Annotated in this window: 97 protein-coding genes, 2 tRNA genes, 1 other RNA gene and 1 riboswitch (1 of these 101 only partly in view); of the genes, 30 read left to right on the forward strand and 70 right to left on the reverse strand. The window is 72.2% G+C overall.

Annotated elements, in window-relative coordinates; translation table 11 throughout:
* Window positions 1-343, reverse strand: partial view of an HAD-IIA family hydrolase gene (locus AB852_RS33200; RefSeq protein WP_073793875.1) — the start only. 437 nt of this gene lie to the left of the window's left edge; the window shows 343 of its 780 coding nt (coding positions 1-343); it begins with the start codon at window positions 341-343; the stop codon falls past the left edge of the window.
* 162 nt (window positions 344-505) lie between these two features.
* Window positions 506-652 carry a hypothetical protein gene (locus AB852_RS40095; protein WP_178391177.1) on the reverse strand — a complete coding sequence of 49 codons (147 nt, stop codon included), beginning with the start codon at window positions 650-652 and terminating at the stop codon, window positions 506-508.
* Between the two features lie 360 nt (window positions 653-1,012).
* On the opposite strand from AB852_RS40095, the gene AB852_RS33205 reads away from it, so the two are divergent.
* Window positions 1,013-2,614: an MFS transporter gene (locus AB852_RS33205; RefSeq protein WP_073793876.1), complete on the forward strand. Its 1,602-nt coding sequence runs from the start codon at window positions 1,013-1,015 to the stop codon at window positions 2,612-2,614.
* 29 nt (window positions 2,615-2,643) lie between these two features.
* Here AB852_RS33205 and AB852_RS33210 read toward each other — a convergent pair whose 3' ends face one another.
* Window positions 2,644-3,573, reverse strand: coding sequence for a hypothetical protein (locus tag AB852_RS33210; RefSeq protein ID WP_245877009.1), 930 nt, complete (start codon window positions 3,571-3,573; stop codon window positions 2,644-2,646).
* A 713-nt stretch (window positions 3,574-4,286) separates the two neighbouring features.
* Here AB852_RS33210 and AB852_RS33215 point away from each other — a divergent pair.
* Window positions 4,287-7,163, forward strand: coding sequence for an alpha/beta hydrolase (locus AB852_RS33215; RefSeq protein WP_073793877.1), 2,877 nt, complete (start codon window positions 4,287-4,289; stop codon window positions 7,161-7,163).
* Window positions 7,164-7,477: 314 nt separating this feature from the next.
* Here the strand turns inward: AB852_RS33215 and AB852_RS33220 are convergent, their stop codons facing one another.
* Window positions 7,478-8,650, reverse strand: coding sequence for an ROK family transcriptional regulator (locus AB852_RS33220; RefSeq protein WP_245877010.1), 1,173 nt, complete (start codon window positions 8,648-8,650; stop codon window positions 7,478-7,480).
* A 55-nt stretch (window positions 8,651-8,705) separates the two neighbouring features.
* Between AB852_RS33220 and AB852_RS33225 the strand changes: the two genes are divergently transcribed.
* Window positions 8,706-9,800, forward strand: coding sequence for a Gfo/Idh/MocA family oxidoreductase (locus tag AB852_RS33225; RefSeq protein ID WP_073793878.1), 1,095 nt, complete (start codon window positions 8,706-8,708; stop codon window positions 9,798-9,800).
* A 680-nt stretch (window positions 9,801-10,480) separates the two neighbouring features.
* Here AB852_RS33225 and AB852_RS33230 read toward each other — a convergent pair.
* Together AB852_RS33230 and AB852_RS33235 are read right to left on the reverse strand one after the other, a co-directional pair.
* Window positions 10,481-11,221: a YidC/Oxa1 family membrane protein insertase gene (locus AB852_RS33230; RefSeq protein ID WP_073793879.1), complete on the reverse strand. Its 741-nt coding sequence runs from the start codon at window positions 11,219-11,221 to the stop codon at window positions 10,481-10,483.
* Between the two features lie 308 nt (window positions 11,222-11,529).
* Window positions 11,530-11,895 (reverse strand): DUF6412 domain-containing protein, encoded by a 366-nt coding sequence (locus tag AB852_RS33235; protein WP_399547496.1) that lies wholly within the window; start codon window positions 11,893-11,895, stop codon window positions 11,530-11,532.
* 151 nt (window positions 11,896-12,046) lie between these two features.
* Here AB852_RS33235 and AB852_RS33240 point away from each other — a divergent pair, with 151 nt between their 5' ends.
* The 5 genes from AB852_RS33240 (at window position 12,047) to AB852_RS33260 (ending at window position 16,682) form a co-directional block, all read left to right on the forward strand.
* Window positions 12,047-13,078, forward strand: a complete 1,032-nt coding sequence (locus AB852_RS33240) for an SEC-C metal-binding domain-containing protein (RefSeq protein ID WP_073793880.1) — start codon at window positions 12,047-12,049, stop codon at window positions 13,076-13,078.
* A gap of 61 nt (window positions 13,079-13,139) precedes the next feature.
* Window positions 13,140-14,159 carry a NaeI family type II restriction endonuclease gene (locus AB852_RS33245; protein ID WP_073794422.1) on the forward strand — a complete coding sequence of 340 codons (1,020 nt, stop codon included), beginning with the start codon at window positions 13,140-13,142 and terminating at the stop codon, window positions 14,157-14,159.
* Between the two features lie 30 nt (window positions 14,160-14,189).
* Window positions 14,190-15,581: a PIN-like domain-containing protein gene (locus AB852_RS33250; RefSeq protein WP_073793881.1), complete on the forward strand. Its 1,392-nt coding sequence runs from the start codon at window positions 14,190-14,192 to the stop codon at window positions 15,579-15,581.
* Between the two features lie 47 nt (window positions 15,582-15,628).
* A complete protein-coding gene (locus tag AB852_RS33255) occupies window positions 15,629-16,234 on the forward strand; it encodes a hypothetical protein (RefSeq protein WP_073793882.1) in 606 nt (201 codons plus the stop codon).
* Window positions 16,227-16,682, forward strand: coding sequence for a very short patch repair endonuclease (locus AB852_RS33260; protein WP_073793883.1), 456 nt, complete (start codon window positions 16,227-16,229; stop codon window positions 16,680-16,682). The genes AB852_RS33255 and AB852_RS33260 overlap by 8 nt, the downstream gene beginning before the upstream one ends.
* A gap of 22 nt (window positions 16,683-16,704) precedes the next feature.
* On the opposite strand, the gene AB852_RS33265 is transcribed toward AB852_RS33260, so the two are convergent.
* Complete coding sequence (locus AB852_RS33265) at window positions 16,705-17,928, reverse strand: DNA cytosine methyltransferase (RefSeq protein ID WP_073793884.1); 1,224 nt, start codon at window positions 17,926-17,928, stop codon at window positions 16,705-16,707.
* A 252-nt stretch (window positions 17,929-18,180) separates the two neighbouring features.
* Complete coding sequence (locus AB852_RS33270; protein ID WP_073793885.1) at window positions 18,181-19,560, reverse strand: SGNH/GDSL hydrolase family protein; 1,380 nt, start codon at window positions 19,558-19,560, stop codon at window positions 18,181-18,183.
* Between the two features lie 565 nt (window positions 19,561-20,125).
* Here AB852_RS33270 and AB852_RS33275 point away from each other — a divergent pair.
* Window positions 20,126-21,490, forward strand: a complete 1,365-nt coding sequence (locus AB852_RS33275) for a DUF445 domain-containing protein (protein ID WP_073794424.1) — start codon at window positions 20,126-20,128, stop codon at window positions 21,488-21,490.
* Window positions 21,491-21,687: 197 nt separating this feature from the next.
* Here the strand turns inward: AB852_RS33275 and AB852_RS33280 are convergent, their stop codons facing one another.
* The 4 genes from AB852_RS33280 to AB852_RS33295 all read right to left on the reverse strand — a co-directional run bounded on the left by AB852_RS33280 (window position 21,688) and on the right by AB852_RS33295 (window position 25,568).
* On the reverse strand, window positions 21,688-22,461 hold the full coding sequence (locus tag AB852_RS33280; RefSeq protein ID WP_079185095.1) for a DUF1707 SHOCT-like domain-containing protein: 774 nt from the start codon (window positions 22,459-22,461) through the stop codon (window positions 21,688-21,690).
* A gap of 70 nt (window positions 22,462-22,531) precedes the next feature.
* Entirely contained in the window at window positions 22,532-23,707 is a 1,176-nt protein-coding gene (locus tag AB852_RS33285) for an ABC transporter ATP-binding protein (protein ID WP_245877012.1), read from the reverse strand.
* A 75-nt stretch (window positions 23,708-23,782) separates the two neighbouring features.
* Complete coding sequence (locus AB852_RS33290) at window positions 23,783-24,625, reverse strand: ABC transporter permease (RefSeq protein WP_073794433.1); 843 nt, start codon at window positions 24,623-24,625, stop codon at window positions 23,783-23,785.
* 127 nt (window positions 24,626-24,752) lie between these two features.
* Window positions 24,753-25,568 (reverse strand): ABC transporter permease, encoded by an 816-nt coding sequence (locus AB852_RS33295; protein WP_079185097.1) that lies wholly within the window; start codon window positions 25,566-25,568, stop codon window positions 24,753-24,755.
* A gap of 1,614 nt (window positions 25,569-27,182) precedes the next feature.
* Between AB852_RS33295 and AB852_RS33300 the strand changes: the two genes are divergently transcribed.
* On the forward strand, window positions 27,183-29,777 hold the full coding sequence (locus AB852_RS33300) for a transglycosylase domain-containing protein (protein ID WP_218623294.1): 2,595 nt from the start codon (window positions 27,183-27,185) through the stop codon (window positions 29,775-29,777).
* Window positions 29,778-30,302: 525 nt separating this feature from the next.
* Here AB852_RS33300 and AB852_RS33305 read toward each other — a convergent pair.
* The 3 genes from AB852_RS33305 to AB852_RS33315 all read right to left on the reverse strand — a co-directional run bounded on the left by AB852_RS33305 (window position 30,303) and on the right by AB852_RS33315 (window position 31,619).
* On the reverse strand, window positions 30,303-30,623 hold the full coding sequence (locus AB852_RS33305; protein ID WP_073794441.1) for a DMT family transporter: 321 nt from the start codon (window positions 30,621-30,623) through the stop codon (window positions 30,303-30,305).
* 39 nt (window positions 30,624-30,662) lie between these two features.
* A riboswitch (guanidine-III (ykkC-III) riboswitch) is annotated at window positions 30,663-30,723 on the reverse strand.
* A gap of 94 nt (window positions 30,724-30,817) precedes the next feature.
* A complete protein-coding gene (locus tag AB852_RS33310; protein WP_099283395.1) occupies window positions 30,818-31,120 on the reverse strand; it encodes a GroES family chaperonin in 303 nt (100 codons plus the stop codon).
* 166 nt (window positions 31,121-31,286) lie between these two features.
* Entirely contained in the window at window positions 31,287-31,619 is a 333-nt protein-coding gene (locus AB852_RS33315) for a DUF3618 domain-containing protein (protein ID WP_073793887.1), read from the reverse strand.
* A 227-nt stretch (window positions 31,620-31,846) separates the two neighbouring features.
* Here AB852_RS33315 and bcp point away from each other — a divergent pair, with 227 nt between their 5' ends.
* Together bcp and AB852_RS33325 are read left to right on the forward strand one after the other, a co-directional pair.
* Complete coding sequence (gene bcp, locus AB852_RS33320; RefSeq protein ID WP_073793888.1) at window positions 31,847-32,314, forward strand: thioredoxin-dependent thiol peroxidase; 468 nt, start codon at window positions 31,847-31,849, stop codon at window positions 32,312-32,314.
* A gap of 55 nt (window positions 32,315-32,369) precedes the next feature.
* Window positions 32,370-32,453 (forward strand) — tRNA-Leu (locus AB852_RS33325).
* 134 nt (window positions 32,454-32,587) lie between these two features.
* Here AB852_RS33325 and rdgB read toward each other — a convergent pair.
* The 4 genes from rdgB to AB852_RS33345 form a co-directional block, all read right to left on the reverse strand.
* Window positions 32,588-33,190 carry an RdgB/HAM1 family non-canonical purine NTP pyrophosphatase gene (rdgB, locus tag AB852_RS33330; RefSeq protein ID WP_073793889.1) on the reverse strand — a complete coding sequence of 201 codons (603 nt, stop codon included), beginning with the start codon at window positions 33,188-33,190 and terminating at the stop codon, window positions 32,588-32,590.
* Window positions 33,191-33,338: 148 nt separating this feature from the next.
* Window positions 33,339-33,731, reverse strand: a complete 393-nt coding sequence (locus AB852_RS33335) for a hypothetical protein (RefSeq protein WP_073793890.1) — start codon at window positions 33,729-33,731, stop codon at window positions 33,339-33,341.
* Window positions 33,732-33,975: 244 nt separating this feature from the next.
* Window positions 33,976-34,704 carry a ribonuclease PH gene (gene rph / locus AB852_RS33340; protein WP_073793891.1) on the reverse strand — a complete coding sequence of 243 codons (729 nt, stop codon included), beginning with the start codon at window positions 34,702-34,704 and terminating at the stop codon, window positions 33,976-33,978.
* 193 nt (window positions 34,705-34,897) lie between these two features.
* On the reverse strand, window positions 34,898-35,131 hold the full coding sequence (locus AB852_RS33345; protein WP_073793892.1) for a PTS sugar transporter subunit IIB: 234 nt from the start codon (window positions 35,129-35,131) through the stop codon (window positions 34,898-34,900).
* Between the two features lie 197 nt (window positions 35,132-35,328).
* Between AB852_RS33345 and AB852_RS33350 the strand changes: the two genes are divergently transcribed.
* Window positions 35,329-36,639, forward strand: coding sequence for a PTS transporter subunit EIIC (locus tag AB852_RS33350; protein ID WP_073793893.1), 1,311 nt, complete (start codon window positions 35,329-35,331; stop codon window positions 36,637-36,639).
* Window positions 36,640-36,720: 81 nt separating this feature from the next.
* On the opposite strand, the gene AB852_RS33355 is transcribed toward AB852_RS33350, so the two are convergent.
* From AB852_RS33355 to clpS, 8 genes are all read right to left on the reverse strand, one after another.
* Window positions 36,721-37,473 carry an MBL fold metallo-hydrolase gene (locus tag AB852_RS33355; protein WP_073793894.1) on the reverse strand — a complete coding sequence of 251 codons (753 nt, stop codon included), beginning with the start codon at window positions 37,471-37,473 and terminating at the stop codon, window positions 36,721-36,723.
* Between the two features lie 863 nt (window positions 37,474-38,336).
* Complete coding sequence (locus AB852_RS33360) at window positions 38,337-39,287, reverse strand: PLP-dependent cysteine synthase family protein (protein ID WP_073793895.1); 951 nt, start codon at window positions 39,285-39,287, stop codon at window positions 38,337-38,339.
* Between the two features lie 5 nt (window positions 39,288-39,292).
* Window positions 39,293-39,580 (reverse strand): MoaD/ThiS family protein, encoded by a 288-nt coding sequence (locus tag AB852_RS33365; protein WP_073793896.1) that lies wholly within the window; start codon window positions 39,578-39,580, stop codon window positions 39,293-39,295.
* A 160-nt stretch (window positions 39,581-39,740) separates the two neighbouring features.
* A complete protein-coding gene (locus tag AB852_RS41540; RefSeq protein ID WP_323181495.1) occupies window positions 39,741-39,842 on the reverse strand; it encodes a putative leader peptide in 102 nt (33 codons plus the stop codon).
* Window positions 39,843-39,945: 103 nt separating this feature from the next.
* Window positions 39,946-40,368, reverse strand: a complete 423-nt coding sequence (locus tag AB852_RS33370) for a M67 family metallopeptidase (protein WP_073793898.1) — start codon at window positions 40,366-40,368, stop codon at window positions 39,946-39,948.
* Window positions 40,369-40,475: 107 nt separating this feature from the next.
* A complete protein-coding gene (locus AB852_RS33375; RefSeq protein ID WP_073793901.1) occupies window positions 40,476-41,984 on the reverse strand; it encodes an amino acid permease in 1,509 nt (502 codons plus the stop codon).
* Window positions 41,985-42,459: 475 nt separating this feature from the next.
* Window positions 42,460-43,071, reverse strand: coding sequence for a DUF2017 domain-containing protein (locus AB852_RS33380; RefSeq protein WP_073793903.1), 612 nt, complete (start codon window positions 43,069-43,071; stop codon window positions 42,460-42,462).
* Window positions 43,072-43,082: 11 nt separating this feature from the next.
* Entirely contained in the window at window positions 43,083-43,400 is a 318-nt protein-coding gene (clpS, locus tag AB852_RS33385) for an ATP-dependent Clp protease adapter ClpS (protein ID WP_073793906.1), read from the reverse strand.
* 212 nt (window positions 43,401-43,612) lie between these two features.
* On the opposite strand from clpS, the gene AB852_RS33390 reads away from it, so the two are divergent.
* Together AB852_RS33390 and AB852_RS33395 are read left to right on the forward strand one after the other, a co-directional pair.
* Window positions 43,613-44,941 (forward strand): nicotinate phosphoribosyltransferase, encoded by a 1,329-nt coding sequence (locus AB852_RS33390; protein WP_073793909.1) that lies wholly within the window; start codon window positions 43,613-43,615, stop codon window positions 44,939-44,941.
* 179 nt (window positions 44,942-45,120) lie between these two features.
* A complete protein-coding gene (locus tag AB852_RS33395) occupies window positions 45,121-45,708 on the forward strand; it encodes an isochorismatase family protein (RefSeq protein WP_073793912.1) in 588 nt (195 codons plus the stop codon).
* 39 nt (window positions 45,709-45,747) lie between these two features.
* On the opposite strand, the gene AB852_RS33400 is transcribed toward AB852_RS33395, so the two are convergent.
* The 4 genes from AB852_RS33400 to AB852_RS33415 all read right to left on the reverse strand — a co-directional run bounded on the left by AB852_RS33400 (window position 45,748) and on the right by AB852_RS33415 (window position 50,679).
* Window positions 45,748-46,887 (reverse strand): Fic family protein, encoded by a 1,140-nt coding sequence (locus AB852_RS33400; RefSeq protein ID WP_073793915.1) that lies wholly within the window; start codon window positions 46,885-46,887, stop codon window positions 45,748-45,750.
* Between the two features lie 88 nt (window positions 46,888-46,975).
* Window positions 46,976-47,671: an alpha/beta hydrolase gene (locus AB852_RS33405; RefSeq protein WP_073793918.1), complete on the reverse strand. Its 696-nt coding sequence runs from the start codon at window positions 47,669-47,671 to the stop codon at window positions 46,976-46,978.
* 106 nt (window positions 47,672-47,777) lie between these two features.
* Window positions 47,778-48,143: a hypothetical protein gene (locus AB852_RS33410; RefSeq protein WP_073793921.1), complete on the reverse strand. Its 366-nt coding sequence runs from the start codon at window positions 48,141-48,143 to the stop codon at window positions 47,778-47,780.
* Between the two features lie 121 nt (window positions 48,144-48,264).
* Window positions 48,265-50,679 carry an immune inhibitor A domain-containing protein gene (locus tag AB852_RS33415; RefSeq protein WP_073793924.1) on the reverse strand — a complete coding sequence of 805 codons (2,415 nt, stop codon included), beginning with the start codon at window positions 50,677-50,679 and terminating at the stop codon, window positions 48,265-48,267.
* 441 nt (window positions 50,680-51,120) lie between these two features.
* On the opposite strand from AB852_RS33415, the gene AB852_RS33420 reads away from it, so the two are divergent.
* Window positions 51,121-51,471 carry a hypothetical protein gene (locus tag AB852_RS33420; RefSeq protein ID WP_073793927.1) on the forward strand — a complete coding sequence of 117 codons (351 nt, stop codon included), beginning with the start codon at window positions 51,121-51,123 and terminating at the stop codon, window positions 51,469-51,471.
* Between the two features lie 262 nt (window positions 51,472-51,733).
* Here the strand turns inward: AB852_RS33420 and AB852_RS33430 are convergent, their stop codons facing one another.
* Window positions 51,734-52,594, reverse strand: coding sequence for an RDD family protein (locus AB852_RS33430; protein ID WP_073793932.1), 861 nt, complete (start codon window positions 52,592-52,594; stop codon window positions 51,734-51,736).
* A gap of 71 nt (window positions 52,595-52,665) precedes the next feature.
* On the reverse strand, window positions 52,666-54,483 hold the full coding sequence (locus AB852_RS33435; RefSeq protein WP_073793934.1) for an RDD family protein: 1,818 nt from the start codon (window positions 54,481-54,483) through the stop codon (window positions 52,666-52,668).
* 315 nt (window positions 54,484-54,798) lie between these two features.
* Here AB852_RS33435 and AB852_RS33440 point away from each other — a divergent pair, with 315 nt between their 5' ends.
* Window positions 54,799-55,281, forward strand: a complete 483-nt coding sequence (locus AB852_RS33440) for an SsgA family sporulation/cell division regulator (RefSeq protein ID WP_073793937.1) — start codon at window positions 54,799-54,801, stop codon at window positions 55,279-55,281.
* A gap of 43 nt (window positions 55,282-55,324) precedes the next feature.
* Here the strand turns inward: AB852_RS33440 and AB852_RS33445 are convergent, their stop codons facing one another.
* Window positions 55,325-56,695, reverse strand: a complete 1,371-nt coding sequence (locus tag AB852_RS33445) for an FAD-binding oxidoreductase (RefSeq protein WP_107499428.1) — start codon at window positions 56,693-56,695, stop codon at window positions 55,325-55,327.
* A gap of 97 nt (window positions 56,696-56,792) precedes the next feature.
* Here AB852_RS33445 and AB852_RS33450 point away from each other — a divergent pair, with 97 nt between their 5' ends.
* Complete coding sequence (locus tag AB852_RS33450) at window positions 56,793-58,319, forward strand: tetratricopeptide repeat protein (RefSeq protein ID WP_178391178.1); 1,527 nt, start codon at window positions 56,793-56,795, stop codon at window positions 58,317-58,319.
* Between the two features lie 435 nt (window positions 58,320-58,754).
* Here AB852_RS33450 and hppD read toward each other — a convergent pair whose 3' ends face one another.
* Window positions 58,755-59,909 carry a 4-hydroxyphenylpyruvate dioxygenase gene (gene hppD, locus AB852_RS33455; protein ID WP_073793939.1) on the reverse strand — a complete coding sequence of 385 codons (1,155 nt, stop codon included), beginning with the start codon at window positions 59,907-59,909 and terminating at the stop codon, window positions 58,755-58,757.
* A 121-nt stretch (window positions 59,910-60,030) separates the two neighbouring features.
* Between hppD and AB852_RS33460 the strand changes: the two genes are divergently transcribed.
* The 7 genes from AB852_RS33460 (at window position 60,031) to AB852_RS33490 (ending at window position 65,401) form a co-directional block, all read left to right on the forward strand.
* A complete protein-coding gene (locus AB852_RS33460) occupies window positions 60,031-60,501 on the forward strand; it encodes an Lrp/AsnC family transcriptional regulator (RefSeq protein WP_073793942.1) in 471 nt (156 codons plus the stop codon).
* A 50-nt stretch (window positions 60,502-60,551) separates the two neighbouring features.
* Entirely contained in the window at window positions 60,552-61,199 is a 648-nt protein-coding gene (locus tag AB852_RS33465) for an ABC transporter permease (RefSeq protein ID WP_073793946.1), read from the forward strand.
* Between the two features lie 136 nt (window positions 61,200-61,335).
* Window positions 61,336-62,562 carry a betaine/proline/choline family ABC transporter ATP-binding protein gene (locus tag AB852_RS33470; RefSeq protein WP_073794450.1) on the forward strand — a complete coding sequence of 409 codons (1,227 nt, stop codon included), beginning with the start codon at window positions 61,336-61,338 and terminating at the stop codon, window positions 62,560-62,562.
* Between the two features lie 17 nt (window positions 62,563-62,579).
* The gene (locus AB852_RS33475) at window positions 62,580-63,470 is read left to right on the forward strand and encodes an ABC transporter permease (protein WP_073794453.1); all 891 of its coding nucleotides are present in this window, start codon (window positions 62,580-62,582) and stop codon (window positions 63,468-63,470) included.
* Window positions 63,467-64,444, forward strand: a complete 978-nt coding sequence (locus AB852_RS33480) for a glycine betaine ABC transporter substrate-binding protein (RefSeq protein ID WP_073793949.1) — start codon at window positions 63,467-63,469, stop codon at window positions 64,442-64,444. Before AB852_RS33475 ends, AB852_RS33480 begins: the two co-directional genes overlap by 4 nt.
* 76 nt (window positions 64,445-64,520) lie before the next feature.
* Window positions 64,521-65,144, forward strand: a complete 624-nt coding sequence (locus AB852_RS33485) for an ArsR/SmtB family transcription factor (RefSeq protein ID WP_073793952.1) — start codon at window positions 64,521-64,523, stop codon at window positions 65,142-65,144.
* A gap of 53 nt (window positions 65,145-65,197) precedes the next feature.
* Window positions 65,198-65,401: a hypothetical protein gene (locus AB852_RS33490; RefSeq protein ID WP_073793954.1), complete on the forward strand. Its 204-nt coding sequence runs from the start codon at window positions 65,198-65,200 to the stop codon at window positions 65,399-65,401.
* Window positions 65,402-65,446: 45 nt separating this feature from the next.
* On the opposite strand, the gene AB852_RS33495 is transcribed toward AB852_RS33490, so the two are convergent.
* The 6 genes from AB852_RS33495 to AB852_RS33520 all read right to left on the reverse strand — a co-directional run bounded on the left by AB852_RS33495 (window position 65,447) and on the right by AB852_RS33520 (window position 72,369).
* Window positions 65,447-66,235, reverse strand: a complete 789-nt coding sequence (locus tag AB852_RS33495) for a S16 family serine protease (protein ID WP_073793957.1) — start codon at window positions 66,233-66,235, stop codon at window positions 65,447-65,449.
* A 462-nt stretch (window positions 66,236-66,697) separates the two neighbouring features.
* Window positions 66,698-67,339, reverse strand: coding sequence for an IclR family transcriptional regulator (locus tag AB852_RS33500; protein ID WP_073793960.1), 642 nt, complete (start codon window positions 67,337-67,339; stop codon window positions 66,698-66,700).
* 552 nt (window positions 67,340-67,891) lie between these two features.
* Window positions 67,892-69,676, reverse strand: a complete 1,785-nt coding sequence (locus AB852_RS33505; protein WP_073793963.1) for a DEAD/DEAH box helicase — start codon at window positions 69,674-69,676, stop codon at window positions 67,892-67,894.
* A 205-nt stretch (window positions 69,677-69,881) separates the two neighbouring features.
* Complete coding sequence (locus tag AB852_RS33510) at window positions 69,882-70,250, reverse strand: type II toxin-antitoxin system death-on-curing family toxin (RefSeq protein WP_073793965.1); 369 nt, start codon at window positions 70,248-70,250, stop codon at window positions 69,882-69,884.
* Between the two features lies 1 nt (window position 70,251).
* Window positions 70,252-70,449 carry an Arc family DNA-binding protein gene (locus AB852_RS33515; protein WP_073793968.1) on the reverse strand — a complete coding sequence of 66 codons (198 nt, stop codon included), beginning with the start codon at window positions 70,447-70,449 and terminating at the stop codon, window positions 70,252-70,254.
* 33 nt (window positions 70,450-70,482) lie between these two features.
* The gene (locus AB852_RS33520; protein WP_245877013.1) at window positions 70,483-72,369 is read right to left on the reverse strand and encodes an MFS transporter; all 1,887 of its coding nucleotides are present in this window, start codon (window positions 72,367-72,369) and stop codon (window positions 70,483-70,485) included.
* 286 nt (window positions 72,370-72,655) lie between these two features.
* On the opposite strand from AB852_RS33520, the gene AB852_RS33525 reads away from it, so the two are divergent.
* Complete coding sequence (locus tag AB852_RS33525) at window positions 72,656-73,684, forward strand: GNAT family N-acetyltransferase (protein ID WP_073793971.1); 1,029 nt, start codon at window positions 72,656-72,658, stop codon at window positions 73,682-73,684.
* A gap of 119 nt (window positions 73,685-73,803) precedes the next feature.
* Here the strand turns inward: AB852_RS33525 and AB852_RS33530 are convergent, their stop codons facing one another.
* Window positions 73,804-74,391, reverse strand: coding sequence for a TIGR04222 domain-containing membrane protein (locus AB852_RS33530; protein ID WP_073793974.1), 588 nt, complete (start codon window positions 74,389-74,391; stop codon window positions 73,804-73,806).
* Window positions 74,392-74,488: 97 nt separating this feature from the next.
* On the reverse strand, window positions 74,489-75,682 hold the full coding sequence (locus tag AB852_RS33535; protein WP_073793977.1) for an alpha/beta hydrolase family protein: 1,194 nt from the start codon (window positions 75,680-75,682) through the stop codon (window positions 74,489-74,491).
* A 244-nt stretch (window positions 75,683-75,926) separates the two neighbouring features.
* Here AB852_RS33535 and AB852_RS33540 point away from each other — a divergent pair.
* A tRNA-Cys gene (locus AB852_RS33540) sits at window positions 75,927-76,001 on the forward strand.
* 297 nt (window positions 76,002-76,298) lie between these two features.
* Here the strand turns inward: AB852_RS33540 and AB852_RS33545 are convergent.
* Window positions 76,299-76,670, reverse strand: coding sequence for a cupin domain-containing protein (locus AB852_RS33545; RefSeq protein ID WP_073793980.1), 372 nt, complete (start codon window positions 76,668-76,670; stop codon window positions 76,299-76,301).
* A gap of 108 nt (window positions 76,671-76,778) precedes the next feature.
* Between AB852_RS33545 and AB852_RS33550 the strand changes: the two genes are divergently transcribed.
* Window positions 76,779-77,609 carry an AraC family transcriptional regulator gene (locus AB852_RS33550; protein WP_073793983.1) on the forward strand — a complete coding sequence of 277 codons (831 nt, stop codon included), beginning with the start codon at window positions 76,779-76,781 and terminating at the stop codon, window positions 77,607-77,609.
* Between the two features lie 67 nt (window positions 77,610-77,676).
* Here AB852_RS33550 and AB852_RS33555 read toward each other — a convergent pair whose 3' ends face one another.
* The 10 genes from AB852_RS33555 to AB852_RS33600 all read right to left on the reverse strand — a co-directional run bounded on the left by AB852_RS33555 (window position 77,677) and on the right by AB852_RS33600 (window position 91,594).
* Complete coding sequence (locus AB852_RS33555; protein ID WP_073793986.1) at window positions 77,677-78,825, reverse strand: SUKH-4 family immunity protein; 1,149 nt, start codon at window positions 78,823-78,825, stop codon at window positions 77,677-77,679.
* A gap of 199 nt (window positions 78,826-79,024) precedes the next feature.
* Window positions 79,025-81,331, reverse strand: coding sequence for a xanthine dehydrogenase family protein molybdopterin-binding subunit (locus AB852_RS33560; RefSeq protein ID WP_073793989.1), 2,307 nt, complete (start codon window positions 81,329-81,331; stop codon window positions 79,025-79,027).
* The gene (locus AB852_RS33565) at window positions 81,328-83,511 is read right to left on the reverse strand and encodes a (2Fe-2S)-binding protein (protein WP_073793991.1); all 2,184 of its coding nucleotides are present in this window, start codon (window positions 83,509-83,511) and stop codon (window positions 81,328-81,330) included. Before AB852_RS33565 ends, AB852_RS33560 begins: the two co-directional genes overlap by 4 nt.
* Window positions 83,508-84,401, reverse strand: coding sequence for an FAD binding domain-containing protein (locus tag AB852_RS33570; protein WP_073793994.1), 894 nt, complete (start codon window positions 84,399-84,401; stop codon window positions 83,508-83,510). The genes AB852_RS33565 and AB852_RS33570 overlap by 4 nt, the downstream gene beginning before the upstream one ends.
* Before the next feature lie 397 nt (window positions 84,402-84,798).
* Entirely contained in the window at window positions 84,799-86,589 is a 1,791-nt protein-coding gene (locus AB852_RS33575; RefSeq protein ID WP_245877014.1) for a beta-N-acetylhexosaminidase, read from the reverse strand.
* A 150-nt stretch (window positions 86,590-86,739) separates the two neighbouring features.
* Window positions 86,740-87,567 carry a carbohydrate ABC transporter permease gene (locus tag AB852_RS33580; protein ID WP_073794461.1) on the reverse strand — a complete coding sequence of 276 codons (828 nt, stop codon included), beginning with the start codon at window positions 87,565-87,567 and terminating at the stop codon, window positions 86,740-86,742.
* 86 nt (window positions 87,568-87,653) lie between these two features.
* Window positions 87,654-88,640, reverse strand: a complete 987-nt coding sequence (locus AB852_RS33585) for a carbohydrate ABC transporter permease (protein ID WP_073793997.1) — start codon at window positions 88,638-88,640, stop codon at window positions 87,654-87,656.
* Between the two features lie 16 nt (window positions 88,641-88,656).
* The gene (locus AB852_RS33590; protein WP_079185101.1) at window positions 88,657-90,012 is read right to left on the reverse strand and encodes an extracellular solute-binding protein; all 1,356 of its coding nucleotides are present in this window, start codon (window positions 90,010-90,012) and stop codon (window positions 88,657-88,659) included.
* Between the two features lie 627 nt (window positions 90,013-90,639).
* Window positions 90,640-90,936 carry a DUF3039 domain-containing protein gene (locus tag AB852_RS33595; protein ID WP_073794000.1) on the reverse strand — a complete coding sequence of 99 codons (297 nt, stop codon included), beginning with the start codon at window positions 90,934-90,936 and terminating at the stop codon, window positions 90,640-90,642.
* A gap of 85 nt (window positions 90,937-91,021) precedes the next feature.
* Complete coding sequence (locus tag AB852_RS33600; RefSeq protein ID WP_073794003.1) at window positions 91,022-91,594, reverse strand: YqgE/AlgH family protein; 573 nt, start codon at window positions 91,592-91,594, stop codon at window positions 91,022-91,024.
* A 323-nt stretch (window positions 91,595-91,917) separates the two neighbouring features.
* Between AB852_RS33600 and murA the strand changes: the two genes are divergently transcribed.
* Complete coding sequence (gene murA, locus AB852_RS33605; RefSeq protein ID WP_073794006.1) at window positions 91,918-93,261, forward strand: UDP-N-acetylglucosamine 1-carboxyvinyltransferase; 1,344 nt, start codon at window positions 91,918-91,920, stop codon at window positions 93,259-93,261.
* 219 nt (window positions 93,262-93,480) lie between these two features.
* On the opposite strand, the gene AB852_RS33610 is transcribed toward murA, so the two are convergent.
* From AB852_RS33610 to ftsE, 14 genes are all read right to left on the reverse strand, one after another.
* Window positions 93,481-93,762, reverse strand: a complete 282-nt coding sequence (locus AB852_RS33610; protein WP_016645140.1) for an HU family DNA-binding protein — start codon at window positions 93,760-93,762, stop codon at window positions 93,481-93,483.
* 791 nt (window positions 93,763-94,553) lie between these two features.
* Entirely contained in the window at window positions 94,554-95,984 is a 1,431-nt protein-coding gene (locus tag AB852_RS33615) for an NAD-dependent malic enzyme (RefSeq protein ID WP_073794010.1), read from the reverse strand.
* A gap of 505 nt (window positions 95,985-96,489) precedes the next feature.
* The gene (locus tag AB852_RS33620; protein WP_073794013.1) at window positions 96,490-98,814 is read right to left on the reverse strand and encodes a HelD family protein; all 2,325 of its coding nucleotides are present in this window, start codon (window positions 98,812-98,814) and stop codon (window positions 96,490-96,492) included.
* A gap of 363 nt (window positions 98,815-99,177) precedes the next feature.
* Window positions 99,178-99,963 carry a zf-HC2 domain-containing protein gene (locus AB852_RS33625; protein ID WP_073794016.1) on the reverse strand — a complete coding sequence of 262 codons (786 nt, stop codon included), beginning with the start codon at window positions 99,961-99,963 and terminating at the stop codon, window positions 99,178-99,180.
* Entirely contained in the window at window positions 99,960-100,484 is a 525-nt protein-coding gene (locus AB852_RS33630; RefSeq protein WP_073794019.1) for a sigma-70 family RNA polymerase sigma factor, read from the reverse strand. The genes AB852_RS33625 and AB852_RS33630 overlap by 4 nt, the downstream gene beginning before the upstream one ends.
* An 858-nt stretch (window positions 100,485-101,342) precedes the next feature.
* Window positions 101,343-101,906 (reverse strand): CGNR zinc finger domain-containing protein, encoded by a 564-nt coding sequence (locus AB852_RS33635; protein WP_073794022.1) that lies wholly within the window; start codon window positions 101,904-101,906, stop codon window positions 101,343-101,345.
* 92 nt (window positions 101,907-101,998) lie between these two features.
* Window positions 101,999-103,279 (reverse strand): acyltransferase family protein, encoded by a 1,281-nt coding sequence (locus tag AB852_RS33640; protein ID WP_073794025.1) that lies wholly within the window; start codon window positions 103,277-103,279, stop codon window positions 101,999-102,001.
* A complete protein-coding gene (locus tag AB852_RS33645) occupies window positions 103,276-105,450 on the reverse strand; it encodes a bifunctional polysaccharide deacetylase/glycosyltransferase family 2 protein (RefSeq protein ID WP_073794027.1) in 2,175 nt (724 codons plus the stop codon). The genes AB852_RS33640 and AB852_RS33645 overlap by 4 nt, the downstream gene beginning before the upstream one ends.
* Window positions 105,450-106,205: a hypothetical protein gene (locus AB852_RS33650; RefSeq protein ID WP_143201321.1), complete on the reverse strand. Its 756-nt coding sequence runs from the start codon at window positions 106,203-106,205 to the stop codon at window positions 105,450-105,452. Before AB852_RS33650 ends, AB852_RS33645 begins: the two co-directional genes overlap by 1 nt.
* A gap of 1,161 nt (window positions 106,206-107,366) precedes the next feature.
* Window positions 107,367-107,736: a transfer-messenger RNA gene (gene ssrA / locus AB852_RS33655) on the reverse strand.
* A gap of 127 nt (window positions 107,737-107,863) precedes the next feature.
* Window positions 107,864-108,343, reverse strand: coding sequence for an SsrA-binding protein SmpB (gene smpB / locus AB852_RS33660; RefSeq protein WP_073794032.1), 480 nt, complete (start codon window positions 108,341-108,343; stop codon window positions 107,864-107,866).
* An 86-nt stretch (window positions 108,344-108,429) separates the two neighbouring features.
* The gene (locus AB852_RS33665) at window positions 108,430-109,719 is read right to left on the reverse strand and encodes a S41 family peptidase (protein ID WP_079185102.1); all 1,290 of its coding nucleotides are present in this window, start codon (window positions 109,717-109,719) and stop codon (window positions 108,430-108,432) included.
* 183 nt (window positions 109,720-109,902) lie between these two features.
* Window positions 109,903-110,820 (reverse strand): permease-like cell division protein FtsX, encoded by a 918-nt coding sequence (gene ftsX, locus AB852_RS33670; protein ID WP_073794037.1) that lies wholly within the window; start codon window positions 110,818-110,820, stop codon window positions 109,903-109,905.
* 30 nt (window positions 110,821-110,850) lie between these two features.
* Window positions 110,851-111,540 (reverse strand): cell division ATP-binding protein FtsE, encoded by a 690-nt coding sequence (gene ftsE / locus AB852_RS33675; RefSeq protein ID WP_073794040.1) that lies wholly within the window; start codon window positions 111,538-111,540, stop codon window positions 110,851-110,853.
* Window positions 111,541-111,857: 317 nt separating this feature from the next.
* On the opposite strand from ftsE, the gene AB852_RS33680 reads away from it, so the two are divergent.
* A complete protein-coding gene (locus AB852_RS33680) occupies window positions 111,858-112,049 on the forward strand; it encodes a hypothetical protein (RefSeq protein WP_073794043.1) in 192 nt (63 codons plus the stop codon).
* Between the two features lie 180 nt (window positions 112,050-112,229).
* Here AB852_RS33680 and AB852_RS39385 read toward each other — a convergent pair whose 3' ends face one another.
* Together AB852_RS39385 and prfB are read right to left on the reverse strand one after the other, a co-directional pair.
* Window positions 112,230-112,985 (reverse strand): hypothetical protein, encoded by a 756-nt coding sequence (locus AB852_RS39385; RefSeq protein WP_073794046.1) that lies wholly within the window; start codon window positions 112,983-112,985, stop codon window positions 112,230-112,232.
* Between the two features lie 393 nt (window positions 112,986-113,378).
* Window positions 113,379-114,485, reverse strand: coding sequence for a peptide chain release factor 2 (gene prfB / locus AB852_RS33690; RefSeq protein ID WP_073794048.1), 1,107 nt, complete (start codon window positions 114,483-114,485; stop codon window positions 113,379-113,381).
* Between the last annotated feature and the right edge of the window lie 721 nt (window positions 114,486-115,206).

The following is a 115,206-nucleotide window of genomic DNA, read 5'->3' on the forward strand; positions in this document are numbered from 1 at the left end:
CGTGGTCCGTGAGGACGTACCCGATGTCGTGCAGCGCGGTGGTCAGCCCCGCCTCACCGATGACGTACGCGGTGCCCCCGGGCCGCTGGTCCTCCAGGAACTGCGCGGTGGCGAGCGCCGAGGTCCAGATGTTCTCGACGGGCACGTCGAGCCCCATCCGCGCGAGCCGTGCGTGCAGGTCCCGCGCGGTGTAGATGGAGTTGTTCGTCAGCACGAGGAAGGGCCGCTCGGACTCCCTCAGCTTCTTGATGAACGCGTCGGCGCCGGGAATCGGCACACCTTCGTGGATGAGGACCCCGTCCATGTCGGTGAGCCAGGATTCGATGGGCTTGCGCTCTGCCATGTGCCGGTCTCCTGAAGATCCATGGTGCGGTGCTGATGTGGCGCCGGAACGACTCCGTACCGACGCCACCCAGGGTAGTCAGCGTGGCCGGATACCGACCCCGCAGGCCGTCCCCCACGCCCGCCCGCCCCGGCGGGCACCCGACCGCCACCGCACCGGTGTTCAGCGGCGCCCCCGCAGCTTGCCCAGCAGCCGCTGCGCCTGGGCCCGGCGGCGCGGGTCGGACGCGGCCCGACGCACCTCGGACACCGCGCGCTGCCCCTGCGGACTCCGCACGAACTGCTTGATCCTGTTCACCAGTCCAGCCATTTTCTGCTCCTCATGACGCTGTACCCGCTCAACACCGGTGAAGCCCGGTCGATTCCGTCGCCCGATCCGGTCGCCGCTCCCCTACCCAGGTACGGGCCGACCGCACATCTGTACGGAAACCGGCACCGGACCGTGGCGGACCCGTGAAGAACCAGGGAAGTGGCCGGTCAAGACACGGCGCCCCACCGTACGACGAGTACCCGGGCCACTCCCACACCGGTACAAGTGCCTAGCCGCACCCGCGACCGGACCCGTGGCCGAACCCGTACCGCCGCACCCGTACCGCCGACCCCCTACCGCCGGAACCCGCGCCCGCCCGCCTCCGTGCCCCCGACCCGCCCCCTTGGAGACAGTGCCTTGATGACCAGTCGACCGACCGACCGCGCCGGACGGCGGCAGTGGGCGGGGCTCGCCGTACTCGCCCTGCCCACGCTCCTCATCTCGATGGACGTGACCGTCCTGTATCTGGCGGTGCCGCAGCTGAGCGCCGATCTGGGGCCGTCCTCGACCGAGCTCCTGTGGATCATGGATGTGTACGGCTTCCTGATCGCGGGCGCGCTGGTGCCGATGGGCGTGGCCGGTGATCTGTTCGGCCGGCGGCGCCTCCTGCTGCTGGGGGCCGTCCTGTTCGGTGTGGCGTCGGTGCTCGCCGCGTACGCCGACAGCGCGACGACCCTGATCGCGGCGCGGGCCCTGCTCGGGATCGCGGGCGCCACCCTGATGCCGTCGACGCTCTCACTCGTGCGGGTGATGTTCCCCGACCCGGCGCAGCGCGGGGTGGCGGTCGCCGTGGTGATGACGAGTTTCTCGGTGGGCACCACCATCGGGCCGCTGCTCGGCGGACTGCTGCTGGAGTTCTTCTGGTGGGGCTCGGTGTTCCTGATGGGCGTGCCCGTGATGCTGCTGCTGCTCGTCCTCGGGCCGCTGCTGCTGCCGGAGTACCGCGATCCGGCCGGGGGGCGGGTCGATCCGCTGAGCGCCGGGCTGTCGGTCGCCGCGATGATCGGCGTCGTCTACGCGGTCAAGGAGGCCGCCGCGCACGGCCCGAACGGCACGGCGCTGCTGGTGGGCTCGCTGGGGCTGGTGCTCGGCACGCTGTTCGTACGGCGTCAGCTCACCCTGGCCCACCCGCTGCTGGATCTGTCCCTGCTGCGGAACCGGGTCATCAACACCTCGCTCCTCACCTATCTGCTGGGGATGTTCGCGATGGGCGGGACGCAGGTGTTCATCGCCCTGTACCTCCAGGAGGTGCTGGGGCTGTCGCCGCTGCTGGCGGGGGTGTGGATGGTCCCCGCGTCGCTGGGGACGGTCGCGGGTTCGCTGATGGCGCCGGTACTGGCGCGGCGGTGGCGGCCCGCGACGGTCATCACGGGGGGCATGGTGCTGGCGTCCGCCGGTTTCGTGCTGCTGGCGCTGACGGGCGTGGACGACCTGCCGACCCTGATCGTCGGATACCTGCTGGTGGCGCTGGGCCTGAGCCCGATGATCACCCTGTGCACGGACCTGGTGATCAGTACGGCGCCGTCCCGGCGGGCGGGCGCGGCGTCCGCGCTGTCGGAGTCCGGCGGGGAACTGGGGGTCGCGCTGGGGGTCGCCGTGCTCGGCAGCCTCGGCACCGCCGTGTACCGGTCCCGGATCGACGGCGAGCTGCCCGAGGGACTGCCCGCGAAGGCGACGGAATCGGTGCGCGACACCCTGGGCGGGGCGGGACGGATCGCCGCGGACCTGCCCGGTGACCTCGCGGACGCCCTGCTCACGGCGGCACGCGGAGCGCTGACCCTGGGGCTGAACCTGACCTCGGCGACCGCCGCGGCCGTGGCCCTGGCGACAGCGGTCTGGGCGGGCGTCCGGCTGCGCCACGTCCCGTCCACGCCCACGACCGCGCCGGGGCGCGCGGAGGGCGACGGGAAGGGCGGCGGGAAGGGCGAGACGTCGGACACGGCCCTGGCGGACCGTGACTGAGCGGGGACCTCGTGGCCGCGCGGACGCGATCAGCGGTGGTCGCGCGGCGGGGTGAAGCGGCGGACCGCCAGATAGAGGGCGATGCCCCCGAGGACGAGGGTGAGCGCGGCGGCGACCAAGGCGGTGGCCTGGGCGCCCGTCACGGCGAGTTCACGCGGCAGCGGACCGGGCGTGACCGGGGCGCCGGACCGGACGGTACCGGGATCGGAGGCGCGGGGCGGGCCGGTCGTCGTGGTGGCCGGGGCGGCGGGCCCGGTGCGCACGTCGAAGGTGTACGGGTCGGACTCGCCGACCCATTCGCCGTCGTCGCCCCGGCGCTGGACCAGCGCGGCGGTGGCCGTGACCTCGCCCGGGGCCGCGTCCCGCGTGACCGCGAGCCTGACCCGGACGGGCACGGTCCGGTGGGCGGGGACCGTGAACCCGTCGCCGTCGAAGACGCCCACGGTCTCGTCCCGGCCGGTGCGGGTCGTGCGCGCGGCCCGCCATCCGGAGCCGTCGTGGAACTCCAGCCGTACCTGTTCGGGCCGCAGCGTCCGGTCCTCGTCCACGAGGACGACGACCGGGTGGACACCCCGGTACCCGGTCCCGGTGGTGTTGACCAGGCCGAGGGTCCAGGACTCGGGGGGCGCGCCGGGCCGGTAGACGTCGGGGGCGCCCTCGATCCGGGTGGTCAGCGGGAACGTACCGGCGCGCGGGGTGCCGGGCACGGGCGCGGGCGGGTACGGGGGGACGGGGACCGCGGCGGAGTACGGGGAATCCGCGGCGGAGTACGGGGGCGCCGGGGGGTGCGCGGGGCCCCCGGGCCGGGCGGGAGCCGCGTGCGGAACGGACACCGCAGGGCCGGCGGAAGCGGCGGGGGCGGCACCGGGGGCGAGGGCCAATTCCGACGCCAGGGCCGACGCCGGGGCCGGGGCCAGTGCCAGGGCGAGGGCCAGGGAGGCGGCTGCTCCGGCGAGCATTCGACGGATGCCGCGTCCGGCGGGCGATCCGCGGAAAGGGCGGCATCCGGCGGGCAGCGCGGGGACACGTCGTCCGGCGGGCAGCTCGCGAACAGACCGTCCGGTGAACAACTGGCGGACACGGCGGGCGGCGGGCGGTCGGCGGACACGGCGGGGCTGGGACATGGGCGCGCCTTCGGGTCGTGGACGCACGAGGTCTTCCGGGCGCCCGCGCCCGCCGAACGGTACGGCGGCGAACCCCACCCGATCAGCGCCCGGATGTCGCCTGAACACCGGCCCCTTCCCCGCACGGCGGGAGTTCTCGCGCGCACACCGGAACCGTCACCCGTCCGTGCCGCACCGGTGTCACCGCCCGATCCCCGTCCGGACCGCGCCCCAGCCCCGTCAGGTCCCGCACCCGGTCCGGTCAGGACCAGCGCCCCATCAGGACCCCGCCCCCGTCCCGCCCGAACCCCGTCACGACCCGCACCCGAACCCGTGAACGCCCCGCCCCCACCCCGTATGTCCCGCGCCCGAACCCCGTATGTCTCGTACCGGGACCCCGTGGACGTCCCGCGCCCGAGCCCCATCAGCCTCCCGTCCGGGCCCCGTTGGCTGTTTCCCGCCACCCGCCGGACCGGAGTCAACTCCGGTCCGCCCACTTCGGTCCTGCGGAGGAGGAGGCCCCTGTTCTTCCGGGGCCGGGAGCAGGACCGAACGCAAGGAGGACCACCTTGATCCGTGTCTCGCGCAAGGGTGCCGCCGCCGTCGCGATGCTCGCGCTGGCGGCCGGGGCCCCGGAGCTGGCGTACGCGTCACCAGGAGCGGCACCCACGCCCGGCACCGCCGGAGCAGCAGGGGCAGCAGGGGCAGCAGGGGCAGCAGGGGCAGCAGGGGCAGCAAGAGCAGCAGGAGCAGCCGGGGACAGCGTCGGCGCCCCGCTGCCGCCGGGCTGGCGCGTATCGGGGGCGGGCGCCGGCCGGGAGCTCATATGGACGCCGTCCGAAGCGCTGCCCATCGGTGACGCCCGGGTCGAGTTCCACTCGGGCGGGCGGCTGCTGGGTGTGCCCGTGCCCGACCGGCGGCAGGAGACGTTCCGGCTGCGGGTCGGGACCGCGCGGATCGGCCCGGGGGACGAACTGCGGGTGTCGGCGGGCGGACGGTCGCTGGACGCGGCGGGCAGGCCGGTGGGTGTCCCGTCGTCCCGGGAGTCCGCGAGACCCCGGGCGGTGAATCCGGCGCCCGCGCCCGTGAACCCGGTCGACCCGGGGGTGAAGGGCCGGTACGGGACCGTCAGCGGCGAGTACAGCCTGGCCTCGCTGAAGCTGCCGGGCATACCGCGCGAGGTCGAGATGAAGGCCGTGGTCGTCGGCCCGCGGAACGCGCCCGGCAAACGGCCGGTCGCCCTGTTCCTGCACGGCAGGCACGTCACCTGCTACGACACCACGTCCGACACCGCGATGGACTGGCCCTGCGCGGACGGCTACCGGCAGATACCGAGCTACCGGGGCTATCTCCACGACCAGAGGCTGCTCGCCTCGCAGGGCTATGTGACGGTGTCGGTCTCCGCGAACGGGATCAACGCGCAGGACAGCAGGCTGGACGACTCCGGGGCGCAGGCGCGTTCGTCGCTCGTGCGGCAGCATCTCGCCCGGCTCGCGGGCTGGTCCGCGAACCCCGCGAGCGCTCCGGCGGCCGTCCGCGCGCTGCCCAGGGCCGATCTGGACAAGGTGCTCCTCGTCGGGCACTCCCGGGGTGGCGAGGGCGTCAACCGCGCCGCGCTGGACAGTCTGTACCGGCCGCCCGCCGACCAGGAAGGCCATCCGGGGCCGGTGCGCTGGAAGATCCGCGGCACCGTCCTCATCGGCCCGACCGCCTTCGGCCAGAACCCGGCGCCCGATGTCCCGTCGATGACGATCCTGCCGGGCTGCGACGGCGATGTGTACGACCTCCAGGGCCAGATGTACGCGGACCGTACGCGCGGGATCAGCCGGGGCAGGGCGCTGCACAGCTCGGTGTACATGGTCGGCGCCAACCACAACTTCTTCAACACCGAGTGGACGCCCGGCCAGGCCGTCGCCCCGGCCACCGACGACTTCCGGCGGACCGACGACGCGGTCTGCTCGCCGGGGACGGCGACCCGGCTGAGCGCGGAGCGGCAGCAGCGGGCGGGTTCCACGTACATCGCCGCCGCCGCGCGGCTGTTCGTCGCGGGTGACGACAAGGTGCGCCCGCTGCTCGACGGCAGCCACCGCAGGGCGCCGTCCGCGGGTCCCGTCCGCGCGCCGGCCCAGGCCGTCGGCGGCAACCGCACCGCCGCGGTGCTGCCCTCGGCCGCCACGAAGGTGGCGGGCGGGCGGATCTGCGAGCACCTCACCGGCGACCGGGCGAAGGTGTGTCTGCCGCGCCCGGGCGGGACGGAGTCACCGCACTTCGCGCACTGGATGCTCGGGACGGAGCCCGGACGGCACTCGGTCACGGCGAAGTGGAGCCGGTCCGGTGTCCCGGTGCGGGTGACGCCCGAGCGGTCCTTCTCCCTCGCGGGCTCGCGGTCGCTCGCGCTGCGGATGTTCGTACCGCCCAACACCACCGGTACCGAGCTGGACGTCGGTGTCACCGACACCTCGGGCAAGCGGGCCCGGCTGGGCCGGGTCACGGTCGACGGACTGCCGGGCACCGACATGACGACGTCCGCGTGGGGCCGGGAACTGCGTGTCCCGGTGAAGGCCGCGGTCGCCGCCGGGCTGGACCTGAAGAGGATCAAGAGCCTGGAGCTGACGCCGCGGACCGGCTCCGGCAAGCTCTGGCTGGTCGACGCGTGGGGCTGGCGCCCCGGTACCCCGGCCGTGGGCGCGGTAGCGGAGCTGCCGCGGGTCGACCTGGGACAGGCGACCGTCAAGGAGGGCGACTCCGGGGTGCGGACCCTCTCGATCCCGGCCCGGGTACGCGGCCGGGGCGAGGGCGAGGTACAGGTGTTCCTCCCCGGCTCCACCGGGGAACGGCCGGTTACCCGGACCGTGACCGTCAAGCCGGGGAGCGGGCAGCGCATCGAGCTGCCGGTCGAGGTCGAGGGCAACACCCGCTGGAGCCACGACATCGAGCACCGGGCCTACGTCAAGGCCGTCCGGGGCGCGGTGATCGGCTCGTACGAGGGCACGCTGACCGTACGGAACGACGACCCGATGCCGAGGGTCACCCTGACCACGGTCGCGGACGACGTCACCGAGGGGCGGAGCCTGACCTGGCGGGTGACCCTGTCCGAGGCCGTGGACACGGACTTCAGCCACGCGGGGCTCGTACTGCGGCCGGTGACCTCCGGCAGGGAACTGGACACGGACGACGCCGACCGGCAGTGGGTCGAGACCCAGTTCGGGACGGTCCCGGACCCGGCGCTACCCCTGTCGGGGCTGTACGACCCTCCGTACGCGCCGTACCTGTGGGCCGACATCCAGCCGGGCCGGTCCAGCGCCGACATCTCCGTGCCGGTCACCAAGGACACGGTGACCGAGCCGGAGGAGTACCTGCGAGCGCAGCTCGTCGTCACCCCGGAGGACGGCGGTGAGCCGAGTTACGGTCCGGAGTTCACCGGTACGGTGCGGGACGCCCCGTAGCGGTAGCGGTTAGCTGTCCCCCCGGGGTGCCCGGGTTCCCGGGGTTCCGGGGATCAGGGGTTCCGGGGTTCCCGGGTCCCAGGGGATCAGGGGATCAGGGGATCAGGGGGCGGCGGGGATCAGGGGGGCGGCGGGGATCACGGGGCCACGGGGGGGCGCGCCGCCGGGGGCCGCGGCGCTCTTGCGGTCCCCGGGGAACCCGACCGTGCCGCCCGGTGCGCACGGCGTACTTGGGGCCGCGCTCACCCAAGGCGTGCGACGCACCCGGAGCCGTCCGCCCCGGTGGTGTCCGTCGGGCTCCTGCGGCGGCTCCCTCATCCGCCGCGGCCGAAGAGCGGGGCCAGCAGCAGCTGGGCCGCGCCCTCGGCGACGAGCCGGTCCCCGCCGGGCACCGTGCGGACCGGCACGTCATCGGGGTCGCCCGTGCGCGCGGCCCGGGCGCCGAGCGCTTCGCGCACGCCCCTGACGTACACCCCGGGGGCGTCCCGTACGGCGCGCCCGCCGAGCACCACCGCCCGTACGCCGAGCAGTCCCGCCAGGTTGGCCGCCCCCGTGCCGAGCACGCGCGCGGCCCCGGCCGTGTCCCCGCGTGCCAGCGCGGCCAGGCACACCGCCTCCAGACAGCCGCGGTCGCCGCATCCGCAGGGCGGGCCGTCGAGCTGGACCACCTGGTGGCCGAACTCGCCCGCGCCCCGGAGCACCCGGCCGTCGAGGACGAGGCCCGCGCCGAGTCCGGTGCCGAGGTGCAGATACGCGAACGACGCGCCGTCCGCCCCGGCGAGGGCCAGCCCGAGGGCGGCGGCGTCGGTGTCCTTGCCGACCACGACCGGTGTGCCCAGCCGCCGTCGCAGTGCCGTGCGCAGCGGGAAGCCGTCCCACTCGGGGAAGCCGGTGATCCGGCGCGGCACGCCGGTGCGGTGGTCGAGGGGGCCGGGCAGGGCCACCCCGGCGCCGAGCGGCGCGGCGGCGGCGGGGGCGAGGCGGGCGCGCAGCGCGTTGACGGTGTCCGTCACCGCGTCGAGGACGGCTTCCGTGCCCGCGCCGAGGTCCAGCGGGGTACGGCGTTCGGCGACCACCGTGCCGTACAGGTCGACGAGGACGGCGGTCAGCCCGTCACGCTCCATATGGACGCCGACGGCGTGCGCGGCGCCGGGGACGAGCCGCAGCGGGGTCGCGGGTTTGCCGCCGGTGGAGGGGCGCCGGGCGGTCTCGGCGACCAGGCCCTCGGTGCGCAGCCGGGCGGCGATCTTGCTGATGGCCTGGGGGGTGAGTCCGCTGGCCGCGGCGAGTTCGCGGCGGCCGGTGCCGTCCGGGCCGGCCGTCCTCAGCAGGCCGAGCAGCAGCGCGGTGTTGTGGCCGCGCAGCACGGGCAGGTTGGCGCCGCCGCCCCCACCGCCGGCGCCCGCGAGTGCGTGGCGGGGGCCCGCGGCCCTGTCCTCGCCGTCGCGGTCGTCCTCGCCGCTGTCCGTGCCGTAGCCCGTGTCCACCCGGTCATTGTCCCTTGTGCTTGCACTTAGGCAACAGCGTTGCTTAAGTGAGACCATGACCACAGCCGGAAACTCTCCCCTCCGTGTCGCGCTCATCGGGTACGGGGCGGCGGGCTCCGTGTTCCACGCCCCGCTGATCGCCGCGGCGGACGGCCTCGTCCTGGACACCGTCGTCACGGCCAACCCCGAGCGGCAGGAACGGGTGCGCGCCACGTACCCGGGGGTCCGGATCGCCGACGGCACCGACGAGCTGTGGTCCCGGACGGGTGAGCTCGGGCTCGTCGTCGTCGCGTCCCCCAACCGGACCCATGTGCCGCTGGCCACCGCCGCGCTGCGGGCCGGTCTGCCGGTGGTGGTGGACAAGCCGGTGGCCGGCACGGCCGCGGAGGCGCGGGAGCTGGACGCGCTCGCCGAGTCCCGCGGGCTGCTGCTGTCCGTCTTCCAGAACCGCCGCTGGGACAACGACTTCCTCACGCTGCGGCGGCTGCTCGCGGGCGGTGAGCTGGGGGAGGTACGGCGGTTCGAGTCCCGCTTCGAGCGGTGGCGTCCGCAGCTCAAAGGCGGCTGGCGGGAGTCCGGGGACCCGGAGGAGATCGGCGGCCTGCTGTACGACCTCGGCAGCCATGTCGTCGACCAGGCGCTGGTCCTGTTCGGCCCGGTGGACACGGTGTACGCGGAGGTGGACGTACGGCGTCCCGGCGCCGAGGCCGACGACGACACGTTCCTCGCGCTCACGCACACCAGCGGGGTCCGTTCGCATCTGTACGTCTCCGCGACGGCCGCGCAGCTCGGGCCCCGCTTCCGGGTGCTCGGCTCCAGCGCCGGTTACGTCAAGTACGGCCTCGATCCGCAGGAGTCGGCGTTGCGCGAAGGCGCGAGGCCCGGGGCGGGCGGGGACGGCGGGTGGGGTGTGGAGCCCGAGTCGCTGTGGGGCCGGGTGGGCTCGGGCGAGTCCCCGCTGACGGGTGGGGGGCGGCCGGAGCCGACCCTGGCGGGTGACTATCCGGCGTTCTACGCGGCCGTGGCGGACGCGGTGCGGGGGGTGGGGGCGAATCCCGTGCGGGCGCGGGAGGCCGCGGGGACGCTGGAGGTGCTGGCCGCGGCTCGGCGGTCCGCGGAGGAGGGGGCGGCGGTACGGATTCCCGTGTGACGCGGAGGCCTGTCCGGCTGGGCGTACTTGTTTCCTGCGCCGTCGCTCGCCGGGTTTCTTGTGCGGGGCGCACTTCGTTGCTGTGCCGTCGTTCGGTGGTTGTGCGCAGTTCCCCGCGGGTCGCCTTCGCTTGCGCTTTTGAGGTCTGTCCGGCGGGGCGCACTCCGTTCCTGTGCTGTCGCTCGGTGGTTGTGCGCAGTTCCCCGCGCCCCTTTGGGGCGCATCCGGCTTGTTCTTCGGGTCGGTGCCGGTCGGGATTCTCCGTCCTCGATCCGACACGCTCGGTACGACGTGCAGCGACCCGACTGAAGAGCATCGGAGTCTGCGGGCAGAGATTCCCGCCCACCCCCTCCCGCAGCAGCGCGACTGCGAGAGGAGGGGGTTCAACCCCGTCCAGGGCTGACGTCGGCCCGCAGACTGACGACAGCCCCAGGTGGGCGCCCCTTCAGGGGCGCGGGGAACTGCGCGAAAACGAGGGCCGACCCGCACCCGGCGAACAACCCGAAGGGGCAGCATCCAGGGGCGCGGGGAACTGCGCAAAAGACGAGGGCGGACCCGCACCCGAGAAGCGACCGCAAGGGGGCAGCATCCAGGGGCGCGGGGAACTGCGCACCCCCGGACGTACCCGCACGGGAACAAGTACGTCCAGGTGGGGAACCCCGAAGCGCCAGCGAAGGCGGTCAGCCCGGGAGTACGGACGGGGCGGCGCCGCGGTACAGGGTGGCGCGTTCGGCCGCGCTCCACGCCGTACTCGTCACCACGTACAGCGCCGCCGCCAACGGCACCACGGCAACCGTGACCAACGTCAGGAACGACACCAGAGGCATCACCCGAGCCATCGTGTCCATCCCCGGCAGCGGCTGCCCGCCCGCCCCGGCGGGCAGTTCCGCCGCGGCCATCTGCGTCTTCGCCAGACGGTAGCTGAACGTCGCGACCCCGGCGACGACGGCGAACAGCACGAGGTACACGAGCCCCGCGCTCCCGAACACCCCGCCGTCGGCCCAGGTGTCGGCCCAGCGTCCGCCCAGCGGCGCCGCGCCGAGCGAGTGCCCGAGCAGGGCGTTCGCCTCGCCGCCGATGCTGGTGCTGGAGAACAGGTGGTAGAGCAGGAAGAACGCGGGCACCTGGAGCAGACTCGGCAGACAGCCGGACAGCGGCGACACCTTCTCCGCCGCGTGCAGTTCGAGCACGGCACGCTGGAGCCGCTCGGGGTTCTTGCGGTGCTTGACCCGCAGCTGTGCGACGCGCGGCGCCAGCGCGGCCTTCGCCTTCTGCCCGCGGGCGGCGGCCCGGGACAGGGGATGGACGAGCAACCGTACGCACGCGGTGAACAACACGATCGCCGCGGCGGTGGCGGAACCGGCGAACAGGGGGTCGAGCAGGTCGGCGAGACGCGCGACGAGATCGGCGAAGACGGACATGGCGCGGGGGCCCTTCCGGGAGAGGTCGTGCCGGGAGACGGACGCGAGGGGGCGCGGACATGGGTCCTCGCCCCGGCGTGACGGCATGGCGCGCGCCGGCACCCATGGCAGCCCGTTCCGTACCGGGGGCGGTGCCCTCACGGTGGGACGTGCTCCCGGCCAGGGACCGGGCCCCGGACCGCCCGGACGCACGCTCCCGTACGGGGCGGACCTCCCGTACGAGGACGGGGGCCGGCCCGGACAGGGCGGGCGGGGTTGCGGTCAGGGACGCCGGGCACAAGGGCCGGGCGGGAGGCTGCGGGTGTCGGTCAGACGGCCGTCAGGGCGGGGAGTCCCGGGGCCCTGGGGCGGGGGCGGCCCGCGGCGTCGGGGTCGCGTTGCGGCAGGAAGGCGGTGCGCCGTTCCCGGTCGCGGATGGCGGTGCGCACCCGGGTCCGCGGTACGGCGGGGACCCGCCGCGCGGCCATGAGCGAGCCGACCGCGAAGGCGGTGGCGGCCGTGGTCGCCGCGAGGGCGACGGCGGCGGCGAGACCGCCGGTGTCGGCGAGCAGGAGCAGCAGCGGTTCGAGGAGGAGGGTGAGCAGCAGGAGCGCGTGGCGCGCGGACGGCGCGCCGGAGCGGCCGGACCGCCCGGTCCGTGCCGCCGTGCTCCTCGTCCCGCCCGCGCGGTCCACGTACTGCCTCCCGGCCGAAGTCCGTCTCTTCCCGCCGTTATACCCGATGCGGGCCCGCCGGGTCATCGCCCCTGGGGAGGAGCCCGCTCCCGCCCCGGTGAAGGAGCCCGCTCCCCCACCCCCGCCCACCGGCCGCAGTACGGTGTCATCCATGCGCCCCGACACGCCTGCCGAACACGCCGATTCCGCCGACCACGTCGCAGAAGCCGACCGCCTGGAGCGCACAGCCGGGCGATACCCCGAGGACGCCGAGCAACTGCTGTCCCAGGCCGCCGCACATCTGGAACTCGCGGGCGAACGGGAGCGCGCGAGCGCCCTGTACGACCGCCTGCTGTCACCGGACCTGGCGGCCCCGCTGGAGAACCCGGCCCTGGTGCGGGCCCTGAAGGCCGCGAACCTGTGGGAGTACGGGCACGAGGCCGAGGCCCGCGCGATCATCGACGGCGTCCGGGCGGCGGCGCCGCCGCACCCCGCGCCCTGGGTGATCGTCGCGGAGGCCCTGGAGTCCCACGACGAACTCCAGGCCGCGCACGACACGTTCACCGAGGCGGCGGCGCTGCTGGTGGAGCCGGGGGCCGAGCGGCCCCCGGCCGAGGTGCGTCCCGTGCTGTACGGGCGGCACCGGGTGCGGCGCATGCTGGGCGAGCCGCATGACGCGTGGGACACCCTGGCGGACGGTCTGCACACGGGGACGGTGTCGCTGGACGAGCTGCACGACCCGAAGCGGGTGTGGTCGCTGGGGTCGGACAACCCGGCGGAGCTGAAGGCCGAGATCTCCCGGCTGCGGGCCGAACTCGGCGCCTACCGGGCGGCCCTGTCCCGGCCGTTCCCGGTGGCCGTCCTGCACTGGCCGGCCGGTGAACTCGCCGAGCTGGTCGAGGCGTACCCGTCGCTGGCCGAGGAGTACCCCTCCCACGAGGAGCACCTGGCGACCATAGAGTCCTCCCTGCGGGAACTCGCCGCGTCCGGCACCCCGAACCTCGGCATCGTCACCGCCACGGTCCCCTCGTACGAGGCGTTCGCCGCCTCCGAGGCCGCCTCCCCCACGGACACCTCGCTCCTCCCCCAGTACACCACCACCCTCGCGGCCCGAGGCCGAGCCGAACCCTGGCCCCCGCCCCCGACCGCCCCGTGCTGGTGCGGCTCGGGCCGGGGGTACGGGGAGTGCCACGGGGCGGGATGACGGCCCTCCCCCCGGCCCCGGCGTACATCCTGATATCTGGAGAGTGAAGGCACTGACCGTGATGCCCCTGCCCGAAGACCCCGCTGTCCCCGGAGTTCCGGCCATACCGGATGACAGCGCGCCTGACCTGGAGATCTCCGCGGTACGGGAGGACATCCTCCAGCTGGACCCCACGGGGGACAGATTCAGCGCCGTACTGCGCGAGACCATCGATCAGCTGCTCGACGGGGAAACCACCGGCCGGTACGACTGGAAGACCCTCCTGAAGACGGAGAAGACCCACGCCGGCACTCTCGTCGAGATCAATCTCCAGCGCCGGTTCCGGTTCGGGGACGGCGTGAGCATGGACTACCGGATCGCCGGTGTCGATGTGGACTGCAAGTTCTCACAGCAGTTCGGCGGGTGGATGATCCCTCCGGAGGCCCTGGGCCATATCTGTCTGCTGGTGTGGGCGGATGACAGCCGGTCGCTCTGGAGCGCCGGCCTGCTGCGCGTACGGCGTGAGTGGCTGAACGGCGGCAATAACCGCGACCTCAAGCTGACTCTCAGCGCCAAGCACCGTGACAAGATCCACTGGCTGTGGCAGCGCGGCCCGGGACAGCCGGGCACCGCGGCGCACCACCTGGATCTCCCCGAGAACGTCCTGCTCCATATGGACCCGGCCGACCGCGCGGCCGTCTTCGCCCCGGCGTCGGGCCAGGCACGGCTGAACGAGCTGTTCCGCCGGGCCCGCGGCCGCCGGATAGGACGGAACGTCGTGCGCACCGTGGCTCAGCAGAAGGACTATATGAAGCGGGTGCGGGGCAACGGCGGGTCCCGGTCGGCCCTGCGCGCGGAGGGCATCCTGATCATGGGCGATTACGCGAGCCACCAGCGCATCGCGTCGGAACTCGGTGTCCCGGTCCCCCGGGAAGGCGAGTTCGTGAGCGTGCGGGTCGTCACGGCGAACGCCCGGCACGCCAGCCGGCCACGGGTGGATCTGGACGGTGCGGCCTGGGTACTCGCCGGGCCGGAAGATCCGCACGAGCCGGGCCCGCTGCTGCCGAAGACGAGTAGCGCGGCACAGCCGTCAGCACTGTGACCACATCCACCCGGGCGAAGGAATCCCCTCATGCAAGGGCCGGAGAACGAACTCCCTCTGATCAGGCAGTACCAGGACTGGCTTCGTGCGGACACCGCGGGGAGCGAGCCTGACCGGTCCGCGTTCTTCACCGACGCGCTGATCGTCCTCGACACCAATGTGCTGCTGAGTCTCTACGAGTACACACCAGCGGCACGCGAGCAGGTGCTGGACGCGCTGAGCAGCGTACGGGACCGGCTCTGGCTGCCCCATCAGGTGGGGCTGGAGTTCGTCCAGGGCCGTCACCGTGTCATCGCGGAGCGGCGGAAGGCACTCAATGACGCCCCGGGCAATGTCAACAGGCGGCTCGGCGAGGCCAACAAGGCCATTCTCGCGGCGAGGGAACTGGTCCAGGGCCTGCTCGTCAAATACGCGCGGGACGCCGAGGCCAGCGAACAGCTCGCCTCGGAGATCTCCAGCCAGGCTGTCGACACACTGCTAGGAGAGTGGAAGACGGCCCTTATCGACCAGGTCAAGGCGCTGAAGCAGGACCATGACCTGGCACCCGGGTCTGTCGATACCGAGGACCCCGTACTGCCGCGAGTGGCCGCGCTGTTCGGTGAGAACATCGCGGACCCTCCCAGTCCGCCAGTTGTCCGCCAGCGCGTGACAGAGGCTGTCTCCTACCGCTTTCCCAACCAGATACCGCCGGGCTTCAAAGACGCCGGAAAGGGCACACCGCTGTCGGCTGCGGGCGACTATCTGCTGTGGGAAGAGGTCATCGACCGTCTGACCATGCCGGACGGCCGGAAACGGCTGCTGTTCGTCTCCGCGGATATGAAGGACGACTGGTACCAGCCCGCTGAGCACGGGCGGGCCGCACGGCCCTGGCCGTCGCTGATGAGCGAACTGAGGAACCGCACGGGAGCGGAGCTGCGCATCGAGACACCCGGGCACTTCTACCGGGGTGTGGACGGCTTCCTGCACGCGGAGATCGCCGCGGCCACCTATGACGAGATCGACCGCGCGGCCATACCTCCGGCGCGGATCGAGATCACGGAGGAGGAAGCCCCTCTCACACCGCACCCCCCGGAACTGGCGGAGGCCGCCAGCAAGGCGGCAGGTCTCGACGGCTATGCCGCCGCTCTGCTGGATCACCTCTTTGTCTGGTGGCTGATCGGAGTCACGGTTCAGCTCGGGCGGCGCGAGCCCCAGGAAGACGAGCCGCTGGTCTCCATCGCGGCCGCCGCGTGGTCGGCCGACGCAGAGCCGGGCTGGATACCGGGGGACGCACTGCGGCTGGGCGAGTGGCCCTACCGGAGCTCCACGCGGATCGCTCCGTGGTTCGTCCGCTCCCTGGGGCTGCTGCCACTGGAGCAGCGCCGGGCCGTGCAGCGGCTTGCCGCACAGCAGCTGGACCGCGCCCCGCGGGCAGAACCGTAGGCTGACCCGCCCCATCGCAATGTGTACGTCAGGAGAGGACCGCACCCGTGACAGAAGAGCAGCCGCCCGGCGGAGAGTGGCGGAAGCTGAAGCCGGACGCCGAGCACGCGCTGCGGAGCCTGCTGGAGAAGGTGGACTCCCACGCCAGCCCCATGGAGCTCTTCGAGAGCTACGCCTACACCAAGGAAGTCACGGCGAGGGCTGTCCAGGCCAGGATGGAGATGTATCTCCCCGATTCCGACGCGGCTTTCCACCACGTGCGCGGGGTCATTCTCCGGGAGCTGACCGCGCGCTACGGTCACGCGATTCCGGAGTCCATACTGCGGGTGCCGTACGGCAGTTCCGTGCATGAGCGGATCTTCGCCCTGCTTCACGAACAGCTGGCAAGACCGGTGCCAGCCGCCATTATCCGGATCGTCACGGCGGACAATGTGCATACCGAGCGCAGGATCCGGGAACTGCGCGAGCTGGGTCTTGATGTACACCCCACCGGCAGCGGGAACGAACAGGGCGGATACGAACTGCGTTCCCTTGAGGTCGATCTCGGCAAGCTGCCCTCCATCGCCCGGAATATCATCAGAAGTAAGAAGTCGCTGCCGGCGGACCGGAGGGCACAGATGCTCCGTGACGTGGGAATCTCCGGCGATGAATGATCCGGAAACCTGGGAACGGCCAGCGGGGTCCTGGGCTTCGTCCGCCGCACGGCGGCGGAATATGCAGGCCATCCGCAGCCGGGACACCCAGCCGGAGTGGCTGATCCGCCGGCTCGTGCACGCGCGGGGGCTGCGGTACCGGGTCTCGGCGAAGCCGCTTCCGGGGCTCCGGCGGACCGCCGACCTGGTCTTCCGGCCGTCGAAGGTCGCGGTCTTCGTGGACGGCTGCTACTGGCACGGCTGCCCGGAGCACTATGTGCGGCCGAAGACGAACGAGGAGTACTGGTCCGGCAAGGTCGCCGTCAATGTGACACGCGACCGGGACACCGACACCCGGCTTGCCGAGGCCGGGTGGCTCGTACTCCGTTTCTGGGAGCACGAGCCACCTGAGGACTGCGCCGTCAGGATCGCGGCGGAGGTCGAGCGGCGGCGGCCCGCACCGGGCTGAGCGGGCCCCCGCCCAGGCGGGGTCAGCCCCGCCGGGGTGCGCCCTTGCCTGACTGGTCACGCTCGCGCGCGGCTTCCAGCACCTGGATGATGGAGGCGCCGACAGCGGCGGCCACCGGCGGGGGGAACGCGTTGCCGACCTGCCGGTAGCGCGCTGTCTTACCGCCGGTGAACTCCCACTCGGGCGGGAACCCCTGGATGATCGCGGCCTGCTGCACGGTGAGCATCGGACCGTCGGCGCCAAACAGGTCGCGGTCTTCCGTTTCCTTGGCCCGGCACACCTTGGGGTCGTTGGCGACGCCCAGGCCACTCACGCCGAGCTGCTTCCAGGCCGCCTTCGCCCGGCTGGGTCCGAGATCCGCGCCGCCGTGCTTCTTCGATCCGCCGACGAGGGTGGGCGCGATACCGCCGCCCCTGCCGAGCAGTTCAGTGTGCCGGTCGCCCGCCCGCTTGGTCCAACGCTCATGGGCAGCGCGGGCCTGCTCCGCGTGCGGCCCCTCCGCGTACGCCTCGTAGCGCTCCTTCATCGTGGCGGCCAGGGCCTCCACCACGGGTACGACCTCGTCATGGGTAGGGCTGGGCCACTCGTACTTCAGGTCCTTGATGACATCACTGCGGAAAGCGACGAGGATCGCGCGCGGACGGAGCTGCGGAACACCGAACTTGCTGGCTTCGAGCACATCCCACTCGCCCACCGTGTAGCGGGGGCCGCGCGGGATGCCCTTGTCGTCCGGGAAGCCGTTCTCCAGCTCGCCGGTGATCCATTCCCGGTACTCGTCGAACTTGGGGTCCATGATGCCGCGGACGTTCTCGATCATCACGGCCCGGGGCTGGAGTTCCCGCGCGAGCCTGAGCATCTCCGGGAAGAGGTCGCGCTCGTCCGCTTTGCCCAGCTGCTTGCCCGCGTGGGAGAAGGGCGGGCACGGGACCCCGCCCGCCAGCAGATCAAGCTCTTGGCCGCGCCAGACCGCGCTCTTCTCCAGATCGTCCTCCGGCTTGAAGTCCTTGACGTCCCCGCATACGAGATCGCAGTACTTCTTCTCCCACGCCCAGCCCGGCTGGTTTTCGATGTTCTTCTCAAGTGTGTTCCCGGCGTGCGGATCGATCTCCACGAGCGCGAGATGCCGGAATCCGGCCTTGTGCAGACCGATGGCCTGGCCTCCCGCGCCCGCGCAGATCTCAATCGACGTGAACTCCGGCTTGTCCTCCAGGACACGGTCCGTACCGTGCTCCTCAGTGCCTGTCATGCACCCTCCTTTGACCCATTCCCCGCTGACGCCTCACAGCGCCCTCATCACAGAGGGTGACAGACCCCACTGACAACGCGACCTTCCACAGTCTGCGCCATACGCGCACCGGCTTCCGCCACAGCGCGCGGATCGCACAGCAATCAACACCACGACGATATTGCCCCATGGGAAACCCGGGCGGACCGGGTTCCCCGCACGCTGGCAGCCCGGCGGGACAGCGCCGCCGTCACTTTCCGTGCCGACGTGCCCTCACAGCTCCGCCGGAGCATCCCCCCGCAGAGCCGTCAGGTCCAGGGACCCGGCCATGCGGGCGTAGCCCGCGTCGCTGGGGTGGAGGTGGTCGCCCGAGTCGTAGTGGGGGTGGAGGGCTCGGGGGTGGCGGGGGTCGCGGAGGGCGTGGTCGAAGTCGGCGACCATGTCGAAGACCGTGCCGGAGCGGATCTCCGCGTTCACCGCCTGGCGGACCTCTTCGAGGGCGGGGCGGTAGCCACGGTGGCCGTGGAAGGGCATCAGCGTGGCGCCGGCGACCCGCAGTCCGCGGGCACGGGCCCGGCGGGTCAGGTCCCGCAGCCCCTCGGTGATGTGCCGCGGGTCGGTGACGTGCGGGGTGCGCAGGATGTCGTTGATGCCCAGGGCGACCACCACCACCCGGGCGCCGGTCCGGTCGAGGACGTCCCGCTCGAAGCGGGACCATCCGCTCGGGTTGCCCGGCGGGCGTCCCGCGCCGTCCGACAGCAGACGGTTGCCGCTGATCCCCAGGTTCGCGACCCCGTACCGGGGCCCGTCCCGCCGCTGCGCGAGCCGGTCCGCGAGGACGTCCGGCCAGCGGCGGTCCGCCCCGACCGTGGCCGTCACCCCGTCGGTCAGTGAGTCGCCGAACGCCACGACCGTGCCCTCGGCCCCGCCACCGCGCACGTCCAGCGCCGTCACGTACCGCCACACCTGGGCACCGCGCGCGTACCCGGCGCCGCCCACCGAACCTGCCTGGTCGCCCGGCGCGACGTACGACACCTGGCGCGCCCTCGGGTGGTACGTCACCGGACCCGACGGCGTCGGCGAGTACGTGCTGATCAGCATGTCCGTGTCGGCCGGCACCCGCAGCGCCACCGCGTCCGAGACGATCTGCGCCCCGGGCGCCACCACCACGGACGGGCGCCCCGCGAACAGCAGCCTGCGCAGCGTCCCCGGCTCCGCCGCCGCCGAACCCGGTGCCGCCGCCACGGCGAGCGACGCGTGTGTGATGTTCAGCGGCGCGGCCCCGTACAGATTGGACAGGGTCACCCGGGCGCCGGTGCCGCCGGCGCTGGTGTGCACGACATTGCGCAGCGAGCGGTTCGCCCACCCGTCGGCCCCCGTCCGCGGCTCGGCACCCACCGGCGCGGTCGCCCAGGTCGCCGCCCAGCCGCCCGCCGACGCGGAGTCCGCCCGCGCGGACCCCCGGGCCGGGTTCCCCGCGGCCTTCCCGGGCCCGGCACCGCCCTGGACAGCGCGGACACCGTCCTCGTCCGGCCCGCCCGGGACAACGCTGTGGACGCCGGCGGAGACCAGTACCGCCACGGAGAGCACGGCGGCCAGCAGGGTCCCACCTCGGCGGGGCGTGCCCGGGTCCCTGTCGTGACGCTCGGTCATGCGGTCGTTCGCTCCTCGGGCAGGGAGCCCGGGGCTCCGGTGTGATGACCTCATCCTCATGATGCGGTACGGGACGGACAGGTCCCGGGGGCGGGTTCCTCCGCCGGCACGGATACCCGTACCGGCACCGCCGCACCCCTCCTTCAGGACGCCGGGAACTCGTACGCCGTTCCAGGAGTAGGGGAGGGAGAGGGCGCGGCCCGATCAGGGGTGAAGAGGTCGAAAGGCCGAGAAGTTGAGAAGGTGAGGGGACAGCGGGCGGTACCCCCGCCCCAGCCGGCGCCCACGCACGACCGGCATTCAGGACGGACCACGGAGGATGGAGCGGATGGAACGCGCGGAGCAGGCCGGTTCGACCGGCGGGCGGGAGAGTACGCCCGCCTGGGCTGCCCTGCCCGCGCCCGGCACGACCGGCCCGGACACGGCCCCGGACGACGACGGCGAACCGCCCCCCGGCGGAGGGAACGGAACCCGCCCCGGGAACGGCAACGGTGACGGTGACGGTGACGGTGACCACGGTACGAGTGGCGCCAACGGTACGAGTGGGGTCGGCGGTAGCGGCGGTATGAACGGGTCCGGCGGGGCCGGGGGGTCCGGCTCCGGTCGGGCGGGCGGCTCCGGGGGCTCGAAGGGGTCCGGAGGGGCCGGGGGGCCGCTCGGGCGTGGGGGGTTCACGTTCAGCGCGGCGGACGCCGAGCGGCAGCGCGGGGTCCGGCGGATGAAGATGTTCGCGACCGGACTGCTCGTCTTCGTCGCCGTCGTGTACGTACTCGCCAAGTGGGCGCAGAACTCCGGCGCGGGCGCCTGGGCGGGGTATGTGGCCGCCGCGGCCGAGGCCGGGATGGTCGGCGCGCTCGCGGACTGGTTCGCGGTCACCGCGCTGTTCCGGCGTCCGCTCGGGCTGCCGATCCCGCACACGGCGATCATCCCGACCAAGAAGGACCAGCTGGGGGTGTCCCTCGGCGAGTTCGTCGGGGAGAACTTCCTGTCGCAGGAGGTCGTCCGCGGGCGGCTGCGGTCCGTCGGGATCGGGCACCGGCTCGGCGCGTGGCTCGCGGAGCCCGACCACGCCGACCGGGTCACCGCCGAGCTGGCGACGGCCCTGCGCGGGGCGCTCACCGTGCTGCGGGACTCCGATGTGCAGGCGATCGTCGGGGAGGCGATCACCCGGCGGGCCAACGCGCACGAGATCGCGCCCGGGATGGGCAAGCTGCTGGAGAAGGTCGTCGAGGACGGCGGTCACCGCCGGATCGTGGACCTGGTGTGCGTACGGGCCCATGACTGGCTCGTGGAGCACGGGGACTCCGTGATGGACGCGGTGCAGGGCGGGGCGCCCGGCTGGACGCCCCGGTTCGTGGACCGCAAGGTCGGGGAGCGGGTCTACAAGGAGCTGCTCCGCTTCGTCACCGAGATGCGTGACATGCCGGAGCACCCCGCGCGCGGGGCGGTCGACCGCTTCCTCGCGGACTTCGCGTCCGACCTCCAGTCCGACACGGACACCCGTGCGCGGGTCGAGCGGCTGAAGCGGGAGGTGCTCGCGCGCGGTGAGGTGCAGGACGTCATCGCCTCGGCGTGGTCCTCGATACGGGCGATGATCGTCGCGGCGGCGGAGGACGAGCGCAGCGAGCTGCGGCTGCGGGTACGCACGTCCCTGCTGTCGCTGGGGGCGCGGATGTCGACGGACGCGCGGTTGCAGGCGAAGGTCGACGGCTGGGTCGAGGGCGCGGCGGTGTACGTCGTGACCACCTACCGGGACGAGATCACCTCGCTGATCACGGACACGGTCGCGGGCTGGGACGCGGAGCACACGTCACGGAAGATCGAGGCCCATATCGGCCGCGACCTCCAGTTCATCCGGATCAACGGCACGGTCGTCGGCTCCCTCGCGGGCCTGCTCATCTACGCCGTGTCCCACGGGGTGTGGTCATGACGGCCCCTGCCCTTCCGGGGGCTTGAGCCCGGGCCCTTCCCTGGGCCTGAGCCACGGCTTCGGAGGGGGCGGGGGCCGCTTCGGGAGGGGCGGCCGGTCGCAGGGCGGCGGGCGGGTCATGGGCGATGTCGTCCCGTGAGCCGCCCGCCGCCCTGCGACCGTACCGGGACAGGTTCCCGTACCCGTACCGCGGTGGGTCAGGAGGTGTCCGGCGGGTTCTTGAGCTGGCGGCGGGCGGCCCGGCGCTCCAGCTTGAGCCGCTCGCGTTCCGCCTTCACCCGCTCCCGCTCCGCCTTGGTGAGCTTGCGGCGGACGTCGACACCGCCCCAGAACGCCAGGCCCGTGACGATCACCCGGGGCGCGCCCGGGTCGTGCAGGGCGCCGTCGTCCTTGGGCTGGTCGAAGCCGCCCATGATGCTGATGCCGCGCACCACGACCTCGACCCCGGGCGGGACGATCACGTCGATACCGCCCATGACGGCGAAGCAGTTGACCACGATCTCGCGGTCCGCGAAGTTCGCCTCCCGCAGATCGATGTCACCCCCGCCCATCAGGGCGAACGCGTTGAACCTGCGGGGCGCGGTCCACCGGCCCCGGCGGCTGAACCCGCTCATCACGGCCACCCCCAGCGACGAGGTGGGCTCGCCCCCGATGCGGTGCTGCCAGTCGACGGACACCTCACCGGGGCGTGCCGCCTTCGCCAGGGACGCGGCGGGCGCGGAACCGAGGGCGGGCAGGTCCTGGGTGATCGGCTCCAGTTCGCCGTACGTACGGGCCGCGTACGTGGCCTCCAGCCGCTCCTCGAACTCCGTCATGTCGAGACGGCCCTCCGCCACGGCGTCCCGGAGGATCTCCGCGACCCGTTCGCGGTCGGCGTCCGCGGCGCGCAGCTCCGACGGGGTCAGGTCCGTCGAGGGCCGCTTCGCGGGCCGGCGTTCGGGGTCGGCGGGGGAAGGTTCTGCGTCCGTCATATGAGAAGCCTACGAGTTCGGTGCAGTTCGCACTACGAGGCTCCCCGCCGACGGAGGGGCGGACCAGGGCTCAGACGCCCGGCCGGCCCGCGTACATCCGCGCGATCACCGCCTCGATGTCCGGCTCGCGGACCGAGAGGTCGGCCAGCGGGTACTCCGCGGCGATCCGCGCGACCAGCGGGGCGGCCGAGCCGCGCGCGGGGAACGCGAGCCACTGGCGCGGCCCTTCGACCTTGACGACCCGGGCCGCGTCACCGAGGTCGATCGGCGGGAGTTCGCGCTCCAGGTCGACCACCAGGGTCCGTTCGCTCTCGCCCACCTCGTGCAGCCCCGTCAGCGGGCCGTCGTAGACCAGCCGTCCGTGGTCGATGACCATGACCCGGCGGCACAACTGCTCGATGTCCGTGAGGTCATGGGTGGTGAGCAGGACCGTGGTGCCCCGCTCGGCGTTGAGGTCCCGCAGGAACTCCCGTACCCGGGCCTTGGAGACCACGTCGAGACCGATCGTCGGCTCGTCCAGGTAGAGCACCTCGGGGTCGTGCAGCAGGGCCGCCGCGATGTCGCCGCGCATCCGCTGGCCGAGGGAGAGCTGACGGACGGGTACGTCGAGGAGTTCGCCGAGCTGGAGGAGTTCGACGCAGCGGTCGAGGTTCTCCCGGTAGCGCGCGTCGGGGATGCGGTACATACGGTGCGCCAGCCGGTACGAGTCGATCAGCGGCAGGTCCCACCACAGGGTGGTGCGCTGGCCGAAGACGACGCCGATCCGGCGGGCCAGCCGGGTGCGTTCGCGGGAGGGGTCGATGCCCGCGACGCGGATACGGCCGGCGCTGGGGGTGAGGATGCCCGTCAGCATCTTGATCGTGGTCGACTTCCCGGCGCCGTTGGGCCCGATGTAGCCGACGATCTCGCCGCGCGGCACGGTGAAGGTCAGCGAGTCGACCGCGCGGACCTCCCGGGTCTCCCGGCGCAGGAAGCCCGTACGGCGGCGGACGTCGAAGACCTTCTCGACCCCGTCGAGGCTGATGAGCACATCCCCGGTGACGGGTCCGGGTCCGGGTCCGGTGACGGGTCCGATGCCTGTGCTTGTACCTGTGCTTGTACCTGTGCCGACACCCGTACCCGTACCCGTGGCGGTGCCGGTGGCGGTGCCGGTGGCGCCCGCGCGGTCCCCGGCGGTCGTCGTTCGCCGCGCCTCGGCGGCTTCAGCGGTCTCGGCGGTCTCAGAGGCTTCGGCGGTCTCGTCCATGTTCTGCGGTCCTTCCCAGTTCCTCGCGTCCGGTCGGCGGGGTGTCCGGGGCGGGCGGGCCCCGGACGGGTGCGGCTAGCTGCCCGTGCTGCGGTAGGCGCGCAGTCCCGCCCGCCAGACGAGTCCGGCGGCGGCGCAGGCCGCTATCGCGACCAGCGGGGCGGTGAACGGCACCCAGGGCGGCAGGTCCACCGGGTACGGGCGGCCCAGGACGTACAGCGCGGGCAGCCAGTTGACGAAGGCCAGCGGGAGGACGAACGTCACCCCGCGCACCAGGTCCAGGGCGAACACGGCCGGCGGGTACTGGAGCATCGTGACCCCGCCGTACGTGAACGCGCTCTGCACCTCGGCGGCGTCCTTCGCCAGGAACTGGAACGCCGCGCCCCCCACGAACACCGCCGCGAAGATCCCGGCCCCGCTCAGCACCATCAGCGGCATGATCAGGACCTTCAGCGGGGTCCACTCGATGTCGAGGGTGACGAGCGCGTACCCCAGGATCAGCGCGCCCTGGACGATCCGGCCGAGCCTGCGCAGCGCGAAGCGGTCGGCGGCGACCTGTGCGAGCACCGGCGCCGGGCGGACCAGCAGCGTGTCGAGGGTGCCGTCCCGGACCCGGCGCCCCAGCCGGTCCACCGAGCCGAGCGCGAGGTCGACCAGTCCGAAGGACGTACCGGCGGCCCCGTACAGCAGCGCGATCTCGGGGAGCGTGTAGCCACCGAGCGAGTCGACCTGCGAGAACATCAGCAGGATCGCCACGAAGTCGAACGAGGTGACGACGAGGTTGGCGAACAGGCTCATCGCGAACGACGCGCGGTAGGTCATCGTGGAACGGATCCACATCACGGTGATCAGCCGGTAGGCGCGCAGCCCGTCCCGCAGCCGTGTCCAGGGCCCCTCCCGCTCACCGAAGCCGGACACCGCGGCGGAGCCGGGTACGGACGCGGTGCCGTCACCGGGTGCGGATGAAGTGCCCGGTACCGCTGCGGTCCCGGGTACGGACGGGGTCCCGGGTACGGAGCCGGGTGCGGACGTCGTGCGGAGTTCGTCAGCCACCCTGGACCACCACCCTGCGGGTCGCCGCGCCCTGGAGCAGCCGTCCGGTCAGCAGCAGGGCGAGGGCCCATCCGGCCTGGAAGGCGTAAGCCCCGAGCAGGTCCGTGCCGGTGCTCTTGCCGAGGAACACATCGGCGGGCACCTGGATCATCGCGGACCAGGGCAGCGCGCGGGCGATCTCCCCGAGCGTCCCGGGGAAGACCGCGAGCGGCAGCAGCATCCCGGAGAAGAAGACGCCCGCGAGAAATGCGATCTGCGCCACACCCGCGCCGTCCATCAGCCAGAACGCGGACAGCGCGACGACGAACCGGATCGCGAAGCTGACGACGGTGCCGAGCAGGACGGCCAGCAGGAAGGCGAGCCAGGTGAGGGGGTCGGCGGGCAGGGTGAGCGTGAAGCAGAACGCGCCGACCGCCATCGGGACGACACCCCTGCCGAGCAGCTGGAACGCGGCCCGGCCGAGGTCCCCGGCCAGCCACCACAGTTGCAGATCGGCGGGCCGGTACAGGTCGACGGCGATGTCGCCGGTGCGGATACGGTCCATCAGCTCGTCCTCGAACCCGCCGCCCAGCACGGAGGCGACGGCGAGCAGACCCTGGCTGATCCAGACGAAGGTGAGGGCGTCGGCCTGGTCGTAGCCCCCGAGACCGGGCCGCTCGTCCCAGAGGGCGATGTAGGTGTAGGCGAGAATGAAGCCGAAGACGGTGTTGGTGAACACCCCCGCGGCGGTGGCTGTGCGGTATGTGGCGTAGCGCCGGAATCCACCGGCGGCGACGGTCGCGTACAACCGGCCGGTGTGCACGTACAACCCCTTCCCCGTTTACGTCGTCTCCTGTTACGGGCCGAAGCGCCGAACCCTAGCGTCCGGGGACGTGCGGTACCACGGTATTTCCGTGCCCGACGCGTGCCACGCCCGTGGCTTTCGAGCGGGGGTGCGAAAGTTATGGGTGGGGGCGCCTAGGTTTAGCGGGCGGATCATCCCGTATGCCCCCGCATGCCCCTGTATGGCCCGCACGGGACCTGTGAGCCCGTCATGTCGGACCCGTTCGGTGCGACCGGCCCGGCAGTACCCGCAGGAGCGACAGCAGTACCGCACGACCCAGCATCAGATGTATCCGGCGCACAACGTGAATCGGGAGTTCCGCGAACCATGAGCGACGAGCCGCAGCAGCACGATGAGGGCACGCCGGGCAGGGAGCCCGAGCGCCCCGCGGACGCCGCACCGCCGCCGTCCGTCGAGGGCGACCGGTCCGCCGGCCGTCCGGCGGACCCTGACGCACGCCCGTCCCGGCGCCCGGCCACCGGGCCCGCCGGCGGGGCGTCCGACGCCCCGGGCCCGGCCGCCCGGCCCTCCGGTACACCGGGCGGTCGCCCGGCCGACGACAAGGGCCGTTCCGCCCCGCCCGCCGGCACCCCCCCGAAGGGCCCGGCGCGGTCCGGCGGAGGTTTCTTCGGCTCACCCCCGTCCGGTGCGTCCGGCGCGGGCTCCGCGAAGCCGACCGCGTCCGGTGCGCCCGGCGCCTCCGGTGGGGACTCCGCGAGGCCGAGCGGGCCGGGCGCGGGCTCCTCGGGGCCGGGCGGCCCCGGCGGACCGGGCACCTCCCGCCCCACCGGCGCTTCCCGTCCCACCGGCTCCACCGCCTCCGGCGGCGGCACCTCGAACCCCGGCAAGCCCGGGAACCCCGGGAATCCCGGCAAGCCCGGCTCGCCCGGCCCCGCGGCCACCGGCAGCCCCTCCGGAGCGCCCGGCAAGGCCGCTCGTGACAGCGGCGCCCGTGACAGCGGCGGGACCCGGCCCCAGGCCGGTTCCGCCGAGCGCCCCGGCACCCCCGCGGGCCCCACCAGCGGCACCGGCGCCCCCACCGGCCCCCGCACCCCCCGTGGCTCCGGCCCGGCGACGGGCGCGGCCACCGGCGGCCCCCGCACCCCCGGGAGCACCCCCGGGAACGCCTCCACAAGCGCGCCCGGGACCCCCGCCGCGCACCGCACCCCCGGGACCCCGGACACCCGCAAGACACCCCGTACCCCCGGCGCACCGGGCACCCCCGGAGCCCAGGGCGCACCGGGCGCGTCCCGTACGTCCGGCGGACCGGGCGGCAAGAGCGCGCCGGGTACCCAGGGCGGCACCGGAACCGGCAAGTCCGGCACCCCGGGTGCGCCCACCGGGCCCGGCCGGACCGGCACGGCCGGCGGACCGGGCAAACCCGGCGCCCCCGGAGCGCCCAGCGCATCCGGCCGCCCCGGCACGACGGGCGCGCCCGGCAAGCCCGGCGCCACGGCCGCCTCCGGCGGCCCCCGTACGCCGAAGGACGGGACGCCCGGCTGGGCGGCCGACGAAGGGCCCGCCGCGCGCTCCGCCCGGCTCGGGGCCGCCCGTGCGGGCCTGACCCAGGGCGAGTCGCCCGCCGAGTCCACCACCCAGCTGCGCAAGCACACCCCGAAAGCCGCGGCGGCGGGTGCGGCGGGGACGACCTCCGCGTTCGCCGCGACCGGCGGACCGGCCGCACCCGGCGGCCCCGGTGGGTCGGGTGGCGGCCCGAGCGGACCCGGTGGACCGACCGGACCCGGCGGCGGACCCGCCGGATCAGGCCCCGGTGACACCGGCGGGAAGAAGGGCGGCAAGGCAGGCAAGGGCGCCAAGGGGAAGAAGGCCAAGCGTCCCAAGCGCAAGGGATGGCGCCGTCTCGTGCCGACCTGGCGGTTCACGCTCGGCTCGGCCCTCGCGCTGCTGCTCCTCGCCGTGGGCGCGTTCATGACCGGGTACCTCCTCGTGGAGATCCCGGCGGCGAACGCCGCGGCGACCGCGCAGAGCAATGTGTACCTCTACGCCGACGGCTCGCAGCTCGCCCGGGACGGCGAGGTCAACCGGGAGAACGTGCAGCTCTCGCAGATCCCCGAGGACGTCCAGCGGACCGTGCTGGCGGCCGAGGACCGGGACTTCCACTCCCAGTCGGCCGTCGACCCCAAGGCGATGCTCCGCGCCGGGTGGAACACCGCCACCGGCAAGGGCAAGCAGTCGGGTTCGACGATCACCCAGCAGTACGTGAAGAACTACTACCTGGCGCAGGAGCAGACCGTCTCCCGCAAGGCCAAGGAGTTCTTCATCGCGATCAAGCTGGACCGCGAGGAGACCAAGGAGGACATCCTTGAGGGCTACCTCAACACCAGCTTCTTCGGCCGCAACGCCTACGGCATCCAGTCCGCCGCGCAGGCGTACTACGGCGTCGACGTCGAGAAGCTGACCATCGAGCAGGGCGCGTACCTCGCGTCGCTGCTCAACGCCCCGAGCGCGTACGACGTGGTGGCCTACCCGCAGAACAAGGGGCAGGTGGTGTCCCGCTGGAACTACGTGCTCGACGGGATGGTCAAGGAGGGCTGGCTGGCCTCCGAGAAGCGCGAGGCGATGAAGTTCCCGATGCCGATCGAGGCGAAGGGCCCGTCCGGGATGTCCGGTCAGCGCGGGTATCTCGTGCAGGCCGTCAAGGACTACCTCTTCGAGCACGACATCATCAGCGAGGAGATGCTGAACGTCGGCGGCCACCGGATCACCACCACACTCCAGAAGCCGAAGCAGGACGCCTTCGTGAAGGCGGTCGACGACCAGCTGATGGCCCGGGTCGACAAGGAGGCCCGCAAGGTGGACCGCAACGTCCGCGCGGGCGGGGCGTCCATCGACCCGGCGACGGGTCACGTCGTCGCGATGTACGGCGGTATCGACTACACCAAGCAGTACGTGAACAACGCGACCCGCCGGGACTACCAGGTGGGCTCGACGTTCAAGCCGTTCGTGTTCACCACCGCCGCCGAGCACGACTCGGTGACCCAGGACGGCCGTCCGGTCACCCCGAACACCGTGTACGACGGCACCAGCGAGCGTCCGGTCGTCGGCTGGAACGGCGGACGGTACGCGCCGCAGAACCAGGACCAGGTCAGCTACGGCCCGGTCACCGTCCAGGAGGCCACCGACAAGTCCGTCAACTCGGTCTATGTGCAGATGGCCGTGGACGTGGGCTCCGACAAGGTCAAGCAGACCGCGATCGACCTGGGGATGCCGAAGGACACCAGGGACCTGCACCCGACCCCGTCGGTCGCGCTGGGCACCGCCACCGCGAGCGTCCTGGACATGGCCGAGACGTACGCGACGCTCGCCAACCACGGCAAGCACGGCGACCCCGTCATGGTCATGAAGCTGACCAAGGACGGCAAGGAGATCGCGCTGCCGAAGCGGCAGACCAAGCAGGTCATCAGCCGGGAGGCGGCCGACACCACCACGTCGGTGCTGCGGAACGTCGTCGAGAACGGTTCGGGACGGGCGGCCCTGGCGGCCGAGCGGCCCGCGGCGGGCAAGACGGGTACCGCCGAGCAGGACAAGGCGGCCTGGTTCGCGGCGTACACCCCCGAGCTGGCGACCGTGGTCTCGGTGATGGGGCAGGACCCGGACTCCGGCAAGCAGCAGCCGCTGTTCGGGGCGCTCGGCGAGCCGCGGATCAGCGGCAGCGGGCCGCCGGCGGAGATCTGGGCGCAGTACACGAAGGCCGCGCTCGCGGGCACCGAGACCCAGGAGTTCGAGCTGCGGGTGCAGGACGGTTCCGACCGGCGGCTGGAGCTGCCCGGTACGGAGCCCAGCGGTACGCCCGACAGCACGGACGGTTCGCCCGACCCGGGCAGCAGCAGCCCGAGCGGCGACGACGGGGAGCAGGAGCAGCCCGGCGGTTCCGACACCCCGAGCACGACCACCGGCTCCGGTTCGTCCGGCGGCGGCCAGTCGCCGGGGCAGGGGCAGTCGCCCGACCCCGGTGAGGGCGGCGCGGAAGGCACGGTCGAAGGGCAGAGCGGCGGTACCCCGGGTCCGGGTGCCACGGAGGGCACCAGCGGTGACTCCTCCGGGGGCGGCCCCGGCCCCGGCGAGGGCGGTGAGACCGGCGGCGAGGAGACCGGCGGCACGGGCGAGACCACCGGCGAGACCACCGGCACCCCCACCGGCGGAGCCAGCCCCGGCCTCCCCACCACCCAGTAACCCAGCAGCACGCAAACCGGTTCCCCGCGCCCCACGAGCGCCCCGCACCCGAAAGCCAACGGGCCGAGGCACCACCTCAGGGGCGCGGGGAACCGCGCGAGCAACCAGGAGCCACCCGCACCCGAACGGAACCCGCAAGGGGCGCAACCAAAGGGGCGCGAGGAACCGCGCACCCCACGAGCGACCGCACAGGAACAAGCACGCCCAGCCCAGCGAACCCAGGGGCGCGAGGAACCGCGCAACGAGAGCCACCCGCGCCCGAAGAGCGAACCGTAATGGGGCACCACCCAGGGGCGCGAGGAACCGCGCGAGCAACCAAGGACAACCCGCACCCGAACGGGAACCGCGAGAGGCACCACCCAAGGGGCGCGAGGAACTGCGCACCCACCGAGCGACCGCACAGGAACAACCGCGCCCAGCCCAGCGAACCCGCAGGCGCAGGCGAAGGCACCCCACGCACCGAAGAGCTCCTGTGCTGAACGGAGAACGTCCAGCCCAGGAGCTCAGAAGCGCAAGCGAAGGCGGTCAGTGGCCGGACGTGGCCTTCAGACCGACGACCGCGACCAGCAACAGCGCGATGAAGAAGATCCGCGCGGCGGTCGCGGGCTCACCCAGCACCAGCATGCCGAGGATCGCCGCCCCACCCGCGCCGATACCGACCCACACCCCGTAGGCCGTCCCGATGGGAAGGGTCTTCGCCGCCTGCGCCAGCAGGACCATGCTCGCGGCGATCCCGATGATGGTGAACACACTGGGCCACAGCTTCGTGAAGCCCTCGGTGTACTTCATCCCGATCGCCCAGCCGACTTCGAGCACGCCGGCGATGATGAGCAGAATCCAGGCCATGATCGGCACCTCCGTGGTTTCCATGACGGATGAACAGGGGGTGCGTCGTCTTTCCGTGTCCCGGTACGGCGCGTCTCGTCGGGGTGGTTGCCACCGTAGCAAAGAACGGGAAAGAGGCTGGTGACAGGGGTCACCAGCCTCTTTGCCACCGAAAGGTTTTCGCACCGGACACCGCGGCCACCAGGGGCCACGGGTTACAGGTAGAGCCCGGTCGAGTCCTCGGAGCCCTCGAAACGGTCGGCGGCGACGGCGTGCAGATCGCGCTCGCGCATCAGGACGTACGCCACACCCCGTACCTCGACCTCGGCGCGGTCCTCCGGGTCGTACAGCACCCGGTCACCGGGCTCGACGGAACGGACGTTCTGTCCGACCGCGACGACACCGGCCCACGCCAGCCGCCGTCCGACGGCCGCGGTCGCGGGGATCAGGATGCCCCCGCCGGAGCGCCGCTCGCCCTCGGCCGTGTCCTGCCGTACGAGCACCCGGTCGTGCAGCATCCGGATCGGAAGCTTGTCGGGCGAGGTGTCGAAGTCCTTGTTGGCGCTCACGCCCTGAACCTACCTGCCCGTGCCCCGGGTACGCCGGTGGGGTGGCCCGTACGTCCGTACGGGCGCTCACGCCCGTCCGGGTGACGCCGGACGCCGGGCCGCCCCGCCGCGGCGGTCAGTCGCCCCGCCGGCGCGAACCGCTGTACGCCATCAGTCCCACGAGACCGATGACGACGAGGGCCACCGGGACGACGCGCTCCAGCCGGGGCGCGCCCTCGTCGGAGACCAGCTGGCCCTTGGCCCGGGAGAGCACCCGGTTGGCGCCGACGTAGACGCGTCCGAGGGTGTTGTCGACGCTCGCCGCGACCTTGGCCTTGGCGTCCCCGACGATCGTCTTCGGGTGCACCCGTACGCCGATCTCGTCCAGCGTCTCGGCGAGGCGCTGGCGGCGGCGCTCGATGTCCGCCTCGATCTGCGCCGGGGTCCTGGTATCCGATGTCTCCGGCACCGTGCTGCCTCCGTGCTCGTGTCAGGCGTGGGGCGGACGGGGTGCCGTCGCGGTGCTGGCCCGCCGGGCGCCTCGTCCGTGCTTGCGTGATTCCGTGTTTCCGTCCGGTCGACAGTCTGTCAGCTTCCCGCGCGACCTACCCCACGGCACCCCCATTACGCTCCCTTGTGTAATCGGCCCCGGGCGCGACCGGCCCGCGGCCCCGCACCCCCGTGAGGAGACCGGCGATGAGTGAGCGACTCCAGCCCGGCGACACCGCCCCCGCCTTCACCCTGTCCGACGCCGACGGCAACGAGGTCTCGCTGGCCGACCGCAAGGGCCGCAAGGTCATCGTGTACTTCTACCCGGCCGCGCTCACCCCGGGCTGCACCAAGCAGGCGTGCGACTTCACCGACAACCTCGACTTCCTCGCCGGGCACGGCTACGACGTGATCGGTGTCTCGCCGGACAAGCCGGAGAAGCTGGCGAAGTTCCGCGACCAGGAGGAGCTGCGGGTCACCCTGCTGGCCGACCCGGACCGTTCGGTGCTGGAGGCGTACGGGGCGTTCGGGGAGAAGAAGCTGTACGGCAAGACGGTGACGGGGGTCATCCGCTCCACGGTGATCGTCGACGAGGACGGCAAGGTCGAGCGGGCCCTGTACAACGTGAAGGCGACGGGACACGTGGCCAAAATCATCAAGGACCTCGGTCTGTGACGTCCCCTGTCCCCTCCGGCGCGCGGCCCGGGGCCATTACGATGGGCGCGCGGACGCGGCCGTGGTGGAACTGGCAGTCACGCTGGGTTTAGGTCCCAGTGGGGTAACACCCGTGAGGGTTCGAGTCCCTCCGGCCGCACCGGACGAAGGCCCGGCCTCCCGATCGAGCACCAGGGAGGCCGGGCCTTCCGGCTGCCGGGGGCCCGGCGCGAACCGGGGGTGTCGCGGGGCCCGGACCGTCGCGGTGGCGGCTCCCGCCTCCCGCCTCCCGCCCTACGGCAGCAGTTCGCGCAGGACGGGGACCAGCGCGCGGAACGCCTTGCCGCGGTGGCTGATGGCGTTCTTCTCGTCGGCGCTGAGCTCGGCGGTGGTGCGGGTGTCGCCGTCGGGCTGGAGGACCGGGTCGTAGCCGAAGCCGCCCGATCCGGCGGGGACATGGCGCAGGGTGCCCCGCAGCCGTCCCTCGACCACGCGCTCGGTGCCGTCGGGCAGGGCGAGGGCCGCGGCGCAGGTGAAGTGGGCGGCGCGGTGCGGGGCGTCGATGTCGGAGAGCTGGGCGAGCAGCAGATCGAGGTTGGCGCGGTCGTCGCCGTGCCGTCCGGCCCAGCGGGCGGAGAAGATGCCGGGGGCGCCGCCGAGTACGTCCACACAGAGGCCGGAGTCGTCGGCGACGGCGGGCAGTCCGGTGGCGCGGGCCAGGGCGTGTGCCTTCAGCAGGGCGTTCTCGGCGAAGGTGACGCCGGTTTCCTTGACGTCGGGGATGTCCGGGTAGGCGTCGGCGCCGACGAGGTCGTGGCCGAGACCTGCGTCGGCGAGGATCGCCCGCAGCTCGGTGAGTTTGCCGGCGTTGCGGGTGGCGAGGATCAGGCGCGTCATACCGGGGATTATCCCTGGTGGGACGGTCGCCGCCGGGCGGGGGTGGAGCGGTCCGCGCCGGGCGGGTGCGAGACCGTCCGCCGCCGGGCGGGGGTGGCCCGCCCGGACCGGGGGGCCGCCGGTCCGGCGGCCCCGGGCGCGTCCGTCGTTACGGGGTGCAGACCTTGGTCAGTTCGCCCGCGGCGTCCGTGACGGGGCTGATGTCGGGAGTGCTGTCGCCGCTCTCGACGGCCTTGCTGACGTTGTCGACGGCCTGGGTGAGGTCGTCGACGGCCTTGCCGAGGTCGGCGTTGTCGGTGGTGTCGCCGATCTTGTCGAGGTTCTTCTCGATCGAGTCGAGCGACTCCGCGGCCTGCGTCGGGTCGTTCGCGGCGTTCTCGACGGCCTGCTGGAGGTCGGTGACGCTCTCGGCGATCGTGTCGGCGGTCTGGACGCAGTCCAGGGCCTTGTCCACGGCGCTGCATCCGACGGCGAGCGGAGCGAACAGCGCCGCTCCGGCGAGAGCGAGTGCGGTGACGGTGCGGCGACGGCGCGCGGCCATGTGGAGGTCCCTCCCGAGAGTCCAGGTACGGGCGCGCGGTGCTGTCCGCCCGCCCGTACTACTAGATACGCGCACGGCCGCCGGTTGGTTGCCCCGTCACGGCAAGACCTGCGGTACGGGCCCGGCGGACCGGCGGGTCCATCGCCGCTCCGGGCCCTTGGCGGGGACCGGGTCCGCCGCTGCCCCGGGACCCCGAACGGGGCCCCGGCTCACCGCTGTTCCCGGCTCCCGGCCGGGAACCGGCTCACTGCTCTTCCAGGACCTTGCGCTGGAGGGCGGCGAGCTCGTCGCAGCCGCTGACGGCCAGGTCGAGGAGGCCGTTCAGCTCGGTGCGGTCGAAGGGCTCGGCCTCGGCGGTGCCCTGCACCTCGACGAAGCGGCCGTCGCCGGTGCAGACGACGTTCATGTCGGTGTCGGCGGTGACGTCCTCCTCGTAGCGGAGGTCGAGGAGGGGAACGCCGCCGACGATACCGACGGACACGGCGGAGACCGTGCCGGTCAGCGGCTGGCGTCCGGCGCGTACCAGCTTGCGGCCCTTGGCCCAGGTGACCGCGTCCGCGAGGGCGACGTACGCGCCGGTGATCGCGGCGGTACGGGTGCCTCCGTCGGCCTGGAGGACGTCGCAGTCCAGCACGATGGTGTTCTCGCCGAGGGCCTTGCAGTCCACGACGGCGCGCAGGGAGCGGCCGATGAGCCGGGAGATCTCATGGGTGCGGCCACCGATCCGGCCCCGGACGGACTCGCGGTCGCCGCGGGTGTTGGTGGAGCGCGGCAGCATCGAGTACTCGGCGGTCACCCAGCCCTCGCCGCTGCCCTTGCGCCAGCGGGGCACGCCCTCGGTGACGGAGGCGGTGCAGAAGACCTTGGTGTCGCCGAAGGAGACGAGGACGGAGCCCTCGGCGTGCTTGCTCCATCCGCGTTCGATGGTGACGGGGCGGAGCTGTTCGGGGGTGCGGCCGTCGATACGAGACATGCGCCCGACCCTATCGCCCGGCCCATGGCCCCCCGGTCCCGCGTCCACACCGGACCACCCCGCCGTGGACCGGGGGCGGGAGGCGGGTCAGGAACCGTGGCGGGGACCGGGTCAGGAGACGGGCCGGGGCCAGGTCAGGAATCGTGGCCGGGGCCGGGTCAGGAACCGTGGCGGGGGGCCGCCGGGCGCGGGGTCACATCATGTCCTCGATGTCCGCGGCGATCGGGTCCGCGTCCGTGCCGATGACGACCTGGATCGCGGTTCCCATCTTGACCACCCCGTGCGCGCCCGCGGCCTTGAGCGCGGCGTCGTCCACCTTGGACGGGTCGATCACCTCGGTGCGCAGCCGGGTGATGCACCCCTCGACCTCCTCGATGTTCTCGATCCCGCCGAGCCCGGCGACGATCTTCTCAGCCTTGGTGGCCATGGTGTCTCCCTGCGGTCAGTGAGGAACGGGGACGGACGGGGCGGGCGGGGGCACGACGACCTGCCACCGCCATCCGCTTTGTCACGGTAACCCACTGTTGGCCCAACTTCGCGAGCGGTCACTGTGAGCGTGCCGAAGGATGACGATCACGATGTGCCACCCGACCAGGTGGCACACGGCATCCCGGGAGGACGCCCATGAGCGCGGACAGCGCGGCAGCACCCACCCGTACGCGCTGGAACGGACTGTTCCAGGGGTTGCAGAAGATGGGCCGCAGTCTTCAGCTGCCCATCGCCGTACTGCCTGCCGCGGGCATCCTCAACCGCCTCGGCCAGCCGGACGTGTTCGGCGTCGACGGCCTGGGCTGGACGGACATCGCCACCGTCTTCGCCGCGGCCGGCGGCGCCCTGATCGACTCCAATCTGGGTCTGCCCCTGCTGTTCTGCATCGGTGTCGCGATCGGTATGGCCAAGAAGTCCGACGGCTCCACCGCGCTCGCCGCGGTCGCCGGCTTCCTCGTGTACTACGCGGTGCTGCGCGCCTTCCCGGAGGACTGCCCCGAGGAGGCCGACTTCCTCGGGGCCGGGATGTGGAGCGGGCTGTGCGTCGCCGAGGACGGCACCTCCGCACTGGCCGCGTACCAGAACCCCGGGGTGTTCGGCGGCATCGTGATGGGTCTGATCACCGCGTACATCTGGCAGCGGTTCCACCGGACGAAGCTGGTCGACTGGCTCGGCTTCTTCAACGGACGGCGCCTCGTACCGATCATCATGGCGTTCATCGGGCTCGTCTTCGCCGCGCTCTGCGTCTGGATCTGGCCGCCGATCGGTGACGCGCTCACCAGCTTCTCGCAGTGGCTGGTCGACCTCGGCGCCTGGGGTTCGGGCATCTTCGGTGTCGCCAACCGGGCGCTGCTCACCATCGGGCTGCACCAGTTCCTGAACACCTTCGTGTGGTTCCAGTTCGGCGACTACACCAAGCCGGACGGCTCGGTCGTGCACGGTGACATCAACCGGTTCCTGGCGGGCGACCCGACGGCCGGGCAGTTCACCACCGGCTTCTTCCCGATCATGATGTTCGCCCTGCCCGCGGCGGCCCTCGCGATCACGCACTGCGCCCGTCCCGAACGCCGCAAGATCGTCGGCGGGCTGATGCTGTCGGTCGCGCTGACGTCGTTCGTCACCGGGATCACCGAGCCGATCGAGTACTCGTTCCTGTTCATCGCCCCGCTGCTGTACGCGATCCACGCGGTGCTGACCGGTGTCTCCATGGCGGTGACCTGGGCACTGGGCATCAAGGACGGCTTCAGCTTCTCGGCGGGCCTGATCGACTACGTGATCAACTGGAGTCTCGCCACCAAACCCTGGCTGATCATCCTGGTGGGGCTCGGGTTCGGGGTGCTGTACTACGCGATCTTCCGGTTCGCGATCATCAAGTTCGACCTCAAGACCCCCGGGCGCGAACCCGAGGAGGAGTCGGAGGCGGAGGACCGCGAGAACGTGAAGTGACCCCGGTGGGCCGCTGACACCGGGCGGTTGATCACGCGAGGCCCCCGCCGGCGGTCCGGCGGGGGCCTCGCGCGTCGCCGCTCAGACCGTGTACGTGCGTCCAGCGACGGCCAGTTCGGCGGGACCGCGGAACACCTCACGGGCGTCCTGGAGGTTGATGTCCGGGTCCGTCCACGGCGGGATGTGGGTGAGCAGCAGCCGGCCGACCCCGGCGCGGCGGGCGACCCCGCCGGCCTCCCGGCCGTTGAGATGCAGATCGGGGATCTCCTCCTTGCCGGCCGTGAACGCGGCCTCGCAGAGGAAGAGATCCGCTCCGGCGGCCAGCTCGTCCAGCTGTACGCACACGCCGGTGTCGCCGGAGTACGTGAGCGTCCGGCCGCCGTGCTCGACGCGGATGCCGTACGCCTCGACGGGGTGCGCGACGCGTTCCGTGCGGACGGTGAACGGGCCGATGTCGAAGGTCGCGGGCTTCACCGTGTGGAAGTCGAAGACCTCGCTCATCGAGGAGGCGGAGGGAGTGTCCGCGTAGGCCGTGGTGAGCCGGTGCTCGGTGCCCTCCGGGCCGTACACCGGCATCGGCGCGCAGCGGCCGCCGTCGTGCCGGTAGTAGCGGGCGACGAAGTATCCGCACATGTCGATGCAGTGGTCCGCGTGCAGATGGCTGAGGAAGATCGCGTCGAGATCGTAGAGACCGCAGTGGCGCTGCAACTCGCCCAGGGCGCCGTTGCCCATGTCGAGGAGCAGCCGGAAGCCGTCGGCCTCGACGAGGTAGCTCGAACAGGCCGAGTCCACGGAGGGAAACGACCCCGAGCAGCCGACGACGGTGAGCTTCATGGAGCTGGAACCTCCGCGCTGACAGGAGACTGGCAGGATGTCCGACCGTCCGGCGGGGCCGGTGTCCCGGCTGAGGGGATCGGGGTTCTTGCGGTCTGTCGAGCGTATGCCGCGGAGGGGTTGGGCGCTCCCCCGTCACTGACCGTTGTGGGCGAACTCACCCGGTCGCCTTCGCTTGCGCTCCCGAGGTTTCCTGTGCTGGACGTACTTCGTTCCTGTGCCGTCACTCGTGGGTTTTGCGCAGTTCCCCGCGGGTCGCCTTCGCTTGCGCTCCCGAGGTCTGTCCGGCTGGACGTACTTCGTTCCTGTGCCGTCGCTCGTGGGTTTCGCGCAGTTCCCCGCGCCCCTTTGGGGCGCGTCCGGTCGGTTCTTCGGGTCGGTGCCGGTCGGGATTCTCCGTCCTCGATCCGACGCGCTCGGTAGGACGTACCCGTACCCGGCTGAAGAGCATCGGAGTCTGCGGGCAGAGATTCCCGCTCACCCCCTCCCGCAGCCATGCGACTGCGAGAGGAGAGGAGTGCCCCTTCAGGGGCGCGGGGAACTGCGCGAAAACGAGGACGGCCCCGCACCCGAAGAGCGACCGCCATGGGGCAGCGCCTCAGGGGCGCGGGGAACTGCGCACCCCCGTCCGACCCGCACCGGGACAAGTACGCCCAGGTGTGGAACCCCAGGGGCGCGGGGAACTGCGCGAGGACGGCCCGCACCCGGGGGACAACAGGTCGGGGCAGCATCCAGGGGCGCGGGGAACTGCGCACCCACCGAGTACCTGTGCTGGAACAAGTACGCCCAGCACAGGAACCCAGAGGCGCAAGCGAAGGCGACCCGCACAGGAAACTCGGAAGCGCTAGCGAAGGCGCTATGCGTTACGCCCAGAGTTGGCCGTGGAGGCGGGCGACGGCCTCTTCCGTGGTGGCGGCCGTGTACACCCCCGTGGAGAGGTACTTCCAGCCCCCGTCGGCGACGACGAACGCGATGTCCGCGCTCTCCCCCGCCTGGAGGGCCTTCCGTCCGACCCCGATCGCGGCATGCAGCGCCGCCCCCGTGGACACCCCCGCGAAGATCCCCTCCTGCTGGAGCAGCTCCCGTGTCCGCGCCACCGCGTCGGCGGAGCCGACGGAGAACCGCGTGGTCAGCACGGACGCGTCGTACAGCTCCGGCACGAACCCCTCGTCGAGGTTCCGCAGCCCGTAGACGAGGTCGTCGTACCGCGGCTCGGCGGCGACGATCCGTACATCCGGCTTGTGCTCACGCAGAAAGCGGCCGACGCCCATGAGCGTCCCCGTGGTCCCGAGCCCGGCGACGAAGTGCGTGATCGACGGCAGGTCGGCGAGGATCTCCGGCCCGGTGGTGGCGTAGTGCGCGCCCGAGTTCCCCGGGTTCCCGTACTGGTAGAGCATCACCCAGTCGGGGTGCTGCTCCGCCAGTTCCTTGGCGATCCGCACCGCCGTGTTGGAACCGCCCGCCGCGGGCGACGGGATGATCTCGGCGCCCCACATGGCGAGCAGGTCCCGCCGCTCCTGCGAGGTGTTCTCGGGCATCACGCACACGATCCGGTAGCCCTTGAGCCGGGCGGCCATCGCGAGGGAGATCCCGGTGTTGCCGGAGGTCGGTTCGAGGATGGTGCAGCCCTCGGTCAGCCGGCCGTCCTTCTCCGCCTGCTCGATCATATGGAGCGCGGGCCGGTCCTTGATCGAGCCCGTCGGGTTGCGGTCCTCCAGCTTCGCCCAGATCCGTACGTCGTCGGAGGGCGACAGGCGCGGCAGCCGGACGAGCGGTGTGTTGCCGACCGCGTCGAGCGGGGAGTCGTACCGCATGCCGGTCAGGCCATCCCGCCGGCCACGGCGGGCAGGATCGTGACGCTGTCGCCGTCGTTGAGCTTGGTGTTGATGCCGTCGAGGAAGCGGACGTCCTCGTCGTTGAGGTAGACGTTCACGAACCGGCGCAGCTCGTCGCCCTTGTCGGCGTCGACGAGCCGGGCGCGGATGCCCGGGTGACGGCTCTCCAGGTCGGCGAAGAGGGCGGCGACGGTGTCCCCGCTGCCCGGGACGGCCTTCGCCCCGTCGGTGTACTGGCGGAGGATGGTCGGGATGCGGACCTCGATGGCCATGGCGGTGGGCTCCTGTCGGATAAGGGTGGGGAAGTGGTCGGTTCGCTGCGTCCGGCGGCGGGGTGTCCGGGGTGGTCCGCGGGTGTCCGCTCGGGCGGGTCCGGGACCCGGCCGGCGGTCCGCCGGCCGCGGGTCGTTCAGCGCCGCACGGCGGCGGGGGTCAGCTCGGACAGATGGCGCTGTCGGACCGGCACAGGTCGACGTGCAGCCGCGCCACGAGCAGCGTGCCCGGCGTCTTCTCGCTCACGTCTTGGGGAACCATGCGGTCATCGTATCGATTCCCGGTACGGCTTCCCGAGAGGCATCCCACATGCCGGACGGTTTTCGACCGGTATACGGGATGGGCGAGAGGGCGGAGGGTCCGGTCAGTACGCGGGGACGACGCTGACCTCCTCCTCCGTGACCACCGCGTCCACGATGCGGAACGAACGGAACTGGAAGGGACCGGCGTCGTCCGCGTCGGCGGTGGAGACGAGCACGTAGTGCGCGCCGGGTTCGTTCGCGTAGGTGATGTCCGTGCGGGAGGGGTGCGCCTCGGTCGCGGTGTGCGAGTGGTAGATGATCACGGGCTCCTCGTCCCGGTCGTCCATCTCGCGGTACAGCTTGAGGAGGTCCCCCGAGTCGAACTCGTAGAACGTGGGCGAGCGGGCGGCGTTGAGCATCGGGATGAACCGCTCCGGCCGCCCGGACCCGGCGGGCCCGGCGACGACCCCGCACGCCTCGTCCGGGTGGTCCGCGCGGGCGTGGTCCACGATCCGGTCGTACAGGTCCTGGGTGATGGTCAGCATGCGCCCAGGATAAGCAGCGGACCCCCGCGTACCAGGGGGCGGTACACGGGGGTCCGGATGCTGGACGGGGCGGCCGCCGGAGCGGGGTCGCGGCCCGGTGGGACGGGCTACTCGCGCCCGGAGTCCACCGGGTCGGCGGGGGCCGTGCCCGGGGCCGGACCGGTCCGCTTGCGCACATTGAACGCGGCGGCGTCCGGGTCGCGCCGCTTCAGCGCCAGGTACGAGACACCGAGCAGCAGTCCCCAGACCGGGGCGCAGTACAGCGAGATACGGGCGTCCCGGTCGATCGCCATCATGGTGATCACCACACCGATGAACCCGAGGGCGAACCAGCTGGTGAACGGGGCGCCGGGGGCCTTGAACGAGGACTGCGGGAGTTCACCGCGGTCGGCGAGGGCGCGGTAGCGGATCTGGCTGACCAGGATCATGATCCAGGCCCACATACCGGAGATGGTCGCGAAGGACACGACGTAGTTGAACGCCTCGCCGGGCCAGCGGTAGTTGATCCAGACGCCGACGAGCATCAGCGCGGCGGAGAACGTCGTCCCGACGAGCGGGGTGCCGCGGGTGGTGAGCCGGGTGAAGATCCGCGGGCCCTGGCTGTTGAGGGCGAGGTCGCGCAGCATCCGGCCGGTGGAGTACATCCCGGAGTTGCAGGAGGACAGCGCGGCGGTCAGTACGACGAAGTTGACGATCGCGGCGCCCGCGGCGAGGCCCATCTCCTCGAAGGCGGCGACGAACGGGCTGACGCCGGGCTTGAACTCGGTCCACGGCACCACCGAGAGGATCATGATCAGCGCGCCGACGTAGAAGACGGCGATACGCCACGGGACGGTGTTGATGGCCTTGGGAAGGGTCTTCCGGGGGTCCTTGGACTCCCCCGCGGTGACCCCGACGAGTTCCACGGCGAGGAACGCGAACATCACGATCTGAAGGGTCATCAGGGTGCCGCCGATGCCCTTGGGGAAGAACCCGCCCTCGGACCACAGATGACCGACGGTGGCGGTGTCGCCCGCGTCGGAGAAGCCGAGGGTGAGGATTCCGGCGCAGATCAGGATCATGCCGATGATGGCGGTGACCTTGATCATCGAGAACCAGAACTCCAGTTCACCGAAGAGCTTCACGGAGATCAGGTTCGCGCAGTACAGGATGACGGTGAACACCAGTGCGGACAGCCATTGGGGGATGTCCCACCAGTACGTCATATAGGTCGCGGCGGCGGTGACCTCGGTGATGCCGGTGACCACCCAGAAGAGCCAGTACGTCCAGCCGGTCACGAACCCCGCGAAGGGGCCGACGAACTCCCGCGCGTACTCCGAGAAGGAGCCCGACACGGGGCGGTACATGAGGAGTTCGCCGAGGGCCCGCATGATGAAGAAGATCACGAGGCCCGCGACGGCGTACGCCAGGATGAGACTGGGTCCGGCCTTGGAGATGGCCTTGCCCGCGCCGAGGAAGAGTCCGGTGCCGATGGCGCCGCCGATGGCGATCATCTGGATCTGCCGGGCGCCGAGCGCGCGCTGATACCCCTCCCCGGGGCCGTCCGCCTGGGGTTGCGCGGTCAGGGGAGCGCCGTGATCGCCTGTGCCGTCCTTGCCGACCTGCGTCGAGGTCATAGGTGAAACCTTTCGCCGGTTCAGGGGTGGGGCCCCGTCGGGTGCCGCAGATGTATCACGTGCCCGGCGAAGACCGAATGAGGCGCATGTGACGCAGGTCACGGGAAGAACCGGACGAAATTCCCCTCGCACAGCAAAGGACACGAGGGTGGTGACGCGATCGTTATCCGGATTTGAGCGTCCTCTGAGCGAACACCCGGGGTGTTCCGGGGGAGGGCGGCGGCACCGGCGGGGATCCGACGGGGGCCGGGCGCGGGCCGGGCGTGGGTCCGCCGGAGGGCCGGGCGCGGGGGCCTCACCCGGACGGCGGCCGTCCGGGTGAGGGGGCGTTGCGGCCCCGGATCACCCGCACGGCGGCGTCCGGGGGCATCCGGCGACGTCCCGTTCAGCGGCCGAGGGCGTCAGGACATCCGGCGGCTGAGAGTGGCACCGGGTCACGGGGTCAGGACGCCCGGCGGCCGAGGACGTCACGGCGTCACGGCATCAGTGCGGTGACCAGGGTTTCCTGGAGTCCGCCGAGCCAGAGGTACGCCATCACCATCGGTTTGCGGGGGTCGGTGTCCGGCAGCCGGTAGAGCAGATCCGCGTCGTCCTCGTCGCTGATCTCCAGCCGGGTGCCGATCGCGAGCCGCAGGTCGTTGAGCGCGCCGAGCCAGCGGCGGCCGTCCTCGGCGGTCAGCCTCAGCCCGGCCGTGCCGTCGCCGTCGGGGCTCAGCCCGTCGAGGGTACGGATCAGGGCGAGCGCGTCCTCGCGCTTGCGGGCGCGCAGGTCGTTCTCCGTGAAGCGGCGGAACTCCGAGGAGCGGGCCGTGCGTTCGGCGGCCTCCTGCGCGGAGCCGGAGGACGCGCCGGGTCCCTCGTACGCGTCGGGGAGCAGCCGGCGCAGCACCGGGTCGGCGGGCGGTTCGGTGGGGCCGTCGGTGAAGAGTTCGGCGAGCGGGTCGGTGGAGGCGTCGGCCTCCCCGCCGGGGCCCGGTCCGACCAGTTCGAGGAGCTGCACCGCGAGGGAGCGGATGATGGAGATCTCGACCTCGTCGAGCGCTACGGCCGCGCCGCCGCCCGGGATCGGTTCGAAGTGTCCTGGCATGAGGTTGGTCGCTACTTCCGGTCCTGCTGGAGCGTCGCCCACAGCCCGTAGCCGTGCATCGCCTGCACGTCGCGTTCCATCTCCTCGCGGGATCCGCTGGAGACGACGGCGCGGCCCTTGTGATGGACGTCCAGCATCAGTTTCGTGGCCTTGTCCTTGGAGTACCCGAAGTACGCCTGGAAGACGTAGGTCACGTAGCTCATCAGATTGACCGGGTCATTGTGGACAAGCGTGATCCAGGGAACGTCCGGCTCGGGTTCGGCGAACACCTCTTGTGCCGAATCGGGTTTCTCGGTCTCTAGGGGAGCGGGAGCCGTCACACCGCCCATGCTGCCACCCGACGCCCCGCAGCGCATAAACGGGGCCGGTGCGGCGGGGTGGGCGAGGCTCCGCGCGGGCCGCCTCCGGGCCCGCCCCGGCCCCGCTCCGGGATCCCCTGAGGACCCCCTGCGGACCCCCTGCGGACCCCCTGCGGACCCGCTCGCGAGCCTGCGGAAACAGAAATCGTCAAAGTGACGAGATTGGGGGTAGCATCTTGGTCATGAACACTGCGGACCTAGGGCTGCCGGTGGATGTGCCGTCGACCGCGCTCTTCACGGATCACTACGAACTGACGATGCTCCAGGCCGCGCTCGCCGCGGGCACCGCCGAGCGGCGTTCCGTCTTCGAGGTCTTCACCCGCCGGCTGCCCGAGGGGCGCCGGTACGGGGTCGTCGCGGGCACCGGGCGGGTCCTGGACGCCGTGGAGAACTTCCGTTTCGACGAGCCCGTGATCCGCTTCCTGCGGGAGCGGCGGATCGTGGACGAGCGGACCCTGGCGTGGCTCGCGGACTACCGGTTCACCGGGGACGTGTGGGGCTATCCGGAGGGCGAGGTGTACTTCCCGGGCTCCCCCGTCCTGCGGGTCGAGGGCTCGTTCGCGGAGTGCGTCCTGCTGGAGACGGTGATCCTTTCGATCCTCAACCACGACTCCGCGATCGCCGCCGCCGCGTCCCGGATGGCCTCCGCCGCCGGGGACCGCCCGCTGATCGAGATGGGCGCCCGGCGCACCCATGAGCTGGCGGCCGTGGCGTCCTCCCGGGCCGCGTACATCGGCGGCTTCGCCACCACGTCCGACCTCGCGGCGGGCTTCCGCTACGACATCCCGACCGTCGGTACCTCCGCGCACGCGTTCACCCTGCTCCACGACAGCGAGCGGGACGCCTTCCGCGCACAGGTCGACTCGCTGGGCGCGGGGACGACACTGCTGGTCGACACGTACGACGTCGCCGAGGCGGTACGGGCCGCGGTCGACATCGCGGGGCCCGGTCTCGGGGCGGTGCGCATCGACTCCGGTGATCTGCTGCTCGTCGCCCACCGGGTGCGCCAGCAGCTGGACGAGCTGGGGGCCACGGGCACCCGGATCGTGGTGACCTCCGACCTGGACGAGTACGCGATCGCCTCGCTCGCGGCGGCGCCCGTCGACGCGTACGGGGTGGGCACCCAGCTCGTCACGGGCTCCGGACACCCCACGTGTTCGATGGTCTACAAGCTGGTGGCACGTGCCACCAGCGCCGATCCCGCCGAGCCGCTGGTACCGGTCGCCAAGCGGTCGACCGGCGGGAAGACCTCCATCGGGGGCCGCAAGTGGGCCGCGCGGCGCAAGGACGGGCAGGGCGTCGCGGAGGCCGAGGTGATCGGTACGGGCCCGGTGCCCGCCGCGCTGGCCGGCGAACAGCTGCTCGTGGAGCTGATCAAGGGCGGTTCGGTGCTCTCCCGGGAGTCCCTGGACGTGGTCCGGGACCGGCACGCGGCGGCCCGCGCGGGGCTGCCCCTGTCCGCCACCCAGCTGTCGCGCGGGGACGCCGTGATCCCCACCGAGTACGTCTGAGGTGCGGCCGGCCGGGCCCGGCGGGGTTCGGCCGGTGCCACCGGGGTACGTGCGCAGGCATGGACCACGTGTGACAAGGCAGGTGACACCTCTCCCGGGACCGCCCGGCGGCCCCCGCGTCCGGCCGCCCGGCCGGAACCGTTCCGCCCCGCCCCATCCCACCTGACAAGGACCCCGACATGCGCCGCGCACTCATCGTCGTCGATGTGCAGAACGACTTCTGCGAAGGCGGCAGCCTCGCCGTCACCGGAGGCGCCGATGTGGCCGCCGGTGTCACGGAACTGATCGGCCAGGCGCCCGCCGGTTACCGCCATGTGGTGGCGACCCGTGACAGCCATGTCGACCCCGGTGACCACTTCTCCGACCACCCCGACTACGAGACCTCGTGGCCCGTGCACTGTGTCGCGGGGACCGAGGGCGTCGGCTTCCACCCGAACTTCGCCCCGGCGGTCGCCTCCGGCGCGGTGGAGGCCGTGTTCGACAAGGGCGCGTACGCCGCCGCGTACAGCGGCTTCGAGGGCGCCGACGAGAACGGCGTCACCCTCGCGCAGTGGCTGCGCGCGCGGGACGTCACCGAGGTGGACGTCGTCGGGATCGCCACGGACCACTGTGTGCGGGCCACGGCCCTGGACGCGGTCCGCGAGGGCTTCCGCACCCACGTCCTGCTGGACCTCACGGCGGGCGTCTCGGCCACCCGCACCGACCACACCCTCACGGAACTCCGCGAAGCGGGCGTACACCTCACCGGCAAACCGGTCGTGTCCTGACCTGGCCGAGTCCTGCTCCGGCGGCCAATGGCTCGGCCTCTACGTCTCGGTGTACGGCTCACGCAGTGCCCGGGGTTCCAGCACTCCCCTGACCGCGTCCTCGGGGACGCCGGCACCGACGACGTAGTAACGGCCCTGGGCCTCACCCCGGGGCGCCAGCCAGTCCGCCCGGACCAGTTCGCGGAGGTCGCGCAGGGCCTGCTGCGTGCTGAGTCCGGCGTCGGCCTGGTAGGTCGCCCGGCGCACCCGGTTGCCCATCACCGCCGGGTAGAGGGCGTACAGGGTGCGGTCGGCCCAGCCCTGGCGCTCCACCGCCTCCTCCAGCACGGACCACACCGTGCGGGTGGTCTCCACCTGGCGCTCCACCGCCTGCGCCTGCTGGTGGTGGGCCCGCAGACAGAACCGGAGCCATGGCCTGGTGTCCCGGCCGGGCGTCCACACCGGGCCGCCGACCTCGGCGAGGACGTCGTAGTAGCGGTAGGTGTTACGGGCCCGTCCCAGCCACTCCTCGATGCTGGAGAACTCCGGCGCGACGATGCCCTCCCGGGCCAGCACCAGGGTCTGGAGGGCACGGGACATCCGGCCGTTGCCATCGGCCCAAGGATGGATCGCCACGAGGTTCAGATGGGCCATCGCGGCCCGGACGAGGACCGGGGCGTCCGGATCGCCCTCGTTGAGCCAGTCCACCAGCTCACCGGTGAGTTCCGGCAGCCGCTCGGCGTCCGGCGCGGTGTACGCGGCGATCGTGGGGTCGTCCGGCGAGGTCACATGGACGGGCCCGCTCCGCCACCAGCCGGGCCGCTTCAGCGGATGGTGCCCCTGCATCATGAAGTGCAGGGCGTTCAGCAGCCCTTTGCCGTACGCGAAGTCCGGGCCCGCGTCGGCGAGCCGCTGGATGTACGTCATCGACTGCCGGTATCCCTCGATCTCGGCGGTGACCGTCCCACTCGCCTCGATCGGTGCCTGGCCGAGCAAGATGTCCTCTACGTCGGCGGCACTCGCCACGTACCCCTCGATGGCGTTCGAGCCCGCGATGGCCCGCGCGGTCAGATCGCGGCGGAGCTGGCCCTCCCATCTGCGCGGGGTACGCAGCTGGAGCCGCAGCCGCGCCCGCATCCCGTCGATCTCCGCGAGCACATGACGATCACGGTCGTCCAGGTCAGGCAGTCCATACAGCATGACTACATGACACCATCATCCTGTCATCAACGCAAAGACACTCGGGCACCCCTACCCCACCCCGGCGCGGCGGGGTGCCCGCGGTCGGTCAGCCCGAGGTGTCGCGTACCGCTGTTTCGATGAAGTCGGTGATCTCGGTGGGGCGGGAGGCGAGGGACGCGTGGCTCGCGGGGAGTTCGAGGGTGTCGCGGGGGGACATCCGGGCCGCCATCTTGCGTTCGTTCTCCGGGTTGATCATCCGGTCGTCCGTGGAGATCTGGTACCAGGTGGGCTTCTTCGCCCAGGCGGGGGCCGTGATGTTGTCGCCGAAGGTGCTGGCCAGCGGGGCCTTCTGGGTGACGGCCAGGACGTACGCCTCGTCCTCGGGGAGGTCCTGGCAGAAGCTCTCGCGGTACTTGTCCTGCTTGACCCAGAGGTAGCCGTCCGAGTCGGGGGCGATGTTCTCGAAGGCGGCCGGCGGGAGCTCCTGGCTGATCCCGCCGGGGCTCTCGCCCGCGTCGGGGGCGAACGCCGCGACGTAGACCAGGCCGGTCACATTGGGCAGGTCGCCCATCTCCGTGATCACCGCGCCGCCGTACGAGTGGCCCACCAGGAGCACGGGGCCGTCGATCTGCTTGACCATCTTGCGGGTGCGCTCGGCGTCCTCCGCGAGGGAGGTGAGCGGGTTCTCGACGGCGTGCAGGGAGCGGTAGTCGCGGCGCTTCAGTTCCAGGATGACCTTGCTCCAGTGGGCGGCGCCGCCCCAGAAGCCGTGGACGAGAACGATCGCGGGCTTGTCGGCCATGTCTGCGTGCCTTTCGGAAGGTGGTCCTGGCGGCCCCCCTGGACACCGTAGGACCGCCTCCCGGGGCCCGCCACCGCTGGCCGGAGCCCTTCGCGCACCGCTGGGGTCAGGCCGCCGGGGTCCGGCGCAGCAGGCTGCGGATCGGGTGCCAGAGTTCCGCCGCGTCGTCGGGCGCGGTGCGCCAGACGAGGCCGTCCGGGTGGTGCAGGACCGCCGTGATCTCGTCCGGGGTGGGCGGCTGGACGTTTCCGCGCAGATAGACCGAGCGCAGTCCGAGGTTGCGCAGCCGGGTCAGGGCGCGCGCCCGGTTCGCGGCGACGACCAGGACCCGTACCCGGGCCGGGCCGTCGGCCGGGGTGGCCGGGACGGGACCGTGGACGCCCGGCGCGGGCCCCGGGTCGGCGGGGCTCGGCAGATTCAGGGCGACGACGACCTTCCCGTTCGGCAGTTTGCAGAACCCTCCTGCGGTCATTCCGTCACACCCCCGTGAGACTTCGTGTCAATAAGGACCGTACGGACGCACCTAAGCACGAGCGGCCGCCACCCCGCTAGGGGGTAGCGGCCGATCATGACCTGACCTGCGAGAACGCTGTTCAGCGGGTGGAGCGACCCACCTCGACGGTGATCGTCGAGCCGTCCCTGGGCTGCTTGACGATCTTGATGCGGGTGTTGGTGTCAGTGACCTTCACACTCGCGGTCGGGTTGGCCGCGTCCCAGTAGGTGCCCTTGCGGTCGTCGAAGACCGGGACACCGGCGTGCGACCTGATCCGCAGCGGGACGTCCGCGCTGTGGAGCGTGAAGTCCTCCGAGCGGTACTTGCTGAAGGTCGAGTCGAACGCCTGGATACGGTTGCGGGCGGTGCTGCCGTTGGTCCACTTCAGCGGCGCCGGGCTGGCGTCGATCGGGAGGATCAGGCCGCTGCCGTGGTGGCGGCTGGTGTTGTTGTCCTTCTGGGAGGTGTCCCAGAGCCAGACCAGCAGCCCCTTCTGGTAGCTGTAGTGCTCGACCCAGTCCGGACGGGTCGTCGAGAAGCCGAAGTTGTACGGGCCGACCTCAAGGGTCTTGTCGTACGACACGTACTGCCGGTTCTCGGCGATGTAGTACTGCTCGTACTGGTTGGTGAAGGACTCACCGATCCGGGAGAAGCCCTTGGTCGCCCAGCCGGCCGTCTCCGTCTCGGCGTTGTCGGTGAACACCGGGGCGCCGTCGGCGGTGACCGTGATCGCGTCACCGGCGAAGCCGAGTCCGCCGGTGCCGCCGTCGGTGGCGTAGCGGAAGCGCAGCCCGATCTGGCGGCCCGCGTACGCGTCCAGCGGGTAGACCAGCTTCTTGTGGGCGCCGGAGACACCGCTCAGCCCGGGGCGGTCGGCGCCGTCACGGGCGAGGGGGCCGCCGTCGGCGGTGCCTTCCAGGGCGGTCCAGTTGGCGCCGCCGTCCGTGGTGACCTCGGCGTAGAGGTAGTCGTAGTTCTCCTCGATGTCCCACCAGCCCTGGAGGGACAGTTCGGCCGAGGTGCGGCCGGTGAGGTCGACGTTCCGGGTCAGGGTGTTCTGGAGGTCGTCGCCCTGGCCGCTCCACCACTGCCGGGTGCCCTCGGCGGGCTTCACGACATTCGTGGTGACGGGCTTCTGCGGCAGCTGGACGATCAGCGCCTGCGGGTTCTTCGTGTTGTACGCGGAGACCCCGAGCTTGTGCGTCGAACGGGTCGCCGCGCGGGCCAGGTCGTAGTCGAGCCAGCCCAGCTGGAGCTTGTCCCAGGCGGTCATGTCACCGGGCAGGTCACCGATGGAGTCCTTGCCGCGGCCGAGCCAGGAACCGCTGGACATCAGCGACCAGAAGCCGGTGGAGTTCTCACCGCCGCCGGAGGTGTCGTAGAGGTCGGGGAGCCCGAGGTCGTGACCGTACTCATGGGCGAAGACACCGAGGCCGCCGTTCTCCGGCTGCATGGTGTAGTCGCCCACCCATATACCGGTGTCACCGATCTGGGTGCCGCCCGCGCGGTTGTTCGCGGGGCCGTTGCGCCCGGCGTCGCTCCCGTACGCGTACCAGCGGTGCGCCCACAGGGCGTTGGGGCCCTCGGCGCCGCCGCCCGCGGACTCGTCCTCGCCCGCGTGGACGATCTGGAAGTGGTCGATGTAGCCGTCGGCCTCGTTGAAGTTGCCGTCCTGGTCGAAGTCGTAACGGTCCCAGGAGTCGTACGGGGCGAGGCCCGCCTTGATCTGCGCGTCGGTGCGGCCGGCGGCCTTCTGGTCGCGGACCCACGCGGTCACACCGTCGCGGACCGTGTCCCAGACGTTGACGCAGTTGGACGAGCCGCAGTAGTTGGAGCCGTACCGGGCCTCGTTGTAGTCGACCTTGACCCAGTCGGAGACCTCGCCCTCGACCGAGTAGCGCCCGGAGGACGCCTTCTCGTAGTAGGTCTTGAGGGACTCCTTCTTCTGGCCGAACTGGTCCCGGCCGGTCCCGAAGTAGAGGTCCTCGAAGTGCCTGCGGTCGTAATCGGCCTGCCAGGCGGTCGAGTTGTCCTTGGCCCGGTCCGGCTTCGCGATCTTGTTGTGCGCCGGGCCGGGGGTGCCGCCGTACTTCGTCACGGGCGGCTTCGGCCCGTCGGGGCCGTCCGGGTCGTGCTGGGTGGTGCTGTCGACCTTGTCGCCGAACTCCACCAGGATCGTGAAGATCTTGTCGGTCTTCTCCCGGCCGAGCTCCACGTACTTCCGGTCGTCGAGCTTGACGACCTTCGAGGCACCGCGCTGCTGCACGGTCGCCTCACCCGCGAGGACCTGCTCCAGGGCGGACTCGCGCTGTGCGGCGCGCGCTTCGCTGAAGGGGCCTTCCAGGTCGTGGTCGACGTGCTCCTTGGCCGGGGCCGGGTCGTGCCGGTCGACGGCCGGGGCCGGCGCGGCCACGGGGTCCGGAGCGGCCAGGGCGGGGCCCGCGAACGCGGCGGTGGCCGCGGCGAACGCCGCGACCACCGCGGTCGCCCTGGTCGTCCGTTGTCTTCTGCTCACGTGAAGGTGTCCTCCCCTGCGCGCCGCGTCCCACGGCCATTGGGGGGTTTCCCGAACTCAGGAGGGGCCGCTCGCGGCATGCGCGTCACAAGTGCCGTCATTCGATCGGAGTTGAGGAAGAAAAGACAGACCTTGATTTGGACACCTCAAAGTACTATGCAGGGTCCGGGGTCCGATAACCGGACACCCCGTACGGACCGGGACCCCAGGTGACCCGGGACCGACCGGCGCGTCGGCCGTCCACTGGATGGAATCGGTGAATCCGTGCGCCCCCCGTGCACCGGGACCGTGGGCGACGTCACGCTTACCGGATGGACCAAAGGGGCATGCACGCGGTGGAGTTGCCTCATGGCGTGCCCGCGCACCGCGTGATCGCGCGCCGGGACGGCACCGCCGCGCTCCCCCGACCCCACTCCCGATAGTCCCGAGGACTGATACGCCATGCCTCGTCCGACTGCCGCACAGATCGCATACGGAACCGCCACCGTCGTTTGTTCGACGCTCGCCATGCTGCTGCTCTCCCAGACGAGTTCGGGCATCGCCGTGGCGGTCATCGCCCTCGCCGCACTCGGGCTCGGTCTGCTGGTCGCCGTCACGGTCCCGCTGCCGGCCAGGTCCGCGCAGATCACCGCCGCGCGCGCCGCCGATCTCTCCCGGCCGCGCATCCCCGGCCAGCGGGTCGCGGCGCGGACGCCCGCCGAGGGCGGCGGCGCCCCGGCCCGGACACCGGTGCGCGAGAACGTGACGGGCCGGGCCCCGGCCCGACCGGTGCGGGGTCACGCGCGGCCGTAGCGTTCACCGGCCGACGCCGGAGACGGCCCGGCGGCGCTGCGCGGGTTCCCTCCCCCGCGCGCCTCGGACCGTCCGGCCCCGCCGCTGATGGTGCTGTTCGTACTGGTGCCGCTGGGATCGCTGGTTCTGCTGGCGCCTCTGGTTCTGCCGGTCCCGCTGCTGCCGCTGGTGTCGCCTGTATCGGTTGGGTCGCATGTGCCGCTTGGGTCGCTGCTGGTCCCGATGGTCCCCGGCGGGCTGTCCGACGCTTCCGGCGCGGGGTTCACGCCGTGCTGACCTCGACCGTCTTGGCGGCCTTGTCGTGCAGGCCCTGCTTGTACGGCTTGTCGAAGAAGCTCCAGCCGCCGGCGATCGCCGTCCAGATGCAGGCGCAGCAGAACGCGAACGGCAGCCACAGCACGGCCGCGCGGATCAGTGAGGTCTGCACGGACGGGGTCGCGCCGTTGTCGAGGTTCGCCACCCGCAGCTTCAGCAGCCGCTTCCCGACGGTCTGGCCGGTCCGGGAGATCATGATCGTGTCGTAGCCGATGTAGAGGACCGCCGCGAGGAGCGAACGTCCGAACGACTTGCCGTACTCGACCTTGTCCGGGTCCACGGAGTAGTCCGCGGTACCGAACGCCCAGGACAGCAGCCAGACGACGACCCCGACGATGATCATGTCGATGATCCGGGCCAGGACCCGCTTGCCGCTGTCGGCCAGCGGCGGCATCCCGGCCAGCGGATCGGGACCGCCGTAGGCTCCGCCGCCGCCTTGACCGCCCCCGCCGTACGGACCGCCTCCGCCGCCCGGGTCGTCACCGTACGGCGAACCGCCGCCGGGGGGCGGGGCACCGTAGGGCGAACCGCCACCGGGTGGGGGTGTGCCGCCGGGGGGCGGGGCGTTCCAGGACGGTCCGCCGCCGGAGGGGGGCGGCGGACCGCCGCCGGGCGGGGGTCCGCCCCCCGGTGGCGGGGCGCCCCAGCCGGGTTCGCCGCCGCCCTGGCCGGGAGGTCCCTGCGCGGGGCCGGGCGGCGGATCGTAGGGGGAACCGCCCTGCGGGGCGTCCCCCGACGACGGGGGCTGCTTGCTGAACGGATCGTCTTCCGGCTGACCGGGGCCGGGCCGCGGCGGTTCGCTGCTCATGGCCCGAGTGGACCCCGAACCCCCCTCCCCCGCATCCGGCACGCGCCCGTCCGGGGGACCACCCGGACGGGTTACCGCGCGACGAACGTACGCGCCGCCTTGTCGTGCCAGCACTGACGCCACGGCCGGTCCACGACGCACCACAGCACGCCGATCACCCCGACCACCAGCAACGACGGGACGAGCAGGACGAGATATCTGTTCAGCGCCCCGGCGAAGCCGGGCGGCTGGTGCCCCTCGATGTCCTGGACCGTCAGACCGAACAGCCGCTTGCCCGGGGTGCGGCCCCACTTGGCGGTCGGCAGCACCTCGTACAGCACACCGGTGAGCAGCAGCACCGCGAGGACGGCCGCGAGACAGGTGGCGGTCGTCCCGTCCAGCAGCCAGACCGTCACCGTCTCGCCGGACAGCTTCGCCGCGTCGAGCTTCCCGTCGATGTGGTCCAGCGCGCGGATGCCGAGCGGTACGGCCGCCGCGGCGGTCACCGCGCCCATGACCACGGTGTCCACGAGCCTCGCCAGCAACCGCCGTCCGAGCCCGGCGGGCCGGGAAGCGGCCTGGGCCCGCGCGGCGGCGGCGAACACGTCCTCGGTCGGCGGCTTCCACGGGACGACGGGCGGTTCGCCCCCCGGCCCCGCCGCGTCGGGCCGCGCGAGCTGGTGCACCTGCTGCGCCCAGGAGTGCCCGCCGCCGTCCGGACCGGGGGCGACCGGGGAGGACGGGACCTGCGGCGGGACCGGGGAGGACGGGCCTTGCGGGGCGTTCGGTGCGGCCGGGGCGGCCGGGGCGGCCGGGTGTACGGGGGCGGGCTGGGCGGTGCCCGACCGGGGCGGGGCGGGGGCCACCGGGTGCGCGGGCGGCGCCGCGGCGGGTGCCGGGGCCGGGGGCGGGGTGGCTCGGTGAGCGGGCGCCGGGGCGGGAGCGGGTGCCGGGGCGGGCTGTTGAGCGGGGGTCGGGGCGGCGGGCGGCAGGGGCTGCGGGGCGGCCGGGGCCTGGTGCGGGTGGTGGCCGGGCTGGTGGGCGGCCGGGGCCTGGTGTTCCGGCTGGTGGGCGGCCGGAGGCTGGTGTCCCTGCTGGTAGGGGGCGGGCGGGAACGGGCCGGCCGGTGGGGTGCCCTGCCGGGGGACCTGCGCGGACGGGGCCGGGGCGCCCGGGGTACGGGGTTCCTGGCCGGGTACGGGCGCGGCACCGCCCTGCGCGGGGACACCGGAGGGACCCGGGCCCGACGGACGGCGGAACGTCATCGTGCCCTTGTCCGGCGCGCCGCCCTGGGCACCGGCACCGGAGAAGGTGGGGCCCGAGGGAGCGCCCGAGGAGCCGTCGTCGGGCGCGGGTTCGGCGGGGGCCGCGGGGACGGGCGGGGCGGGGTCGGGCGCCGGGGCGGTCCGGGGGTCGGGGCCCGTGGGGGCGGGTCCGCCCCAGGACACCTTGCGGTCCTGCTCGCCGCCGAAGCCGGACTGCTGGGACGTGTCGGCACCCCACGCGGAGGCGGGTTCGGGCCGGACGCCGTGCGCGGAGGACTGGGCGGGGATCTCCGGCTGCGGCTCCTCGTCGAAGAAGACGGGACCGGTCTCCTCCACGGGGGCGGACCCGGTGGCCGGGTGGCCGGAGGTGTTCGGGGTACCGGGGGTGTGCGGGGCGGCCGGGGTCGCGGGGGCCTCGGGGGCCTGCTGGACGGACGCTTCGGGTGCGGTGGACGCAACAGGCGTCGCGGGGGCGGCGGGTGCGGCCGGGCCGTGGGGCGAGGCGCCGTCCGTGGGGGCGGGACGACTCGTACCGGGCACCCAGGCGGCACCGTTCCAGTACCGGACGTAGCCCGGGATGGACGGGTCCGGGTAGTAGCCCTCGCGTGGGCGGTCGTCGCCGGGTGCCGGGGTTGGGGCGCTCATGTCCGTCGTCCCGTATCTGCTCGGTGGTGGGTTTTGGGGTCCACATCTATCAGAACTGAACCCTCACCTGCGCGGGTCCCGCCGGACACACTCCTTTCGGGCAACTTGTTCTGGCATGGGCGCCTTGACCCGTTGTCGTCCCTCGGGACCACGGTGGCGCGGGCCGGGGCGAACGGGCCCGGCGGAGCGGCGGACCGGGCCGCGCGAGGCGTACCGAAAAAAGTTGGGGAAAGTCGCGTAATGGTCGGGGCCCGGGGGCCTCTCCCCTGTGTGGGCCCGCCCCGGGACCCACCCGGACAGGAGAGGACGTGCGACATGCACACCGTGGTGGAACGTGAACTGGAACTGAAACTGGTGCTTTCCCCCGAGCGGAGCATCCCCGTACCGGCCCGGCTGACATACCGGTCCGACGACCCGTTCGCCGTGCACATCGCCTTTCACATCGGGACCGCGCACCCGGTGAACTGGACCTTCGCCCGGGAACTGCTCGTCGAAGGGGTGTTCCGGCCCTGCGGGCACGGTGACGTACGGGTGTGGCCGACCAAGGTGGACGGCCGCAGTGTGGTGCTGATGGCGCTGACCTCACCGGACGGGGACGCCCTGCTGGAGGCCCCGGCCGCGCCCGTGTCGGCCTGGCTGGAGCGCACCCTGCGGACGGTCCCCCCGGGTTCCGAGATGGACCGGCTCCGCATCGACGACGGTCTCGCCGAGCTGCTCGCCCCCACCCCGGGCCGCGCCCAGGACGAGTTGTGGCTGCGGGACCCCTGGCCGTCGGACGAGTCCAAGGACGGCGAGTGAGACCCCGGCGGTGCGCACGGCCGGGTCAGCCGGGTCAGCCGGGTCAGAGGACCTTGCCGGGGTTGAGGATGCCCAGCGGGTCGAAGGCCCGCTTGACCGCGTGCTGCATCTCCATACCCACCGGCCCCAGTTCACGGGCCAGCCACTCCTTCTTCAGCATGCCCACCCCGTGCTCCCCGGTGATCGTGCCGCCGAGGCGCAGACCGAGGGCCATGATCTCGTCGAAGGACTCCCGGGCGCGCCGGGACTCGTCCGGGTCGGCGGCGTCGAAGCAGACGGTGGGATGGGTGTTGCCGTCGCCCGCGTGGGCGCACACCCCGATCGTCAGGGCGTGCCGTTCGGCGATCCGCTCGACCCCCTCGATCATCTCGCCGAGCTTGGAACGCGGCACGCACACGTCGTCGATCATCGTGGTGCCCTTGACCGCCTCCAGGGCGTTGAGCGCGAGCCGCCGGGCCTGGAGCAGCAGTTCGGACTCGGCCTCGTCGTCGGCGGGGACCACCTCGGTGGCGCCCGCCGCCTCGCACAGCGCGCCGACCGCGGCGAGGTCGGCGGCCGGGTCGGGCGTGTCGAAGGCGATGAGCAGCAGCGCCTCCGTCTCCTCCGGGAGTCCCATCCGGGCCAGCGCGTTGACGGCCCGGACCGTCGTCCGGTCCATGAGTTCGAGGAGTGAGGGCACATGACCGTCGCGCATGATCCGGCAGACCGCGTCGCACGCGGCGGCGGCCGACGGGAACTCGGCGGCGAGCACGAGCCGCGCCGGCGGCTTCGGCCGCAGTGCGAGGACCGCGCCGACAACGATGCCGAGGCTGCCCTCGGAGCCGACGAACAGCCGGGTCAGGTCGTATCCGGCGACGCCCTTCGCGGTGCGCCGCCCGGTGCGCAGCAGTCGGCCGTCCGCGAGGACGACGTCGAGGCCGAGGACGTACTCGGCGGTGACCCCGTACTTGACGCAGCACAGTCCGCCGGACGCGGTGCCGATGTTGCCGCCGATCGTGCAGGTCTCCCAGCTCGACGGGTCGGGCGGGTAGACGAGACCGTGCGGGGCGACGGCCCGCGCCAGCGCGGCGTTGACGACACCCGGTTCCACCACGGCGATCCGGTCGACCGGGTCGATCTCCAGGACCCGGTCCATCCGGACGAGGGACAGCACCACACAGCCGTCGACGGCGTTGGCCGCGCCCGACAGGCCGGTACGGGCGCCCTGCGGGACGACCGGGACCCGCAGCGCGGTCGCCGTGCGCATCACGTGCTGGACCTGTTCGACGGTGCGCGGCAGGACGACGGCCGCCGGGACGCCCGCCTCGCAGAAGCCGGCCATGTCCCGGGAGTAGGAGGCGGTGATGTCGGGGTCCGTGAGGACGGCCTCGGCCGGCAGTCCTTCGCGCAGGAGATCGACCAGTGCGGTGCTCATGATCCCAGCGTCGCACCCGGGGCCATCGGTGTGAACCCGTACGCGATCCATCTCACCTGCCGGGGCGGGGGCCGCGCGCCGCGCGACAGTGAGCGCCATGAAGGCCACGACGACAAGTGCGATCAGGGCCCTGGAGTGCCCGGAGGAGGCCGCGGCAGCGGCGGCGGCCTCCCCGGCGGCCGTGCGGTGGCGGCGGGCGCGGCGGGCGCTGACGGTGACGGCCGTGCTCGGGCTGGTCGCCGGGGGCGCGGCGGTCCTGGTGATGTGGCCGCAGCCGCGTACGGCGGTGCCGCCCGCGCCGGGGCCCGGGGCGCGGGCCCTGAGCGCGGTGGAGACGGGCACCCCGGCCGCGTCCGCCGATCTGACGGCGCTGATCGCGGAGCGGGTACGGCATCTGCGGGCGCATCCCCGGGACGACGAGTCCTGGGCGGTGCTCGGTGCCGCGTACGCGGAGCGGGGGACGCGCACCGGGGACTCCGCCGACTTCCCCCGGGCCCAGCGGGCGCTGGAGTCGTCGCTCGCGGCCCGGCCCGAGGGCAACGCGCGGGCCCTGACCGCGTCCGCGCAGCTCGCGCTGGCCCGCCAGGACCCGAGGGCGGCGGCCGGGCAGGCGGAGCGGGCGGTGCGGATCGCGCCCGAGCGGTGGCCGGGGTATCCGCCGCTGATCGACGCGTACCGGGGGCTCGGGGACGACAAGGCCGCCGGGAAGGCCCTGGAGACACTGCGGGGGCTGCGGGCCCCCGAGGTGGTGGTGCGGTTCGCGGCGGCGCGGCTGTACCGGGACCGGGGGTGGCGGGAGGACGCCGCCGCGAACCTGGGCGACGTGGTGGCGGCGGCGCGCAGCGCCACGGAGGAGGCCGACGCGCGCCGTCTCCTCGGGGAGCTGGCGGCGGAACGCGGTGAGCCGGAGCGGGCGCTGGGCTGGTTCGACGGGGCGCTGCGGGTGGGGCCCGACCGGTACGAGGCCCTTGCCGGGCGGGCCCGCGCGCTGGCGGCCCTCGGCCGGTCCGGGGAGGCGGTACGGGTGTACCGGGAGGCCTACGCGGGGCGCCCCGTGCCCGAGTACGCGCTGGAGCTCGGTGAGTTGCACGAGTCGCTGGGCGCGGGGCGGGAGGCACGGGAGCGGTACGACGTGGTGCGGGAACGGGTGCGGGCCCGGGACGCGCACGGGGTGCGCGGGGGGCTGCTGCTGGGCACGCTGGACGCGGACCACGGGGACGCCGACGCGGTCGGCTCGGCGGTGTCGTTGCTGCGGGACGAGGCAAAGGCGCGGGGCGCGTCTCCCGTGGCGCTCGACGCGTATGCGTGGGCGCTGTTCCGGGCGGGGGAGGTCTCGGCGGCGGACGCGTTGTACCGGGAGGTTCGGCAGAAGGGTGGGCGGGGGGCGTTGTTCGCCTACCACCGGGCGGAGGTGGCGCTCTCCCTCGGGGACCCGGGGAGTGCGCGGCGGGGGTTCGGGGAGGTGCTTCGGGTGAATCCGTTCGTCTCGCCGTTGGTGGGGGTGCGGGTGCGGGGCGCTCTCGCGGAGCTGGGTGAGCCTTCCCCGGGCGGGCCCGAGGTGACCCACGGCCCCGCCCAGCCGATGACGTCCCCGTCGCCCTCCCCGTCCCCGTCCCCGTCCTGACGGTGCGCATTCGCTTGCGCGTCTGAGGTCTGTCCGGGTGGGCGTACTTCGTTCCGGTGCCGTCGCTCGGTGGTTTCGCGCAGTTCCCCGCGCCCCTTTGGGGCGCATCCGGTCGGTTCTTCGGGTCGGTGCCGGTCGGGATTCTCCGTCCTCGATCCGACACGCTCGGTACGACGTTCCGTGACTCGACTGAAGAGCATCGGAGTCTGCGGGCAGAGATTCCCGCCCACCCCCTTCGGTAGCCGAGCGACTGCACGAGGAGGGTGGTTCAACCCCGCCCCGGGCTGACGCCGGCCCGCAGACGAACGGCAGCCCCAGGGGGGCGCCCCTTCAGGGGCGCGGGGAACTGCGCACCCACGGACGACCCGCACAGGGACAAGCGCGCCCGGCGCAGGTGACCCGGGGGCAGGTCCCCAGGGGCGGCGGGGCAAACTGCTACAGGTTGCCCCGGCGGTCCTGTTCGCGTTCGATCGCTTCGAACAGCGCCTTGAAGTTGCCCTTGCCGAACCCCATGGACCCATGGCGTTCGATGATCTCGAAGAACACGGTCGGGCGGTCCTGGACCGGCTTCGTGAAGATCTGGAGCAGGTACCCGTCCTCGTCCCGGTCCGCGAGGATCTTCAGTTCGCGCAGTGTCCCGACGGGGACCCGGGTGTCGCCGACCCACTCCCCGAGCGTGTCGTAGTACGAGTCGGGGGTGTCGAGGAACTGGACGCCCGCCGCGCGCATGGTGCGTACCGTCGCGACGATGTCGTTGGAGGCGAGGGCGATGTGCTGGACCCCCGCGCCCCCGTAGAACTCCAGGTACTCGTCGATCTGGGACTTCTTCTTCGCGACGGCGGGTTCGTTGATGGGGAACTTGACCTTGAGGGTGCCGTCGGCGACGACCTTCGACATGAGGGCGGAGTACTCGGTGGCGATGTCGTCGCCCACGAACTCCTTCATGTTGGTGAAGCCCATGACCTTGTTGTAGAAGGCGACCCACTCGTTCATCCGGCCGAGTTCCACATTGCCGACACAGTGGTCGATCGCCTGGAAGGTCCGCTTCGCGGGCGGTTCCACGATCGGCGCGGCGGCGGTGTAGCCGGGCAGATAGGGGCCCTCGTACGCGCCGCGCTCGACCAGGGTGTGCCGGGTGCGCCCGTAGGTGGCGATGGCCGCGAGGACCACCTTGCCGTGCTCGTCCTCGACCTCATGGGGCTCGACCAGCCCGCGCGCCCCGTGCTCCGTGGCGTAGGCGTAGGCCGCACGGGCGTCGGGGACCTCGATGGCGAGGTCGACGACTCCGTCACCGTGCTGGGCGACATGGTCGGCGAGGAAGTGCCCGTGCTCGGTGCCCGCCTTGATGACGGACGTGAGGACGAACCGGGCGGAGCCGTTCTCCAGGACGTAGGAGGCGGTCTCGCGGTTGCCGTTCTCCGGGCCGGAGTAGGCGACGAGCCGCATACCGAAGGCGGTCGAGTAGTAGTGCGCGGCCTGTTTGGCGTTGCCCACGGCGAAGACGACCGCGTCCATCCCCTTCACCGGGAAGGGGTCGGCCTCACGCGCGGTGGTGGGGGCTGGACTGGTGTGCGCAGAAGTAGCTGCCATGTCCGCAGGCTCCCCCCGTTCCACAAGGTGCGCAATAGTTTGCGTGTTCAGTGGGCACAATGACCAGCCGGTGGCGGGGGCAGCCGGTCTTTCTGTACAGGATGACCATCTGAGGAGCGCCATGTCGATCGATCATCTGGACGGCAGGCTGATCGTGCTGCTCGCCGAGGAGCCCCGGATAGGGGTGCTGGAGATGTCCCGGCGCCTCGGGGTCGCCCGGGGCACCGCGCAGGCCCGGCTGGACCGGCTTCAGTCGAACGGAGTCATCCGGGGGTTCGGGCCCCAGGTCGATCCGGCGGCCCTCGGATACCCGGTCACGGCGTTCGCCACGCTGGAGATCCGGCAGGGCCAAGGCGCCGATGTACGGGCCCATTTGGCGGGTGTGCCGGAGGTGCTGGAGCTGCACACCACGACGGGCAGCGGGGACATGCTGTGCCGTCTGGTGGCCCGCTCGAACGCCGATCTCCAGCGGGTCATCGACCGGGTCGTGGGTTTTGATGGCATCGTCCGGGCCGCCACGGCTATCGTCATGGAGAACCCCGTACCGCTGCGGATCATCCCGCTGGTGGAGCAGGCGTCCCAGGACGGCTGACCCCGGTGGAGCGGCGGCCCGGCACCCGACGGCGAGGAGGGTGAACGGATGTGAACTTCTGGGAGTACGTGGGCAGCCGTCATCAACAACTGCTGACCGACGCCTACCAGCACGCGTCGGCGGTGTTCCAGTGCATGGTCGTCGCCACGCTCGTCGGAGTGCTGATCGGGGTGGCCACCTACCGCAGCGAATGGGCGGGGAACCTCGCGACGACGACCACGGCGACCCTGCTGACCATTCCGTCGCTGGCCATGATCGGTCTGCTGATCCCGATCGTCGGCCTGGGCGTCGCGCCCACCGTGATCGCGCTGACCCTGTACGGGCTGCTGCCCATCGTGCGGAACTCGATCGTGGGGCTGCGCGGGGTCGACGCGACACTGGTGGACGCGGCGAAAGGCATCGGGATGTCCCGCTGGACCCGGCTGCTGCGCGTCGAACTGCCGCTGGCGTGGCCGCCGATCCTGACCGGCATCCGGGTGTCCACCCAGATGCTGATGGGTATCGCCGCGATCGCCGCGTACGCCTCCGGCCCGGGTCTCGGCAACGAGATCTTCCGGGGGATCGCCTCGCTGGGCAGCAGGAACGCGCTGAACCAGGTGCTCTCGGGCACCCTCGGCATCGTGGTGCTCGCCCTGCTGTTCGACGCCGCTTACGTCCTGCTCGGCCGGCTGACCATCCCGAGGGGTATCCGTGTCTGAGGCCCGGTCCGAAACCGATGGTCCCGCCCGGTCCGGGAGCGAGGGCCCCGACGGGTACGGGGACGACGGTCCCGCCGGTTCCGGAGGGACCGGCCAGGCGAAGTCCTCCGGTGGCTCGGGCACCTCCGGGGCGCCGATCGAGCTGGAGAACCTGACCAAGCGGTACGCGGGCAGCGCCGTCCCGGCCGTCGACGACGTCACCATGGAGATCAAGGCGGGTGAGACGGTCGTCTTCGTCGGCCCCTCCGGCGGCGGGAAGACCACCCTGCTCAAGATGATCAACCGGCTGATCGAGCCGACCAGCGGGCGCATCCGGATCGGCGGCGAGGACGTCACCGACATGGACCCGGTGAAGCTGCGCCGGGGCATCGGGTACGCGATCCAGTCCTCGGGACTGTTCCCGCACATGACCGTCGCGCAGAACATCGCCCTGGTCCCCCGGATGACGGGCTGGTCCACCTCCCGGACGAAGGCCCGGGTGGAGGAGATGCTGGATCTCGTCGGACTCGATCCCGGGGAGTTCCGGGACCGCTACCCACGCCAGCTCTCCGGCGGGCAGCAGCAGCGGGTGGGGGTGGCGCGGGCGCTCGCCGCCGATCCGCCGGTACTGCTGATGGACGAGCCGTTCGGCGCGGTCGACCCGATCACCCGCGACCATCTCCAGGACGAACTGATCCGGCTCCAGCACGAGTTGCACAAGACGATCGTGTTCGTCACCCATGACTTCGACGAGGCCATCAAGATCGGCGACCGGATCGTGGTGCTGCGGGAACGCTCGCAGATCGCGCAGTTCGACACCCCCGAGGCCATCCTCACCAACCCCGCCGACGACTTCGTCTCCGGATTCGTCGGCGCGGGCGCCGCGCTCAAACGGCTCAACCTCACCCGGGTGCGGGACGTGGAGATCCGTGCGTACCCGACGGTCACCGTGGACGACCCGCTCCAGCGGATCTTCGATCTGCTCCAGGTCAGCGGCACCAACGAGATCCTGCTCCTCGACCAGCGCCGCCGCCCCTACAAGTGGCTGCGGCGCGGCGATCTGATGCGCGCCCGGGGCTCACTGGCCCGCGCGGGCACCCTCGTGCACGACACGGTCACCCGGGACGCGACCCTGCGCGACGCCCTGGAGGCCGTCCTCACCGACAACGCGGGCCGGGTCGCGGTCACCGGGCGGCGGGGCGAGTACATCGGCGTGGTCGACATGGAGACGCTGATGAACTCCGTCCATGAACTCCTGGAGGCCGACCGGCTGGAGGCCCTGGAGCATCAGCACGAACTGGCGGAACAGCACTCCCGCCGCACCCACGAGGAACAGGAAGGCGCGGGCGGAACGGGGACCGGCGGTACGGGGGCGGCGCCGTGAACGGGCCGGCCGCCGGGCTGCCGGGTCCCGGGCAGAGCCGTCCGCCCGAGAAGCCGTCCGGCGAGCGGCTGCCCGGCTCCCACGAGGTCAAGGGGGTCGCGTTCCGCGACGCGGGCGAGGCCGAGCAGGAGGCGCCGCCCTCCGCCACCGCCGGCAACTCCCGTACGCCCGCCCGGATCACCTGGCGCAAGCTGGTGTTCCTGCCGTCGGTCATCGCGCTGGTGCTGCTGGCGACGTGGATCTGGTTCCAGCAGGCGTCGCTCGACTCGGTGAGCCGCAACGCGCTCGCCGGGGACGTCGTCCGGCTGCGGCTGTGGGAGCACATCCAGCTGACCGCGATCTCCACCTTCTTCGTGCTGATCATCGCGATCCCGCTGGGCATCCTGCTGACCCGCCGACGGCTGCGCCCGGCGACCCCGTTCGCGATGGCCCTCGCCAACATCGGCCAGGCGACCCCCGCGATCGGGCTGCTGGCGCTGCTCGTGATCTGGCTGGGCATCGGCCCCCGGACCGCGCTGATCGGGATCATCGCCTACGCGCTGCTGCCCGTGCTGTCCAACACCATCGCGGGGCTGAACGCCAACGACCCGACGCTGCTGGAGGCGGCGCGCGGGATCGGGATGTCGTCGACGGGTGTCCTGCGCAAGGTCGAACTGCCCCTCGCCGTACCGCTGATCCTCGCGGGGGTGCGCACGGCGCTGGTGCTGAACGTCGGCACCGCGACCCTCGCCACCTTCGGCGGGGGCGGCGGACTCGGTGATCTGATCACCGCCGGGATCACCAACCAGCGGATGCCGGTCCTGGTACTGGGCTCGGTCCTGACGGTGTCCCTGGCCCTGTTCGTCGACTGGCTCGCGTCCCTCGCGGAACTGCTGCTGCGCCCCCGGGGCCTGGAGGTGGGTCGATGACGACCGGGTGGACGCGACGGGGAGCGCTCGCGGTGGTGACCGTCGGGGCGCTGCTCGCCGGGTGCGGGCTGACCAGTGGTTCCCCGATGGTGGACGACGTGGGGCCGGGGTCGATCGGCCGGGGCGAACCGCTGAAGGGCGCGAGCCTGACGGTGACGTCGAAGGAGTTCACGGAGCAGCTGATCCTCGGCGCGATCATGGGCATCGCCTTCGAGGCGGCGGGCGCGCAGGTCCTGGACCGTACGGGCATCCAGGGGTCGATCGGCGCCCGCGAGGCCGTGAAGAGCGGTGAGGCGGACGGGATGTACGAGTACACCGGCACCGCCTGGATCACGTACCAGGGCAACTCCCGGCCGATCACGGACCCGGCGAAGCAGTGGGAGGCGGTCCGCGACGCCGATCTCGACAACGGCATCACCTGGCTGGCACCGGCCAAGCTGAACAACACGTACGCCCTGGCCACCAATCAGGCGAACGAGAAGAAGTACGGCACCCGGAACCTGTCCGAGGTGGCCGCGCTGTCGCGGTCGGACCCGCGCGCGGTGTCGCTGTGCGTGGAGAGCGAGTTCGCGTCGCGGGACGACGGGCTGGTCGGTATGAAGAAGGCGTACGGGATGGACATCCCCGGCTCGCAGGTCATCCGGGTGGACACCGGGATCATCTACACCCAGACCGCGAAGGGCGCGTGCACCTTCGGCGAGGTCTTCACCACGGACGGCCGGATCAAGGCGATGAAGCTGGTGGTGATGGCCGACGACAAGCACTTCTTCCCCAACTACAACGTCGCCCCGGAGATCAACACCAAGGCCCTGGAGAAGCACCCGGAGATCAAGGACATCCTCGACCCGATCACCGCGAAGCTCGACAACTCGGTGGCCCGGACCCTGAACGCCAAGGTGGACGTGGACGGGGACGACCCGCACGAGGTGGCGCTGGACTGGCTGGTCTCCGAGGGGTTCATCACGCGCGACTGACACCCTCCACGCGATGCAGAGATTCTTTGCACGCATCTCTTTGCAAGGGAGTCTTTGCAGAGGTACCTTTGCATGCATGGACGAGAACCTGCCCGGCGCGCCCGGCACCAACGCTCCGGCGACCACCGAGCGCAAGATCCGGCAGCTGGACGCCCGGTCCCTGCGCGGACTCGCGCACCCGCTGCGCATGGAGCTGCTGACCGCCCTGCGGCGCGGCGGACCCGCGACCGCCTCGCAACTCGCCTCCCGGCTCGGCGAGTCGAGCGGGTCGACCAGCTACCACCTGCGCCAGCTCGCCGAGTACGGCTTCGTCGAGGACGCGCCCGAGCAGGGCAAGGGGCGGGAGCGCTGGTGGCGGTCCACGCACGAGGGCACCGACTTCGGTCATGAACTGATGGGTCACCAGGACCCGGAGGTGCGGGGCGCCGCCGATGTGTTCCTGCACTGGGACGCGCACAACCACAACCGGGAACTCACCACCTGGATCGCCACCCGGGCCGACTGGTCCGAGGAGTGGGTCAGCGCGTCCGACATGAGCGACTTCACCCTGCGGCTGACCCCCGAGCAGGGCGGGGAGCTGTCCCGGCGGGTGCACGAACTGATCGAAAGCTACCGGCGGTCGGCGCCGCCGGTGGACGGGGACGCGGAGACGGCACAGATGCGCATCCATCTGCACGCGTTCCCGCAGCCGGAGAGCTGATCCCGTACCCGCATCCGTACACCCGGGTCCGTGCCCGAGAGGAGCGATCCGTCATGCATCCCGAGGTTCATCTGCTGCTGCACGAACAGCGCGCCGCCGCACTGCGGCGGGAGGCCGCCATGTCCGGCGCGGTCGCGACGCGGGACCCGGAGCGGGCGCCGCTGCGCAACCGTCTGGGCTGGACACTCGTCGAGCTGGGGCTGCGGCTGGCGACCACGCCGGCCGTGCGGGGGCGGCGGCCCGCGCCCGGTATGTGAGCGGGTTCCGGCAGCGCCGGGTGACGGGTCACAGGGTCGCCGGGCTCAGCAGCTCGGGACCTTGCCGCCCTTCTCCAGGGCGCGCAACGAATCGACCGCGCCCTTCAGATCCGTGACGGGGATCAGCCGCAGCCCTGCGGGGGCCTCGGCCTCGGCGTCGCCGCACTCCGCCGCCGGGACGAGGAAAACCGTCGCCCCGTCCCGTTCGGCGGCCTGGGTCTTGAGGGAGACCCCGCCCACCGGACCCACCGTGCCGTCGGTGTCGATGGTGCCCGTGCCGGCCACGATCCGGCCGCCGGTGAGGTCACCGCCGCTGCCGTCGCCCTGAAGTTTGTCGATGACGCCCAGCGAGAAGAAGAGTCCGGCGCTCGGACCGCCCACATCGGCGAGCTCCAGGGTGACCTTCACCTCGTCCGGGCTCTTGCCCAGGTAGTTGAGGGCCGCCTGGGCCGCTGTGTGCTGCGACCGCACCATCTCCCGTGTGTTGTGCTTCTCGATCTCCCCGGTGCTGTCGCCCTCGGGGTAGACCGCGTCCCGCGGCATCACGGCCCGGTCCCCCTGGAACCAGCTGTCCCACAGGGTGTCCAGCCGCACACTGCTGTCCGGACCCGTCGCCTCGATCGTCGTCATCCGCAGCTGGCCCTCGGTCTTCCGGACGGGCGCCCCCTCGATCGTGATGACGGGGGTGCCCTCGTTCTTCCCGAGGACGTTCGCCGTCAGGCCCGGCTGGGCGATCACGAAGGGCAGCGGGGCGAACGCGGCGGTGGCCACCAGGGCGACGGCCGGTACCGCGCAGAGGGCCGCGGCCTGGAGACGAGTGAGACGAGAGAGCACCCCGCAACCTTACGGGCACCGGGTGTCCCGCGCCGAGTTCCGGGCCGGGTTCAGGCGCGGGGTCCGGCACGAGGTCAGGCCTGGGTCCGGCGCGAGGTCCGGCCCGGGTCCGGTGCGAGGTCCGGCCTGGGTCCCCGGGGTCAGCCCCGGTATCCGGCCTGGGGTACGGCCCGGGTTCAGCCCCGGTATCCGGCCTGGGTTCAGCCCCGGTGTCCGGCCTGGGGTCCGGCCCGACGCACGTGCCCCGTACGGGAGCGCTGTGCGGCGGGCGTCGTACGCGGGGTGCGTGCCGTACCCGGGCGCACCGTACCGGGGTCCGCCTTACCCGGGCGCACCGTACCGGGGGACCGCCGTATCGGGGCCGCGGTTTCGGGGCGCCCGTATCGGGGCCGCGGTACCGGGCCGTCGTACCGGGCCCGCGGTTTCGGGGCGCCCGTATCGGGGCCGCCGTACCGGGGCGGCTCAGCGCAGGGCGTCCGCGACCTCGCGGGCCGCGTCCACCACCCGCTGCCCCACCCGCTCCGGCACCGAGTCGGAGAGCATCACGACCCCGACGCTCCCCTCCACCCCGGTGACCCCGCGCAGCGGAGCCGCCGCGCCGCTCGCCCCGGCCTCCAGCTCGCCGTGCGTGAGGGTGTAGCCGGGGTCCACCAGCAGGCCCTGACGTGCGGCGAGTATGGCCTTCCCGGCGGCGCCCCGGTCCAGCGGATGCCGGAACCCGGTGCGGTACGCCACGTGGTAGTCGGTCCAGGTGGGTTCGACGACCGCGACCGCGAGGGCCTCGCTGCCGTCGACCAGGGTGAGATGCGCGGTCGCGCCGATGTCCTCGGCCAGGGCGCGCAGCGCGGGCAGCGCGGCCTCCCGGACCAGGGGGTGCACCTGGCGGCCGAGCCGCAGCACCCCGAGCCCGACCCGGGCCCGGCCGCCGAGGTCACGGCGGACCAGGGCGTGCTGTTCCAGCGTGGCCAGCAGCCGGTAGACGACGGTACGGTTCACGCCGAGCTTGGTGGACAGTTCGGTCACGGTCAGACCGTGGTCGGTGTCGGCGAGCAGCTTGAGGACCCGTAGTCCTCGGTCGAGCGTCTGAGAAGTCTCCGCGGTCACGACGCCCACTCCTTCGGTGATGAGGGGTCGCGGCGTCCTCCACGGTCCGCGGCGCCCGTCCCTGGGCGACACCTGCCGGAGGCTGCCGGTAGCCAAGGCGACCCGGGGCCTGCGGGCGCAGTGCCCCCGGCACACCGGCTGCGCTCCGCGGCGACGCTGCCACGGGGCGTGTGCGTTGCCGGGACAGTAGCGATCCGGTCCGCTCAGCGGAAGACTCCGTCCAGAATCCGGTCATGGACCCGCGAGTAGCGTCCGGTTGCTCCCGATTCGCACGAGGGCACGCGTAACCCGCGTTGCACGGGGCGCCCACCGGGGCGGCCGGGAGTGGCCGGGAGTGGCCGGGACGGACGGGGTGCCGATGGCCGGTGTCCGGTGGCTGGCGGTGTCCGGTGGCTGGTGTTCGGTGGCTGGTGTTCGGCAGTCGGTGCCCGGCGTCCGGCACCCCGGCACCGGGCATCCGGCATCCGGCGTCCGACGTCCGGTGCCGAGCAGGGCCCGGGGGACGGGCGGCGGGCGGCCGACGGCCGGCGGACGGACGGGGCGACGCGCGGGTCAGCGCATCCGGGTGGCCCACTCCCGGACCTTGTCGACGCGCTGACGGAGCTGGCCCGCCGTGGCCTCCGCGCTGGGCGGGCCGCCGCAGACCCGGCGCAGCTCGGTGTGGATCACCCCGTGCGGCTTGCCGCTCTGGTGGACGTACGCGCCGACGAGGGTGTTGAGCTGTTTGCGCAGCTCCAGCAGCTCCTTGTGGGAGACCACCGGACGCCGTTCGGCGGGCAGTTCCAGCAGGTCGGCCTCGGTGTCCGGCTTCTTGCGGGAGTGCGCGATCTGGCGGGCCTGCCGCTTCTGGAGCAGCATCTGCACCTGGTCGGGTTCGAGGAGTCCCGGGATACCGAGGTAGTCCTGCTCCTCCTCGCTGCCCGGGTGGGCCTGCATCCCGAACTCGGCGCCGTCGAAGAGGACCCGGTCGAAGACGGCGTCGGACTCCAGCGCCTCGAAGGGCAGCGAGTCCTGCTCGCCGGTGTCCTCGTCCTGCTCCTTGTTCGCCTCCTCCATCTCCTTCTCGGATTCGGCGTACGGGTCCTCCTCGCCGTGCTTCTTCGGCTTGTCGAGGACGTGGTCGCGCTCGACCTCCATCTCGTTGGCGAAACCGAGGAGGTCGGGGACGGTCGGCAGGAACACGGACGCGGTCTCCCCGCGCCGCCGGGACCGCACGAAGCGGCCGACCGCCTGCGCGAAGAACAGGGGCGTGGAGATGGTCGTCGCGTAGACGCCGACGGCCAGCCGGGGGACGTCGACCCCCTCGGACACCATGCGCACCGCGACCATCCAGCGGTCGTCACCCTGGCTGAAGTCGTCGATACGGTTCGAGGCGCCGGTGTCGTCCGACAGGACCAGCGTCGCCTTGTCGCCGGTGATCTCCCGGATCAGTTTGGCGTAGGCGCGGGCCGAGTCCTGGTCGGTGGCGATGACCAGTCCACCGGCGTCGGGGATGGACTTGCGGACCTCGTTCAGGCGCCGGTCCGCGGCGCGCAGCACGTTCGGCATCCAGTCGCCGCGCGGGTCCAGCGCCGTGCGCCACGCCTGCGAGATCGCGTCCTTGGTCATCGGCTCGCCGAGCCGGGCCGCGATCTCGTCACCGGCCTTGGTGCGCCAGCGCATGTTGCCGCTGTACGAGAGGAAGATGACGGGCCGCACGACCCCGTCCCCGAGGGCGCTGCCGTAGCCGTACGTGTAGTCCGCGGAGGAACGCCGGATGCCGTCGTTGCCCTCCTCGTACGCCACGAAGGGGATCGGGTTGGTGTCCGACCGGAACGGTGTACCGGTGAGCGCGAGGCGCCGGGTCGCGGGCTCGAACGCCTCCAGGCACGCCTCGCCCCACGACTTGGAGTCACCGGCGTGATGGATCTCGTCGAGGATCACCAGGGTCTTGCGCTGCTCGACACGGTTGCGGTGCAGCATCGGACGGACGCCGATCCCCGCGTACGTCACGGCGACGCCCTGGTACTCACGGCTGAGCGGGCCCGCGCTGTACTCGGGATCGAGCTTGATCCCTATCCGGGCCGCCGCCTCCGCCCACTGCTTCTTGAGGTGCTCGGTCGGCGCGACCACCGTGACCTGCTGCACGACATGGTGGTGGAGCAGCCAGGACGCGAGGGTGAGCGCGAAGGTCGTCTTCCCGGCGCCCGGGGTCGCCACGGCGAGGAAGTCACGCGGCTGGTCCTGGAGGTACTTCTCCATCGCCCCGTGCTGCCAGGCGCGCAGCTTGCCGGCCGTGCCCCAGGGCGCACGGTTGGGGAAGGCGGGTGACAGGTGATGGGAGGTGGTGGTAGTCACGGTCTCCGGTCTTGGTCGGCCTCGGCTACGTATGACAACCGGGCCACCCTACCGGTGCGGCCGGCGCTCTTTCGGCCGAACGGGGCGCGGCCGGGCCCCAGTGCGAGAGACCTCACACCGGTCGGGGAACCGGCCACGGACCGTCCCGGGAGCGGTACCGGCCCTCGCTCCCGGGACGCCCGCCTCGTACGCCCGCCACGTTCCGTCAGCGCGCGAAGAGCGGCAGCCGTGCGGCGGTCTTGGGCACGTCCAGCGCCCCCTGGCAGACGTCCAGTACGAACCGCTCGGCCTCGTCCACGTCGAAGGCCGGGTCCAGCGGATGTCCGTTCAGATGCAGGAAGACCCAGGTCGCGTACCAGGCGAGCCGCTTGTTGCCGTCGACGAGCCCATGGTTGCGAGCGACGGACTCCATGAGCGCGGCGGCCTTATGCCAGACGTCCGGGTAGGCGTCCTGTCCGAACACACTGGACTGGGGGCGGGCCAGCGCGGAGTCGAGCAGACCGTAGTCCCGGACCTCGGGGGTGCCCAGACGTTCCGCGAGACGCATCAGCTCGGGAAGCGTGAGGTACTGCATCTCAGGCCAGCCTCCTGTTCAGCTCCTCGCTGACGGCCAGCACATGATCGGCAGCCTCGTTGAACAGCCGGGCGTGCTCGTTGATCGCCTTGACCACCGCGTCATGGACGAAGGACTGCATGCTTCTGCCCTCGGCTTCGGCTCGCTCACGCAGGGAGTCCAGCTCCTCGTCCGTGAACCTGACATTCAGACCAGCCATACTGCGAACGGTACAGCGTGGTACCAGGTGGTGTCAGGCCGGTTTCGAGGTCCGTATCCGGGTCGCCACCCACACCCCGACGACCGCCACCACGGCCATCGGCACGAACACCGCGACGAACGCGCCCGCGTTCGCCCCGGCCGCCGCCTGGGACGTGGCGGCCGCCCCGTGACCCGCCCCGATCTGCCCGCCGCCCAGCGCGGCGAACGCCGCGCCGCCGATCGCGAGCAGCATCACGTTCGACAGCCCGTCGGACATCTGGAGCGCGGCGGAGTTGCTGCCCGCCTCGTGCGGCGCCGACAGCTCCAGCAGCAGCACACTCGTGGACGAGATCACCAGCCCCATCCCGAAGCACCCGAACGCCCACGCCACCGCCACGATCCACACCGGCACCGACTCGATCAGCACCGTCGGCGCGGTCGCGATCGACGCCGCCACCAGCGCCATCCCGAACGACATCAGCCGGTGCCGGTACGGGACCACCCGGGGCCGCGACTGCACGAAGCTGCCTAGCGCCCAGGTCGCCCCGCCCACGGCCAGCGAGAGGCCCGCCATCATCGGTGACAGTCCGCGCTGGGTGACCAGCATCAGCGGGACGAACGACTCCGCCGCGATGAACGACCCCGCCGCCACCCCGCGCAGCAGCACCACGGACGGCAACCCGCGCGCCGCCCGGTAGGTACCGCGCGGCAGCAGCCCGAGGGCGGCCGGCACGAGCAGCGCCGCGCCCAGCACCCCCGGGATCAGCGACAGCCAGCGCAGATCCTGCGCCGCGTACTGCAACAGGCCCGCCCCGAGCGAGATCCCGAACGCCAGCCTGATCCGCCGCCCCGGCACCACACCCCGGCCGCCACCCGCCCAGCGCTCCGTACGGCCCCGGCCCTTCGTCCGACCTGCGGTACGGCCCGGGACGCGACCTGAGGTTCGGCCCTGCGTACGGTCCGTGTCAGTACGGTCCGTGTCAGTACGGTCCGTGTCAGTACGGTCCGTGTCAGGACCCTTCCCGGCCACGGCCACGGCAGCTGTCACGGCCACCGGCACCGACGCCGGGTCCGCGGCGGGGGCGGGGGGCGATCCGGGGTCCGGGGCGGACTCGGGGGCGGCCTCCGCCGGGCCCGACGCGCGGCTGCGTATCTGGGGCAGGGCGAGGGCCAGCGGCACCAGCACCAGCGCCGGGATGCCCAGGAACACCCATCGCCAGCCCAGATGCTCGGTCACCAGGCCGGACACCAGCGGCCCCACCACCGACGGGATCACCCAGCTCGCCGCGAACGCCGCCATGATCGACGGCCGCAGCCGCTCCGGGTACGCCCTGCTGACCACCACGTACAGCGCGACGATCACCAGTCCGCCGCCCAGCCCCTGGACCGCCCGGCCCAGGATGAACAGCCACATCGCCCCGGCCGTCCCGGACAGCGCGAGCCCGGCCCCGAAGGCGACGATGCCCGTGGCGAGCGGCCCCAGCGGTCCCCGGCGGTCGGCCCACTGCCCGGACAGCACCATGCCGAACAGGCTGGTGGTGAAGTACCCGGAGAACGCGAACGCGTACAGCGACACCCCGTCCAGCTCCCGTGCCGCCACGGGCATCGCGGTCCCCACGGCCGTCGCCTCGAACGCGATCAGCAGCACGACCGAGACGATCCCGACACTCAGCGCCCGGTACGTCCGCCCGAGCACCCCGCCCTCGTCGTCCGGCAGATCGCGGCCGGTCCCGGGGCGCGTACCGGCCACCGGCCCGTCACCGTCCACCGCCCGTACGGCGTCGGCGGCCGGTACGTCGGCGGCGACCCGCGCCGTACTTGCGGGAGCGGGCTTCGTGGTGGGCTTCGTGGCGGCGGCACCCGGGCCTGAGCCCCTGGTACGGGCGGTGGAACGTTCGGCGGCGGCGCCGTCGGGGTCGCTGGGGTCGAAGGGGCTCATATTCGCAGAGTAAGGGGCGACAGGGCCCTTGAACCCTGTCGGGGGTCGCGGCCCGGCTCCGCCCTTGGTCGTACGTCTCCCCCGCCGCCCCTCCCTCACCCGCCCGGACCCCGTACCCGGTACGGACCTCCCGCGAACGGGCTGACCTGTGTGCGTGCCATGCGGAACGCCGCCGCCCGGCCCGCACCGAAATCCGATGATCCGCTGGGAACCGGCTGCTAGGGTGACCGGCGTACCGCACCTCATGGCGGCCTCCCCTTTCTCTCTCTGCCCGGAGGCTTTCGTCATGCCCTCGTCCCTGACTGTGCGTACCTTCCGCCGCGAGGACCGGGACCAGCTCACCGATCTGGTCAACTCCCATGTCGCCGCGGTCGTCCCCGGCGCGGGCGTCTCGGTCAACACCGTGATCAGCAGCCTTGAGCGACGCCCCGACGAGTACGTCACCGACCCGTGGGTCGCCGAACGCGTCACGCTCGTCGTCGAGCACCACCGCCGGATCGTCGCCGCCGCGCATCTGCTGCGCTACCGCGACGACTCCGAGGTCGGTGCCGACTACCGCGACACCGGCCACCTCGCCTGGTCCGTCCACCTCCCCACCACCGACCCCGCCGATACCCCCGACGCCCACACCGTGTCCGCCGCTGCCGCTGCCACCGATGGCGCGGGCTCCCCCGACGCGCACTCGACCGACGCGGTCATGGACTCCCCGCCGTACGACGGGTCCGACCGGGCCGCCGGGCTGCTGATGTCCGCGTCCCTCGCCCAGCTCGACCGCTGGCGGGTCCGGGCCCGTCTCGCCGACGGGCAGCTGCCCGCCCCCGGTGTCTACGGCGTCCCCGAGCAGTGGCCCCATATCCGCGCGGCCCTGGAGCGGGCGGGCTTCGTCCACACCGGCGGCACCGAGATCCTGCTCCTCGCCCCGCTCCACGACCTCCCCGACCCGGGACGCGCCGCACCCCTGCCCGGCCTCACCGCGCACCGCACCCTCGGAGCGCACGGCACCCGGCTCACCGCCCGGCTCGGTTCCGACGAGCTGGGGTACGTCGAGCTCGACACCACCCTCGACCGGCCCGAACGGCACGCCCGCTCGGGGCGTACCGCCGATCTCGCCGACTTCGACGTGCGCGAGGACGCCCACCCGGAGCTCTTCCCCTGGCTGCTCGGCCGGGCCCGCGCCTGGCTGGCCCTCTGCGGCACCGACCAGCTGCTGACCTATGTCACACCCGACGAGACCGACGATCTGGCGGCGCTCACCGCGGTCGGGTTCCATGAGCTCACCCGCACGGCCCGGGGCTGGGAGCACCGCCCGTCCTGACCGCCCGCTCCGGGTCGGCCCCGGGTGGGACCCCGTCGTCGGTCACGGGGTCCCACCCGCCCGGAACCGCCCCGACACGGGCCCCACTCGCCCGGAACCCGCCCCGACACGGGCCGGACTCAGTCACCGCCCCCGCCGCCACCACCGCTGGAGCCGTGGTCCGGGCCGTCGCTCCCACTCGCGCCATGGTCCGGGTCCAGAGCCCTGCCCATCCGGGCCAGGGCCCGCCCCAGGCCCGACGGAAGCGACGCGTTGTCGAGGGTCCGGGCCAGTCTTCTGTCCTTGAGCGCCGTGGAACCCTCGAAGACATGGGCGGGCCAGGTCCCTCGCGCCTGGGCCTGCGCCAACCGTCGGCGGCCCAGGGCGGTGACACGGTGACGGAAGCAGGTCAGCGACCCGTCGGACATCAGCTGAGCCCGGATGAGTACCACCTCCGGCCCGCGGCGGACGAAGTCCAGAAGAACGGCGATGTCGTCCAACTCGGCGCACAGCTCCGCCAGGGACCGCTCCACGGGGTGGATCTCCCCCTGCTCCACGGGGGTGTCGCCAGGGCGGGCCCGGGAGCCCCGCACCTTGATCACGCCACGGTCCCGCAGTGTGATCAAGGCCGTCTCGGCCACGCGCCGCCCGCCTCCGGCGAGAAACGCGATGTCGTAGAGGTCCAGGTCCCGTTGAGCGGGACCGGGGGGCTCGGGAGAAGTCGGCACGGCGGTACTCCGTCCATCCGGCTGATGTCGGTGTTCCTTGTGCCGGGTTATCACCGGTGACCGCCGTTCGTACACTTCGCCCGGCCGTTCCCACCGGTCAGGGGTTCTGGAACTTCACCTCCGGGTTGGCGGCGGTCGGTCCGGCGAGCACGGCACGCGGGGTGCCGCGCAGATGCTGGTCGAAGAACGCGGAGACATAGGTCCGGGTGATCGCGATCGCTCTGGCGGCCGGGTACGGCTCACCGGGCAGACCGAAGTGCTCGCCGATCACGGGGGTGTCGGAGAAGGTCCCGTGGTTCGACCCGGAGACGGTGAGCCAGCGCTTCCAGCCGTTCAGGCCGGGCCATGTCTCGTCCCAGGTCCGGTCGGTGCCGCCGGGCCTGTGGACCTCGTCGTCGGTGCCGAGGAGCATGAACGGCCGGCCCTTCAGACCGCCCGCGGGCAGCTTCTCCCAGAAGGCGCCGTCCATGTTGATCCCCGCGCGGACCCGGTGGTCGCCCACCATCGCGGTGGCGGCTGACGCGCCGCCGATGGAGTGTCCGGCCATACCCACACGCCGCTTGTCTATCACCCCGGAGTGCCGCCAGACGGGGTCCGGGCCCGTGAGCCGGTCGAGGACGAACGACACATCCTTGGCCCGGGTCGTGGTGACCACACTCAGCGGTACCCCGCCCTGGTCCACCGCGTGGCAGGAGACGCAGGTCAGGGTGCGGCCGCCGGGGACGGAGGTGCCGTACGACTCGTAGGCGTGGTCCAGGGAGGCCACGACATAGCCCCGGCTGGCCAGATCCTCGGCGAGATTGGTCTGGGTCCAGCGCGCGGCGCCGAACCCGGGCGACAGAATGACCAGGGGGTACCGGCCCTTGGACACCGGGGCGTCGGGCTTGCTGTGGGTACGCATCCCGCTCAGGCGGTCGGCCGGGACGGCGCCCGACATCTCGAAGCCCTCCGCCATCAGCCGCGCCTCGTCGAGCGTGGCGTACCGGGCTGTTCCCGTCCCACCCTTGCCGGGACGGGCCGCCGGGTAGTGGAGGCTGACCATCAGCTCACGGCCGTCGGCGGTGGGGACCCAGGGGTCCCCACGGTCACGGTCCACCAGGTGCAGCACCTTGCTGCCCACTCCGTACTTACCGGTGGGCGCGGGGAGTTGAGGGAACGCGGCGGACGCCGCCGGGGCCGGCGCGCCGGACGCCGACGTGTCCTGAGCTGCTGCCGTGCCCACCATGCCGAGCGGCAGGGCGAGCGACATCGTGAGGGCGGCGGCGGTGGCCGCCCGACTCATTCGGATCATGCGCTCAAGGTAGGCCGAGAGGCATGGAGACCACATCACACTCCGGTAGCCATTCCGCGATCCGGAAAGTCAGACCGTGGGGCTACGGCGACGTAGCTCTCAGGTATCCCCGGCACCCCGAAAGACAGCCCGCGGACGCCAACGGCGCTTTGTGAACGGCGGATTGCAGTCACATGGCATGGGTGTCCGATGTCTTGAGCCATGGCCCGGACCGCTCCTACGGTGATCACATCCGGTGACACCCGGCCGTGTGCCCGAGTGGTTGAGGGACTCGCCTGCAAAGCGAGTTACGTGGGTTCGATTCCCGCCACGGCCTCCAGAGCTGGTCCGACGGGGGCCAGCAGGGCAGAGCGGTCGGCGGGGCGGCGCGCGCCGCCGCCCCGCCACCGCTCGCCTTCCGGCACCGGCACCGGCCCGGGCCGAAGGCGGTCACGCTCCCCGGCGCCCGACGCGGGCCGGGTTCCTCAGGCACCATTCCCCTCCGCCCCCGGGTTCGGCCGCCTCACGCGGGCGAACCCGGGTGACCTTCCCCGCGGACGGGGCGAAGCTCCTTCTCCGGGTGACCAGCGTGCGAGAAGCGCCCAGAAGCACGGTCGGGGGACAGGGCGTCCGCGTGTCAGCCGAGGAGTTCGGCCGCCTTCGTCATCGGTCCTCCCGCGTCACCGGTGTTGAGCGTTCCCGTCGGCTCGAACAACAGGATCGCGGTCTCCTCGTCCGCCATCGGGCAGTGTTCGACCCCCCGGGGAACGACGAACAACTCGCCGGGTTCCAGCACCACATCAGCGCCCCTGAGCTGGATGGTGAGCCGCCCGCTGATGACCAGGAACAGTTCATCGGTGTCCTCGTGCGTGTGCCAGACGAACTCCCCCTTCAGTTTGGCCAGCTTGACCTCGTAGTCGTTGAGCACGGCCACCTTCTTCTGCGACCACAGCTCGCTGAACAGCGACAGCTTGTCGGCGAGGTTGACAGGAGCAACGGGCTCGGACATGCGGCATCCCTCCATGAGGCCGGGCAACCGGGAGCGGCCTCTCAGGCCCCCCGGCCGGCGTCATGAGCCTCCCGCGCACGGACTCCACCGGTCTTGTACGTTCCTGGCATGGCCTCCGACCGACCCCGTACGTCCATCAGCGCCTGGCGGCCGTCGGTACCCGGGATCGCGGAGGTCTTCCACGCGCACTTCACCGACCACGCGTACCCGGCCCACACCCACGACACTTGGGACCTGATGATCCTCGACGACGGCTCGGTGGACTTCGCACTCGACCGCCGCCGCCATGGGGCGACCGGTTCCACCAGCGTCCTGCTGCTGCCGCCCGGCGTCCCCCATGACGGCCGGACCGTCACGGCGTCAGGCTTCCGCAAGCGCAACCTCTACCTGGACGAGAGCGTGCTCCCGCAGCGTCTGGCCGGACGCGCGGTGGACGCTCCCGTCCTCAGCGACGGACCGCTGCGCCATCGGATCCACCGCCTGCACACCGCTCTCGTCCATGCCGGGGACGGGTTCGAAGCCGAATGCCGCCTCTCGTTCATCCGTGAACGGCTCCACCTGCACCTCGACGCGCTCCGGCCCCGCGAACCGGGGCGTGAGGCAAGCCGCCTCGCCACCGGGCTGCGGGAGCTGCTGGACTCACGGATCCGCGCCGGTGTGTCCCTGAGTGAGGCCGCCGCCGTCCTGCACGCCCACCCCACCCACCTGATCCGCTGCTTCAAGCAGACCTACGGCCTGCCGCCGCACCGTTACCTGACCGGCAAGCGCGTCGATCAGGCACGGCGGCTTCTCCTCGACGGCCACCGGCCCGCCGGGGTCGCCGCCGACGTGGGGTTCCATGACCAAGCGCATCTGTCCCGGCACTTCACCCGCCATGTGGGCACCACACCCGCGCGATACCAGCGCACCCGCACCGGCAGCGCCCCGATCCCCACCTGACCCGGCGTCGGTTCCCCCCATCACCTCGCCCCGAGCACCGGCCCGGCGAACCCGCGCGGACGAGGCGCTACCTCGCGCACTCCACCGGGACCGTCGTCAGCAGGGGCCAGGGGCGCCAGTGGGCGGCCGGGCCGTCCGTGTCCGTGGGGGTGTGCAGGGCGGCCGGATGGTCGGTGGCTCTCAGGACCGCGCGGACGGCCTCGGCCAGCCGGCCGGGCGCCCGCGCGGTGAGGTACCCGTCGTGGGCCTCGTCCAGGACGCGTTCACGGCGCAGCAGCCAGGTGGTGAACGCCAGCGCCGACACATCGGAGTTCAGCGGGGACAGCCGGCCGGTGGACCGGTGCCAGGACAGGATCTCGCCGGTGGCGCCGTCGACCACGATGTCCGTGCCGTCCGCGAGATGGCCGACGGGGACCAGCCGGGTGGCGTGCGGCGGCAGTCCGGCCCAGCCGCCGTGGTGCTCGGTGAGGGTGCGCAGGGGAAGTCCCGGGAAGACATAGCTGTCGTCCTCCTCGGGGAGGCCGATGTCCTTCAGGAAGCGGCGCGTCGGCTCATGGGTGAGGGCGGCGGGCAGGTCGGCGTCCTCGCAGCGGGTGACGCGTCCGGCGCCGAACTCCTCGTCCAGCAGCCGCCCCGGGAGGTCGAGCCGGAGCTGGATGCCGGGGGTGGGGACCCGGGCCAGCGGGAGGATCAGGGCGGCGATCCACCAGAAGGCGGGCAGCTCCGCGCCGCGCATACCGCCCTGGAAGAGGGCCAGCAGCTCGTCGGTGGCACCGGAGGCGGCGGCGCGGCCGTAGCGGCTCTCGTAGGCGGCGAAGCGGCCCCGGGTCCGCTCCAGGTCGGCGACGGCCGACTCGAAGCCGAGCAGGGTCACCGTGTCGGGCGCCAGCGGGTCACCGGGGAGGCCGGGATCGGCCCGGCCGGGGTGGGGGCGGCCGGTCAGGAACAGCGCGCCGGTGCGGCCGTCGAGCGTCACCCAGGCGCCGGGACCGGGCGCCGAGAGCTCGCCGAGCACGAAGAGGTCGCGTGGCGCGGCGGGCACCCCCGCGAGGGTCGCGTACGTCCGCAGGCCCTGCTCACGGAGCACCGTGAAGCGGAACAACGGGCCCTCCCGCGCGGGCAGTCCGGCCCCGGTGAGGAACCGCCGGGTGCCCGCGTGGGTGAGCGACGGCGGCAGCCCGTGCTCGGTGAACCTGATCGTCTCGGTCGTGGCCATGGAACCCCCCGTGGCAGGTCAACGAACGGTCGGCGGGACGCCGGACACACCCGTCACGGTGCACGGCACCCACTGCTCACGACGGTAGGTGCCGCCACTGACAACCGGCCGCGAGGCGGTGCGGGTACGACCCCGCTCCGGAGGCCGCGAAGGACCGGCAGCGGCACCCGTACGGGCACCAGCACCGGCGACGGGGACGTCAGGCCGTGGTGGTGACGACCGCTGCCTGGGGGCGGATCGGGAGGCGGGTGACCGGGCGGCCGGTCGCCGCGCGGACGGCCGACGCGATGGCCGCGGGGCATGTCACCACGGGGACCGCGCTGGCCGCCTTCGCCCCGAACGGGGCGACCACATCGCGTTCCTCGACCAGCTTGACGATCCGGATGTCGGGTACGTCGAGTGACGTGGGCAGGGCGTAGCCGGTGAGGTCGGGGTGGCGGATCAGCCCGCGCGGGGTGCGCAGGTTCTCGGTGAGGGCGGCGCCGAGCCCCTGGGTGACCCCGGCCTCGATACGGGCGTTGAGCTGGGCCGGGTTGAGGATGCGGCCGACGTCCTGGGCGACGGCGAGTTCCACGACGCGTACGGAGCCGAGTTCGATGTCGACGTCGACCACCGCGCGGATGGCGCAGAACGCGAGGCCCACGAAGGCGTCGCCCTGGCCGTCCTCGTCCAGGGGCTCGGTGGGGTGCGGGCGGCACTGCGCGGTGGCCCAGAGCTCCTTGCCGTCGAGCGCCTCGCTGACGGTGGTCGACAGGACGCCGTCGTAGGAGGTGATCTTCCCGTCGGTGATCTGGAGGAGTTCGGTGGACATGCCGAACTTGTGGGCCAGCGGCTGGAGGAGCTGGGTGCGGACCATCTTCGCGGCCCGCTCGACGGCTCCGCCGGACACCCAGGTGTGGCGGCCCCGGCAGGCGGCGCCCGCGGGGGGCTGGTCCGTGTCGACGGGGGCGATGTGCACCTCGTCCACGCCCAGGGTGTCCTGGACGATCTGCCGGGCGAGGGTGCTGAAGCCCTGGCCGGTCTCGACGGCGGCGCAGATGACGGTGGCGACCCCGTCGTGGACCTTGACGGTGGCGGTGGACACCTCGTCGGTGCCCTCGGCGCCGAGCATATGGACCATGCCGAGGCCGTAGCCGACGCCCCGGCGGATCGCGGAGGGCTCCCCCGCGCCCTCGGGGCCGCCGGGCAGCAGCCATTCGTCCTCGGGGGTGTCCTTGGGCAGGGCGGGCAGCGGGAAGTCGCGTACCGCGCCGAGGAGTTCCGCGACGGGCGCGGGGCAGGTGACGGTCTGCCCCGTCGGCAGGACGTCGCCGGTGGCGAGGACGTTGCGCAGCCGTACGTCGGCGGGGTCGGCGCCGAGCTTGCGGGCGAGCTTGTCCATCTGCGCCTCGTAGGCGGCGCACACCTGGAGGGCGCCTTCGCCGCGCATGTGCCCGGAGGGCGGGTTGTTGGTACGTACGGCCCAGCCCTCGACGAAGGCGTGGGGCACGACGTAGGGGCCGCAGGCGAACGACACGGCGGCGGCGAGCGCCTCGGCGGAGGTGTCGGCGTAGGCGCCCGCGTCGAGGAGCACCTGTGCCTCGACCTTGACCAGGCGGCCGTCCGCGTCGGCGTGGTGGCGGTAGCGCAGCAGGGTGGGGTGGCGGTGCGCGTGCCCGAGGAAGGACTCCTCGCGCGTGGCGGTGAGCTTGACGGGGCAGCCCGTCTTGAGGGCGAGCAGTCCGAGCGGGAGCTGGAAGCCGGGGTCCTCGCGGTCGGCGGTGGCGCCGGGCACACCGGTGACGACGACCTTGACGCGCTCCGGGTCGAGTCCGTAGCAGGCGGCGGCGAGGTCCCGGTCGTTGTGCGGGTCGGTGGAGGCCACGTACAGCTCCACACCGCCGTCGGGGCGCGGTACGGCCAGTCCGGCCTCGGCGCCGATGGGGGCGGGGTCCTGGCGGCCGATGCGGTAGACGCCCTCCACGACGACCTCGCCGGTGACGTCGGGGTCGCCGTGGCGCAGCGGGATGTGGCGGATGAGGTTGCCGTCGGGGTGGAGGGGTTCGGCGGAGAACGCCTTCTCCGGGTCGATGACGGGTTCCAGCACCTCGTACTCGACGATGACGGCGGCGGCGGCCATCCGGGCGGTGTCGGGGTGGTCGGCGGCGACGGCGGCGATGGGCTCGCCGTGGTGGCGGACGACCTCGGAGGCGAAGACGGGACGGTCCTTGACGCGGCGGCCGTGGACGGTCGTCCCGGGAACGTCCTCATGGGTGATGACGGCGCGGACGCCGGGCATCACCCGCGCGTGGGAGGTGTCGATGGACACGATGCGCGCGTGGGGGTGCGGTGAGCGCAGGACGGCGGCCCACAGCAGTCCCTCGGCCCACAGGTCGGCGGCGTAGGGGAAGGTGCCCTCGGTCTTCGCGCGCGCGTGGGGTGACGGCAGCGAGGTGCCGAGTCCGTGCGGCAGGGGGTCGGGGGCGGGGGTCGCGGAACCGGCCGTGCCCCCTGCTTCGTTGCTCACGCGGGGGCTCCGTCCTGGCCGTACGGACCGTGGTTCTCGTGCGCCGTGGGGTGGACGCCGCCCGCGCCGGGTCCGGCCTGGTGCGGGATGCGGCCCTCGGCGGTGTGTTCGTCGGGGTGTTCGGGTTCGGTGGCCATGGCGGACGCCTCGCGTTCGGAGACGACCTCGCGGACCGCTTCGAGGACGCCGCGGTAGCCGGAGCAGCGGCAGAGGTTGCCGCAGAGCGCCTGGCGGGCCTCCAGTTCGGAGGGCGCGGGGTTGCCCTCCAGCAGGTCGTGGACGGTCATCGCCATCCCGGGGACGCAGAATCCGCACTGGACGGCCCCGCAGCGGGCGAGGGCCCGCTGGACGTCGGAGGGGCGTCCGTCGGCGGCGAGGCCCTCGACGGTGCGGATCTCGCTGCCCGCGGTGGTGGCCGCGGGCACCAGGCAGGAGGCGACGAGTCTGCCGTCGACCTGGACGTTGCACGCGCCGCACTCGCCCTGGGAACAGCCGTCCTTGGCGCCCGCGAGGCCGAGGCGTTCGCGCAGCACGTAGAGCAGTGATTCACCGATCCACGCGTCGGTGACGGGCCGGTCCACGCCGTTGACCCGCAGGGAGTACGAGATCAGGGGGTGTTCGTCGTGGTGGACGGGCGGGGTGTCGTCGAGGGGGTGCTCGGTGGCCGCGGCGGCCTCGTCGGGGGCGGGGTCCGCCGCCCGGTCCGGTTCGTCGGGGGTGGATCCGGGTCCGCCGGGTGCCGAACCCGCTGGTTCGTCGGGGGCGGGGTGTTCGTGCGGGGCCGGGTGGCCGGGGTGTTCGGGGTGCTCCGGCGCGAGGTCGTCCGCGCGCGCGGGGGACGGGTCCCCTTCGGGGTGTTCACGGGTGACCGCGGCGTCGGCGTCCGGGCCGTGGGCGTCGCGCGGGTGCGGGACGGCGGGCGCGGACGTGGAGCCGTCGGCGGTGGCCGGGGTGTCGGGGCCGGCCGTCGTGCGCCCGGCGGTGACGCCGTCGCCGGGGCCCGTGCCGGTGACGGGCGGGCCGTCGGTGTGGTCGTGGGCGGAACGGTGGAGGCCGTCGTCGGACCCGGGCGCGGCCTCGTGGCGGACGCCGTGCGGAAGGCTGTGACCGGGGTCGTGGGCGGGGTCGTGGTCCGGTTCGGGGCCGGATTCGTGCTCGGCGGCGGGGTCGATGCCGTGCCCCACCTCGTGACCTGTCGCGTGGCCCACGTCGTGACCTGTCGCGTGGCCGACCTCGTGGCCCGCCCCGTGCCCGACCTCGTACCGGGCCGCGCGCGCCGCCGCGCCGTCCGGCGCGTCCGCGAGGGCCTGGGAGGCCGTCTGCGCGGCTTCCGGGCCGCCGGTGGCCTCCTGGCCGTCCGCGGGCCCCGCGGGGCCGTGGACGGCCTCCCCGGCGTCGTGGACGGGGTGTTCGCCGGGGGCGGCCGGGTCGGTGCCGGGCGGGTACGTGACCGGATCGGCGGGACCGGACCCGAAGGAACGGGTGTCGGTGCCGTAGGCCGGGGTCGCGGACGGGACGGTGAACGGCATGCCCTCGGTGTCCTGGCCGCCGTCGTGGCCGGTGAGGTGGGCGCCGTCGTGGACGGTGTCGGGGCCGGGGGCCGTCGTCCAGTCGTGGGCGCCGGTGGCCCAGGGCGCCGCGGCGCCGCCGGGCAGCGTCGCGGGCGGGTTGCCGCCCCACTGGGAGGCCAGGGTGGACGTGGTGAACTCGCCCGAGTCGTCCGGGACGTCGGTGTCGGCCAGCGGGATCGACCACTGGCCGGTCGCGCCGGTGCCCGGGGCGGGCGGCGCGGCGTCCGGGAAGGACCACTGTCCGGACGCCTGCGGGTCGTAGCCGCCCGGCGCCGGGTGGCCGTGCTCCGGGGCGTACGCGGGCCCGGCCGGGTGCGGGTGGCCGCCGGTGGGATCGGTCGGTTCGGGCCACGCGGGCGCCTGCGCGGGCGCTCCGGGGCCGTGCGGGGCCGGCCAGGCGCCGGGGCCGGTGGCCTCACCGGCGGCCGGGGCGGCCGTGATCCGGGGCGGCACATAGCCGTGGCCGGGCGCGGCCAGGGGGCTGTCCGCGTGCGGTTCCAGACCGCCCTCGGGCAGCTGGACGAAGGCGGTGGCCTCGCTGCCGTCCTGGTCGTGCTCGCCCTGCGGGATCGGCCGCCAGCCGCCCCCGCCGCTGTGTTCGTCGCTCACGACAGCGCCCTCCCCAGTGCCCGTCGGGCCAGCACGGCGACGGTGCGCCGCAGATGCAGTACGGCGGGCGGCAGCGGCTGCGGCGCGCCGCCCTCGGTGGGGGCGGCGTCGGGGATGCAGGCCGCGGCGACGTACTCGCCGAAGGCCGTCAGGGCCTCGGGGACCACCGTACGGCTTCCGTCCCAGTCGATGAGCCGGCCGATCCACTGTTCGGCGTCCAGCGGGCGCAGCGGCATCGGCGCGACGGCGCCCACCGCGCAGCGCACCCCGCGCCGGGCGGGGTCGAGGACCAGCGCGATCGACGCGGTGGCGCGGCCGGGGCCGGTGCGGCCGGTGGCCTTCAGGAAGACCTGGGGGGCGTGCAGGATCGGCACGCGCACGTAGCCGATGAGTTCACCGGCGGCGAGCATCTCCATCCCGGCGAGCAGGTGCGAGACGGGGATCTCCCGCCGGGAGCCGCCGGGTCCGGCGAGGACGACGGTGGCTTCGAGGGCGGCGAGCACGGGCAGGGCGTCGCCGGTCGGGGCGCCGGTGGCGATGTTGCCGCCGAGGGTGCCCGCGTTGCGGATCTGCGGGGGGCCCGCGGCGCGCGCGGCGGCGGCGAGCGCGGGGATCAGCGCGGCGAAGTCGGGCCGCCCCATGCGCGCGTGGGTGAGGCCCGCGCCGAGGAGCGCGTGGCCGTCCTGGTACTGCCAGCCGCGGATCTCGCTGATCCGGCTGAGTCCGACCAGGGCGGCGGGCCGCAACTGACCGGAGTTGACCGAGGTCATCAGATCCGTACCGCCCGCGACGGGCACGGCCGCGGGCGTCGCGGCGAGAACCGCGACCGCCTCGTCCAGTGAGCCCGGCAGTGTCACGGATCGCGCCGCCTGCGGTGCGTGCGTGGTCAAACCGGCTGCCCCTTCCCGCTGTCCCACCTGGTCGTCCTGTGGGCCGTACGGTACGTGCTCACAGGCCGGACGTGGCAACTCTGGCACATCTTCGCCGGGGGCAGGCGCGGGGGTCCGTCAGGCGGTGTTCGCCCCCGCTTAGCAGGGATGGTCCGCTTCGTACCGCCCTTGGCGGTGCGCACGAATTGCCACTCTTTCGGTGTCCGTTGTACGACTTTTCCCTCGCTTCGCGACGGACCGGCACAGCTCGCCTCGCGCGGACCGGCGCGGCTCGCGGCGGACGGACCCGCACCGCTCGCGGCGGCGTCCGGGCACACGAGCGGGCCCGTCCGCGGTGGTGCGCGCGGACGGGCCCGGAGGGGGCGGGACGGGCGGAGGGTGCGTCCGTCCCGCGGGGTCACACGTTCGGCGGGGCGCCGTCGATCGGGCGGCCCAGCAGCCCGGGACGCCGCTGCCAGGGCAGCGGGCCCGTGGGCGGCCGGTACTGGACGCCGAGGGCGTCGAGCCGCCGGTAGTGCTCGGTCATCCGTGCCTCGAAGCCGTCGAAGTCCCGGTCGGCGGAGGCGGGCAGCGCGCTCCAGGCGACCTCGGCGAACGCGGCCAGCCGCGGGTAGACCTGGTAGTCCACGCGCGCGGGGCCCTCCATCACCTCGGTCCACACATTGGCCTGGGTGCCCAGCACATGACGGGCCTCCTCAGGGGTGAGCTCCGGCGGCACCGGCTCGAAGCGGTACACGTCCTCCAGGGTGCGCACGAACCCGATCGGGACCGGCTCGTCGGCGCCGCCGCTCTGCCGGTGGTCCAGGTACACCTGCTGCTCCGGGCACATGATGACGTCGTGGCCCGCGCGCGCGGCCGTGATGCCGCCGCCGTAGCCGCGCCAGGAGGAGACCACCGCGCCGGGCGCGAGACCGCCTTCCAGGATCTCGTCCCAGCCGATGAGACGGCGTCCGCGCGCGGAGAGCCAGGTGTCGAAGTGCCGGATGAACCAGGACTGGAGTTCGTCCTCGTCCCTCAGGCCGAGTTCCTTGATGCGGGCCTGCGCCGCCGGGGACTCCTTCCACTGGTCCTTGGGGCACTCGTCGCCGCCCATGTGGATGAACGGCGTGTGGTCCGCGGGGAAGAGTTCGAGGACTTCCTCCAGCACACCCTCGAAGAAGCGGAGGGTGTTGTCGGTGGGGGCGAGTACGTTGGGACTGACGCCCCAGTTGTCCCAGACGGAGAGGGAGGCCGTGTCCACGACATCGGTGTTGCCGAGTTCCGGGTACGCGGTGATGGCGGCCTGCGAGTGCCCGGGTACGTCGATCTCCGGGATGACACGGATATGGCGTTCGGCCGCGTAGGCCACGATCTCCCGGATGTCTTCCTGGGTGTAGAAGCCACCATGGGGCTTGTCGTCCCACAGCGGGGACGCCCGGTGGCCCCATTTGGTGCGGGAGCGCCAGGCGCCGTCCTGGGTGAGCTTCGGGTAGCGCTTGATCTCGACGCGCCAGCCCTGGTCGTCGGTGAGATGGAAATGGAAGACGTTCAGCTTGTGCGCGGCCAGCAGGTCGAGATGGCGGAGCACCCCGTCCTTCGGGGTGAAGTGGCGTGACACGTCGAGCATCATGCCGCGCCAGCCGAAGCGCGGCGCGTCCTCGACGGTGAGCCGGGGCAGCGTCCAGGTCCGGTCGCGGTCCAGGGGCGCGCGGCGGTAGGCGTCGGCGCCGAGCAGCTGACGCAGGCTCTGGGCGCCGTAGAAGACACCGGCGGCGCTGCCGCCCTCGATCCGGGCCGCCGGGGCGGCCACGGTGAGCCGGTAGCCCTCCCGGGGCAGTTCGGGGTCGACGGCCAGGGCCAGCCGGTCCAGCCGGTCCGGCGCCGAGGGGTCCGCGACCGGGGCGGTGGAGTCCGCGGGGGCCTCGCCGAGGGGCAGTCCGGTGGCGGCTCCCAGGTGGGCGCGCAGCCAGCGGGCGACCCCCTCCGTACCGGGTCCGGTCACCAGCAGGGTGCCGTCGTGCAGGGCCACGGGGACCTCGCCCGTGCGCTCCAGCCGCAGCGGCGCGGGCAGCAGCGCCCCGTCCGGTGCGGCGCTCCCGGCGGCCCCGGTCCCGGTCCCGCTCGTGTCCGTCACTGTGTCACCCGTCATCTCGTCACCCGTCCCGTGTCCGTCGTGTCCGTCGTGGTCGTCCGTCGTGGTGCCAGTCATGTCACTCGCGTCACTCGTGTCATTGGTGGTCCGTCCCGGCCGTCACAGCGGCGTCAGTCCCTTCCGGTGCCCCCGAGGGGCCCGTCTCGTCCGGGGTCCCGCCGGGGCGGCGGGACCTTCGCGTCGGCCTTCCCGGCGGCCTCGGTCCTGTCAGTCCTTGACCGCGCCGCCGAGCCCGGACACCAGGCGGCGCTGCACCAGGACGAAGAAGATCAGTACCGGAATGGTCATCACTGTAGAGGCCGCCATGATTCCGCCCCAGTCGTTCTCGTCCGGTTTGAAGAAGACGAGCAGGGCCATCGGCAGCGTGGATTGCGAAGTGTCGCTGATGATGAAGGACTTGGCGAAGAGGAAGTCGTTCCACGCGGAGATGAACGAGAACACACTCGTCGCCACGAGTCCCGGGAAGACCAGCGGGAAGAGGATCTGCCAGAGGAATCGGGTGCGGCTCGCCCCGTCGAGTGCGGCGGCCTCCTCCAGGGCTTCCGGTACGGCCTTCACGAATCCTCTGAGCATCCAGATCGCGAACGGCAGCGAGAACGCGATGTGCGGCAGGATCAGGGCGCCCAGGGTGTTCAGCTGGCCGAGGTCCCGCATCTGGAAGAACAGCGGAATGGCGAGGGCCTCCATCGGCACCATCTGGGCGATGAGGAACATGATGAGCAGCGTGGTGCGGAACTTGAACTTGAATCGTGTGACGGCGGTCGCCGCCAGGAATGCGATGACCGAGGAAATGAGCACCACGGATACCGCGACGACCACACTGTTGAGGAAGTAGCGGCCGAATTCCTCCTGCTGGAACAGCCGCCGGAAGGAGTCCAGCGACGGGCTCAGCGTCCAGGGCCGGGGATTCGTGGACTCGATCTCCCCGGCGGGCTTGAACGCGGAGAGCACCATCCAGTAGAGCGGGAACGCGACCACCACGGCGATCACGAGCGCGGCGAGTTCCGCCGCCAGCCGCCACGGCCTGCGGACCAGTCCGCCGAGGCGCGAGGTCCCCGCGGCGCGTCCCTCGCCTTTCGTGCCGTCCGTCCTGGGACCGCCTCCGTGCACCGCCGTCCCGCTCACAGTTCCTCCCCCTGCCGCCGCAGCAGCCGCAGATAGACGAGCGTGACCGCGAGCAGGATCAGCAGCATGACGATGCCGATGGCGGCACCCAGGCTGTACTGCGAGGACGCGAACGCCTTTTGATACGCGTACACATTGAGGACGAGGTTCTGGCCGGCGATACCGCCGCCGCCCGTCATCACATAGATCTGGGTGAAGACCTTGAAGTCCCAGATGATGGACTGGATGGTGACGACCACCAGGATCGGGCGCAGCATCGGCGCGAGCACCGACCGCCAGATCCGCCACTGCGAGGCGCCGTCCAGGGACGCCGCCTCCAGGACCTCGCTGGGCACCGCGCGGATTCCCGCGTACACGGTGACCATCACGAACGGGAACGAGCACCAGACCACTTCGAACAGGACGAGCGCGAAGGCGCTGTACCGGTCGTAGGTCCAGGAGTGGTCGCCCAGTCCGAGGAGTTTGTTGACGGGGCCGAAGTCCTGGTCGAAGAGGAACATCCACACCGTGGAGCCGGTGATCGCGGGGGTCGCCCAGGCGCCGAGCGAGGCCATCATCAGGATGAGCCTCGGCACCGCGCGGATACGGGTCAGCAGGACGGCGAGCGCGCAGCCGACGGCGAGGGTGGAGATCACACAGGCGGCGGCGAAGACGACCGTGGCGGTCAGGACCTGCCAGAACTGCTCGTCGCGGAAGAGCTCCGCGTAGTTGCCGAAGCCCTTGAAGGTGGTGGGTTCACCACCGCTGACCTGGGCCTGGGTGTACTCCAGGAAGGAGATCAGGCCGAGCTGGTAGATGGGGTAGGCGAGCAGTGCGGCCAGGACGACCAGGGCGGGCGCGAGGTAGAGCCAGGGGGTCCAGGCCGGACCGCGGCGCCCGGGGGGCCGCTTGCGGACCCGGCGGGGGCCCGGCGCGGACCCGCCGGGCCCCCGCCCCGCCGCGGTGGGCCCGTCGGGCTTGCTGAGTGTGATGTCGTGCGTCATCGGTCGGCGGTCCGGTTCAGCCCGCGGTACCGAAGGCGTCGTCCATCTTCTTCGCCGCGTCCTTGGCGGCGGCGGCGACGTCCTTGCGGCCGCTGACGACCTCCTGGAACATCGTCGGCAGCACCAGCGAGGCGTCGATCTGGCCCCAGGCGGGCGAGGCGGGGACGAACTTGGCGCCCGAGGCGAGGGTGTCGATGAACGGCTTGATGAAGGGCTTGTTCTTCGCGGCATCCTCACGGACATCGGTGTAGGTGGGCAGGAAGCCCATCGCGTCGAAGAGTTCGCCCTGCGTCTTCTTGTCCGCGAGCTCCTTCATCAGCTCCACGGCCAGGGTGCGGCGCGGGGTGCTCTTGAGGACGCCGACGTTGTTGCCGCCCGCGAAGGCGGGGGCGATGTCGCCCTCCTTGACGCCCGGCAGCGGGACGACGGCGTAGTTGCCCTTGACCTTGCCCGCCTCGACGGCGGCGTGGCTGAAGTCGCCGCCTATCGCCATACCGGCCTTGCCGGACGCGAAGGCGGTGACGGTGTCGTTGCCGCCCATGCCCGCGCACTTGGAGGCCGGACAGTTGTCGTCGCCGAAGAGCGAGGTGTACGCCTTGATGCCCTTCTGGGCGGCGGCGCTGTCGATGGCCGAGCGGTACGTGCCGCCGGACTCGGTGGCGATGTTGCCGTCGTGGGACCAGAGGAAGGGCATCGCGCCGTAGGTGTAGGCGCCGCCGACCGCGAGACCGTACAGCTCGGGCTTCTCCGCGCGGATCTTCTTGGCGGTGCTGATGAGCTCGGCCTGGGTCTTCGGGACGTCGAGGCCGAGGTCCTTGAAGATGTCGGTGCGGTAGTAGAGCGCGCGCACACCGACGAAGTAGGGGGCGCCGTACACCTTGCCGTCGACGGTGACCGACTCACGGGCGGTGGGGTCGGTGTCCTTGGACTCGGTCCACTCGCCGAACTCCTTCGTGATGTCGGCGAGTCCGCCGTCCTTCACATAGCCGGCGGTGTCGGTGTTGCCGTACTCGATGATGTCGGGGGCGCTCTTGGGGTCGTTGAACGCGGCCTTGATCTTCTCGGCGCGGGTCTCCACCGGGATGTACTCGACCTTGACGTCGGCGCCGTCGTTGGCCTTCTTGAAGTCGGCCACCGCGCGGTCGACGACCTCCTGCTTCGGCTTGTTGTTGACCTCCTGGAAGAGCCAGACCCGCAGCGTGCCGGTCTTCTCGTCCTTGTCGGAACCGCTGTCGGAGGTCTGCGGAGCGCAGGCCGTCGCCGTCAGACCGGCCACGAGCAGCGCGGCGACGGCCGCGCGGCGGGCGTGGGAGGTGGAGCTGCGGGGCGTGGTGGGCGTCGCCCGGTGCACGAACTTCAGTGAGACCTTCATCGAGCGATCCTCCGAGTCACGTTGCAATATGCGCAACGGGTGTTTCGCGGTGCACAACATGACGGAGGCTAAGGGGACATCAGGGGTCCGACAAGTGGTCTCAACCAGTCCGTGACCGAAGAAAGCATCCCGCGCAACGGCGAAGGTGATTTGCCGGGGTTTGTCGACCGATAGGTCTGGACCACCGCAGGTAAAGGGCGGACCACGCGGGTTTAGAACCGGACAGTGCGGGTTTCAGGACAGGCAGACGCGGGTCCGGGGCGGCGCGGGTCCGCGGCGAACGCAAGGTCCGGGGCGAACGCAAGGCCCAAGGCGGTGCGGTCCCGGCGGCGCAGGCCCCGGGACAGCGCGGGTTCACGGCGAACGCAACGCCCAGGGCGGCGCGGACCCAGGGCGAGCGCACGGGCTCAGGGCGGACGCAAGGACTAAGGACGAACGCAAGGGCTCAGGTCCGGGACGGGGTTCCCCCGCGCCCGCGAAGGCGCGGTGCCGGGTTCCGGACAGACCGACGGGCCCCGGGGGCGGCCACCCGTGCGCGGTGGTCGCCCCCGGGGCCCGTCGGCCCCACGCCCGCGGTCCCGCCCGGGGGACGGGGCGGAAACGCGCCCCCGCCAGGGGGCGCCGGGGCTACTTCTTGTCCTTGCCGTTCTTGTCGTTCTTGCCGCCGCCGATGCCCATGGACTCGTAGATCTCCTTGCACATCGGGCACACCGGGTACTTCTTCGGGTCGCGGCCCGGCACCCACACCTTGCCGCAGAGCGCGACGACGGGCGTGCCGTCGAGCGCGCTCGCCATGATCTTGTCCTTCTGGACGTAGTGGGCGAAGCGCTCGTGATCACCGTCACCGTGCGAAGTCCGCGGCGTCGGCTCGACGAGGGTTCCCGTACCAGTCCCGCGCTCGGGCTCGGGCTCAAGAGTGCTCATAGCAGCCAAGGGTACTGAAGCGCGCGGCCTTCCGATCCCCCGCCCGCCGGTCACCGGCCGGGCGGTGGCCGACGGGCGGGCACCGTCAGTTCAGCGACGGATCGTCCGGGTATGTCGCCACCATCGCCAGCTCACCGCGCTGGCGGCGCAGCACCTCGCGCCACAGCCGCTCCGGGACCGGCGAGGAGACGTCCCCCGGTTCCGACTCGACCACGTACCAGGCGCCGTCGCCCAGTTCGGCCTCCAGCTGGCCCGGTCCCCAGCCCGCGTACCCGGCGAAGATCCGCAGCGAGCCCAGCGCCGCGGCCAGCAGCTCGGGCGGGGCCTCCAGATCGACCAGGCCGATCGCGCCGTGCACCCGCCGCCAGCCGAGCGGCGCCCGCTCCGCCGATGCGCCGCCGGGGATGACGGCGACACCGAGCGCGGAGTCGAGGGAGACGGGACCGCCCTGGAAGACGACGCCCGGCTCACCGGCCAGCTCGCCCCAGCCCTCCAGGATGTCGCCGACGCCCACGGGCGTGGGCCGGTTGAGGACCACGCCGAGCGAGCCCTCCTCGTCGTGGTCGAGGAGCAGCACCACCGCGCGGTCGAAGTTCGGGTCCGCCAGGGCGGGCGTGGCCACGAGCAACCGCCCTGTGAGCGAGGACACCTCGGTCATGGATGACATGATCCCGCATCTTCCCCGTACACGGGGAGCCAACTCCCGTACCCGGGTGAACACGGGCCGGCGCGCACACCCCGTAGCCAGGTGGACGCCCCACGGGCGGCTGTCCCGTACCCGGCCGGAAGCGGCCCGGGGGGCGCCGCGGCGGCCGGGCGCGCGACCTCCGGAAGGTCACGGGGGGTGGCCGGTGGTGAGCGTTCCGTGTTGTGGCCAAGTCATGACGCCCTTGGACCCCCCATGGGCTTACAGAAGGGGGGTACACGGCCATTACGCTTGCTGCTCGGCCCCCTGCCCGTCTCACCCGGAACGCGAGATACATGACCGTCACCGACGATGTCCTGCTTGTCCATGGCGGAACCCCGCTGGAGGGCGAGATCCGTGTCCGCGGCGCGAAGAACCTCGTGCCGAAGGCCATGGTCGCCGCGCTGCTCGGCAGCGGCCCCAGCAGACTGCGCAACGTTCCGGACATCCGTGATGTCAGGGTCGTCCGCGGTCTGCTCCAGCTCCACGGCGTGACGGTCCGCCCCGGTGAGGAACCGGGCGAACTTGTCCTCGACCCGACCCATGTGGAGAGCGCGAACGTCGCCGACATCGACGCCCACGCGGGTTCGTCGCGCATCCCCATCCTGTTCTGCGGCCCGCTGCTGCACCGGCTGGGCCACGCGTTCATCCCCGGTCTCGGCGGCTGCGACATCGGTGGCCGCCCCATCGACTTCCACTTCGACGTGCTGCGCCAGTTCGGCGCGCGGATCGAGAAGCGGGACGACGGCCAGTACCTGGAGGCCCCGCAGCGGCTGCGCGGCACCAAGATCCGGCTGCCGTACCCGTCCGTGGGCGCCACCGAGCAGGTGCTGCTGACGGCGGTGCTCGCCGAGGGCGTCACGGAGCTCTCGAACGCGGCCGTGGAGCCGGAGATCGAGGACCTGATCTGCGTGCTCCAGAAGATGGGCGCGATCATCGCCATGGACACGGACCGCACGATCCGTGTCACCGGTGTGGACGAGCTCGGCGGATACAACCACGCGGCCCTCTCGGACCGGCTGGAGGCCGCCTCCTGGGCGTCCGCCGCGCTGGCCACGGAGGGGAACGTCTATGTCAAGGGCGCGCAGCAGCGGTCCATGATGACGTTCCTGAACACCTACCGGAAGGTGGGCGGTGCCTTCGAGATCGATGACGAGGGCATCCGGTTCTGGCACCCGGGCGGCACGCTCGACGCCATCGCGCTGGAGACCGATGTGCACCCCGGTTTCCAGACGGACTGGCAGCAGCCGCTGGTGGTCGCGCTGACCCAGGCGACGGGTCTGTCGATCATCCACGAGACGGTGTACGAGTCGCGGCTCGGTTTCACCTCGGCGCTCAACCAGATGGGTGCGCACATCCAGCTGTACCGGGAGTGCCTGGGCGGTTCCGACTGCCGGTTCGGGCAGCGCAACTTCCTGCACTCGGCGGTCGTGTCGGGGCCCACCCGGCTCCAGGGCGCGGATCTCGTCATCCCGGACCTGCGGGGCGGTTTCTCGTACCTGATCGCCGCGCTCGCCGCGCAGGGCACGTCCCGGGTGCACGGGATCGAGCTGATCAACCGGGGTTACGAGAACTTCATGGCCAAGCTCAACGACCTCGGCGCGAAGGTGGAGCTGCCGGGCCGGACGACGGCGGACTGAGCCCCGCGCGGACCGGGCCGGGCCACTTGGGCCCGGTCGGCGCGGTCGGCCCGCAGGCGGCCCGCTGAGGCCGTTGTACGGGCCATCCGGCGCGTGGCCCCGGCCTGTGGGCCGGGTACGCCCGGAAGAAGTCCGGCGGGAACGGCGGGAACAACGACGGGGCGGCACCCGGTACCGGGTGCCGCCCCTTCACCGTTCAAGGTGAGGATGCCTCGGGGCTCACTTGCCCTTGGCGGCTTCCTTCAGCTTGGACCCGGCGGAGACCTTCACGCTGTAGCCGGCGGGGATGTTGATCGGCTCACCGGTCTGCGGGTTGCGGGCGGTGCGAGCGGCACGGTGGGTGCGCTCGAAGGTCAGGAAGCCGGGGATGGTGACCTTCTCGTCGCCCTTGGCGACGATCTCGCCGACAGTCTCGGCGAACGCGGCCAGCACGGCGTCGGCGTCCTTGCGGGTCACCTCGGCGCGGTCGGCCAGCGCGGCCACCAGCTCACTGCGGTTCATGTTTGTACTCCCGTGTTCATCTTGCCGTTGAGGCGTGAGATCGAAGCCGATGCTGCCAGGGTCCTCGGTCGGGCCCCGGACCCGGGTCCGTAGCCAGACCCTCGCGCCCAGAGAGGCATCCTGCCCCCACCTGCGGCGGGAACGCCAATCCGGCACCCCTGGGAGTCACACGAAAAGCGCCACTGCCTCGAAATGGTGACGCTCCGTTCGCTCCCGGCAGCGGAACGCAGGGGGCTCCGGGTACGGGGGTACCCCCCTGGCTGCCCGCCACCCTAAGCGGGTGGTCCGTCCCGGTGATCGCCGACGCGCCGTCGGAAGGCCGGGCGTGGTGCCCGTCACAGGTGGCCTGGCGCGGCCCGCGCCCCTGGGTACGCCCTCGTGGACGTACCTCGCCCGGTGCGGGTCGTTCGCGGGGCGCGGTTCCCCGCGTCCCTTGGTGCGTCCACCTGGGCGTGTTTGTTCCTGTGCCGTCGTTCGTGGGTGCGCAGTTCCCCGCGCCCCTTGGGGTACGCCCTCGTGGCCGACTTGTTCCCGTGCGGGGCGTTCGTGGGGCGCGGTTCCCCGCGCCCCTTGGTGCGTCCACCTGGGCGTGTTTGTTCCTGTGCCGTCGTTCGTGGGTGCGCAGTTCCCCGCGCCCCTTTGGGTACGCCCTCGTGGGCCGACTTGTTCCCGTGGGGGGCGTTCGTGGGGCGCGGTTCCCCGCGCCCCTTTGCTGCGTCCACCTGGGCCCGCTTGGTCCTGCGTGGCTGTACGGGGGCGTAGGGCCCCCGTACAGCCTGTGTCCGGTGGGGTCAGGCGTTGACGCCCGAGGCGGCGACCGCGGCGGCCTTCGCCGCCTCGCGGACCGCGCCCGCCACCGCTCCGGCGACCTTGTCGTTGAAGACGCTGGGCACGATGTAGTTCGCGTTCAGCTCGTCCTCGGTGACGACACCGGCGAGGGCCTGGGCCGCGGCCAGCATCATGTCGGTGTTGACGGTCCGGGACTGGGCGTCCAGCAGACCGCGGAAGACACCCGGGAAGACCAGCACGTTGTTGATCTGGTTGGGGAAGTCGGAGCGGCCGGTGGCGACGACCGCGGCGCTCTGACGGGCGATCGTGGGGTCGACCTCGGGGTCCGGGTTGGCCAGCGCGAAGACGATCGCGTCCTCGGTCATGGCGGCCACGTCCTCACCGCCGAGGACGTTCGGGGCGGAGACGCCGATGAAGACGTCGGCGCCGCGCACGGCCTCCTTGAGGGTGCCGGACAGGCCCTCCGGGTTGGTGTTGTCCGCGATCCAGCGCAGCGGCGAGTCGCCGGCGGCGTCGACGAGGTCCGCGCGGCCGGTGTGGACGACGCCGTGGATGTCGGCGACGACGGCGTTCTTGACGCCCGCGGCCAGCAGCAGCTTCAGGATGGCCGTACCGGCTGCGCCCGCGCCGGACATCACGACGCGGACGTCACCGATGCCCTTGCCGACCACGCGCAGCGCGTTGGTCAGCGCGGCGAGGACGACGATGGCGGTGCCGTGCTGGTCGTCGTGGAAGACGGGGATGTCGAGGGCCTCACGCAGCCGGGCCTCGATCTCGAAGCAGCGGGGCGCGGAGATGTCCTCCAGGTTGATCCCCGCGAAGCCGGGCGCGATGGCCTTGACGATCTCGACGATCGCGTCGGTGTCCTGGGTGTCCAGGCACAGCGGCCAGGCGTCGATCCCGGCGAACCGCTTGAAGAGGGCCGCCTTGCCCTCCATCACGGGCAGCGCGGCCTTGGGGCCGATGTTGCCGAGGCCGAGGACCGCGGAGCCGTCGGTGACCACGGCCACCGAGTTGCGCTTGATGGTGAGGCGGCGGGCGTCCTCGGGGTTCTCGGCGATGGCCATGCAGACACGTGCCACTCCGGGCGTGTAGATCATGGAGAGATCGTCACGGTTGCGGATGGGGTGCTTGGACTGCATCTCGATCTTGCCGCCGAGGTGCATCAGGAACGTACGGTCGGAGACCTTGCCGAGGACGACGCCCTCGATGGTGCGCAGCTTGCCGACGATCTCCTCGGCGTGCGCGGTGGAGGTCGCGGCGATCGTGACGTCGATCCGCAGCTTCTCGTGGCCGGAGGCCGTGACGTCCAGGCCGGTCACCGAGCCGCCGGAGGACTCGACCGCGGTCGTGAGCTGCGATACCGCTGTTCCGCTGGCGGGCACCTCAAGGCGGACCGTCATCGAGTAGGAGACGCTGGGCGCCGTTGCCATGACCGACTTCCTCTTCTTCCCTCTGTGTCGCGTGCACGCCTTCGTGCCACGTGCGCGCCGCCCGGCGGGGCCGGACAGCGCCTTCCGATGGTCGCACCTACCGCCGGGTACGTGTTAGCCGCCCCGGATTGCGAACGTTTTGTTCATCACACCCGCGCGCACCGGAACCCTTACGGCGGAAAAGTTTTTCCACCATACGAGATCGGCGGGGCAACGGGAAGAGGCCCGCGTCACAGGGACGCGGGCCTCTCCGGAACGTTTAGGTGACACCGACCCGCCATGCTCGCCTCGCGGCAAGTGGTCGCTCGAAGCGACGAAGGTTGGGCCCGGGGGCTTGGATCGGGCCGGTGTCACATCCAAGGTAACAAACGATCCCCGCAAGGCAATTCCCCCGGCACCATCGGGTTCCGTATCCGGCCGGATGGAGGGCATGCGCCACCCGCCGGACGGGGCGCGCGGCGGGGGCCCGGCGGTCTCGCCGGTCCCCCGCTCCCGGGCCGGGCCGTCAGTCCCGCAGCAGGTCGGGGACCCCGTCGGCGTCCGGTTCGTCACGCGGTCCGGAGACCACGGTGAGCTGCCGGGTCGCCCGGGTCAGCGCCACGTACAGCACCCGCAGTCCGGCGGGCGACTCGTCCGCGATCTCGGCCGGGGAGACCACCACCGTGGCGTCGTACTCCAGTCCCTTGGCCTCCAGGCTGCCGAGGGCGACCACCCGGTCCCCCAGCCCGGCGAGCCAGCGGGCGGCCTCCGCGCGGCGGTTCATCGCGACGACCACGCCGACCGTGCCGTCGACCTCACCCAGCAGCCGCTCCGCCTCCGCCCGTACGGTGCTCCCCCAGCCGTCCCCGGCGAGCGCCGCGTAGCGGGGAAGCAGCCCGGTGGAGCGCACGGCCGACGGGGAGGCGGCGCCCGGCATCGCCAGGGCGAGGACCTTCGCGGCCAGCTCGGCGATCTCGGCCGGGTTGCGGTAGTTCACGGTGAGCGTGAAGCGGCGCCGCGGGCGGGTGCCCAGCGCCTCGTCACGGGCCTCGGCCGCCTCGTCCGGGTCCGACCACGACGACTGCGCCGGGTCCCCGACGACCGTCCAGGTGGCGTGCCGCCCCCGGCGGCCGACCACCCGCCACTGCATGGGCGTGAGGTCCTGCGCCTCGTCGACGATGACGTGGGCGTACTCCACCCGTTCGGCCGCGAGCCGGTCCGCCCGCTCCCGGCGGCTCTCCTCGCGGACGGGCATCAGCTCCTCCAGTCCGGTGAGCTGGTCCAGCGGGTCCAGCTCACGCCGCTTGCGGGGCTTGGCCGGGGCGCCGAGGATCGCGTGCAGCTCGTCCAGCAGGGCCACGTCGTGGACGGAGAGCGCGTCGCGCTTGAGCGAACGGGCCACCCGGCGCACCTCACCGCCCGCGAGCACCCGGCGCGACCAGCGGGCGAGGCGCCGCTCGTCACCCATCGCGGCGAGCACCCGGCGCGGGGTCAGCTCCGGCCACCAGGCGTCGAGGAAGTGCAGGAACGAGTCCTCGGTGGTGACGTCCTCGTCGAAGGAGGACCGCAGTTCCGCGGACAGCTGCGGATCGGAGTGCCGGGACCCGGAGCCCGACAGCTCCCACAGGGCGTCCAGCAGCAGTCTGCGGGCTCTCGGGCGCAGCAGGTTCACCGGGGCGGTGCCGCTGAGGGCCACCTCGCGGATACGGGCCAGCCGGTCGGCGTCCAGTTCGATCCGGCGGCCGTGGACGACGACCCGCAGCCGGTTCGTGGCCTCGGGCGGGACGCCCTCGGGGCGCTGGTCCAGGGCGCCGCGCGCGGCCTTGCGCAGCACCGGCAGCATCCGCGACGAGCCCTTGACCCGGGCGGTCGCCGGGGTGTCGTACACGGTGGCCTCGGCGCCGTCGACCAGCGAGCCGAGGGCCCGGATGGCGACCTGGCCCTCCTCGCCGAGCGAGGGCAGCACGCCCTCCGTGTACGCGACGAGCAGCGGGGTCGGGGAGATGATCAGGATGCCGCCGGAGTAGCGGCGCCGGTCCTGGTAGAGCAGATACGCGGCGCGGTGCAGGGCGACGGCGGTCTTGCCGGTGCCGGGGCCGCCCTCGACCAGGGTGACGGAGGCGGCGGGCGCGCGGATGACGAGGTCCTGCTCGGCCTGGATGGACGCGACGATGTCCCGCATGGTGTGGCTGCGGGCCTGGCCGAGCGCGGCCATCAGGGCGCCGTCGCCGATGACGGGCAGTTCCTCGCCGCCCAGGCGCGCGGTCAGCTCGGGACGCATCAGGTCGTCCTCGACACCGAGCACCCGGCGGCCCTTGGAGCGGATCACCCGGCGGCGCACCACCCGTCCCGGGTCGACGGGCGTGGAGCGGTAGAACGGCGCGGCGGCGGGCGCCCGCCAGTCGATGACCAGCGGCGCGTAGTCCGTGTCGAGGACACCGATCCGGCCGATGTGCAGGGTCTCCGCGATGTCCGCGAGCTTGCGGTCCGGGTCCTGCGGGTCGGTACGGACCGCCCCGTCGGCGGGCTCGACGGAGGTGTAGGCCCCGTCCGGGCCCTTCTCGCCGTCCTTGCCCGGGAGCAGGTCGATCCGTCCGAAGAGGAAGTCCTCGAACTCGTTGTTGAGCCGGTTGAGATGGATACCGGCGCGGAAGACCTGGGCGTCCCGTTCGGCGAGCGCGCCGGGGGTGCCGACCTGGCCCCGCTGGGCCGCGTCGCGCATCAGGAACTCGGCGTCCTGGATCTTCTCCTCAAGGCGTCGGTAGACCTGGTCGAGATGGCTCTGTTCGACACCGATCTCGCGTGCGCGGACCGATTCGAGAGCGGCGTGCGCGGCTTGCTGAGCGGCCACCAGGCCCCCTTCTGACGTGCATGACAGCCGTCCACCGTACGCGACGGGAGCCCGGGGGCGCCACGCGTGGGGTCCACCGGACGGCGGGTCGGCCCACACGGAACATGATCCCTGGCCCGGCGGGGGCACTCCGGACCGGGGTCACCGGTGGCGCGGCGGCCGGGTCCGGCGGGCCGGGAGAAGGTCACGGCCGGGGCAGGTGGGGCGGGTGTGGCGCCCCGGGACCGCGGCGGACAAGGGGCCCCGCACGACAAGACGCCCGGACGGGACCCCGTGGAGCGGGCTGCGGGGCGTACGGGCGTGCGGGGCGCTGAGCGCTGGGCCGGGCGAGGGAACCCGGCCGTCGTGATGCGGCGGTGCGGGTCAGGCTCTGACCCGCACCAGTTGCCGTCCGTCCAGGGTGCGGACCTCGAAGTGGTCGATGTCGTCACGGGAGAGTGCCGCGCCGCCGTGCACATACAGCGGCTTACGGGCCTCCACGCGCGTGGCCCCGGGGATGCCGTATCCCCAGGCCGGCACCGACCAGGTGGTGACCGTCTCGCGTTCGCCGTTCTTGCCCACGGCGATCAGGCTGCACTTCTCGGGGCCCTTGAGGTTCTTCAGCTCCAGCACGGTGTGGGTGCCCCACGCCTTCCTCTCCAGCCCGACGGTGGCGGTGATCCTCGTACCGGTGTCGGTCGCCTCGATCTTCTCCTCCATATGGTGGAAGAAGGCGTCCTCGGCCGGGCTGGTGGGATGGGCCGCCACCTCCTTGCCGCCGCTGTCGTCGCCCCGGCCCAGCGAGACGACCGCCACGGGACCGCCGATGATCAGCACCGCGGCGGCGGCCACCAGGGAGAGACTGCGGCGGCGGCTCAGCGCCCGCTGGGACGTGACCTCGTCCACGAGCCGGTCGGCGAGCCGGGGGCTCGGGCGGGCGGTCAGATGCCGGGCGATGTCCGGGGTGCCGATCTGCATGCCCGGCGCGCCCGGCAGATCAGCGAGTGCGGCCAGCATGGGTTCCATGCCGGCCAGTTCCTCCAGTTCCCTGGTGCACCAGTCGCAGCCCGCGAGATGGTTCTCGAAGGCGGTCGCCTCGCGGTCGTCCAGGATTCCGAGGGCGTAGGCGCCCACCGTCTCGTGGACGTCATTCGCCTCGTTCGGTGTCATGCCGTCACCCCCCGCTCCTCCAGCGCCAGCTTCATCGAGCGAAGGGCGTAGAACACCCGTGACCGCACCGTACCGCTGGGTATGCCGAGTGTCTCGGCCGCCTCGTTGACCGTACGGCCCTTGAAGTACGTCTCGACAAGGACCTCCCGGTGGGCCGGCGTCAGGTCGTCGAGGGCGTCCGAAAGTGTCATCAGCCACAGCGCCTTGTCGATCTCGTCCTCCGCGGGGATGACCTCCAGAGGTGACGGTTCGACCTCCTGCGGCCGGGCCTGCCGGCTGCGGTGGCCGTCGATCACGATACGGCGGGCGACCGTCACCAGCCAGGGCCGTACCGAACCCGTGGCCCTGCCCAGCTGACCGGCGTTCTTCCAGGCCCGGATCAGGGTCTCCTGCACCACGTCCTCGGCCCGCTGCCGGTCCCCCGCGACCAGACGCAGCACGTACGCGAGCAGCGGTCCGGCGTGCTCGTGGTACAGCGCGCGCATCAGCTCCTCGTCCGGCTCGGACTTGGGCTGGACCATACGATGTCGGGCCCTTGGCGGGCGTTCATCGGCCACGGCGGAATCCTTGCGCACGCCAACCTCCGGTGTCCCCGATTCGACCGGGCAGGCCCGGCCCCTCGCTGTCGCCTGGGGATACGCGTGACGCGCGTCAACTGTTCAGCGGGGCCGCTAAGTGGGCATGAATTACCGGTAGTTGCGTCGCAAAGACGCCCCCCGTAAGCCGACGGACCACCGAATGTCCCCTTATACCCGACGGGCCGCCTTCGCTTGCGCTTTTGAGGTCTGTCCGGCTGGACGTACTTGTCCCTGTGCGGGCCGCCTTCGCTTGCGCTTTTGAGGTCTGTCCGGGTGGACGCACTTGTCCCTGTGCCGTCGCTCGTGGGGTGCGCAGTTCCCCGCGCCCCTGGGTACTCGGTGCTGGGCGCGCTTGTTCCTGTGCTGTCGCTCGTCGTTTTCGCGCAGTTCCCCGCGCCCCTTTGGGGGCGCCCAACTGGGGCTGTTCTCCGTCTGCGGGGACGGGGTTGAACCATCCTCCTCGTGCAGTCGCTCGGCTACCGGAGGGGGTGGGCGGGAATCTCTGCTCGCAGACTCCGATGCTCTTCAGTCGGGTCACCGGACGACTTACCGAGCGTGTCGGATCGAGGACGGAGAATCCCGACCGGCACCGACCCGAAGAACCGGCCGGGTGCGCCCCAAAGGGGCGCGGGGAACTGCGCACCCCACGAGCGACGGCACAGGAAACAAGCGCGTCCACCCGGACAGACCTGGGAAGCGCAAGCGAAGGCGACCCGCGGGGAACTGCGCGAAACCACCGAGCGAGGGCACAGGAACGGAGTACGTCCCGCCGGACAGACCTCGAAGGCGTGAGCGAAAGCGTCACCGGGTACGGCGCCGGTGGCGGGCGACCCGCTCGCGGTTGCCGCAGACCTCGCTGGAGCACCACCGCCGCCGCCCACCCCGGGACGTGTCCAGGTAGATCCGCGGACAGCGGCCCCCCGCACACTGCCGCAGCCGCCCCCGCGCGACCGGGTCCGTGAGCAGATCGACGGCGTCCCGCGCGACCGCCGAGAGCAGGGCGTCCCGCTCGGGCGCCACGTCCAGCGCCCGCGCCAGACTCCCGTCGGACGCGCGCACGGCCCGGGGAGCGGGCGGCGCCGGACGGGCCACCGCGTTGACCCGGTCGAGCGCGGCGGGCACCGGCCGCCCCGCCAGTTCCCCCCGGACGAGCACGGCGAGCTGCCCGCGCAGATCACGGAACGCGATCAGCCACCGGCGGTCCGCGGCGTCCAGCGGCGTCCCGTCCGGGACCAGCCCCGCGGCGACGCACCAGACCCGCAGCGAGTCGACCGTGCCGAGCAGGTCCCGGGGATGCGCGGTCCCCAGCAGGTCCAGGCAGACGCGGCCCGGGGCGAAGCGGGTGTCGTCCGCGTGCGGGGCCATGGGTGTCGCCGCCTCTCACGGTGCCGTGGGTGTGCGGTGGTCCTACAGTGCCTGTCGCACGGCCGACACGGAACCCCCCGTCGGGACGGACGTCAGTGCTTGGCGCGCCGCGGCCGCGACCGCTGCCGCTCCGGACCCGTGGGCCACAGCCGCAGCCGCCGCCCGGCCGCCAGGTCCTCGACCCAGCCGACCGCCAGGATCATCAGCGCGATCAGGGGCCAGACAAGGATCAGCATCCACAGCTGGAACGTCGCGGTGAGCACCCGCATCGACCCCTCGTCCATGAACGGCAGGTCGTAGAACTTGTCGATGATCAGGATCGTCCCCATGATCAGCGTGTTGTGCCAGAGGTAGATCGTCACCGCCCGGTTGTTGAAGAGCGTGATCACCTTGTCGAAGCGGGCGAGCCGGCCCGGCAGCCGCTGCCAGGACGGCGCGTACACCAGGAGGATCGCGACCGCGCCGAACGACCAGGTCGCCTGGGCCAGCGGGATCTCGTTGAGGTCCATGCCGTTGTCGGTGGGGTGGCCGGACGCCCACCACAGGCCGAAGGACATGATCAGCGCCGCCACGGACACGGTGATGTAGCGCGGGAGCCGTGCCAGCACCCCGTCCTGATGGGCGAAGCCGAGGACCCAGCATCCGGCGAAGACGGCGAAGTCCCGGACGGCGTAGCCCGTGGAGCCGGGGATGTCCACCAGGCCCGTACCGACGACGGCCGTCAGCGCGAGCGGCGCGAGCAGCGTGACCCAGGGCGCGCGGCGGAACGCCCACAGCAGCAGCGGCGACGCGATAACGAACCACAGATAGGCGCGCAGGTACCACAGCGGCCCCGCGGCCTGCATGGCCCATGTGACGTCCAGGAGCCCGTTCTCGTGGCCGAGGCTCATGGGGAAGACGGGTGTGCCGAAGGGCACGAACCAGTTGAGGAGCTTGATCCAGCCCCAGTCGCCGACCTGGTTGGGGTCGTCGCCCGGGTTCCAGCCCGCGAGGAACATCAGCGGGACGATCACCGCGCCGAACACCCACAGCGGGGGCAGCAGACGCCGTAGCCGTCCCTTGATCACGCCCCACGCGGACCGCTTGAGCGAGCGGGCCATGAGCGCGCCCGCGAGCGCGAACATCACCCCCATCGAGGGGAACACGATGGTCAGCCAGGCCCAGCCGTAGATGTGGTAGACGACCACCCGGCCGAGCGCGAGCGTGCGCAGCAGATCGAGATAGCGGTCCCGGCCGGGGGCCCGCCCGGCGGGTGCGGTGTCCGGCGCCTCGGGCGGGACGGGACCGGCGCGGTGGGTGCCGCGCCCTTCGGCGACCCAATCGGGCGTGCCGGTGGCGGGGCCCGGTCCGGGCCCCTGCGGGGTGTACGTCATCCCACCGGCCTCCGCTCCGCGTCGGGGGCCGGACGGGCGCCGCCGGGCGCGGAGCCCACGACACCGGTACGGCGCAGCTTCTGCCAGCGCAGCCGGCCGCCGGTCAGCGCGGTGATCCAGGACTGGAGCAGCACCACGTACATCAACTGCCGGTACAGGATCTGCTGGAGGGGCAGCGAGATGAGGTGGGTCATCTTCTCGCGGTCCAGCCGGAACGCGTACGCGGCGCAGGCGAGCTGGATCGCGAGGACGCCGAGCCACGCGCCGACCGTCCTGGCCGTCGGCCCGAACACCAGCCCGTACAGCAGGAACACGTCGATCAGCGGGGCGAGCAGCGGTCCGAGGACCATGAACAGCGAGACCAGCGGCAGTCCGACCCGGCCGAAGCGGCCGGAGGGGCCGCGGTCCACCAGGGCCCGCCGGTGCTTCCAGATGGCCTGCATGGTCCCGTACGACCAGCGGTAGCGCTGGGACCACAGCTGCTGGACGGACTCGGGGGCCTCGGTCCAGGCGCGGGCCTTCTCCGCGTAGACGACCTGCCAGCCGTCGCGGTGCATGGCCATGGTGATGTCGGTGTCCTCGGCGAGCGTGTCGTCGCTCATCCCGCCGACCCGTTCCAGCGCGGAGCGGCGGAACGCGCCGACCGCGCCGGGGATGGTCGGCATGCAGCGCAGCAGGTCGTACATCCGGCGGTCGAGGTTGAAGCCCATCACGTACTCGATGTGCTGCCAGGCGCCGATGAGGGAGTCCCGGTTGCCGACCTTGGCGTTGCCCGCGACCGCGCCGATCCCCGGGTCACCGAAGGGCTGCACCAGTTCCCGGACGGTGGACGGCTCGAACACGGTGTCGCCGTCCATCATGACGATGATCTCGTACCGGGCGTTGGCGATGCCCCGGTTGAGCGCGGCGGGCTTGCCCGCGTTGAGCTGGCGGACCACCCGGACGTTCGGCAGCCGCAGGTCCTCGACGATCCTGGCGGTGCCGTCGGACGAGCCGTCGTCGATGACGATGATCTCGATCGGGTGGTCGCTGTCCATCAGCGAACGCACGGTGTTCTCGATGCACTTCGCCTCGTTGTACGCGGGCACCAGCACCGACACCGGTCCGGTGACGGGCGGGCCCCAGGAGAAGCCGCGGCGGCGGACCTTGCGGGCGTGCAGGAACGACAGCAGCAGCATCAGCCCGAACCGGGTGATGACGAGGAACCCGATCACGGCGAGACCGGCGGCGAGCACCACGGTGATGGTGTCGGCGGCCTGCACCAGGACGATCCACGCCTGGCCCTTCCAGCGGTCGAGCCCGGTCACCGGCGTGTGCGCGCTCGGTGTCCCGAGGGCCTCGCTGAGGTTGGTGAACCGGTAGCCCTTGGCCGCGAGGTCGGGGATGAAACGGTCGAGCGCGGCGACGGTCTGCGAGCGGTCGCCGCCCGAGTCGTGCATGAGGACGATGGCGCCCTTGCCGTCCTTCGGCATGGACCGGCGGATGATCTCGTCGACGCCGGGCTTCTTCCAGTCCTGGCTGTCGGTGTTGTTGACGACGGTCAGGTAGCCGCGGCTGCCGATGTACTCGGTGACGGGCCAGGACCGGTTGTCGAAGGCGTGCGAGAACGACGAGTACGGCGGCCGGAACAGCGAGGTCCGGATCTGCGCGGCGCCCGCGAGCGCGAGCTGGTTCTGCGACAGCTCCCAGTCGATACGGCGGGTGGACTGGAGGGACAGGTCGGGGTGGTTGAACGTGTGCAGCCCCACCTCGTGGCCCTCGTCCACCATCCGCCGGACCAGGTCCGGATGACGGGACGCCATCGTGCCGGTCACGAAGAACACGGCGTGCGCCCGGTGCTTCTTGAGGATGTCGAGAACCTTCGGGGTCCACTCGGGGTCGGGCCCGTCGTCGAAGGTGAGCACGACCCGGTCGTCCGGTACGCCGACGGTGTTCAGCCCGCCGCCACGGACGTCGATCACCGGGCCGCCCTTGCGGACCTCGTCCGGGACCTTGTCGTTGTGGGTGGACCCGGCGATGCGGTGGTCCGCGAGGATCTCGCTGTGCACATAGCCGCGCAGCATCAGCATCGCGAACAGTGCCGCGAGCAGCACGCTCGGCAGCAGATAGCGCAGGGGAAGTCTGCGGCGCCGGGGTCCTGCCCTGCGGCGGCCGCTCTTACGGGAGCTCATTACGGCGCGTCCTCCGGTGCCGCGATGGGCCGGCCGCCCTCACCGGCCGGCTGCTCCGGCTCGGCGGGCAGATCGATCGTGGTGGTGGCGGAGGCCGTGGGCGCGGGGGTGGTGCCACCGGTCGCGCCGGTACCGCCGCTGCCGCCCTCGGTACCGCCGTCGGTGCCGCCCTGCGCCGGGGTGCCGCTGGTGCCGGTGCCCGGCCGGGTGGTGGCGGCGCCGGTACGGGACGCCGCGGGCGTCGGGTCCGTGGTGGCGGCGGGCGCCTCGGACGCGGTCTCCTCGTCGGCGATCACCGACTCCGGGGACGGCTGGGCGGGCCGGCCGGTGCTGATGGCCGGGGCGGTGGTGCCCGCCTCGGTGGCGGTCGCCGCCTCGGACGGGGCGCTGCTCCTCGTCGCGGACGGTTCGACGGGGGCGGCCGGCCTGGGTGTGGTCCTGACCTTCCCGGCGGGCTCGGCCTGCGGATTGGGCAGCGGCAGCCAGGGCGCGCTGGAGTTGCCGGAGACGACCGTCGCCACGATGACGCACGCGTAGACCGCGCATCCGATGGCGAGGGTCATACCTATGCGCCGGAACCGCCGGACCCGGCGGCCCGTCTCGTCCACGAACACCGGACCGTCGGGTTCGGCGGCGGCTGCCCTGCGCTCCGCGATGAGGTCGCCGAGCTCACGGCCGACGCCGTCCATCTGGACGGTGACCTCGTTCGGATCATGCGTATGCCCAGGTTGGGCGTCTTCTCGCCAGTTTTCCATGCGTGTGCGCATCCCCCCACACGAACATCGCGGGTGCGCTGACGGCGGTGAGCACACGCCGTTCGGCCAGGCCCCCACCTGGCCTGAGCGCCCCCACTACCACGATGTGCTCAGGCGAAGAATGTAGCGCACGTGGCCGGTTCCGGCGGTTTCATAGCCAAAACATGGACATGATCACCGGAACTCCCCTGTCTCAAAACCTCTCCGGGGGCGGGACGGTCTGCGCAAGCCGCCTTCGCTTGCGCCTCTGAGCCTGTCCGACTCGCCGCACTTGTCCCTGCGAGGGTCGTTTCCGCTTGCGCTTCTGAGGTCTGTCCGGCGGGACGTACTTCGGTCCTGTGCCGTCACTCGTGGGTTTCGCGCAGTTCCCCGCAGGTCGCCTTCGCTTGCGCTTCCTGGGTCTGTCCGGCGGGGCGCACTTCGGTCCTGTGCCGTCGCTCGGTGGTTTCGCGCAGTTCCCCGCGCCCCTTTGGGGCGCGTTCTGTTTGTTCTTCGGGTCGGTGCCGGTCGGGATTCTCCGTCCTCGATCCGACACGCTCGGTGCGACGTCCAGCGGATCTACTGAAGAGCATCGGAGTCTGCGAGCAGAGATTCCCGCCCACCCCCTCCCGCAGCAGCGCGAGTCCGCGAGGAGGGTGGTTCCGCGAGCGAAGGTCCTGCACCCGGAGGACAGCCCCAGGTGGGCGCCCCCAAAGGGGCGCGGGGAACTGCGCGAAAACGAGGACGGCCCCGCACCCGAAGAGCGACCGCAATGGGGCAGCACCTCAGGGGCGCGGGGAACTGCGCACCCACGGACGTACCCGCGCGGGAACAAGTACGCCCAGGTGTGGAACCCCAGGGGCGCGGGGAACTGCGCAAAACCACCGAGCGACCCGCACAGAAACACGTACGGCCAGCCGGACAGACCCAGGGGCGCGAGGAACTGCGCACCCGACGAGCGACCCGCACAGGGACAAGTGCGCCCAGCACAAGAAACCCGGGAGCGCGAGCGAAGGCGACCTGCGGGGAACTGCGCACCCGACGAGCGACCCGCACGGGGACAAGTGCGCTCAGCACAGGAAAGCCAGGGGGGCCGGGGGCGGGAACGACGACGGCGCCCTTCCCGGGAGGGAAAGGCGCCGTGACGATGGGGTGAACAGTGGTCGCACCAGGTGCAACCGCCTGTGGAGATGGCGGGAATCGAACCCGCGTCCAACGGTGCGGAACCAGGGCTTCTCCGTGTGCAGTCCGCTACGAGTTTCTCAGCCCCGAAGATCACGCGGACAAGTCTCCGACGGGCTCAGTCACTGTTTGATTTCCTCCCGGACCCCGTGACCGGGCCTAGGAGTTTAGTTCCCTAGCTGATGCCAGGATCCGGGTCGGGAACACCCCCGGGCTGACACTTCGCAAGTCGCTACTTAGGCAGCGAGGGCGAAGGAATCGCGCTTGGAATCGGCGATTATTGGTTGCGACATATGGTTAACGAGATCATTGCCGCTTCCTCGACACGCTTCCCCTGCTTCGACATCCGCTGTCGAAACCGATCATCCCCATGTGTTTTTTTCAAGGTGCACACCCGTCGCTCTCGCGGTGGGTGCGTTCACCATCGTACGTGAACAGCGCGTGCCGGTGCCAGCCTATTCCCGCGGCGCGGCCGGAGCGGTGCCGCCGGAGGCCGGTCAGCCCCGCTCACGCCTGCGGACCGCGGAGATCGCGCGGTCCGTCTCACGGCGGTCCTGCTTCTCCCGGAGGGTCTGCCGTTTGTCGTACTCCTTCTTGCCGCGGGCCAGCGCGATCTCGACCTTCGCACGGCCCTCCTTGAAGTACAGGGCCAGCGGCACGATCGTGTGCCCGGTCTCCTGGGACTTCGCGGCCAGCTTGTCGATCTCCTCGCGGTGCAGCAGCAGCTTCCGCTTGCGCCGGGCCGAGTGATTGGTCCAGGTGCCCTGGGTGTACTCCGGTACGTGCACGTTGTGCAGCCACGCCTCGTTGCCGTCGAGCTGCACGAAACCGTCCGCGAGGGAGGCCCGCCCCTGGCGCAGCGACTTCACCTCGGTGCCCGTGAGGACGAGACCGGCCTCGTAGGTGTCGATGACGTGGTAGTCGTGCCGCGCCTTCTTGTTCTGCGCGATCAGCTTGCGCCCTTTTTCCTTTGCCATAGTGCGGACATTTTCGCACCACCGAGGGGGTCGGGGGCCAGTCGATTTGCCGGACGGTCCGGTTCGGGGCCGCGGACGGGGTCGGTTCAGGGCTCCGGGTGGTCGCCCAGACCGCTCAGCACCTTCTCGGCCTGGCGTTCCACGGGGTCGGCGGGCGGGGCGGGCGGCGGGGTGCGGGCGGGGTCGGGCGCGGACGCGGGCTCCGGGGGCGCGGCGGTGTCCTTGGGGGGCGCCTCGGGGGTCTCCAGGTCCGGGGTGATGCCCGTCCCGTCGAGCGCGCGGCCCGACGGGGTGCGGTAGTGGCCCACGGTGAGTTCCGCGACCGAGCCGTCGGGCAGGGTGCTCGGCATCTGGACGGCGCCCTTGCCGAAGGTCCGGCTGCCGACGACGACCGAGCGGCCCCGGTCCTGGAGCGCGCCGGTCAGCAGTTCCGCCGCGCTCATGGTGCCGCTGTCGACCAGGGTGACCACGGGCCGGCGGGTGTCGCCGCCGGTGCGGGCGTGCAGGGCGCGCTCCTCCCCGCGTACGTCGTAGGTGGCGACCAGGCCGCCGTCCAGGAACGCGGACGCGGCCTCGGCGGCCTCGCTGACCAGACCGCCGCTGTTGCCCCGCAGATCGAGCAGGACGCCCGCGCCGGGCGGGGCGGAGCGGACCGCCGAGCGGACCTCCGCGCCGCTGCCCCGGGTGAACGCGGCGACCTTGATCAGGACGGCCCGCGGGTCGGCGGCCCGGCCGACACGTTCGACGGTGACGGGGTCGGTGGTGAGGACCGCGCGCCGCAGTTCCTCGTCCCAGAGCCGTTCGCCGCGCTGGAGCCGCAGCCGGACGGGCGTACCGCTGGCGGCGGGCCCGGACGCCGCCGTGCTGTCGCCGCGCAGCCGCGCCACGACCTCCGTGACGGGGCGTTCGTCGGCCCGGGTGCCGTCGATGTCCCGCACCAGGTCGCCCGCGCGGATCCCGGCCCGGTCGGCGGGGCCCCCGGGCCGTACCCGGGTGACCTCGATCCGGCCGTCGGCCGTGCGCCGGACCCACAGCCCGACGCCGGTGTACTCACCGTCCAGGGCCTGGGCGAACTCCGCGTAGTCGGCCTCGGAGTAGACGGCGCCCCAGCGGTCCCCGCTGCGGCTGACCGCGCGTTCGGCGGCCTCCACGGGCGACTTGCCGTCGGCCATCGCGTCGGCCGCGGCGGCGCTGATGTCCTCCTGGTACGCGGCGGCGGGGCCGGTGCGGGCCAGGGGTCTGGCAAGGCCGTCCGGGGGCGGGCCGCTCCAGGAACCGGCGGCGGCACCGGTGATGAGAACGCTGGTGAACACCAATGTCAGAGCCGCCCCGCGGCGGACACGGCGGGGGTCTGGGAACAGGTCGGGGCCTGACATGCCGGTGAGTCTAGGACAACGCCGAGCGCCGTACGGCAGGTTGGCCGTACGGCGCTCGGGGCGTATCTCACACCGTGGGGCACGGGCCGCGCATGGACGTACGCCCGCGCTCATGTGCACGACCCGGGACGCGGGAACCGCTCGCGGTCCGGGGGCGGGAGCGGGCGCGTCCGGGGACGGGCGCTACACCTTCAGGTACTTGCGCAGCACGACGGACGCGGCGAGTGCCGGCATCAGCACACCGATCGTGAGGACGAGCGGCAGGGTCTTGATGACGGCGTCCCAGCCGATGAAGTTGATCAGCGGCAGCTTCTCGGCGAGTCCGAGTCCGTGGTCGATCATGAAGTACCTGCCGACGAGCAGGAATCCGCAGGCCACTATCCCGCCGATGAGTCCCGCGACCGCGGCCTCCATGATGAACGGCGCCTGGATGTAGAACCCGGAGGCGCCGACGAGCCGCATGATCCCGGTCTCACGCCGACGGCTGAACGCCGAGACCCGCACCGTGTTGACGATCAGCATCAGCGCCACGACGAGCATCAGACCCATCACGGCGAGCGCGGTCACCCGCATCCCGTCGAGGAGTTCGAACAGCGAGTTCAGATACTCCTTCTGGTCCTCCACCGAGTGCACGCCGTCCCGCCCGGAGAACGCGGTGGCGACGACCTCGTACTTCTCCGGGTCCTTCAGCTTGACCCGGTACGACTCCTGCATCTGGTCCGGGGTCAGCGAACTCGCCAGCGGGGAGTTCGCGTACTGCTCCTTGTAGAGCTTGTACGCCTGGTCGGGCGACTCGTAGAGCACCTCGTCGACGACCGGCAGCTTCTCCAGATCGGCCTTGATCCGGTCCTTCTGCGCACCGGTGACCGCGCCCTTCGCGCATGCGGGATCGGTCTCGGCGTCGCTCTTGTTGCACAGGTAGATCGAGACGTTGACCTTGTCGTACCAGTAGCCCTTCATCGAGCTGACCTGGTCCTGCATCAGCAGGGACCCGCCGAACAGGGCGAGCGAGAGGGCAACCGAGACGACGACCGCGAAGGTCATCGTCAGATTGCGACGGAGACCGACGCCGATCTCCGACAGGACGAACTGGGCGCGCATCGCGTGCTTTCTGCCTTTCGGTACGTCGTGTCAGTGCTGGTAGCCGTAGACGCCGCGCGCCTGGTCACGCACCAGACGGCCCTGATCCAGCTCGATGACGCGCTTGCGCATCTGGTCCACGATGTTCTGGTCGTGGGTCGCCATGACGACGGTCGTGCCCGTGCGGTTGATGCGGTCCAGCAGTTTCATGATGCCGACCGAGGTCTGCGGGTCGAGGTTGCCGGTCGGCTCGTCCGCGATCAGCAGCTTGGGCCGGTTGACGAAGGCGCGGGCGATGGCGACGCGCTGCTGCTCACCGCCGGACAGCTCACCGGGCATCCGGCTCTGCTTCTCCCCGAGGCCGACGAGGTCGAGGACCTGCGGCACCGACTTGCGGATCTCCCCGCGGGAGCGGCCGATGACCTCCTGCGCGAAGGCGACGTTCTCGCCGACCGTCTTGTTCGGCAGCAGCCGGAAGTCCTGGAAGACCGTCCCGAGCTGGCGGCGCATGTGCGGCACCTTCCAGTTGGACAGCCGCGCGAGGTCCTTGCCGAGCACATGGACCTGCCCGTGGCTGGCGCGCTCCTCGCGCAGGATCAGCCGCAGGAAGGTGGACTTTCCGGAGCCGGATGACCCCACGAGGAAGATGAACTCGCCACGTTCGACCTCCAGGGTGACATCCCTGAGGGCCGGGCGGTTCTGCTTGGGGTAGGTCTTGGAGACGTTGTCGAATCGGATCACGAATGCACCACGGGTCGCCGGGGGTAGGTGTCCGTGACCATACGCGAATGCGGGGGACGAGCGCAGTCGGCGTCCGTCGTTCGCGCGCGCCGGTGCCGGGGTTCGACGGGTTTGTCGCACAAGCGGAACGTGATGGTTCGCGCCAGAGGTGTCCGTTCCCGGCCGGAACGGGCGGGTCCGGAACGGGGACGACGGGCGGGCCGCGCCGAAATCCGCGGGAGCTGGCACAGTGGTAAGGGGAACGTCGGCGTTCCCGTGAGCGTTGTGCGGAGTGACAGTCGGTGGGCAGGCTCCGCCGCGCGGGAGGAGGAGGGCGCATGACGTATGACCGATTGGTGTGCGCGAACTGCGCGTCCCCGGTCAGTGAGGGCCGCTGTCGCGTCTGCCGGGCCAGCCGGGAGCGCTTCCAGCAGAACAATTTCTGGTCCGGGATGAACCAGGCGACCCTGATAGGCCTGCTCGCGATCCTGATCATGGCGCTGGCGCTGCTGGCGCACCAGTCGGCCTGACGCGGCACGCCTTTCGTACGGCCGTGCCCGGCGCGGGTGAGCCGGGCGGGGCGGCATCCGAGCACAAGGAAGGCCCGGAGCGATGCTCCGGGCCTTCCCGCGTGTCTGTCACCCCTGGAGTGACGGTCGGTCGCCGTGAAGCCGCCGGGCGTCACGGACGGTGACCGTCAGGCGGGCGGGTCAGGCCGTACGGCCACCGGCCGCGAGGCGGGGCAGCAGGCGGAAGCCGATACCGCCGGCGATCATCGTCGCGGCGCCGATCAGCAGGAACGTGGTCTCCATGGCGCCGGTCTCGGCCAGCTCGTCCTTGGCCTTGCCCTGCTGGACCGGCTGGGAGCCGGTGTCGGTCAGACCGTCCTTGGCCTGGCCCTGCTGGACCGGCTGGGAGCCGCTGTCCGGGTCGGCGACATTGCCGCCGGTGCCGCCCGCGTTACCGCCGGTGGAGGCGGAACCGCCGTCGTCGCCGCCGCTCGCACCGCCGTCCTCGCCGCCGGTACCGCCGCTGTTACCACCGGTGCCACCGGTGCCACCAGTGTTGCCGCCCGAGTTACCGCCGGTGTTGCCACCGGTGTTCCCTCCGGAGTTACCGCCGGGGGTGGTCGGCGTGCTGGTGGGCGCGGTGGTCGGCGCCGTGGTGGGAGCCGTGGTCGGCGGCGTCGTGGGCGCGGTGGTGGGCGCCGTGGTGGGAGGCGTGGTGGGCGCCGTCGTCGGCGGCGTGGTGGGCGGGGTCGTGGGAGGCGTCGTCGGCGGAGTGTTCGTCGGCTGGGGAATCTCGGTCGGCGGCGGGGTGGTGGGCGCGTCGTCCGCGACGTCGACGCCGACGCCGATCCCCACATCCAGGGCCGAAGCGGCGCCCGCAGCGGTGAGGGACGCCCCGGCGGCGATCAGCGCGCCGGCCGCGATCCGTGCGATACGGACCCGGGTCTTCTTGGTCATCTGCTTGCTACCCCCAGTAGCTCATCGTCATTGGAGCAGCGCCGGGGCCGTGGACTCCAGAGGGAGGTGGCATGCGTGGTTGTACTGTCACGCCGCGTACCGTCGCCCCGTTCACACGCGCCCCAGAGATGCGCATGCCGCGTTAACCCTTCCGACTTATCGCGAAGGCGTCAAGGTCGTTGCGTACGCGATGCCCGAATTACGGGCAGTTGGGCGCAGCACATTCTTGTGACGGTACGGTGAAAAGCCGACACATACGACAACTGCCGCCCCGTGGGCGGCAGTCCGGCGCGCGGCACCGGGAGATCATCGGTCGACCTTACGGGTTCCGGCGCTTCCCGGAACAGCTTCTTGTCGACAAAGCAGCAAAGGAATTCCCGTTGCCGGGACCGGCTACTTCTCCTGCTGCTTGCGCCAGCGGATCCCGGCCTCCAGGAAGCCGTCGATCTCGCCGTCGAGCACGGCCTGCGGGTTGCCGACCTCGAAGTCGGTCCGCAGGTCCTTGACCATCTGGTACGGGTGGAGGACGTAGGAGCGCATCTGGTTGCCCCAGGAGTTCCCGCCGTCGCCCTTGAGCGCGTCCATCTTCGCCTGCTCCTCCTGGCGGCGGCGCTCAAGGAGCTTCGCCTGGAGGACGTTCATCGCGGTCGCCTTGTTCTGGATCTGCGAGCGCTCGTTCTGACAGGAGACGACGATGCCGGTCGCCAGGTGGGTGATGCGGACCGCGGAGTCGGTCGTGTTGACGCCCTGGCCGCCGGGGCCCGAGGAGCGGTACACGTCGATACGCAGCTCGGACTCGTCGATCTCGACATGGTCGGACTGCTCGACCACCGGGAGCACCTCGACGCCCGCGAACGAGGTCTGGCGGCGGCCCTGGTTGTCGAACGGGGAGATCCGTACGAGGCGGTGCGTGCCCTGCTCCACGGACAGGGTGCCGTAGGCGTAGGGCACCTGGACGGCGAAGGTGGTCGACTTGATGCCGGCCTCCTCCGCGTAGGAGGTCTCGTACACCTCGGCCTTGTAGCCGTGGCGCTCGGCCCAGCGCAGATACATGCGCTGGAGCTGCTCGGCGAAGTCCGCGGCGTCGACGCCGCCGGCCTCCGCGCGGATGTTGACCAGGGCCTCCCGCGAGTCGTACTCGCCGGACAGGAGGGTGCGGACCTCCATCTCGTCCAGCGCCTTGCGGACCGAGGTCAGCTCGGCGTCGGCCTCGGTGCGGGTGTCCGCGTCGTCCTCGGCCTCGGCCAGTTCGAACAGGACGGAGAGGTCGTCGATCCGGCCGCGGAGGGCCTCGGCCTTGCGGACCTCGGCCTGGAGGTGCGACAGCTTGCTGGTGATCTTCTGGGCCGCGTCCGGGTCGTCCCAGAGGGAGGGGGCCGCCGCCTGGTCCTCCAGCGCGGCGATGTCCGCCCTCATCGTGTCGAGGTCCAGGACGGCCTCGATCGACTCCATGGTCGAGGAGAGGGACTTGAGCTCTTCGGATACATCGACGACTGCCACGGGTCCAGCGTAACCGGTAGGTCGCCTTCGCTTGCGCCTCCGGGTACCGCGGGACGCCTTCGCTTGCGCTTCCCAGGTCCGTCCGGCTGGACGTACTTCGTTCCTGTGCCGTCGCTCGTGGGTTTTGCGCAGTTCCCCGCGCCCCTATCGGGGCGCCATCCGCTTGTTCTTCGGGGCGGGGCCGGTCGGGATTCTCCGTCCTCGATCCGACACGCTCGGTACGACGTTCATGTGGTCCGACTGNCGACTGAAGAGCATCGGAGTCTGCGGGCAGAGATTCCCGCCCACCCCCTCCCGCAGCAGCGCGTCTGCACGAGGAGGGGGGTATGAACCCCGGCCGGGGTTGATGACAGCCCGCAGGCTGACCGGCAGCCTCAGGTGGGCGCCCCAAAGGGGCGCGGGGAACTGCGCACCCACGTCCGACCCGCACAGGGAAACGGGGGCCAAGCACAGGAGACCTAGGGGCGCGGGGAACTGCGCGAGCGGCCAAGGGCCATCCGCAGCCGAACGGGAACCGTAAGAGGCGCGACCTCAGGGGCGCGGGGAACTGCGCACCCCCGTCCGACCCGCACAGGGACAAAGTGCGCCCCGCGCACGAAACCCAGGGGCCCGAGCGAAGGCGACCCGCGCAGGGACAAGTGCGTCCGGCCGGACAGACCTGGGAAGCCCGAGCGGAGGCGGCCCCCGGGGGTCAGGGGGTGGTGGAGGTGCTGGGGGGGGT

The sequence above is a fragment of the Streptomyces uncialis genome, from assembly GCF_001905345.1.
In the GTDB taxonomy this organism is placed as follows: domain Bacteria; phylum Actinomycetota; class Actinomycetes; order Streptomycetales; family Streptomycetaceae; genus Streptomyces; species Streptomyces uncialis.

Coding starts and splice junctions, on each gene's coding strand:
- AB852_RS40095 (WP_178391177.1), bottom strand. CDS start 652: ATGGCTGGACTGGTGAACAGGATCAAGCAGTTCGTGCGGAGTCCGCAG.
- AB852_RS33205 (WP_073793876.1), top strand. CDS start 1,013: ATGACCAGTCGACCGACCGACCGCGCCGGACGGCGGCAGTGGGCGGGG.
- AB852_RS33210 (WP_245877009.1), bottom strand. CDS start 3,573: ATGCTCGCCGGAGCAGCCGCCTCCCTGGCCCTCGCCCTGGCACTGGCC.
- AB852_RS33225 (WP_073793878.1), top strand. CDS start 8,706: ATGACCACAGCCGGAAACTCTCCCCTCCGTGTCGCGCTCATCGGGTAC.
- AB852_RS33230 (WP_073793879.1), bottom strand. CDS start 11,221: ATGTCCGTCTTCGCCGATCTCGTCGCGCGTCTCGCCGACCTGCTCGAC.
- AB852_RS33240 (WP_073793880.1), top strand. CDS start 12,047: ATGCGCCCCGACACGCCTGCCGAACACGCCGATTCCGCCGACCACGTC.
- AB852_RS33245 (WP_073794422.1), top strand. CDS start 13,140: ATGCCCCTGCCCGAAGACCCCGCTGTCCCCGGAGTTCCGGCCATACCG.
- AB852_RS33250 (WP_073793881.1), top strand. CDS start 14,190: ATGCAAGGGCCGGAGAACGAACTCCCTCTGATCAGGCAGTACCAGGAC.
- AB852_RS33260 (WP_073793883.1), top strand. CDS start 16,227: ATGAATGATCCGGAAACCTGGGAACGGCCAGCGGGGTCCTGGGCTTCG.
- AB852_RS33265 (WP_073793884.1), bottom strand. CDS start 17,928: ATGACAGGCACTGAGGAGCACGGTACGGACCGTGTCCTGGAGGACAAG.
- AB852_RS33270 (WP_073793885.1), bottom strand. CDS start 19,560: ATGACCGAGCGTCACGACAGGGACCCGGGCACGCCCCGCCGAGGTGGG.
- AB852_RS33275 (WP_073794424.1), top strand. CDS start 20,126: ATGAACGGGTCCGGCGGGGCCGGGGGGTCCGGCTCCGGTCGGGCGGGC.
- AB852_RS33280 (WP_079185095.1), bottom strand. CDS start 22,461: ATGACGGACGCAGAACCTTCCCCCGCCGACCCCGAACGCCGGCCCGCG.
- AB852_RS33285 (WP_245877012.1), bottom strand. CDS start 23,707: ATGGACGAGACCGCCGAAGCCTCTGAGACCGCCGAGACCGCTGAAGCC.
- AB852_RS33305 (WP_073794441.1), bottom strand. CDS start 30,623: ATGGCCTGGATTCTGCTCATCATCGCCGGCGTGCTCGAAGTCGGCTGG.
- AB852_RS33310 (WP_099283395.1), bottom strand. CDS start 31,120: ATGCTGCACGACCGGGTGCTCGTACGGCAGGACACGGCCGAGGGCGAG.
- bcp (WP_073793888.1), top strand. CDS start 31,847: ATGAGTGAGCGACTCCAGCCCGGCGACACCGCCCCCGCCTTCACCCTG.
- rdgB (WP_073793889.1), bottom strand. CDS start 33,190: ATGACGCGCCTGATCCTCGCCACCCGCAACGCCGGCAAACTCACCGAG.
- AB852_RS33335 (WP_073793890.1), bottom strand. CDS start 33,731: ATGGCCGCGCGCCGTCGCCGCACCGTCACCGCACTCGCTCTCGCCGGA.
- rph (WP_073793891.1), bottom strand. CDS start 34,704: ATGTCTCGTATCGACGGCCGCACCCCCGAACAGCTCCGCCCCGTCACC.
- AB852_RS33345 (WP_073793892.1), bottom strand. CDS start 35,131: ATGGCCACCAAGGCTGAGAAGATCGTCGCCGGGCTCGGCGGGATCGAG.
- AB852_RS33350 (WP_073793893.1), top strand. CDS start 35,329: ATGAGCGCGGACAGCGCGGCAGCACCCACCCGTACGCGCTGGAACGGA.
- AB852_RS33355 (WP_073793894.1), bottom strand. CDS start 37,473: ATGAAGCTCACCGTCGTCGGCTGCTCGGGGTCGTTTCCCTCCGTGGAC.
- AB852_RS33360 (WP_073793895.1), bottom strand. CDS start 39,287: ATGCGGTACGACTCCCCGCTCGACGCGGTCGGCAACACACCGCTCGTC.
- AB852_RS33365 (WP_073793896.1), bottom strand. CDS start 39,580: ATGGCCATCGAGGTCCGCATCCCGACCATCCTCCGCCAGTACACCGAC.
- AB852_RS41540 (WP_323181495.1), bottom strand. CDS start 39,842: ATGGTTCCCCAAGACGTGAGCGAGAAGACGCCGGGCACGCTGCTCGTG.
- AB852_RS33370 (WP_073793898.1), bottom strand. CDS start 40,368: ATGCTGACCATCACCCAGGACCTGTACGACCGGATCGTGGACCACGCC.
- AB852_RS33375 (WP_073793901.1), bottom strand. CDS start 41,984: ATGACCTCGACGCAGGTCGGCAAGGACGGCACAGGCGATCACGGCGCT.
- AB852_RS33380 (WP_073793903.1), bottom strand. CDS start 43,071: ATGCCAGGACACTTCGAACCGATCCCGGGCGGCGGCGCGGCCGTAGCG.
- clpS (WP_073793906.1), bottom strand. CDS start 43,400: ATGGGCGGTGTGACGGCTCCCGCTCCCCTAGAGACCGAGAAACCCGAT.
- AB852_RS33390 (WP_073793909.1), top strand. CDS start 43,613: ATGAACACTGCGGACCTAGGGCTGCCGGTGGATGTGCCGTCGACCGCG.
- AB852_RS33395 (WP_073793912.1), top strand. CDS start 45,121: ATGCGCCGCGCACTCATCGTCGTCGATGTGCAGAACGACTTCTGCGAA.
- AB852_RS33400 (WP_073793915.1), bottom strand. CDS start 46,887: ATGCTGTATGGACTGCCTGACCTGGACGACCGTGATCGTCATGTGCTC.
- AB852_RS33405 (WP_073793918.1), bottom strand. CDS start 47,671: ATGGCCGACAAGCCCGCGATCGTTCTCGTCCACGGCTTCTGGGGCGGC.
- AB852_RS33410 (WP_073793921.1), bottom strand. CDS start 48,143: ATGACCGCAGGAGGGTTCTGCAAACTGCCGAACGGGAAGGTCGTCGTC.
- AB852_RS33420 (WP_073793927.1), top strand. CDS start 51,121: ATGCCTCGTCCGACTGCCGCACAGATCGCATACGGAACCGCCACCGTC.
- AB852_RS33430 (WP_073793932.1), bottom strand. CDS start 52,594: ATGAGCAGCGAACCGCCGCGGCCCGGCCCCGGTCAGCCGGAAGACGAT.
- AB852_RS33435 (WP_073793934.1), bottom strand. CDS start 54,483: ATGAGCGCCCCAACCCCGGCACCCGGCGACGACCGCCCACGCGAGGGC.
- AB852_RS33440 (WP_073793937.1), top strand. CDS start 54,799: ATGCACACCGTGGTGGAACGTGAACTGGAACTGAAACTGGTGCTTTCC.
- AB852_RS33445 (WP_107499428.1), bottom strand. CDS start 56,695: ATGAGCACCGCACTGGTCGATCTCCTGCGCGAAGGACTGCCGGCCGAG.
- AB852_RS33450 (WP_178391178.1), top strand. CDS start 56,793: ATGAAGGCCACGACGACAAGTGCGATCAGGGCCCTGGAGTGCCCGGAG.
- hppD (WP_073793939.1), bottom strand. CDS start 59,909: ATGGCAGCTACTTCTGCGCACACCAGTCCAGCCCCCACCACCGCGCGT.
- AB852_RS33460 (WP_073793942.1), top strand. CDS start 60,031: ATGTCGATCGATCATCTGGACGGCAGGCTGATCGTGCTGCTCGCCGAG.
- AB852_RS33480 (WP_073793949.1), top strand. CDS start 63,467: ATGACGACCGGGTGGACGCGACGGGGAGCGCTCGCGGTGGTGACCGTC.
- AB852_RS33485 (WP_073793952.1), top strand. CDS start 64,521: ATGGACGAGAACCTGCCCGGCGCGCCCGGCACCAACGCTCCGGCGACC.
- AB852_RS33490 (WP_073793954.1), top strand. CDS start 65,198: ATGCATCCCGAGGTTCATCTGCTGCTGCACGAACAGCGCGCCGCCGCA.
- AB852_RS33510 (WP_073793965.1), bottom strand. CDS start 70,250: ATGCAGTACCTCACGCTTCCCGAGCTGATGCGTCTCGCGGAACGTCTG.
- AB852_RS33515 (WP_073793968.1), bottom strand. CDS start 70,449: ATGGCTGGTCTGAATGTCAGGTTCACGGACGAGGAGCTGGACTCCCTG.
- AB852_RS33520 (WP_245877013.1), bottom strand. CDS start 72,369: ATGAGCCCCTTCGACCCCAGCGACCCCGACGGCGCCGCCGCCGAACGT.
- AB852_RS33525 (WP_073793971.1), top strand. CDS start 72,656: ATGCCCTCGTCCCTGACTGTGCGTACCTTCCGCCGCGAGGACCGGGAC.
- AB852_RS33535 (WP_073793977.1), bottom strand. CDS start 75,682: ATGATCCGAATGAGTCGGGCGGCCACCGCCGCCGCCCTCACGATGTCG.
- AB852_RS33545 (WP_073793980.1), bottom strand. CDS start 76,670: ATGTCCGAGCCCGTTGCTCCTGTCAACCTCGCCGACAAGCTGTCGCTG.
- AB852_RS33550 (WP_073793983.1), top strand. CDS start 76,779: ATGGCCTCCGACCGACCCCGTACGTCCATCAGCGCCTGGCGGCCGTCG.
- AB852_RS33555 (WP_073793986.1), bottom strand. CDS start 78,825: ATGGCCACGACCGAGACGATCAGGTTCACCGAGCACGGGCTGCCGCCG.
- AB852_RS33575 (WP_245877014.1), bottom strand. CDS start 86,589: ATGACTGGCACCACGACGGACGACCACGACGGACACGACGGACACGGG.
- AB852_RS33585 (WP_073793997.1), bottom strand. CDS start 88,640: ATGACGCACGACATCACACTCAGCAAGCCCGACGGGCCCACCGCGGCG.
- AB852_RS33590 (WP_079185101.1), bottom strand. CDS start 90,012: ATGAAGGTCTCACTGAAGTTCGTGCACCGGGCGACGCCCACCACGCCC.
- AB852_RS33595 (WP_073794000.1), bottom strand. CDS start 90,936: ATGAGCACTCTTGAGCCCGAGCCCGAGCGCGGGACTGGTACGGGAACC.
- AB852_RS33600 (WP_073794003.1), bottom strand. CDS start 91,594: ATGACCGAGGTGTCCTCGCTCACAGGGCGGTTGCTCGTGGCCACGCCC.
- murA (WP_073794006.1), top strand. CDS start 91,918: ATGACCGTCACCGACGATGTCCTGCTTGTCCATGGCGGAACCCCGCTG.
- AB852_RS33610 (WP_016645140.1), bottom strand. CDS start 93,762: ATGAACCGCAGTGAGCTGGTGGCCGCGCTGGCCGACCGCGCCGAGGTG.
- AB852_RS33615 (WP_073794010.1), bottom strand. CDS start 95,984: ATGGCAACGGCGCCCAGCGTCTCCTACTCGATGACGGTCCGCCTTGAG.
- AB852_RS33625 (WP_073794016.1), bottom strand. CDS start 99,963: ATGACACCGAACGAGGCGAATGACGTCCACGAGACGGTGGGCGCCTAC.
- AB852_RS33630 (WP_073794019.1), bottom strand. CDS start 100,484: ATGGTCCAGCCCAAGTCCGAGCCGGACGAGGAGCTGATGCGCGCGCTG.
- AB852_RS33635 (WP_073794022.1), bottom strand. CDS start 101,906: ATGGCCCCGCACGCGGACGACACCCGCTTCGCCCCGGGCCGCGTCTGC.
- AB852_RS33640 (WP_073794025.1), bottom strand. CDS start 103,279: ATGACGTACACCCCGCAGGGGCCCGGACCGGGCCCCGCCACCGGCACG.
- AB852_RS33645 (WP_073794027.1), bottom strand. CDS start 105,450: ATGAGCTCCCGTAAGAGCGGCCGCCGCAGGGCAGGACCCCGGCGCCGC.
- AB852_RS33650 (WP_143201321.1), bottom strand. CDS start 106,205: ATGGAAAACTGGCGAGAAGACGCCCAACCTGGGCATACGCATGATCCG.
- smpB (WP_073794032.1), bottom strand. CDS start 108,343: ATGGCAAAGGAAAAAGGGCGCAAGCTGATCGCGCAGAACAAGAAGGCG.
- AB852_RS33665 (WP_079185102.1), bottom strand. CDS start 109,719: ATGTCAGGCCCCGACCTGTTCCCAGACCCCCGCCGTGTCCGCCGCGGG.
- ftsX (WP_073794037.1), bottom strand. CDS start 110,820: ATGCGCGCCCAGTTCGTCCTGTCGGAGATCGGCGTCGGTCTCCGTCGC.
- AB852_RS33680 (WP_073794043.1), top strand. CDS start 111,858: ATGACGTATGACCGATTGGTGTGCGCGAACTGCGCGTCCCCGGTCAGT.
- AB852_RS39385 (WP_073794046.1), bottom strand. CDS start 112,985: ATGACCAAGAAGACCCGGGTCCGTATCGCACGGATCGCGGCCGGCGCG.